Genomic DNA, 115,343 nt, shown 5'->3' on the forward strand with positions numbered 1-115,343 from the left:
TTCGGCTGACACGCCGATAATCGCACGCCGGGCGCAACAGTCATCGCGTCGCGCTCGGCCGTCCCAATCTCGCCGTGCGGCACGAACACATAGCCGCGCTGCCACACCGTTTGGACATAACGCGGCTCCGAAGAATCGATTTCGATCAGACGGCGTAGACGCCAGATCGAAACATCGAGGCTGCGTCCTTGTGGCTTGCGGGGATAACAAATCCGCTGACCGCTTGTCGTCCGCATCGCCATCTTCCCGGTATGCAAGTGTTTTCAAAGGCGGAGTGGCCCCCTGAGTTGGCAATTTCTTCCCGACTCCTTCAGTACGGAACGTAGTACTGGACGGCGCGCAAAGTCGCTGTACGAGGCGAGCGTCTGGTCCCGAAAAGTCTCACCTTTAGCGCGGAGCGGTCGGGGCCAGGCGCGAAGCGCACATCGGGTAGCTCCCGAAAACGCTCACCTTTCGAGTTTGGGGGCAGGCCGCAAAGGCATGCTGGGCGTGGCGCCGAAGGTTCAGAACAGGCCACTCCCGCAAACCCTCACCTTTGGATGGGTCTGAGTAATCTGCATACCCAGGTAAGAGCTGGTGCGGGCCGGGCGGTGCGAGCGGCGCTTGCGCTTACCGCTCACGCCTCCTCCTCACCGATCGACGCCTCATACGGCCATTCCACCGCGCCCGAGTGCGTCACCGCGCCGAGATTCGCCGGCCGCACCAGCGCTTCGTACTTCTCCAGCACGCCGCCCAGGCGGCCACGCGTGAACGGCACCGTCTCCTTGCTGCGCCGCGCGAGTTCCTCATCGCTCAATTCGACGTCGAGCGTGCCTTTGTGCGCGTCGATATGAATCCGGTCGCCATCTCTTAGCAAACGAATCGGGCCGCCGGCCGCCGCTTCCGGTCCTACGTAGCCGATACACATGCCGCGCGTCGCGCCCGAGAAACGGCCATCGGTCAGCAACGCGACTTTCTCGCCCATTCCCTGACCGTAGATCGCCGCCGTCACGCTGAGCATCTCGCGCATACCAGGGCCGCCCTTCGGCCCTTCGTTGCGGATCACAAGGACGTCGCCTTCCTCATAGGTGCGCTTCGATACGACCGACATGCACGCCTCTTCGGTTTCGAACACGCGCGCGCGGCCGCTGAAGACCAGTGACTTCAATCCCGCCGTCTTCAGGCACGCACCGTCCGGCGCGAGATTGCCGCGCAACACCACCAGCCCGGCGTTCTCGCTGAGCGGCTCGTTATGCGGACGAACGACACGTCCATCAGGACCCGCAAACGCCTTCAAGGCGGTTTCGAGCGTTTCGCCGGTTTGCGTCAGCGTATCGCCATGCAGAAACCCGCCCGCGAGCAGCGCGTTCAGCACCGCGGGCACGCCGCCAACGTGATACAGATCCAGCGCGAGATACTTGCCGCCCGGCTGCAAATCGCCAATCAACGGCGTGCGGGCGAGCACCTCGGACACATCGTCCAACGTAAAGCGGATGCCCGCTTCATGCGCGATCGCCGGAATGTGCAGTGCGGCATTGGTCGAGCCGCCAGTCGCGGCCACCGCGGCGCACGCATTCTCCAGGCTCTTGCGCGTGACCAGATCGCGTGGCAGCGGACCGCCGTTTTTCAGCGTGTTCATCACCGTTTCGCCGGCACGCCGGGCAATCGCAATACGCTCGCTGTATACGGCGGGCACCATCGCCGAGCCGAGCGGTGCGAGACCGAGCGTTTCGGCGACCATCGCCATCGTGTTCGCGGTGAATTGCCCGGGACAGGACCCCGCGCCTGGCGTGCAGCGCTTCTCGATGCCGCGCAGGGTTTCGAGCGACATGTCGCCGCGTTGCGCCGCGCCGACGGCCTCGATCGCGGTCAGGATCGTCGCCTGTGTGCCGTCCGGTGCGATGCCCGGCAGCATCGCACCACCGAACAGAAACACGCCCGGCACGTTCACCCGCACCATGCCCATCAGAATGCCGGGCAACGTCTTGTCGCAACCCGCCACGCCGACGAACGCGTCGTAGCAATGCGCGCGTACGAACACCTCGACGCTGTCCGCGATGATCTCGCGCGACACGAGGCTAAAGCGCATGCCCGAATGATTCATCGAGGTGCCGTCCGAGACCGAGATCGCCGAGCCGCGAATCGGCACACCGCCGCCCGCCGCGACGCCGAGGCGCACGTTGTCGGAAACGGCTGCGAGCGACATCGAACACGGCGTGTTTTCGCCGAACGTATCGACAATCGCGACGAAGGGTTTTTCGATCGCGGCGTCGTCCATGCCGGTCGCCCGCAGGAACGCGCGATGCGGCGTGCGCGTGATGCCTTCGGTGACGGTACGCGAACGGTGCTTGTGGAGATTGCTCATGGTTTTTCCTGTACGTGTGCGTCTGCTATGCGTTCAGCCGTTCAGCCGTTCAGCCGTTCAGCAGCATGCCGTTCTCGGCGGCGATCACTTGACCGGTCATCGAAGGCGCATGCGCAACGATGAACCACGCAAGGTCGGCGATCTCAGCGGGCTGCGATACACGCTTGAGCGGTGCGACCTTCGTCATGCTGTCGACGATCTTCGCGTACGCTTCGTCGCCGAGCACGCGGCGCGGCAAGCCATCGTCCACCATGCCGGGCGCGAGCGCATTCACGCGAATGTGCGGGGCGAGATTGCGCGCAAGCGAGAGCGTTAGCGTATTGACCGCGCCCTTCGAAGCCGCGTAAGCAATGGAAGAACCCGTGCCGTTCAGCGAAGCCAGCGACGAAATATTGATCACCGCCGCGCTGTGCGAAGCGGTCGACGAATCGCGCAGCACAGGCACCGCGGCGCGCGTCATCTGAAACATGCCGATCAGGTTCACGCGATACACGCGCTCGAATTCCAGATCGTCGATGGCGGCCAGGTCGCCGTGCGGAATGAACCGCGTCGTGCCGGCGCAGTTGACGAGCGCGTCGATGCGCTGCCACTTCGAGGCCACCGCATCGACCGCTTTTACACACGCGGCGTCGGAACCGACATCGGCATCGAACACCAGCGTCTCAGCGCCGAGTTGCCGGCATTGCGCTTCGACAGCCAGCGCCGCTTCACGCGTGCTGTCGTCGAAGTTGCCGATCGCCACCGCCCAGCCGGCGCTCGCAAAGCGCAACGCGGTGGCCGCGCCGATACCCGTGGCCGCCCCGGTGACCATACAAACCTGCTGCGTCATCCTGCTCTCCTCATGCTGTTTTGCGCGTAGCCGGCATTGCCATGACAATCACCGCGGCCAGCACCAACGCGCAGGCGAGCACGATCATGCCGGGCAGCAACGTGCCGGTCGTGTCTTTCAGGAAGCCGATCACGTACGGACTCACGAAGCCCGCCAGATTGCCGGTGCAGTTGATCACCGCGATGGCCGCCGCCGCGCCCACGCCGCCCATCAGCGCGGTCGGAATGCCCCAGAACACCGGCGCAATCGAATTGATGCCGATCGCCGCGACCACCAGCGCCGCCATGGAAAGCCATACGTGTTGACCGAGCAGCACCGAGGCCAGCATGCCGGCGGCCCCCAGCACGGCGCACACGGCCACGTGCTTGCGCCGTTCGTCGTGCTTGTCGGCGTGACGTGCGATCAGGATCATCGCGATTGCACTGATCAGCGACGGCACCGCCGACAACAGACCGATATTCGCCACGCTCACCACACCGCTTGCGCGGATCATGGTCGGCAGCCAGAAGACGAGTCCGTAGTTGCCCATCGCGATGCAGAAATACAGCAGGCCGAGCAGCCACACCTTCGGATTGGTGAACGCGCCGCGTACCGTTTGATGCGCGCGAGTCTGCGCATCGGCTTCGAGGTCATGTGCGAGCAGCGCTTTTTCCTCTCGGTTCAGCCAGCTCACCGACTCGATGCGATCGTGCAAGACAAAGAACGCCGCAATGCCCACCACCAATGAAGCGATCCCCTCGATCAGGAACAGCCACTTCCAGCCGGCGAGGCCATGCACGCCTGCCAGTTGCTGCATGATCCAACCCGACACCGGACCGCCGATCGCGCCGGACACCGGAATCGCCGCCATGAACAGCGCAATGATCTGCGAGCGCCGGTTCGACGGAAACCACGTCGACAGATACAGCACGATGCCTGGAAAGAAGCCCGCTTCGGCTACGCCGAGCAGAAAGCGCAGCACGTAGAACGAGGTCGCGCCGCTCGCGAACATCGTCAGACACGAGACGATCGACCACGTGACCATGATCCGCGCGATCCAGATGCGTGCGCCAACGCGATGCAAGATGAGGTTGCTCGGCACCTCGAAAATGAAATAGCCGAGAAAGAAGATGCCGGCGCCCGCGCCGTACACGGTCTCGCTCAACGAGAGATCGGTGAGCATCTGCAACTTGGCGAAACTCACATTCACGCGATCGATATACGCGACGATGAAGGCGAGAAACAGAAACGGCACGATGCGCCAGGCGAGCTTGCGATACAGCGCCGCGCGTTCAGCGGATTCCACCGGTTCCGACGGTTCATCAGGCACAGCGGGCCGCTCGGCGCCGCCGTATAGAGGGGTGCTCATGCATGTCTCCTTCCGCGCGCTTGAATACGCGCTGTGGTCGCGGCGATGCGGCGCATGGAGCGGCTCCGGTTATACCCTGAGTCATGTGATCGAAGCGTACCTGCTATCCTCGAGCCACCCGCTTCACGCTCTACCGTCCTGCCGATATTGAAGATTAGCCGGATTAAGCGCCGTACGGCAAATCACCGTTTCGACGCAGGTCATTACCGTTCAGTTATGCGCATCGAATCAACACTGATGACAACCACCGAAAACGACGCAATCGACCGCTTCTTTCGCAGCGGCCTGAAGCTGCCGCATCTGCGCATCCTGGTGAGCCTTGCGGAGCTTGGACAGGTGACGCGGGTCGCGGCCGCCTTCCACGTGACACAGCCGGCCATTTCGAAACAGATCGGCGAAATCGAGGAGGCGCTTGGCGTGCCGGTCGCGCGACGGGTCGGCAATGCGGTCGAGTTGACCAGCATCGGTAAAGTGATGGCCCTGCGTGGCCGCGAAATCCTGCGGCACATTGAACTCGCGCGCCGCGACGTCAGTGCGCTGACCACCGGCACGGCCGGGCACGTGCGCCTCGGCGCGGTCGCCACGATTCCGCAGCCGCTGATCGCGCATGCGGTCGAACTGTTCATGCGGCGCGCGCCTTGGGCGACGCTGTCGTTCACGGAAGCAACGCTCGACAAGCTAATCAAGATGCTCGATGAAGGCGAGCTCGATCTCGCGCTCGGCCGTAACCGGATCACCGGCAACGCTGGTGTGTTGAGCCAGCAGACCTTGCTTCGCGAGCCGTTCGTGTTCGTCGTGGGTGCGAGACATCCGCTCGGCAAGGTGGATATGCCGGTGAGCTGGAACGATCTGCGCTCGGCGCGCTGGATTACGCCGCTGCGCGGTTCACCCGCTTTCGCGACGCTGGCGGAGGCGTTAGCGGAGCACGGCATTCCGCTCGATCGCGGCGCGGTCGAATCGAGTTCGTTGACGTTGAATCTGTCGCTGCTGATCGGTGGCGACTTTGCGTCGATTCTGCCGCTCTCGGTCGCGCGGCATCATGTGAGCCGTGGACGCATGCGCGTATTGCCGCTCGCGCCGCTCGAACCGCTGGGCGAAGTCGTGCTGGTGTGGCGCGCGGATACCGCTGCGCCGGCGGCGGATCTGTTCAGCGAATGCTTGCGGGAGTCGTCGTCGGAATTGCTGGAGGGTGAGGCGGAGTGATGGGGCGCGGCTCACGTATCGCGATTGTGCGCCGCCTCCCGAATGTTCTCACCTTTGCGTTTTTTGAAGGCATTTGGAAAGCCTTCGGAAGGCCGGTTGCCAGCAAGGCAACCGGCTCGTTCATACAGGCAATCAGAACTTGTGACGGATGCCCACCACCGCCAATTCCTGGCTGTTGGTGCCTGAATTCACGCCGTAACTGCCGATCGAGGCTTGCGCGCTCACCACCTTGCCGCTCGCGTTCAACGTGTTGCCGCTCGCCTTCTGGTAGCCCGCCAGCGCGTACAGTTCGGTGCGCTTCGACAGCGCGTAATCCGCACCGAGGTTGACCTGGTTGTAGTGCGCCGAGCTCGGACCGGTGAGCGACGTGTAGTTGTAGCCCACACCGGTGCGCAAGGCCGGGGTGATCTGATAGTTGAAGAACACCGAACCGTTGTTGAACTTGGCCGTGTCGTGGAACGCGGAGAACGCGTCGTTTGCGTACTGCGTGTTCGAGTAAGCTGCACCGATGGTGGCCGCGCCGATCACGTATTGTCCGCCGACACGCACGATCTGAATCGACTTCGCGCTCGCAAAACCCGAGTTGATCACCGTGTTGAACAGCGAATCGGAACTGCTGGTCCACGTGCGCACATTCGCCGTGGTGGTGTTGCCGCCGTTCGCGTAGAAATAGCCTGCGCCGAGCGACAGCGGCCCATTCGCATAGGCCGCGCCGAAGCTGTATGTCTGACCGCTGCCGGTTGCACCGGCCACGCCGCCCACGCCGTACAGTGCTTCGACCTGGAAGCCGGCAAACAGCGGGCTCACATACTTGACCGAGTTGCTCACACGCAGACTGTTGTCGTAGTTGTCGAGGTCGCCGGGCGAGGCGAACACGCCGCCGAAGTAGTTGTCTTCAGTCAGGCCTTGAACCAGATCGACGATCGGGTCGTATTGACGTCCCAGCGTAACCGCGCCCCACGTACCGCTCGAGAGGCCGACCACCGCCTTGCGCCCGAACTCGCGACTGCCTTGACCCAGCGCACCCGTGCCGACGTTAAAGCCGTTCTCGAGCTGGAACACCGCGGCAAGTCCGCCGCCCAGGTCTTCGGTGCCTTTAAGACCCCAGCGGCTGCCGGACATATTGCCGCTACTGAACTTCACGAGCGTCGATTGATTCTGGCCATTCGCGCCTTGTGCGTTGTGCACATAAGCAATACCGGCGTCGACGATGCCGTACAGCGTGACGCTGCTTTGCGCCTGAGCGCCGGCAGCGAGCAGAAGGCCCGCGTGCAACGCAAGGAGAGAAAGTCGTTTCATTTTCAAATTCCCGTATCAATGTTTTATTTGTTTAAAACTGGCGAAACGATACGAGACGGCTTTGCGTCGGCAAACCAACTAATTCTTCGATGAATATGAAAGCGACAATCGCGCGATGGCTTCTAAGACGACACGCTTACGCAGGTTGAAGCGATGTCACGCCGGAACGGCGGACAATTCGGAGGGCGCGTATTTCGAGGTCGCGAGGACTTCGGCGGGAACGGGAACGTGCGCGCGCCGCACTAGCGCGCCGCTGCGGAACATCAGCAGATCGCCCGGCTCGCAGGCGGTCCAGACTTCATCGGTGAGCGGTGTGGTGGCGATCACCGCCGTGCGATCGGCCGGCGTGCCACGCTCCGCGAAATCCACCGTCAGATCGCCGTCGACGAGACGCGCGCTCGAAAACGGCCAGTGACGTATCACGTATGAAAGACGCGTCGAGCAATACGCGAATTGCGCTTTGCCGTTCGAGAGCACGAAGTTGAAAATGCCATACGGGTTCAGCGTGCGCGTTGCCTGTTCGATCACGTCGAATGCGGCGTCGATGTCGTCCACGTCCGCTTGAGTGGCGAAACGCGCGTAGAGGCGATTCATGATGAAGCAGAACGCCGCTTCGCTATCGGTCGCGCCGACCGGTGCAAACGGACCTTGCTCCGTTTCGCCGAGCGGTTGCAGGTCGCCGTTATGCGCGAACACCCATTGCTGGCCGCGCAGTTCGCGCATGAAGGGGTGGCAGTTCTCCACGCGCGCGCCGCCTTGCGTCGCTTTGCGGATATGCGCGACAACATTGCGCGACTTGATCGGATAGCTCTTCAGAAACTCCGCCACCGGCGACTGATACGCGGGCTTGTCATCGACGAACACGCGGCACGCGCGGTCTTCGTAGAACGCCACGCCCCAGCCGTCCACATGATGATCGGTGAGCCCGCCGCGTGCGGCAAAACCCGTCAGCGAGAAACTGACGTCGGTGGGTTCGGCGCAGCTGAGGGCGAGCAATTGGCACATGTTCGCAGACTAGCGTGTTTCCACCGCCGCCGTTATAGCGAATCATGCTTTGCAAATCACCCGCACATGCCCCCGCGTATGGGCTCCCGAAAAACCTCACCTTTGCGCGCGGCCGCCACGCTTGCCGCGTTTAGCTCGCCAGCTTAGTTCACCCGCTTCGACCATTGCGCCGACATCGTCCGTGACTTCCTTGATGTCCTCCGGCGACCAGTTCAGGCTGAACACAAAACGTTGATACAGCTTGACCGAGCGCCTCGAGTGCGAGCCCGTCAGCGAGTACATGAAACACAGTTGTGGATTGCCGCTGCCGAACGAGATGCACTTATGCCTGTGATTCACCAGCAGCGGTACTTGCACCTGGCTGCGCAGCCATGCATCCGCATCGCCGACATAGCGGTTCTTGAACGAACCCGAGATCAGATTCGTCCCCGCTCATTGCGGATATCAACTCGATGATCAAAACAACTCGAGCTCACCGCTGGTTTCTTCAACGGCACTCGTGTCCGCCGCGAAGTCGATCGGCGCATGTGCACAGACGCCAACGGTCGCGGCGAGCTGCACAGAGCCGTTCAGCGTGACCGAATACGACGATAGAAACGCCGGCTTCAATTCCCGCAGGTGCGGCAGGCCGAATCCGTTCGAGCGCGAGGCCGCGTGCGCGGCTGCATCGACTTGCGAGAGCACGTCCCAGCCGGCCCCGGCGACACGCTCCCGAATTTCCTCACCTTAGAGTTCAAAGTGCGCAGACAGGTAGCGTTATTTTCACCTCGCCCGCTCCTGAATGTTCTCACCTATGGGCTTTGCGTGCTTCTTTGAAGGCTGTCTGAAGGGTGCTTCGCAGTCGGCTGTCATGAGGAAGATTTCCTGGAAATCCTCACCGTATTTCACGGTTTTCAGGTGCGGGTTCAACACGGCAATTATTCCCCTCCTGGAATCACTCACCTTTTGCGAGCGATCTCCTGGAACGCCTCACCTTGGATGTCTTAGCGTGCTTCCACGGTGCTGCTCGGCGGCTGGGATAACTCACCTTCTGGCAGGGCGATGCGCTGCCATTGGCGCAGCGTACCTTTAATTGATTTAACGGCATCTCCTGGAATCGCTCACCTTTGGCCGTGGTGATGTCATCTCCTGGAATTCCTCACCGTTGAGCGAGATGGCGTCATCTCCTGGAATTCCTCACCGTTGAGCGAGGTGGCGCCATCTCCTGGAATTCCTCACCGTTGAGCGGTGGCGCCATCTCCTGGAATTCCTCACCGTTGAGTGAGGTGGCGCCATCTCCTGGAATTCCTCACCGTTGAGTGAGATAGCGCCGTCTCCTGGAATCACTCACCATTCTGGAAATTACCTACCTTGACTGGATGGTCGCGCATGGCTGCTGACGTTTGTCACGCCTTCCGACCCGCGCCCGTTTTGTTTGCCGTTATTGTCCGGCGCGACATCAGTTTGTTTTTAACTCCCACCGAAGAAGATATTGCATTGCGGATCGGTACTGCAGGGCTTCATATGTTTCCAACCGCTCTGCATTTTCGTGTCCGGCGTGCCGCCGTATGCCTGCGTCCCGGTGTCGGACGGCGAGGCGGCAGGCTGAGTCGCTGCGTTTTCCTGTGAAGTGGGTTGCTGAGGCTCCGGCATGTTTTGCGAATGCGCGAAGCCGGCCATGACAAGCAATCCGGCGGCAGAAGCCACCACTAGTCGTGTTTTCATGTTTAGCTCCTTGATTCAGGGTGCAGTTTTCACTCGTGCGAATAGTTAGCCGCATGCCCGGAAATCAACCCGGATAGGAGATTTTCGGACGCGCGAAGACGCGCTTCGGGTCCACGGCAGAATCGCCCGAGGCCAAAGTTTTAGGTCGTGATGAACATGCGGAGAGCAGTGCGCCGAGCCGAGGTCCCGGGGCGCAAGATGGCGTGCGAACTGGCAGTGCCAACGGATTTTGTGGACCCTTCGACACGTAATAATCGCCCTGCAAATACGTGTTATAGCGCGCTGGATGCCGAAGCGGTAGCGAATATTTTCAGCGGAATCCATCGCGAACTCGCAAGCGGCTTTTTCCGCCAGGACCAAGGCTAATTACGCCAATCGTACTAAACGGGAAGCCGATGAAGTCGCCTGAGCGGCCGAAGACGGCGGAACGCAGTTTCCGCTGCAGGGGTTCGAACAGATGCTTCTTTAAAAACGCCCCGCAAAACAACGCTCCATTGGCCCAAGGTCTAATATCGAGAACCACCGGCTTGAAATACTCTGGCCGGAGATTTCTGCTCACCGTTAGAGCCATAGAGCCCCGGCATCACGGGCGCGAGGCCGCACATCACTGCCGCATGACGCTGCAACTTTCTCAAGGCTAAAGGACGAGTAGCGAGCATTGACAGCACGCAGACCGACAGGGATATCTGAATGCCGAGCGACCCCGACTTCCTGATGCAATCCAGCCACCACGCAAGTCCGAACCGACGAACGGAGACGCTCGTGATAGTGATCACCGGCGCCTCCTCGGGCATTGGGCGCGGCACGGCCAACGTCTTCGCCCGATATGGCTGGCGGGTCGGCCTCATTGCCCGCGGGCGGGCAGGTTTGGAGGCAGTCTTCGACGATGTGCATCGCCACGGCGCCATGGCCGCGATGGAACAGGCTGACGTGGCCGATCTTGATGCATTGGAAGCAGCGGCCGCCCGCATCGAAGCAGTACTCGGCCCTATCGATGCATGGATCAACTGCGCGGGCAACGGCACGTATGGTCGCTTTCTGGATACCCCCGCCGAACAGTTCCGGCGCGTTACCGACGTCACCTACATGGGCACGGTCAACGGCACCCGAGTCGCATTGCGGCGGTTCATACCGCGCGATCGCGGCTCAATCGTCAACGTCTGTTCGGCGGTCGCGTTTCATGGCATGCCGCTGCTGTCCGCCTACAGCGGCGCAAAGCACGCGGTGCGCGGCTTCGGCCAGTCGATTCGCGCGGAGCTGTCCCAGGACGGCAGCCACGTGCGCCTGACAAGCGTGTTCCCGCCCGCGGTGAACACACCGTTCTTCGACCACGCGATATCACACATGGGTCAACTCGGGCGGCCGATGTCGCCGGTCTACCAGCCGGAGGTCGTCGCCGAGGCTATCCGCCTCGCGCTAATCAGCGGACGCGCGGAGATGCCGGTGACCTCAACGGCGATTCTGTTCTCGCTCGGCGTTCGACTTGTGCCGGGACTTGTCGCCGCGGCCATACGCAAACTCGGCTACGGCGGTCAGCTGACGGATGAGGCCGCGCTGAAGGAGCGGCACGCGCCCACCTTGTTCGACGCTTCCGATCGCCCCTCACCCGTGCGGGGCGCGTTCGACGCTCAGGCGCGTTCGGGCAGCGTGCACATCCGTATCCTGAGTGTGCTCGCGCGGCTGCGGCAGCATGCCCGCTGGGAACCGCAGGCCGGAAGGCAGGCTTCGCCTGGCCGCCCGGCGGATGAAACGACAGTTCAGGAGCATGCTCTGGATTGAGCGGTGCGGGCCATGGTTCGCGCGAGCGCCTAGAGCGGTATATCCACGACCGTGCTGCGTGCCGCCAACTCCCTCGAAGCGGCTTCGACCTTTTCCACGAGGGCCGCGTCCAGCGCTCGCCGGTTCGGACGGACTGCAGCGCGGTCTTTGACATACAAGCCAGTGGCTGCCGCCCAGGCCGGCGCCAGGGCGACATGGAGCGGTGTGTCCGCGCCCTGCTGCCCGTTGCGCAGGAACGGTCCCATGAGCCGCCACGCGGCGCCGATTACGCCGCCTTCGCGAACCAGACCAGTCGCTACGGTCCCGGGATGCACGACGTTCGCCACCACGCCGCTGCCGCGCAGACGTTGCGCCCGCGCGAACGTCGACATCATCATCGCCAGTTTCGAACGTCCGTAGGCTCGCACCATGCCCCAGTGCCGATCGAGTTCGAGGTCGTCCGGATCGATTCGCGCGCGCTCCGAGGTCGACGAACCCACGTTCACGATCCGCGCTGGACTTCCAGCCCGAAGCGCCTGCTCAAGCGCGTCAGTCAGCACCAGCGGCGCGAGATGGTTGAGCACCAGCACGATGTCGTGGCCTTCCGCCGTCGTCGACCGGCGCGCGGTGAACATGCCCGCGTTATTGACGAGAACGGATAACCGTGGATGGACAGCGGCGATCTCCTGACCGAGACGTTGTGCCGCGCAAAGCGAGCTCAGATCGGCGAGTCTCAGTTCCGTGCTCGCAGCAGGCGCGTGCTGGCTGATCCAGTCGGCGAGCGCGCGCCCTTTCACCGCATCCCTGCAGACCAGCACCACGTGGTGATCGGCCTGCGCGAGCCCGAGCGCGATCCAGCGTCCAATCCCGCCGGTCGCACCTGTCACGACGGACACACGCCGCCCTGAACCAACCATGGAATGCCATCCTTTGCCGGGTGATCGAGTCCGTTAGAGAACTGCCTGAACATTCGGCATCACGCCCACGCGCAAATCAAGGCGAACCAACCGGGCGGATCGCCGCGGCGATATCGCGACTCACCGTTCCGAGCGCCGTGCTATATGCCGCCACCACCGCATCGAAGCCGCTGCCGGTGCAAGGCTCGCGGACCGTGCTTCGGCCGCTTAGCAGCGGCTTCTTCCCGGGCGGGAAGACCGACCACAATACGTCGACCGTGGCGGCATCGCCGAGCGCTGCCTCAAAACGCTGGACATCGAGCTGGACCCGGTAGGCCGACGCCGGATCGCCACCCATCGGATAGGTGGACACGAGCGGGCTATTGAGTATTTGCGCGAGATCGGCGCGTATCACACGCGGAATCTGGCTCTTCAAAGGATCGGCCCAGCGGGCAAATTCGTCGATATCGACCTTGTTGTCGCCGGTGCGAACCACGATCTGCGGCCGGTCGACGAGATCGGGTATGGTCACCACGCCGATCACCACCGTCATCGGCGCCGCCTGAACATTGTTCGCCGGAACGTTGCTCGCCTGCGGCACCTGTGCACTCAACGTGTAGAAGTCCGACTTTGGCGATCCGGCGCAACCGCTCAGCGCGGCGAGCGCGAACGCCATGGCGATCGATAAGGACAGGCGCGTCATTTTTTATCCTCCAGCTTGCCCCGGATCAGCGCCTCTGGATGGCGTTCGAGATAGTCCGCCAGCGTGCGGAAAGCCGCCGCCGTGCGCGCCAGTTCCTTCATCGCATCGCCGGTGTTCTGTGACAGCGCAGAATCGGGCTGCAGCGCGTTATTCGCAGAGTCGAGCGCGGACTTCGCCGCGGCCAGCGTCTGGATGGCTTGCGGCGCAACTTCAGTGTCGAGCCGCTTGAGCAATGCATCCGCGTCGCGCAATGTCTTATGCGCGTCGTTGCCGATCGCTTCGAAAGGAATCTTGTTCAGCTTGGCGATGAGCGTGGTCACCGAATCCTGCAACGATTGCAGTCCGCCGGCCACGGTCGGCATAGCTGGCGGGCTCGAGCTCCAGTCCACTTTCGCTTTGGGTGCGTTCGGGAAGAAATCGAGCGCGACGTAGAGTTGGCCGGTCAGCAGATTGCCGGTGCGCAACTGGGCCCGCAGGCCATGATCCACGAGTGCTTGCGCAAGTTGTTGCCGATCGGCATCGGTGGCCAGCCTGCCGCCAACAGTTCCCGACGCGAAGCGCGACGTGAAGCGCTCCGGAAACAGTTTGATGTCGACCGGAATGCTGAACTGCTTGGTGACTGGATCAAACCGCGTGTGAATCGCCTCCACCTCGCCCACCACGATGCCGAGAAAATCGACCGGCGCGCCAACTATCAGGCCGCGTACCGATTCCTTGAAATTGAGCACGTAGTGATCCACGATGCGGTCATGCCGTTTCATCGCCTCGGTCTTGTCGGAGAACAGCGAGAACTCAGTGCTTGCATCCGCCTCCGGTTGATCGGCCGTGTCGTCGGGCGACTGGAAAGCAAGACCGCCGATCAGAATGGCCACCAGCGATTCCGTATTCACCTTCACACCGGTCGCATCCAGCGAAACGTCGATCCCGCTCGCCTGCCAGAAGCGCGTATCGTTCTGCACGTACTTGTCATAAGGCGCGTTGACGAACACATGCATCGTGACGCCTTTGCCGTTGTCATCGAGCTTGTACGACGTGATCTGCCCGACCTGCAAGCGCCTGAAATAGATCGGCGAGCCGATATCGAGCGAGCCCATGTCGGCGCCCTTCAGAATGAATTCGCGCCCCGGCACGCCGCTCGCGAACACTGGCGGCGACTCGAGCCCGACGTAGTCGCGCCGTGATTTGGTGGAGGTACCCACGTCCATGCCGATGAACGACCCGGATAGCAAGGTGCCAATGCCCGACACTGTGCCGCCGGAAATGCGCGGGCGCACCACCCAGAAGCGCGTGTCGTCCACCAGCAGACTTGTGGCGTCTTTTGAGAGCTCGGCCGTGGCGATCACACTGCGGTGATCGCTCGACAACGTCACGCTTTTGACCTCGCCGATATCCACGTTCTTGAACTTGAGTTTGGTCTTGCCCGCTTCGAGCCCTTCGCCGGTCTGAAAGCTGATGGTGACGGTCGGCCCCTTGTCGAGGACCGCCTTGACCGCGAGCCAGCAGCCGATCAGCACGGCGATCAGCGGCACCAGCCACACCACCTGCATGCGCCAGCGCGAACGCGGCGTCGCCACTGCTTCGGGAAGCTCGGGTGGTCCGGGCGGTCTAGACATGGTGAGGCTCCGTGGCGTCCCAGATCAGGCGCGGATCGAACGACATGGCGGCGAACATCGTCAGCACGACCACCGAGCCGAACGCGACAGCAGCCGGTCCTGCCTGGATCGTGGCAAGCGCGTTGAACTGCACGAGCGCGACAAGAATGGTGATGACGTAGATATCGAGCATCGACCAGCGCCCCACCAGCTCCACCAGCCGATAGATGCGGGTGCGTTGCTGCACGAGCGTGACCGAGCGCCGTTGCGTGGAAATCACGAGATACATCAGCGCCAGGATCTTCAGCATCGGCACCGCAATACTGGCAATGAACACCACCACGGCAAGCGGCCATGAGCCCGAGGTCCAGAGATAAACCACGCCGCTCAGAATGGTGTCCTTCTCCGAGCCGAACAGCGAACTGGTATTCATCACAGGCAGCGCATTCGCCGGGATGTACAGCACAATGGCGGCGATCAGGAACGCCCAGGTGCGCGTGATGCTTTCGGGTTTGCGCGCATGCAAATGGGCGCCGCAACGCGGACATGCCGCGCCATGCGCATGAGCCGTCGATTTCACCAGCAGGCCGCAGCTATGGCAGGTCAGCAGGCCGCAACGCAGCGCGGTATGCCCGGTCGCGGCGGCAGATGCCTCAGTCGCCGAGGCGACGTCGTCGAAGCTGCCCATGCGCCGCCACAGCGCGCGTGGATCGAACGCGGTCGCGGCGGCCGCCATCAGCAGCATGAGCGCGCCGAACGACCACAACGCCACACCCGGCACGACGCTCGCGATATGCGCCAGTTTGACCAGCGCCACCAGCATGCCGAGAATCAGGACCTCAGTCATGCCCCACGGCTGCGCGAGATGCATCAGGCGAAACACGAGGTCGGCGTGATACGGGCGGCGGCCCAGCCACAACGGCACCAGCAGATACGCCATGGCCGTCATCTGCAACAGCGGCATCAGGAACGTGGTGGCGAACACGAGGCCCGCAATCGGCCACATGCCGTCCTTGTAGAGCACGCGAACCGAGCCGAGCAGCGTTGTCTCGACGAGGTCGCCGTTCACCACGAGGCCGACAATCGGATACAGGTTGCTGATGACGAACAGCACCACGCAGGTGAGCGTAAACGCCAGCGCCCGGTCAGTGCTGTCCGGATGCGCCCGGTAGAGTTCGGCGTGGCAGCGGCAGCAGCGCAGCGTGCCGTTGCCCGGCACGGCGGATTCGCGCTGCAGCAGATCGCATTCGTGGCAGGCCACGAGAACAATCTCGCCGGCCTCGTTTGCCCCGTTTGCCCCGTTTGCCTCGTTTGTCGTGGTGGCGGTCATTTTGGCTGCTCCGCGCCGGGCGAAGCAGGTGATGGACTCGCTGATGGGTTCGCCGACGGATTCGCTGACTGAGTCCCTGACTGCGTCCCCGACTGAGTCCCCGATTGATCGCCGGATTGCCTGGCCACCTGCGCCACCGCCTTCTGCCCCATCACCCGTCCGGTCATCGCTTCGGCCTGCACGACCCAGCCGCCGCCCATCGCCTTATAAAGACTGATCAGCGAGTTGAACACGAGACCGTTGGTCTGCGTGTAGCTGAGCTGGGCGTTGAACAGACTGCGCTCGGCGTCGAGCACCTCGATATAGCTCGTATAGCCACCTTCGAAGCGCAGCCGCGCGAGCCGTGCGTAAGTGCGCAACGCGTCCACCTGGCGAGCCTGCACGACCAGTTGCTCGCGCGACTTCTGCAGTGCGATGAGCGCGTCGTCGACTTCCTGGAACGCGGTCTGAATGGCCTGCTGATACTGGAACAACGCCTGTTGCTGCTGCGCTTCCGCCTGGCTCACCTGGCCGCTGATGCTGCCCGCGGTAAAGATCGGCACCGTCAGCGAGCCCGCGTACGACCAGATGCGCGCAGGTCCGGTGAACAGCTTTGAAAATTGCCCGCTGGCGGTGCCGAACAGGCCGGTCAGCGAGATTTGCGGAAAATACAGCGCACGTGCCGCGCCGATCAGGGCATTGGCGGCGACCAGATTCTGCTCGGCCTGCAGCAGATCAGGCCGACGTTCGAGCAGATCGGACGGCAAGCCCGCCGGCACCGCCGGCAGTGAGAGGTCCGTCAGGTCACGGCCACGCAGAATCGGACCTGGATTGCGCCCGAGCAGGACCGACAAGGCGTCTTCCTGCTGAGCGATCTGCGTCTCGAGCTGCGGAATCGTGGCGAGCGACGCTTCATACTCGGACTGGCTCTGCGCGAGTTCCATCTGCGAGACGTCGCCGCCTGAAAAACGCGCCTGGAATACCTTGACGGATCCCGCGCGGCTCTCGGTCGTCGCCTTGGCAATGTCCAGTTGCTGATCCAGATCGCGCAGATTGATGTAAGCGGTGGCCACCGAAGCGACCAGCGAAAGAATCGTCGCGCGGCGGCCCTCCTCGCTCGCCAGCAGGCTCGCGCGCGCCGATTCGGTCTCGCGTCGCACGCGCCCGAACAGATCGATTTCCCAAGCCGCCATCAAGGGCGCCTGAAACTGGTTGAAGACCGGACTGACGCCAGCGGGTAGCGTATTCAGCCCCCCCAGGGGAGCACGCTGACGCGAGGCGTCGAAGCCCGCGCTGATCTGCGGAAACAGTGCCGAACGCGTCGTCACGAACTGGCCGAGAAACTGGTCGACACGGGCGGCCGCGATCTTCACGTCCTTGTTGTCCGCGAGTGCGGCAAGGATCAGATCGTTCAGGACTGGGTCCTGAAACTGCTCCCACCAGGGCGCGTTGGCGACCTCGGCGGTTTCACCGGCTTCGAAACGATAGTTCGCGGGCGTCTCCACGGTCGGGCGTACGTAGTCAGGACCGAGCAGGCAGCCGCTTAGTCCCATCGCAAGCATCGAGGCGCAGACCACACGCAGCGGTAACGCAAGGCCTCGCATGTCAGTCGCCCTCACGTTGCGCGGACGGCGTGGTCGCGGGACCGCCGCCGGAACCCGCCGGCGGCGTAACAGGCCCCGTACCGCCCGGCGCGCTCGGGCCACCGCTCTCGCCCGGCGTTTTCTTCTTGCCGCTCTTTTCCGACATGGTTTCGAGCACGTAGAAGAACATCGGGATGAAGAACACGGCGATCGCCGTCGCGCCGAGCATGCCGCCGATCACGCCGGTGCCGATCGAGTGCCGGCTGTTGGCCGATGCGCCGAGCGCGACGGCCAGTGGCACGCAACCCAGGATGAACGCAAGCGAGGTCATCACGATCGGGCGCAGCCGCTCCGTGGCGGCCGTGACCGCCGAGTCGTACACCGATTCGCCCGATTCGCGATTGAGTACCGCGAACTCGAAGATCAGGATCGCGTTCTTGGCGGCGAGCGCGACCAGCATCGTCAAACCGATCTGGAAATACACGTCGTTTTCAAGGCCGCGCAACAGAATCGCGAGCAACGCGCCGAACAACGCGAACGGCACCGCCATCAGCACGCCGAACGGCAGACTCCACTTCTCGTATTGCGCGGCGAGAATCAGGAACACCATCACCAGGCCGAACGCGAACACCAGGCCCGAGGTGCTACCCGCTTGCCGCGCCTCGTAAGCCTCACCGCTCCAGCCAACGCCATAGCCCGACGGCATCACCTGTTCGGCCACTTCCTCGAGTGTGCTGATGACTTGCCCCGAGCTGTAGCCAGGCGCGGCGTTAGCTGTGATCTTCACGGCGGGGAAGTTGTTGAAGCGCGTGACCAGATCCGGCCCGGTGACATACTTCGTCGTGATCACCGACTTGAGCGGCACCATGCTGTTCGTCTTGCTGCGCACGTACAACTGGCTCAGATCCATCGGCGTCAAACGGTATGCAGGTTCGGCCTGCAAGATGACCTGCCACAGCCGACTCGAACGGTTGAATTGCGAGACATAGAGCGAGCCGAACATCGTCTGCATCGCGCTATAGACCTCTTCGATCGGCACGCCGAGCGTTTCGGATTTATCGCGGTCCACGTCGGCCAGCAGCTGCTGTGAAGACGCGTTGAAGGTTGACGTGACACGCGACAGCTCCGGCCGCTTCTTGGCCTTCGCGACGAAATCGTCCACTACGCCGGCCAGCTGCGAGGTGGTCGCGTCGCCCTTGCTCTGAATCCACATCTCGGTGCCGCCCGTCGTGCCAAGCCCCGGAATCGACGGTGGATTGACCGGCAGGATGATCCCCTCCTTGATCTTCGAGAGATTCTCGTAAGCGTCGATCAACACGGCACGGGCATTCTGGGTCTTGATGTTGGCGAACTTGTAGCGCTCGTCGAAACCCTTGAAGCCGATGAAAAAGGTGCTGGCGTTGTTCTTGTTCTGGCTGTCGAGCAGGCTATAGCCGTCGACGATCGTCACGCTGCTCACCGCCGGCTGCTTCATGAAGTAATCGGTAACGTGTCGCGACACGTCACCGGTGCGATCGAGACTCGCCGCGTCCGGCATGATGATCGCGCCGAGCAGATAGCCCTGGTCCTCAGGCGGCAGGAATGAGGTCGGAATCGAGCGCATCATCACCACCGCCAGCGCGATCATGCCGACGAACAGGAATAGCGCGATCGCGAAGCGCTTGATCACCAGCTTGACGACGGAGGTGTAGTGATCCGTCATCTTCGCGAAGTTTCTGTCGAACCACTTGAAGAAGCCTTTCTTTTCATGGTGGCCCGGCTTGAGCAGCAGCGCCGCCAGCGCCGGCGACAACGTCAATGCAACCAGCCCCGAGAGCACCACCGAGATCGCAATGGTGATCGCGAACTGCTTGTACAACTGCCCCGTGATGCCGGCGAGGAACGCCACCGGCACGAACACCGCGCACAGCACCAGCACGATCGCCACCACTGGGCCCGCCACTTCGTCCATGGCGCGCTTGGCGGCCTCCTTCGGACTGAGCTTGTGCACGGTCATGTTCCGCTCGACGTTCTCGATCACGACGATCGCGTCGTCCACCACGATGCCGATTGCGAGCACCATGCCGAACAGCGTCAGCATATTGATCGAGAAGCCGAGCGCGAGCATCCCCGCAAAGGTGCCCATGATCGACACCGGCACCGCGATCACCGGAATCAGCGTCGCACGCAGGCTTTGCAGGAACACGAACACCACGATCACGACGAGGACGAGGGCTTCGAAAAACGTGTGCACGACGTCCGAAATGGACGCCCGCGTAAACTCCGTCGTGTCCATCGCGATGCTGTATTCGAGGCCTTCCGGAAAGCTCTTCTGCATTTCCGCAAGCGTCGCGCGCACCTGCTTCGACACGTCGAGCGCATTGGCGCCCGGCTGCTGGTACACCGCGATAACGGTGGCCGGCTTGCCCTGGTAGCGGCTGCGAATCGAGTAGTCTTTCTGACCCAGCGCGGCGCGGCCGATGTCCTTGAGCCGCACGATGGCGGCGTCGCCGCTCGCCGCCCGGATGATGATGTTGTCGAAGTCTGCGGGTTCGTTTAAGCGGCCAGTCGTGGTGACAGCGAACGACTGCTCGACCGGCGAACCGGTCGGCGACTGCCCGAGACGGCCCACGGCGAACTGCTGGTTCTGGTTGGCGACCGCCCTCTGTACGTCGCCCGCCGTGATGCCGAGCTGCGCCATGCGGTCGGGCTTCAACCAGATCCGCATCGCGTAGTCCGGCGTGCCGAAGATAGCCGACTGATTCGCGCCGGGTATGCGCTTGAGCGCATCGAGCACGTAGATGTTCGCGTAGTTGGCGATGTAGGTCGCGTCGTAGCGATCGCTCGGCGAATAGATCGAGATCACCATCATGAACGCCGACGACTTCTTCTGCACCTGAATGCCTTGCGACTGTACCGAACTCGGCAATTGCGGCAGCGCGAGATTCACGCGGTTCTGCACATCCACCTGCGCGAGTTCCGGATTGGTGCCGATCTGGAAGAACGCGTTGATCGTCAGATTGCCGGTCGATGAACTCGACGAGTTCATGTAGATCATGTTGTCGGCGCCGTTCACCTGCTGCTCGATCGGTGCGGCCACGTTGTTGGCCACCACGTCGGCACTGGCGCCGGGGTAGGTGGCGGAGATCGTGATCTGCGGCGGCGTGACGTCCGGATACTGCGCGATCGGCAAATTCAGCATGGCCACCGCGCCGCCGAGCGTGATGACAATCGAAAGCACCGACGCGAAGATCGGGCGGTCGATGCAGTAGTGGGAGAGGTTCATCTCGCGGTCCGTTTACTGCGCGGCAGTGGTGGCAGTCGCGGCGGGCGGGGACTCCTTCGAACTGCTTTCACCGCCGGCCGGCGCGTTGAGCGCAGCGGGCGCAGCGGGCGCAGCCGGCGCCGCGACGATTTTCAGCGGCGTATCGGCGACCACGCGGATCGCGCCGTCGACCACCACCCGCTCGCCCGGTTTCAATCCATCGGTGATGAACCAGTTGTCGCCATGCCATTCACCCACTTCCACGACGCGTTGATGCGCCTTCGAGTCGTTGTCGACGACCCACACGAAGTGGCTCTTCGCGCCCTGCAGGACCGCGCGCTGCGGCACGAGAATCGCATTCGGGCGGGTCGCGCCGGACACGCGCGCCTTCACGAACTGACCGGGGCGCAAGGAGCCATCTGCATTGGCGAAGGACGCCCGCACGAGGAACGTACCGGTCTCCGTGCTGAAAGCCGGGTTCCTGAAGCTGATATGGCCGTGGTTCGGAAATTCGGTGCCGTCCGCCAGGATCACCGTCACTTCGAAGTCGTCATTGGGCGGAAATTTCAGACGCCCGTTGCCGACCTCCTCGCGGTATCTCAACAATTCGTTTTCCGAAATACTGAAGTTGACCCACATTGGATCGAGTTGATAGATATAGGTCAGCAGCCCCGTCGCGGAGGCCGTCACATAGCTGCCGTCCTGTTGCCTCGCGAAGCTGGACAAGCCGTTCAGCGGAGACTTGATCGTGGTATAGCTCAGGTTCAGTTCCGCCGTCTGCACCTGACCCTGGGCAGCGATCACCGCGGCTACCGCCTGCTTTTCATTGCCGGTCGCGTCGTCGAGATCCTTCTGGCTCAACGCATTCTGCGCGGCTAGCGGAATCACGCGTGCGAGATTCGCCTTCGTCACCGTCAGGCGCGCCTGCTGCTGTGCAAGCTGGCCTTTGGCCGTTTGCAATGCCGCCTGGAAGGGTTTCGCATCCATCTGGAAAAGCGTCTGTCCGGTGTGAACCATTTGCCCTTCGGTATAGAGCCGCTTGTCCAGAAAGCCGTCTACACGCGCGCGGATTTCGACTTCGCGTGAACTCTGCGTTTGCGCGGTGAATTCGAAATCGACAGGCGTGTCGGCCGGCTTGACCTGCATCACGGTGACTTCGGTCTCGCCGGCTGCGGGTAGTGTCGCCGGCTTATGACAGGCAGCCAGACACAACGTCAGCATGACAAGCATGAGAAACCTTCGCGCGACTACCGTTGCGTCACCATGTCCCGGCGCAGACCCTTGTGTGGACATCGCATGGCTTACAGGTTTCATCGGTTCACCCGTTGCGGCTACGTGAGAGTGCAGGCACCGAACAGCACCAGCGTGTCTTGATGGTTGACGAGCGTCACGGTCATCGAGCCCACCGTTTTGTCGAGCGCGATCGTCCACGCGTAACCCAGTTCCGTGCCTTGCATCAGAATCTGGTCTGGGCCTGTGTCCATGAAGCGGATGGCGGTGGTGCGTTGCGGTCCAATGACGACTTTCTTCGCGAAATCGATACGCAGAAATTGCGGCGCACCCAGCTCGGACGGCAGGCCGCGCAAACAGAGTTCGCCGGGATCGCAGTCGTGGGCGTCGATGGTCGCGCATATCAGCGGCGCGCTACCGTCGAACTGTGCCGCCGATGCCGTTTCCGATATGGCAACCGAAAAGACCCCGCTCGTCAGCGCCAGAGCCCCAAGCGCGGCACGTATGCATTTCCTGTTCATGGATGCCTCTCTTCTGCTGCGCGTGAGTCCTACTGGACCGTGTAACCTCGGCCTGTCATGCATGCAGCCACCGCGCGGTTGTAGGTGTTCAACGCTTGCGAGACTTGCTGCTGATTAGCCTGCGATTGCGCGGCCGCATTCTCTTGCGCGCGTCGCGCCCGCATACCGCCGGCAGCCGTACCCGTGATCGCGCCGATCGCCGCGCCCTTGCCGGCGTCGCCCGCCACCGCGCCCACTGCGGCACCGAGTGCCGCGCCACCGGCGGCGCCTCTCAGGCGCTGCCCCTGCGGCTGCGCTGCCCCGGATTGCGTCGCGCCTTGCTGGGCGAGCACGACCGGATCGACACCGGTCGACTGCTTGGCCCATAGTTGGCACTCCGCAGTATCGGTCTGCTGCCGGCTGGCGCTTTGGCCCTTTGCCGGATAAATGATGGGCTGCTGCGCCGCCGCTGCACACGCCAGCGTCAGCACAAGCACACCCGTCAGCCCTCGCACGATCGGTAGCATGGTCAGATTCCGTTCGATTTCCCACAAGGCGAGCCGTTGGCGTGCGCCTATGCGTGCGCCTGTTTCCGAACCAGGCACCATCTTCGACCTTGATCAGTCGAGTCAATTATTGGATTTCGCGTCGTTCGATGGCAATTGGCCTTTGGTCCCATAACGCGCAAATTCGATGCGCGGACCTGCGCGATTGCCTCAGACAGGCGGTACACCGCCGAGTGCGGCGCGCACCGTCTTGACGAACAGTTCGTCGTTGAAGGGCTTGCGCAGCCAGGCAACCGCACCGCCCGCGAGCGCGTGCTCGCGTACGCCGATCTCATCGTGTGCGGTAATGAAAATCACGGGCATGCCTTTGCCGGACAGGCGCCGCTGGACTTCGAGTCCATTGAGCCCCGGCATCTGCACGTCGAGGATGACGCAGTCGGGCTGATACGACGGCATCGATGCGAGGACGTCGAGAAACGCGTCGCCGCTCGCGAACGTTTCGGCGGCGATCCCGATGGAGCGCAGCAATCGTTTGATCGCCCGGCTCACCGATTCATCGTCATCGACGACGACAACGAATGGTTTGAGTTTTCCCATGGAGAGTAGTCCGCTGTCCGGGAATGCGCGAGTAAGCGCACTCCCCCAAACGAAAGCCTACGAGGCAGAAAGATTCGCGGATATTGGACCTTGGTCTCGTGTGGAGCGAGTGCGGCAGACCTGCGGCACCTTCCGGAGACGGGCACGCCGGGACAGCCCCGCGAGCCGGGCAACGCTACTACTGACCGGCTGCGATGGCATCAGCGCGAAGCGTGTGTTTACGCGTGCTCGCCGAGACCGACCTTGTCCGCGACGCGCACCAGCTGGGCCAGCGAAGTGACTTCCATCTTCGCCATCACGCGCGCGCGATGAGCTTTGATGGTCTTTTCGACCGTGCCGAGCTCGCCGGCCACCTGCTTGTTCAGGCGGCCCGTGACCACGAGCGCCATGACTTCCCGCTCGCGTGGCGTGAGCCTGTCCAGACGGCCGCGGATCGCGTCCAGCTCGCAGCGTACCGCGCGGGTCTGCGCAACGCGTTCGAAAGCCGCCTCGATCGCACGGAGCAGATCCGTGTCGTTCACAGGTTTCGCCAGAAAATCGGTGGCGCCCGCTTTCATCGCACCCACCGTCATCGCGATATCGCCGTGCCCGGTGATGAAGATGATCGGCAGGACCGCGTTGAGTTCGCGCTGCAATGCCAGACCGTCCAGATCCGGCAACTGCACGTCGAGCACCAGACAGGCAGGGCACGCAACCTCGCGCAGCCGTTCGACGAATGCGTGGGCATTGCCGAATGCTTCCACACGGTAACCCGCCGATTGGATCAGGCGTGCCAACGCACGACGCACGGAGTCATCGTCGTCGACAACGAATACAAGCGAATCGGATTCAGTCATGGCTTTTTATCGCGACTTATCCTCTTCCGTCGCATCGCCCGCCGGCAATGCCACGTAAAATGTCGCGCCTCGATCGTTGTTGTTTTCGGCCCATAGTCGCCCGCGATGCATGTCGATAATTGAACGGCTGATCGACAATCCCAAACCGAGCCCTTGGGGTTTTGATGTAAAAAACGGCTTAAATATCTTGTCCAGCTTATCCGCGGTCAAGCCATGGCCGCGATCGCGAACGGCGATCAACACCATGCCGTTGTCAGCCGATTTGAGCGTGACGCACACCACGCGGTCAACGGGAGGGACCTCGTTCATCGCGTCGAACGCATTCAGCAACAGATTCAGCATTACCTGCTGCAATTGAACCCGGTCGCCGCGTACGAGCGGCATTGTTGCGTCGATATCGAGCGTCACCCGGATGCCGCGCACAATCGCATCGCTGTGTACCAGCGAAACCACGTCGCGCATCACGCCGGTGAGGTCGAGAGGAATCACCTCGAGATCGCCCTTCTTGACGACTGCCCGAATGCGTCGGATCACCTCGCTGGCCCGGTAATCGTCCTGCACGATATCGTTCAGAATTTCACGCAACTCGGCCAGATCGATCGGATCGGCTGTCATGAAGCGCTGCGCGGCCTGCACGTTGCTGAGAATCGCGGTAAGCGGCTGATTCAACTCATGCGCCAGCGAGGAAGCCAACTGCCCCATCGTCGACACGCGCGTCAGATGCGCCAGATCCTGGCGCTGACGGCGTAACTCGTACCGGTCACTTTTGTCGATGACAAATACGAGCGTGACGTTCTCATCGCCGAAGCGAAATGCGCTCAAGTCGATTTCGACACTCAACTCCGTGCCGTCCTTGCGACGTGCGCACACGTCATCCAATGGCAGAAGCCCATGCGATCGTCGTATACCTGACGGGTCGGCCCAATGCGGCGCGTCGCTGTCGAAGCGCAGAGCGTGAACCAGCAGTTCAACCGGCCTGCCGACCAACTCACCGCACTCGTAACCGAATAACCGGTCCGCTTGCGGATTGACCATTGCCATCAGGCCGCGCGCATCGAGCATCAGGGTCGCCACCGGCAATAACGCCAGCGCTTCACGAAAATAACGTTCGCCGCTCACCTGTTCGTCAGCAGCAGCACCTGAATCGTGCTCGAACGCGTCTCGCGCGCCGCCATCATAAGTTTTCCTACGTGCAGTTCTCGCGGATGCAAACGTACGTAGCCGCTCCGTAAAACGTCTTCTCGCGCGCGACGTCGATAGACCGCTATCCGCCCCACCGGGACCCGTGGCTGCGTTGTCGCGATTTTCGCGCCGTAGAATCTCCGATTGATGAGTTTGATTTAAGGATTGGATCCGATCCGCTTTCTCCGCCAGTTCCGGAAGGGCCGCATGCGCCGCACATGCGCCAGGCGTCGCGCATTCGCGATAGTTCGTTTCGCTAATTGGCGGATTAAGACTGCTGAACGGTACTAATACGCGGCGGCGCAATTCGAGCGCCAGCAACCCTAAAATGATTGCTGCCTGTAAAACGACGATCGCAGGTATGACGACGCTCATGACCGAACGGCCTCTCAAGATTCGGCACCGCAAAATTGGCTGCCAAAAGTTGTACTGAACATCGGCGCGAGACTATGCCCTTGAACAGCAGGCTCATCGTCCCATTAGACAGTTAACGATTTAACAAAGACACGCTCTGAATATGGACGGCAGGCGGTACGAGCGTACCGGTAGGAATTACATTTGGGGAAGCGCTTCCAACCGGTAAAAGGAATCCTAGTACGCAGACATGAACATGTAAACGTAAATTGAGGCATTTGTCAGGCAGGTATTGCGAGCAACTCGCAAACAAGACCAAAGTCCAATTGTCTGCCCACTTCATTGGCGATAAATCTGCTTACCTGATGTTCGCGATTCGGCAACCTGCGTGACGGACACGGTCTCAAAGTCGCGCCACGGGCCCCTTCAATTGCAACCTTGACCGTTGGCCGTCCGATAACAGGTCTGTCCGCTCGGGCTCTTATATACGCCCTTACCGTTTTTGGTCTTGGCTTCCCCGCCCTTGCTCGTCGTGGTCGTCGTGACACCGTTCTGATTCTTTTGCGCCTTCCATGCGTTGCCGGTGTGCGGGTTATAGCCGCCGGCCGCCTCTCCGTTATTGCATTCGGTCATACCCCGGGCGTTCGTTACACATTCCGCGAACGCGCTGGAAGACAGCGCGATACCTATCAACACAAGCAAAACTTTCATGATCGTCTCCTGAGGCAGCAGGCACAGGCACGGCTGTGCGGGCCGCATCTTCCAGATTAACCCCCTCCGCTCGCAAGCACATTGGACCTTAGTCCTATTGCAAGCAGCGGCATTCCAGCCGCCTCATGGAGCGGGAATTGCAGCCGCAGCGCTGGCTCAACGCGTGCGCGCCGGGCGTCCGGCATCTCGTCCGGCAACTCAGTGAAGTGGACCTACCCGCAATGCCGCATACCTCGATTCATTCGAACCGCTCAGTCCCGCAGTCACGGCACTTTCGGCTGGTGTGGTTCGTCGCCACGCTGCTTTATTCGATGTCGGCGCCCGTGGTTCACGCTCAGGAGATGGAGCCGCGTGCCTATTCGGCTGTGCCGGTGGGCACCAACTTTGTGGTGTTCGACTATGCGCGCTCGAGCGGTAACGTCTCATTCGATCCGTCGCTGCCGATCACCAACGTGCAGGCGCATATCAACATCTTTTCGCTTGGCTATTCGCATAGTTTCGGGGTCGCGGGACATACCGTGAGTGTCGCGGTATCGGCTCCCTATGCGAATGCGAATGTGAGTGGCGATGTAAAGGGTATCTATCAGCAGCAGTACCGCTCGGGTCTCGGCGATCTGCACTTCAGGATCGAGGCGAACCTGCTCGGCGACCCGGCGCTCTCTCCTGAAGAATTCGTGCGACGCACACCCAGCACGATCCTGGGCATCAGCCTCAGTGTGGTGGCGCCGACGGGGCAGTACACGCCTACCCGTCTCATCAATATCGGGGCCAACCGCTGGTCGTTCAAACCCGAGGTCGGGCTCTCCCAACCATTCGGCAACTGGTTCATGGACGCGGCGGCAGGCGTGTGGGTCTTCACCGACAACGACGATTTTTTCGGCGGCCATCGGCGCAGCCAGGACCCGATGCCGACCTTCCAATGGCACGGCGGCTACACATGGCGCCCCGGACTATGGCTCGCCGCGGACGTGACGTACTTTACGGGTGGACGCACCAGCGTCAACGGTGTCGAGGATCAGGACTTTCAGCTCAGTGCGCGATACGGTGTCACGTTGTCGGTTCCGCTGGCCGCGAAATGGTCCGGGAAGCTCGCGTGGTCACGTGGATTGGTGACGCGTGTGGGTGGCAATTTCCAGACCATCTCGATCGCACTTCAATACCGTTGGTTTAATCGTTGAATCCTGTCGGGCAATGCAGCCTGGCTAGTGCATTCACGCCAGGCACAGCGCCGCCGGCTAGTGCCCGAGAATGCCGAGCGCCGCACGCATGGGTGCGAAGGATATTTCGACTATTCCGCCAAGCGGCGTATTCATTTCCATGATCAGGAAGATCGCACCGGAAGTCGATAGCGCACACATCACGAGCGCCGTCATGGTCGTGCCGTTGCGAGGCGCGAACAGGCCGAACGTGGCGAAGAGAATGGCCAGCCACGACACCAGCACTACGAGCAGAGGTACCGGAATCGACCCGGTTTGCTGAAGAAGCGCTAGCCACCGCGTAGCCAATACATCATCGACGATTTGCAGCGCCCGCGCCTGCAATTGTCGCTGCATGTCGGTGCGCGGCGAGAGTTCCTCCACTTGACGCTGCAACTCTTCTCCGCGGGTAACCACCTCGGGGCTGCTCAGTTTGGCGATTTGGACAGGATCGCCGGAAGACATTGCCGCGACCGACGCCGCGGTAGTACGTTTAAGCGCGCCACGGATTTCTTGTGTCTCCGGACCATACTGGGCCAGCGCGCGATCGAGGCGAACGATAGCGGCAGCGCTATGAACAAGCTCCGTGTTCATGGTGTCGAAAGAGCCCTTCGCCGACGAAATCAGCAGGCCCAGCACCAATGCGGCCATGGTTGCGACGAGACCGGTCGCCAGTTTGACGACACTGGTGGATTCATCGCTGAGGTGATGCTGCGGCAGCACACGGCGCAGATACGAACCGAGCAGCGCGCTGCCGAAGACGCACGCGAATACGATTGCCGCGTCGACGATGTGATTCACCCTGCAGACCTCCGTCTCTGGTAACGCACATAGTGCCTCGCCATCTTGCTCGCCGCACTGCAGCGTGCAATTGGACCAAGGTCCAATTGCACGCGTGTCGCTCTGCACTTATGGTTTTAGCTTCCTGCAGAGGGCGAGGCGAGCTAGCCGCCAGAAGCCGGGTCCGTGTCTGCGATCTCGTTCTCCGTCCCTGGCTGCGGTCGCACCGCGCAAGCGCCTTTGTCCGGCGAGGAGCAAAACATGTCGACCTTCAGACCGCGCCTGCGGACGCTGGCGCTGGTGCTCACGTTGGCGGCGGTGCAAACAAACCATGCCGCCGCACTCGACCCCGGCTGGCCGCGTGAACTCGTCCGCGACGATGCAACGCTTACCTACTACCAGCCACAGATCGACGACTGGAAGGATTTCAAGGAATTGACCGGTCGCATGGCGGTGAGCGTGACGCTGCGCGGCGGCAAGCCACAAGTGGGCGTGGTGACACTGCAGGCGCACACCGATGTGGATATTGACAGCCGCAACGCACGGCTGAGCAATCCGCAAATCACGGGCACGTCGTTTCCCGGTGCGGACCAGGCTACGGCGCAGAAACTCGATCAGGTGGTGCGAACGTTTCTCAATCCTCAGGCATCGCTGACCTTGTCGATGGATCGGCTGGTGGCCAGCATCGATAAAAAGCAGGCCGCGCCGGCGGTCGCGATCAAGAGCGATCCGCCCACCATCTTTGTCAGTTTTGGCCCGGCACTGCTGCTGTTTGTCGACGGCGAGCCCGTGCTGGCGCCAATCAGGAACTCGGACCTCACCTTTGTCGTCAACGCGAGCTGGCCGCTATTCGTCGATAACGCCACCCACCAGTACTATCTGTTCACCGGCAGTTCGTGGATGACGTCGACGGATATGAAAACGGGCTGGGCAGAAATAAAAACGCTCCCCGCAAAGATGACAAAGGTGTCCGCCGATCCAACGTGGTCGGACCTCAAACCTTTTATCCCGGCGCCGGCAAAACGCGTCGGCAAGGCTCCCGCCGTGTTCTATAGCAGTACGCCCGCCGAGCTGATCAGCTTCGACGGCCAACCGGTCTACAGCCCGATCCCCGGCACCGGTCTGGTATTCGCGAAGAATACCGATAGCGATGTATTCGTCTATACACCGACCAAAACTTATTACTATCTGACAGCGGGCCGCTGGTTTTCGTCACCTGCTCCCAGCGGTCCATGGACTTATGCGACCGACCATCTGCCGGCCGATTTCGCCAGCATTCCCCGCGATAGCCCAGCCTCGCGTGTACTCGCTTCGGTACCGGGCACGCCCGAGGCAAACGACGCCGTGCTACTCGCGCAAATTCCGACGACCGTCGAGGTAAACCCGGCCGCAGCGGCGGCAGAAATCAAGGTGGCATACACCGGCGAACCGCAGTTCGCACCGATCGAAGGCACGCCGCTCGCCTATGCGACCAACACGCCGGACAAGATCATCAAGGTCCAGAATCACTATTACCTCTGCTCACGCGGCGTATGGTTCGACTCACCGTCGCCCAGCGGACCGTGGACGACCAGCACATCTGTGCCACCGGTGATTTATACGATCCCGCCGGCCTCGCCCGTTTATAACGTCACTTACGTGACGCAGCAGGTGGTACCGGGCGGGACTGTTCAGGCCAGCTATACCGCGGGATATCTCGGCATGTTCATCGCGGGTGCCGCAATCGGCGCTATCGTTGCGCAAGGCAATGGCTACTACTATCCGCCGTATGTACGCGTCGGCTACGGGCCGTATCCGGTTTACTATCCGCGTCCCGCGCCCTATGGTTATCCGGTTTATAACCCCTACACGGGTGCGAGCGGTGTCCGCGGCGGCGTCTATGGCCCGGCTGGCAGCGCACAATGGGGCGCGTCGTACAACCCGAATACAGGCACCTATGCGCGCGGCGCGACGGCCTCGGGACGGTACGGCAGCGCGAGCGTCGCTCAGGCCTACAACCCGTACACCGGCGCATATGCGGCAACCCGTCAAGGATCGAACGCCTACGGTCAATGGGGCAGTTCGGTCGTGACGAAGGGCAATCAGTGGGCCGCGACGCAACACACCACCACAGCAAATGGCTCGGTTGGGCGTTATCAGAATTCCGCGGGCGGCCAGGCCGTGGCCGGCAGCACGGCCAATGGCCGTGCGATAGCAGGCAAGACCGCCAATGGCGATCTGTACGCAGGGCGCGACGGGAATGTCTACAAGAACACCGGCGGCAGTTGGCAGAAATACGACAATGGTTCCTGGTCCACAGTGAACAAGCCGACGTCTCAATCCGTTTCGCAGTCGGCTGCGCAAAGAACACCCGCCACTCAGCCGCAGCAAACGACCGGCACGGCGAACGCGGGTGCAGCTCAACAGAACGCTCAGAACACCCAGGCAAAACGCGCCACCAGCACTCAGTCAACTAACGCGCCAGCCGCGCCGAATAATACCCAGAGTTCTCGGCAGCCGCGCCCTTCTACGACCCAGCCCAATAACGCACGCGCGCCGCAGCAGACTACCCAGGCCTACCAGCAACCGCGCCCTCAGGCGACGCCGGGCGCCCAACCCCAACGCCCCGCTGGCGGAATCGACCGGACCAGCGCGCAGCCCTACTCCGCCGATCTGAATCAGCAGATGCAGAACCGGCAGAGAGGCGCCGCACAGAGCCAACGCTACGCTCGCACCGAGGGCGCCGGTCGCGTGGCGGGCAACGGCACGGGCGCGCGGGTCGGCGGTGGAGGTGGGGGTGCAGGCGGAGGTTTCCGCCGCTAGCGACGACGGCGCCCTCTGCAAGGCCGCCTCAAGCGCGCATGACCGGCGGGCCAACCAGGAGCAGCGATGAATTTGGGGCGGCGGCATGATCGCACCGGACGTTTGCGCATCGGCAGCATGGCGTTGCTCCTTTGCCTGCTCGTGCTCGACGTGTTCGTCGTGCCGTTCGCCCTGGCGCCTGACAGCCTCTCCGTGCGGATCGCGCGAGACGTATTGCTATCGCTGATCCTGCTAAGCGGGATCGCGGCGGTATCGGACCATCGCAGGCAATACATGGTCGTCGCGCTGGCCGCCGGTGTAGCCATTCTGATTCGCTGCACATCGTGGCTTTTCCCGCTGGATACGATATCCGGCCTGCTCGACGTCACGGGACTTCTGTCGCTCGGCATTCTCGGCGCGGTTGTCGGCATCAAGGTGTTCCGGACCGGCCTGGCGACATTCGACCGGATCCTCGGCGCGGTCGCACTTTACATACTGATCGGTGTCGTGTGGGCGGAGGCCGACCAACTCATCAACAGCCACATACCCGCGGCTTATGCAGGTATTGCGCACGGGAGCGCCCAATCCGATCGTGCGACCTGGCTCTATTTCAGCTTTGTGACACTCACGACGGTGGGCTATGGCGACATCACACCGGTCGCTCACTTCGCAAGATCGCTGGCGATTCTCGAAGCGCTGATCGGACAGCTTTATCCAGCCATCGTGCTCGCGCGCCTGGTGTCGCTGCACGTCGCCTCCGACGACTCCGACGACTCCGGAACCTAATCGTCGTAAGTCTTCGCCGTGACATACGGGATCGCCATGAAACGATATTGGACCAAGGTCCAATTGTCTTTACGTACCCGCAACACCACTATTTATTCCAATCGAAGCGTGCTGCAACCGGCATGAGCCGCACCATCACAGTCCTTTCATGCTGCGAGCAATCCGATGCGCAAACAGCGTTCACCGTGACGTCATTTCCCTGAATGGAGCACGAACATGTTCAAGTACCTTCGGCTTATCCTCGCCGTGCCACTCCTGCTGATCGCGGTGTCCTGTTCGACTCAACAGACAGCGTCCGCGCCAGGAACCGATCCGGAACTCGAAGCGAAGGCACGCGCGGCGCTGCAACAACTGAGCGATAGCGCACCCAGAACGCAACAGCTTCAGCAGATGGCAAAGGCCGTTCTGGTGTTCCCGGATATTCTGAAAGTGGGATTCATTGCCGGTGCGCAAGGTGGCAAGGGCGTAATGTTCGGCCCCGATGGAAAGGTGCTCGGCTACTACACTGCACGAGCGGTTTCCTATGGGTTGCAAGCGGGCGGACAAACGTTTTCGGAAGCAATGTTCTTCATGAGCGATTCTGCCGTCAGCTACCTCAACTCGAGCGACGGGTGGTCGGTTGGCATGGGCCCGAGTGTCGTCGTCGTGGACGCGGGAATGGGTAAATCGATGACCACCACCACCATGAAGTCCGACGTCTACGCGTTCATCTTTGGACAACAGGGCCTAATGGCAGGTCTCGGCGTGCAAGGCCAAAAGATCTCCAAATACAACCCGTAACCCGACATGGGGCGCTTGCGCACAAGTTGAACGCTGCACAGAGAGCCCCGTTTCTTTCGCATCGCGGTCCGCTTTGAAGGCCGCAACGTCAATGCAACGAAGCCGAGGGCATAACCATGGCAAAGCTTCCCAAATGGCTGGCGATTGTTCCGGTGGCTTTGTTCGGTACCGTGGCTATTGCTCAATACCCGGTTCTCGACATGGTTGCAGGAAAAGTCGTTCAGAAATACCAGGGATCGAGTTGTGAGCAGTTATGGCAGGAACGCGCGCATAAAAATAGCCAGCCCAAGTCCGAGCGGGAACAGCAAGCCTTGCAGTTACTGCATGACGATCCACAGATGCGTGCCGCGTTCATCGATAAAGTCGCCGCGCCGATCGCCAACAAGCTGTTCGAATGCGGCATGATTCCGTGATTGCCGCTGGCCGCATTCCGTCAATCGTCTGACTCGACGAGGCACCGATGACCCACGCGAAACTGCTCACACGCCTTACGGTCATCGCACTCGGCCTGTCGCTGACTGCGGGCGGCTATGCCCAACAGACGCACCACACATCGAAAGCAGCAGCGAAGCCGGTCGCGAGGAATGTTGCGCCCGCATTCAAGCTTGGCCTCGAGCCACACGCCGTCGATATTCTCAAGCAGGCGTGTGCCCGTCTCGCTGCCGCCCGCTCGATGTCTTTCACCGCCGTTGTCTCGTATGAAAGCCCCAGCCGTCTCGGTCCTCCGCTCGTCTACTCCACGCGATCGGAGGTCACGATGCAGCGGCCCGACAAGCTCAAGGTCGTCACGCTCGGCGACGGGCCGCCTTCCGATTTCTATTACGACGGCAAGACCATGACGGCCTTCGCGCCTGCGGAGAAACTCGTTGCCGTCGCCGATGCCCCGCCCACCATCGAGGCCGCGCTCCAGGCCGCGTTCGATTCCGGTGCGATCTATTTTCCGTTCACCGATGTGATCGTCGCGGATCCGTACAAGGACATCGCCGACGGTATGACGACCGCTTTCTATATCGGTCAATCCAATGTGGTGGGCGGTACGACCACGGACATGGTGGCGTACGTCACCGGAGACGTGTTCATACAGATCTGGATCGGCGCGCAGGACAAGCTGCCGCGGCGCATTTACGCCATCTATCTCAACGATCGCGCGCGGTTGCGCCACGTGCTCGAATTGTCGGACTGGCAGTTGGATATCGCTGTTCCGGCCGACACTTTCGTCGCAGCGGACGCCAGCGGCGCGGCGCACATCGCTTTTGCGCGTCCGGACGCCACGGATGCACCGGGCATGAAGCCGCCGCCGAAGGTCATGCATCAAAAAAACCAGTGAGGAAACGCACATGAACCAGGTTGCTATCCGTCTGGTGGCTCTGCTCATTCCAGCGCTCGTGCCGGCGCATGTCGGCGCGTGGTCGCATGCGAACGCCTACGGGGGCGGCACGTATCACGCTCCCGGCTCGGGGTCGACCACACGCACCGACTTTGCCGGCGGCAGCGAAACCCACACCTATGGGCAGGGAACGACCGCGACGGGTCGCTATGGCGATACGGCCACCCATCAGGCAGGCTCGGGCCAGACGACCATGACCAATCCATACGGCGGGAGTGCGACTCACACATACGGCCAGGGCACGTCTGCAAGTAATGCCTATGGCGGGAGCGCATACCATGCCACTGGATCCGGATACACGACGTACACCAGCGCCTCGGGGGCAACGGCCTACCACAGCGCCTACTATGGTGCGCATTACCCCGCCTACCATCCACCGGTCACCGTAAACAACTACGGTTCAGGATGCTACAACTGCGGAGGCTGGTCCACAGCGGGCGCGGCGGCAGCGGGCGCGGCGGTCGGCGTCGTGGCCGGCGCTGCGATCGCCTCCGCCAACACCGCGGCGGCGACTTCGACCGCATACAACGCCGGCGTGGCTGCGGGCGCTGCCGGCAACGCGGGTTTCGCGATGGGCGCGATCTACGCGGTTCTGCCCGCGGGCTGCATAACGCCGAACGTTCACGGCGCGACCTACTATCTGTGCGGCAATACGTGGTTCCAACCCGCGTACGGCGCCAACGGCGTCTACTACCGCGTCGTGCCCGCGCCTTGAAACTGTGTGACAGCGCAGCTGTGACGCAAGCTGACTTTACGACGCTACAGCAGTTGGTGTGTTTTCTCGCAACGGCCATTCGGCGACGCCTGTCATGGGGACACCCGTTGCTGCTCCGCTGACGTAAGCTGCTGGTTGCGAGCAGTGAGGGACTGGATCAGTCCTTCCACGCCGACCTGCTGGATCTTTTCATTGAACTGTTGCCGGTATGTCTGGATTAGCCAGGCACCGAGCACGTTCAGGTCATACAGGCGCCAACCGTCTGGCGTTCTGTACAGCCGGTAGTCGATCTCCACCGGCTGGCCGTTGCTCATCGCAATTGTGCGCACTACGGCATCCGTGTCGGTCGGCAAGATACGCGACGGAGGGTACTCAATCCGCTGATCCGGGCGCAGTAGCGCGATAGCGCCAGAATACGTGTGAATCAGTAGCATCTTGAACTGCTCGGCCACCTGTTCCTGCTGCGCCGAGGTCGCCGTCTTCCAATGTCGGCCCATCGCGAGTTGTGTCGTGCGATGAAGATCGGCGTATGGCAGGATGTATCTATTGACGATGTCCTTGATGCGAGCGATATCGCCAGGCTCGATCGCGCGAACGCGCACCTCATCAAGCACCTCCTGCGTTGCTGTCTCGATCAACGCCTGCGGATTCGATTGGTTAACCTGCGCGTCCGCCACGGCGCCGCGTGTGAGCAGCGTTGAGCACACGAGGACCAGGAATAGAGTTTTCATATGCCGAGGTCTGGGTGGATGCGATAGCTCGAGATTGGATTTGATCGCCCGTCTTCACTCACTCCGCGACGCGCTCGCGCACATCGCTTTCACGCTAGTTCAAAGGCTCTTTTGCGCGAGTGACTTTCACAGCGGTTGCTGTGACGAATTCAGCGCTGATACTGTCGCCTACCTTCAGATCCGCTATCGATATGTCAGGACCCGCCTTGACCGTAACGGTTCTGAGCGGTCCTCGAAGCGTGACCATGCGCGTCTTTGCGTTCACTTTCTGGATGGTTCCCAGTACATGTACTCTATGCGCCGATGCGGCAAATCCGTCGGAGGCGGGAAGGACTGCGGTGGAGTCAATCCGCTCGCGGATACCGTTCGATTTCACTCTATTTGCGTGAATCAGCACAGACTCCTGATAAGCAATCTGGACAGTGTCGCCGATCTTCAATTTGCTTATGTCACCAACTTCCGGGCCTACCGTCACGTCGAAGATTCGTCCGCCGACGCCCCGCAGCGTCGCAGTGCGCGATGTCACGTCAATGCCGATAACCGTCGCGCTGGTCTGGATCTCGGCAGCTGCGCCTGCCGTGTGCGGCCCAGCGGCGGCTATCTCCGTCGCGCTCTGGGCGAATACGGGACGCGGGAGGGACGTCGTGGCCAGAATGGCCATGAAGAACACACTTGCCGAAGAAAGGCGGCTGGATAGGAGACGCATTCGGATGCTCCGCTAGTTCAAGGGGTCAGCGCGAGAAAAACCCGATGGAAAACCGTGCCACTGTCGCCATCGGGATCGGGTAGAAGCAGCGCTTGCACGTGGGACGTGAACATTTCAATCCGCGCGAACCGGGAAAGATTCAAACGCACGTTCTCAGCAACGATATTCACGATACGCAGCGGGCGATATTGGACCTTGGTCCCATTCGTCCTACTACGCTTTGCGCTATCCGCTTCCGGCTCACGCGATGCCATTGGTCGCAGATGTATCACGGCCCCTCTTTTTTCACGGACGCCTGATATCGAGCGTCTCCTGGCCAAATTGCACAAGCGACTCGTGCTGCGCGACGCTAACCATCGCCGCCTTAGGTAGTCGTTCGGTGAGGAGGCGGTAAAGATGCGCTTCGTTTTCGGTGTCAAGCGCGCTCGTTGCTTCGTCGAGGAACACGTAGTCGGGCTTGTGCAGCAACACGCGCGCGACTGCTAGCCTCTGCTGCTCGCCCGGGGAAAGAATGCGCCACCAGTGGTCGGACTCCTGCAAGCGGGCAACATAGTCTTCCAGCCGGCACTCACGTAGTGCTTCGCGGCAGTCGTCGTCGCTGAAGGATTCAGCCGACGCGGGGTACGCCAGCGCAGCTTTCAATGTGCCCACTGGCAGATAGCTCTGCTGCGGGATGAACATCATGCGCGCGTCCACGGGTGCATCGATCGAGCCGTCGCCGAACGGCCAGAGACCAGCCAGCGCTCGCAATAGCGTGCTCTTGCCCGAGCCGGACGGTCCGCGCACAAGCCACCGCGAACCGGGTTTTACGACGATGTCGGGCACGCTCGCGAGCGTTTCGCCGTTAGGCAGTGCAAGCATGAGGTCGTGCGTACAGAGCTGGTTCTCGTCGACGTAGTGCAGTTTGATGCCGCCATGCTCGGTGGCAGGCGACACAGACTCCTTCAGATGAGGTTGCCGCACAACACGCTTGAACTCGCGCAGACGGTTAACCGTCGCACGCCATTCGACGAGCGTGTCGTAATTGTTGATGAACCACGAAAGCGATTCGCTAACCGAACCGAATGCGTCGGCGATCTGCATCAGCGTGCCGAAACTCAACGCGCCTGCAAAATAGCGGGGCGATGCAACGACGATCGGAAAGATCTCGGCGATCTGACCGTAGAAGTTGACCACGAAACTGTAGCGCTTCGTATACTTCATGACGCGCCACCAGTTTTCACGAATCCGGCCGAACAGATTTTCGGCGTTCGATGCCTCGGTCCGCATGCCGTCATAAAGCGCAATCTGCTCCGCGTTTTCGCGCAGACGGATCAGGCCGAAGCGGAAATCCGCCTCGACACGTTGCAACTGATAGTTGATCGACACAAGCGGGTGACCGACCTTATTGGTGAGGAGCGAGCCGACGATCGCATAGGCAACGGCCGCCCAGAACATGTAGCCCTGAATCTGGACGGGCGTGCCTCCCATCATGATGACCAGCGCGCCCGCCGTGCTCCACAGGACGATGGAGAACCAGACGAGCGTCTCAATCGTCGAGAGCAGGTCGAGCGTGAGGGACAGCGTGGTGGTGGCGAGCAAATCGAGGTCGACAGCAATGCGCTGATCAGGGTTATCGACGAGGCGGTCGCGCTCGATGCGGTAAAAGGTGCCATCGCCCAACCATTCCTTCAGGTAACGCGTGGTCAGCCACTGGCGCCATCGGAAGCCCAGCATCTGCCGCAGATAACGGTTGTAGACAGAGATCGTGATGGACGCAAATGCAAGCCCGGCAAACATCAGCATCAGTTGCGGGAAATCGCGCACATTCCTGCTTTCCAGCGCGTCGTAGAAATCGCGGTTCCATGTGTTCAGCCGGGCGTTGATGCCTACCAGAAGCAGGTCCATTGCGATGATCGCGATCAGCAGCCCCCACGCGGTCCCGCGTTCCTCCGAGACCCAGTACGGTCTGATCAGACTCCATGCAGAGACACGGTCGAGTGACCCAGATGCAGAGCCGGAGGAATGGTTGGTCATGAGTTTCGCCGTAACGCACAGCGATCGCGTGCGGTGAGCAAATCCAGGAGGTGTTATCGCCTCAACCGGTGAGTCGCACCTGCACTCGGCCTTCGCGCTCAGGTGCGGTGAGCAAATCCAGGAGGTCCTCAGCGACCACAACCAGTGAGTTGCATCTTAACTTGACCTTCACACTCACGTGCGGTGAGCAAATCCAGGAGGTCGTTATCAACCTCAGCCGGTGAGTCGTACCTTAACTTGGTCTTCACACTCACGTGCGGTGAGCAAATCCAGGAGGTCGTTATCTGCCTCAGCCGGTGAGTCGTACCTTAACTTGGTCTTCACTCGCACGTGCGGTGAGCGAATCCAGGAGGTCGTTATTTGCCTCAACCGGTAAGTTCCGTCGGAGCTTGACCTTCACTCCACGTAATCGTTGCGTCCGTATCAGGGAGTACGGCATGTCTGATCTCAACTACGGCGCAGGGCTGAAGCATCGCGAGCGAATGATTAACCCCCCAATTCCAGCGGTCCAGCGGCGTGTTAGGCGTACCGCTCGTTACCATCTCCACCGGTGTATAAATGTCGCCTGAAATAGGTGTACGGTGGTATAGGTGGATTGCCCTGAGAAGTTCCCGGATAAAATCCGAGCGGGTCCATAACGCATCAACCGCGCCGTTGAAGTTTCGCGGCGCATCACGATGCGCTTCTACAATCCCATATCCATGACGCTGCACGATCAGCGGAATAATTCCGAGCCGGCGCTCCATCACTCCGCGCCAGAATTACAGTAGTCCACTCCAAGCTGAGCTGGCAGTCGAGCAGGTCGCCCCACGCGCGGGCACAACCGGGAATGGCTGCGTCCGCGCAGAGGAAGGACTGGCCGCGCCGTCGGCGCAATGATGCTCAGATGCCGAGGCGAGCGTTCTGCGGAAACAGCGCCTTGCGTGCATCGTCGTCCATCTCGGACTTGAACGCGTGGCGCGTTGCGAGCGCTTCGGCGCTCTGCGCTGCCGGTCGGGCATTGATCTCGTCGAAAAGACGCTTGACGTTCGGCAGCTTTTCCCATGCTTCGGCACCCAGGATGAAAGGCACTGCGCGCGCCCATCCCCATACCGCCATGTCCACCAGGGTGTATTCGTCGCCGAGCATATACCTGTGTCGGGCCAACTGCGCGTCGATGATGCTCCAGTGGCGCCACGCTTCGAACTCGTAGCGGTTGACGGCGTACTCCTTGGGCTCCGGCGCGAAGTGCTTGAAATGCACGGCCTGGCCCGAGAACGGTCCAATGCCCGTGGCCACGAACATCAACCACGAGTACATCTGCGCGCGCTCCGCCGGCGTTGTCGGCATAAACCGCCCCGTTTTTTCCGCTAAATACAGCAGGATGGCGTTGCTATCGAAGATCGTCGCATCGCCGTCGACAAGTGCCGGCGCCTTTGCATTCGGGTTAATCGCAGTGAAAGCCGGGGCGTGCTGCTCACCCTTGCGGGTATCGATAGGCACGAGTTCATAGGGCAATTTGGTCTCTTCGAGAAACAAAGCGACCTTGGCCGGGTTCGGGGCCGGACAGTAGTAAAACTTGATCATGAGGCGACCTTTGCGTGAGTGAGGCCGACGATTATATGGGCTCCCGCTTCGCTTTGCTGGGCACCTCCGGCATTCACGGATGAGGATAGATAGAGGGGAGCTTGTCGGCGACTTAACGACCATCGGCCGGCACGCAGACGCAAAAATCGAAACGATGGGCATGCTGCGCGCGATGGTCCGATTCAATGTCACACCGGGTAAGCGGCTCAACAGCCCGCCATCCGACGACAGCGCCTTTGAGGTGCATCTGCGGTTCGACAGCGAAGCGGAGTGCGTGGCCTATGCCGATATGCGCCCCTGGCCAAACCGCCCGGTGCAGCAAACCGTCCCCCTTGGCTCAGAGACTTCCAACTTCACCCCATAGCTTAAAGGTTACGGCCGCACCGGAAAACTCCGCGGGTTCCTAAATCGGGGTCTGTACGACGCCTGCCCGCCTGCTTCTGTGGCGCGCGCCCATGCGCACGGTCGAGGACAGGCATCCTACAAACACGACGGACGCTTGAACTGGCTGTTCGCAGGTTTGCTGCGTGGCCGGTCAATGGGCGGCCGCGCTCGTGAGTCTGATCCGTTCGGCGCTACTCAACCGATACGATCGGTTTGGGTACCCCTGTCCGCCGAGTGCCACTGGAGGTATGGACTGTGCGTGGTCACAGTTATTTTCGCTACGCGAAAATATATGCGCCAGGTGAAATCACCTATAGGCGACCGACTTGCACCACTGCTACAGTTTCGCCTAACGCAATAAACGGCGTTGAGCGAATATTGTTCGGCTTGAAACATCGCTATCCATCGCATCTTCAAAGGTCGCCATGCAAATTGGAAAACCCAGTCAGCTACGCACGTCGATTTCGACCGCAACGCCTGACAGCATCACCGTCCGCAACCGGGATCTCTGCAAGGAGCTGATAGGCCACGTGAGCCTGACCGACTTCTTTTGTCTGCTCCTGACCGGCCAGCCGCCCACGGACACCCAGCGCCTGCTCCTCGACGCATCGCTCGTGTCGATCTCGGAACACGGGCTGGTCCCCTCCATACAAGCCGCCCGCATGACATACGCCGCAGCACCCGAGGCCTTGCAGGGCGCGGTTGCCGCCGGCCTGCTGGGATGCGGGTCGGTCGTCCTCGGTAGTTCCGAAGAGGCGGGCAAGCTCTTTGCCGCGTTGCTCGCGAAAACGCCGCAGGAAGGCACGCTCGAACAGGTGGTCGAGCGCGAAATCTCGGCGCTGCGGGCGCAGCGCGCGCCGCTGCCCGGCTTCGGGCACCCGCTACATCAGCAGGAAGATCCGCGTGCCACGCGCTTGCTGGCCTTGGCCGACGAACACGGCACGGCAGGAGACAACGTGCGGGTACTGCGCGCCATCGCTGCCGCGGTGCCGAAGATTTATGGCCGGGCATTGCCGATCAACGTGTCCGGCGCGATTCCCGCTGTGCTGCTGGACGCCGGCTTTCCTCTCAAGGCCTTGAAAGGCGTGCCGCTCGTCGCGCGCAGCGTGAGCCTCGTCGCCCATCTGCTGGAAGAGAGCATGGAGCCGATTGGCTTCGCACTGGCCCATGCCGGTGAAAGCGCGATCAAGTACGTCGCGTGAACAGGCATTCCCGGAACACAACGCGGCACTGCCGCATATGGAGCAATCGAAGTGATCAAGGTATTGCAGAACATTCGCGTTATTGAGCAGGGCACCTTCATTACCGGACCGGCCACGGGAATGCTGCTCGGCGACCTCGGCGCCGACGTCATCAAGGTCGAACAGCCCGGCGCGGGCGACCCCTTCCGGGCTTTTCGCGGCGGCCTGTACAGCCCGCACTTCCAGACGTACAACCGCAACAAGCGCAGCGTCACACTCAACACGAAAGATGCCGGCGATCTCGCCGCTTTCGATGAGCTCATCCGTACGGCGGATGTATACATCCAGAACTTTCGGCCTGGCGCGGCGGCGCGCCTGAATGTGGACGAAGCGCGCCTTCGTGCGATCAATCCTCGCCTGATCTACTGTTCGATCAGCGGCTTCGGCCAGTCGGGCCCTTCCATGGGTCGCCCGGCGTACGATACGGTCGCGCAGGCTGCCAGTGGATTCCTCGGATTGCTGGTCAATCCGGAGAACCCGCGTGTGGTTGGACCGGCGATCGCCGATTCGATCACGGGTTTCTACGCCGCCTACGGCATTCTCGGGGCGTTGCAGGAGCGCGCACGCACCGGAACGGGCCTGAGCGTGGAAGTGTCGATGCTTGAGGCCATGACCCATTTCAACATGGACGCGTTCACGCACTACTATTCGGCCAACGAGCTGATGGGACCCTACAGCCGGCCGATGGTCTCGCAGTCGTACGTCATGAAATGCCGGGACGGCAAGTGGCTCGCGCTGCATATGTCGTCACCGGAAAAATTCTGGCAGGGACTCGCCACGGTGATCGGCAGGCCCGGCCTGCTCGACAACCCGCGCTTCTCGACGCGAGAAGGTCGCATCGACAACCAGGACGCGATGATCGAAGTCCTGAGCAAGGTGTTCGTCGAACGCGATCGCGACGAATGGTGTCGCATGCTGCTCGCGCAGGACGTTCCGCATGCACCAATGTACGACGCCAGCGAAGCACTGGAAGACCCGCAGGCGAAGCATCTGGAACTGCTGGTGTCCGCGCGCCACGCCACGATGGGCGAATACAAAACCGTGCGCAGTCCGGTGAGCTACAACGGCGAACGCTCGCTTGCGATTGTTCCCCCGCCGGTGCTCGGCGAACACAACGAAGAAATCCTCGGGCCTCTGCGCGCGTGAGACAGCAGCGCGCTCCCCTGAGATGAGGCAAAGAACGCCTCACCGGGCGGCGCGCGGCAAAGAAAACAATCAGGAGACTGGCATGGCGTTGAGCATGGAAAAGGTAGGCATGAGCGAGGTTTCGGAGAACCTGGAGAAAGTAACTTACGACAAGGTGTTCTGGCGCTGTGTGCCGCTGTTCTTCCTTTGCTACATGGTGTCGTACCTCGATCGGGTCAATATCGGTTTCGCGAAGCTGCAGATGCTGGGCGACCTGCATCTCAGCGACAACGTCTACGCGCTGGGCGCGAGCATGCTGTTCTGGGGCTACGTCCTGTTCGAGATGCCGAGCAACATCGCGCTGCATCGCGTGGGCGCGCGCCGGTGGATTGCCCGAATCATGGTGACGTGGGGGCTGGTCTCCATTCTGTTGATGTACATCGAGCCGCTCGGAAAGTTCTTCCATACCGGCTCGGCGACCATGTTCTATGTGCTGCGTTTTCTGCTAGGCGTGTGCGAGGCGGGCTTTTTTCCCGGTGTGGTTCTCTATCTGAACAGTTGGTTCCCGTCCCACAAGCAGAACCGCGTCATGGCCGGCTTCATGGTGGCGCTGCCGCTAAGCCTTTGCATCGGCGGACCGGTCTCGGGCTGGGTGCTGCAGAACATGCACGAGACGTTCGGCTATCGCGGCTGGCAGTGGATGCTGATTGTGGAAGGTGTGCCCGCCATCATTCTCGGGGTGATGGTACTGCTCACGCTGACGGAAACCATCGACGACGCCCGCTGGCTCACGCCTGAAGAAAAGTCGCTATTGAAGCGCAATCTCTCGTCAGAGAACGTGACGAAGACTCACGACTTTGGCGCCGCGTTGAAGAGCCGGGGCGTATGGATCCTGTGCGGAATCCTGCTCACCATGAACACCGGTTTCTATGGCCTGTCGTTCTGGTTGCCGTCCATCATCAGCGCCGCGGGGATCAAGGATGCTTTCCATATTGGCTTGCTGGCCGCAGTGCCGTATGTGGCCGCCAGCGTCGTGATGATTGCGAACGCCGTGCATTCGCACCGCACTGGCGAACGGCGTCTGCATGCCGCTATTCCGGCGCTGCTGGCCGGCATTGCGTTGCTTCTCAGCGCGACGTTTACGCACGAGCTTTCGGTGTCGATCCTGCTCATCTCGATTGCCGCCTCCGGAATCATAGGCATCATGCCGATCTTCTGGACCTTCGCCGGCCGCCTGCTTTCCGGCGCCGCGGCAGCGGCCGGACTCGCGATGATCAACTCCGTTGGCAGCTTGTCCGGCATCACCGGCGCGATGATCACCAATGTCGCGAAGAACGTGACCGGTGACGTCAACAGCGGTACCTACGTGCTGGGTGGTTGCCTGCTGGTCTGCTGCTGTCTGATTCTTTCGATTCCTCGCGCAATGGTGTCCACCACGCGACCGGATTGAGCGAGGTTTCCGGCACCCCGCTGGGCAGCGCGAAAGGGAACCGGAAACCATGGTCAGTTATTTAGCAATCCTTTCAATATTCCATATTTTCCCTTAAAAGAACAAGTTCCAGGAGACAGATAATGAAGAGTGCCATCAAGACGGCGGTGCTGTCGTCGACTACCCTCGCATGTTCGCTGTGTGGCATGGGGATCGCATATGCGCAAAGCAACGTGACGCTGTATGGATTGATCGACGAAAGCCTCAACTACGTCAGCAACGAAGGCGGCCACAGCGCTTTCACGCAAACCTCCGGCAACGTGCAGGGCAGCCGCTGGGGCATCAAGGGCACCGAAGACCTCGGCAGTGGATACCAGGCCATCTTCACGTTGGAAAATGGCTTCGCGCTGAACAACGGGGCACTCGGTCAGGGCGGCCTCGAGTTCGGACGTCAGGCGTTTGTCGGACTTACGACGCCCGCTGGCACGATCACGTTGGGTCGACAATACGACTTCCTGATCTATCTGTATTCGATGACCAACCTGTACAGCGCCGGTACGTACGGTTTCCATCTCGGGGATTACGACCGCCTCGGCGGCGAGCGGCTCAATAATGTCATTGCATACCAGAGTCCCACGTTCGGTGGCCTGAAGTTCGGCGCGCTGTACGCGCCGGGCGGCCAGCCCGGCCATCTGGCAGCCGGCAGTGCGCAGAGTTATGGCGTCTCATACAGCCGCGGCAACCTGAATCTCGCCGCCGCGTACACCAGCGTGAACAATACGACCATCACCCCGGCTACGACGATCGGCGTACCCGACCTGTTCGGCACGCCGCAAAGCGGGACGATTGCCCTCGACCGGATGTCGACCGTCGCGGCGGGAGGCAGCTATCGGTTCGGGCCCGCGTTGCTGCATGGCGTGTATTCGCTCACCGACATGAAGAGCGGCGGTTCGACCGCCGTGCTAAGTACGTGGGAGGGCGGTGTAACCTATTGGCTGACGCCCGCGGTATCGGTGCTGGGCGGCTACGCGTACTCGAAGCTGAATGAAGACCGCTGGGGTCAATACATGCTCTCCGCCAACTATTTCCTCTCGAAGCGAACCGACCTCTATGCCTTGCTTAACTACGAGCATGTGCATGGCGAGAACGTCAGAGCCACGCTGTTCACCGCAACGCCTTCGAGCGGCGCCAACCAGACCATCGTCAGCCTGGGCATCCGGCATCGGTTCTGACGCATCTCTGCCAAGGTTTTCTTGCGAAATGTTTTTCGTCCTGCGAAAATTAGAGTAGTTAGCCCTATTGATGCCCCTCTACCTTCTTACATGACTCAAACGCCTTCTGACCGTATTGATGAGACTCATCGGGACTTCGTGGCCGCGCTTGCGCGCGGCCTCTCGGTTATCCAGGCCTTTAGCGAAAATCAGCCGGAAATGACGTTGAGCGAGGTCGCCCAGACAGCGCAGATGAACGTTGCCACTGCCCGGCGTGCGCTGCTCACTCTGCACTCGCTCGGCTACGTCGGTATGCAGGGCAAGCGTTTTCTGTTGCTGCCAAAAGTGTTGTCGCTCGGGGTGGCATATCTGCGCTCGATGAATTTTAAGGACCTGGTCAATCCCTACCTGCAGGAAGTCGCGGATGAATATCGTGATTCCGTGTCCTTCGCGGTCCTCGATGGCGACGACGTCGTCTATCTCGCCCATGTACCCAGCAAGCGCAGCATCACGCGACGGGCGTCCGTGGGATATCGGCTGCCGGCCTTCTGCACGTCGCTCGGGCGGATCCTGCTGGCCAACCAGTCAATCGAAGAACAGCAGCGTCTCCTGGCGCGCGCGCCTTTTCCGCAATATACGGCTAAAACCGTGGTCCAGCGTGACGACCTCGCCCGGGAATTCGCAAAGGCCCTGACCGACGGTTTCGCCACCCAGCAAGATGAGATCGAAATGGGCGTGGTGTCGATCGCGTTGCCGGTCTGCGATCCCCAAGGTAACGTGATCGCTGCGATCAACTGCTCCTCCGAGACAGACCGCACCGCGATCGAGGATTTGAAGGCCACGCGCCTGCCGGCCTTGAGGGAGGCGCGGGCCCATATCGAATGGGCGCTTCGCAGGGCGCCTGCTCTTGTCCATTCGATCCGCTCATCCTGGCGCGCGACGTAGTTCCATTGCCAACCAGGACGTTAGGCTAGTCAGCTCAGCTGGCGCTGATGCGGCAACTCCCTCTTCCTGGATTACCGGTTCGCGAAGCGTGAGCTTCGCCTGTGGCTTGCCGAGCATGAGACGGAAAGGCGGCAGGTGTGGTGATCGTTTAGAAACCAGTCGACGGATTTTGGGCGAGTTGAGTGAATTCGCGCCAGTCAGCGAACCTTGCTGCGAGCAGTTTGCGATACAGTGAAGCGTGCAGCAGATGCCGCTTGAGCGCGAAATGTTGCCGGATCGGCCCGAAGCACGAAGGAAATTCCTGCGTACGTTTTGGGTCTCGAAAACCACGCATGCGACGCTCACGTTCACGCGTTGGTTGTGGCTGTTCTCAGCCCGGTTGTTCACCCGGGCTGCCGCTTTGACGAACACATGCTTCACGCTCGCAAGTTCCGGAATTTCCGCCTTTGCCGCTGAATAGCTGCGCAGCTGATCGATGACGATCTTGCGAGGCGTCGGGCATGAACGCATCACACGCTTGAAGACGCGTCTGACCGTGGCTTTGTCGCGCCGCTTTTGTAGCAGGATGTCGAGTTCGGCGCCATGCTCGTCGACCGCACGCCACAGCAAGTACGGTTCGCCACGCAGCGTGACGAACATCTCATCAAGGTGCCACGTGCTACCCGCCTTGCGTCGTGCCGCTTTTACCCGGTGAGCAAAGCCTTCACCAAACTTGGCGCACCAGCATCGGATCGTCTCATACGTGACGGTCACACCGCGCTCGAAGAGCAGCTCCTCAATGTCGCGCAAACTCAACTGAAAGCGGAAATACCAGCGAACTGCTTGGCCGATAACCGCCGCCGGGAGCCGATGACCGAGGTAAAGCGATTTTGCTTTCTTCACCACACCATCTTACGAGAACGGCCCAACAACCAGACAACGCCGGCGTGCGAGAAGCTGCGCGAATGCCACGGGCTAACGCTGTCGAAGGGAACCGTGCGGCGCTGGATACGAGACGCCGGTCTGTGGATTCCGCGCCGGCAGCGCCCGATTATTTCGTTAGGCGAAAAAATATGCGCCAGGGGAAATACTGATTGACCCCGTTAGGGGCTGTCTATAAATTTCGACTAGCGCATAAAAATGCACGTAGCGAATAAATGGACCGTCTGCAACGTCCTTAGCCCGGAGTTGCCGGCCACATATTCTCGCGCCGAATACTCGACGAAAATCTATTAGCATGGAGACGAATATTGAAGTCTGCTGAGCGCCCTACGACGGTACGACGGCCATTGCATCGGCCTTTCCCGATCGTGTCATCTTCCGTGATGAGGATCTTTGCTCCTCGCTGACCGGGCATCTCTCCCTCACTGAATATTTCCACTTCCCTCTTCTCGGATGCCAATTCTTATGAATGAGTTCTCGGATTTCGCTCCACTTCTCGTCGACTCGCCCACTGTCTCCGGTTTCGCCACCACTTCGTGGGGCGAGCACGCACGCGTGCGCCTCCGCGGCGCCCAGACCGATGGGCGCTTATCGATGCTCGTTTATGAATGTCCCGCAGGCTTCGGACCAGTGCGCCATCTGCATCGTGAGGACGATGAGATCCTCCTGATGGAGCGAGGCACTATCGCGGTGTGGACGCCGCGCGAATGCCGCACAGCCGGGCCAGGCGATGTGGTCATGCTGCCCAAGGGCGTGCCGCACGCCTGGCGCTCATACGGCGACGAGCGGGTCCGGTTCCAGGTGATCGTGACGCCCGGAGAGTTCGAGCCGTTCTTCGAACACATCGTTGAGCGGAACCTTACTCTCGCGGATCAGGCTGAGCTCATCAAGGTCGCATCCGAGGCTGGGATGGATATCATTGGCCCACCGTTGAACGATGAAGAAGTCGCGGCGATCCGCGCCGGCGGGCGCGTCTGAAAGTAGCGCTCTTCCGCCTAGAGGTTCTCGAGAGCCGCGCCGTCGCCACGGCGCTGGCAAGCCCAACGGAGGCCGGCAATGGCCTCGTTCATGGCAGCATACCTCGGCGCAGCGTGCGTTCCGGTGCAAGCTCGGCGGGGTTATCGCCGGCTGCATCAAGCCTTTGAATAAGCGGCTGAAGTGCCGCGACAATGTGTGAATTGGAGATGCATTAGTGACTGAGAGCCTCAAACAAGCCTGCGACGCCGCACTGTCCCGCGTCGTTACGGGCCAACCGCGTCTGCCCGGCGTGGTGGCAATGGTGACTGATCGCGCCGGCACGCTGTATGCCGGTGCCGCTGGAGAGCGGATCCTCGGCAGCGGCGTGCCGATGACGACCGACACGGTCTTCGCGATGTATTCGGCCACCAAGGCGATCGCCGCCACCGCAGTGCTTCAGCTCGCGGAGGCGGGCCGGCTCGATCTCGACGCACCGGCGAAAGCCTACGTGCCGGAGCTCGGCCAGCTTGAGGTGCTCGAGGGGTTTGACGCCGACGGCAAGCCAGTTCTGCGCGCGCCGAAGCGAGACATCACAACCCGCATGCTCCTTCTTCACACCGCCGGGTTTGCCAACGACGTTTTCAACGAGACCTATCTGCGGTTGCGACAGAGCCTCGGCCTGCCGTCAACGGGCACGGCCAGGAAGGCGTCCCTGATGATGCCGCTCCTCTTCGATCCCGGCGAGCGCTGGGAATACGGCAGTGGGGTCGACTGGGCGGGGCAGGTCGTCGAGGCGATTGCCGGAAAGCGTCTCGGCGAGGTGATGCAGGAGCGGATCTTCGCGCCGCTCGGCATGACGAGTACGGCATTTACTCTCACGCCATCAATGCGCGAGCGGCTGGCGCGTGTGCACCAGCGCGGCGCCGACGCATCTCTGGAGCCGCTGATGAATTTCGGGCCTACGGCGAACCCCGAGGTGGATATGGGCGGCTCCGGGCTCTACGGGACCGTCGAAGACTACATCAGGTTCATCCGCATGTGGTTGAATCACGGGATGGGCGATCACGGCCGCGTGCTGAAGCCGGAAACCGTCGCCATGGCCGTGCAGAACGGTCTCGGCGATAAGAAGATTAAAGCCTTGCCCGGTGTGATCCCGTCGCTTTCCAACAACGCTGAATTCTTTCCCGGCATGTCAAAATCCTGGGCTCTCAGCTTCATGCTCAACGACGAGCCCGCGCCGACCGGGCGCCCTGCGGGCACACTCGCATGGGCGGGGCTCGCCAATTGCTATTTCTGGATCGACCACACGACGCAGGTCGGCGGCTTCTGGGCGACCCAGATCTTTCCCTTTGTCGACGCGGCCGCCATCGGCGGATATCTCGATTTCGAAACGATGGTCTACGAGGTTGTGTCTCGATAAGGCGGCAGGACGAGCAAGTCCCAATATTATCAGGACAGCTTACGTAGCAAGCGAATAGAGCTGCGCGGCAACCGTTTAGTCGACGTCGTCGTTCATCTGCCCCTTGCGGATCATGTGCATGAGTTCGATGCCGCCCAGCAGCACGCGGGCACAACGAAAATTCTTGAAGCCCAGCATGGACCGTGTACGCCGCTTTATCGCCCGGTGATCTTGGTCGGGTAGCAGCAGCGCATTGCTGCGCTGCTGCCCCCTAAGAACCGTACGTGCGCCTTTAGGAGCATACGGCTCAAGCCTCTGCAAAGGCATCTGTCGACACCCGGTAGTACAACTTCATTTTCCGGCGTACTGCGGATTTCTACGGCAATTGAGATGGTTAACCTGGAGGTTGCTTGCTGCATCCGTGCCGCCGTCAGTTTGCTTCACAATATGCGTAACATCCCAGCGGGTGTTCATTGTGATGGGCTGCTGACAGTTGGAACACATGCCATCTTGCCTTACCCAGACACGGTACAGCTTACGGCGACCGCGCGTCGAGTTCAGCATCTTCTGGCCCCATCGGGATTCGAAGTATGGTGCCCATTGCGGATCGTGCGGATTTGCGCCCGCTCGGATCTTGATGTGCCGTTTTATTGGCGTGGCCGATTCCTTCAGCAAGGTGACCTCTCTTGTCGTGCCATCCTCTTTTTTTTCTGTGGCGGCAAATACCCAATCCCGCAGACCTTTGGCCCTGAAGTATTTGCTTTTTATCCATCGGGCGCCTTTTTTAGGGTGCCTTCTGGCCGCCCATCGCCATAGCATTGACCAGACCTCGTGATCAACCCGATCGAAGGCTTTCTTGGCGACGACATGGCTATGGTAATTCGCCCATCCTCGTAAAACAGGATTGAGCAGCTTTACCAGGTTCGCCTGTTTAGCCGTCTTGTTGGCCTTGATGATTTCACGAATTTTGTCAAGATGTGCCTTGACGTTCGCTTTCGACGGCTTCATCAGTAGCTTGCCGTTGTACTTGCGAATGTTCCATCCGAGGAAATCAAACCCATCCTTGATGTGCGTTATCCTGGTCTTTTCTGGTGATAGGACCAGCCCGCGTTCCGCCAGGAATTCAGCTACTGCCGGCCTGACTTCATGTTCCAGCCACTCCTTCGAGTGGCCGGTAATAATGAAGTCGTCCGCGTAACGCACCATGTTCATTTTCAGTCCTCTCTGCTTCGCTCGCGGGAATTTTTCCGCGAGCATAGCTTCGAGGCCATCGAGCGTCATGTTGGCTGCCACCGGGGAAATAATTCCCCCTTGCGGGGTGCCGGCGTCAGTGGGGAAGAGTTCGTTTTGATACACGTATCCCGCTTTGAGCCACTTCTTTAGAATCACCTTGTCCGTGGGGATATTGGCGATCATCCAGTCGTGGGAAATTTTGTCGAAACAGCCTTGGATGTCGGCCTCCAGCACCCATTCCGCACTCGCCTTTTTTGCCAGAGAAATGAAGCATTGTCCTCCAGCGTCAGCAGTAGAGCGTTCCGGTCTGAACCCATAAGAATTCAGATCGGCGGTGGTTTCCGCAACGGGTTCCAACGCCAGCAGATGTAACGCCTGCATGGCGCGGCATTTCATCACGGGTATGCCGAGCGGCCTCGTCTTGCCGTTTTTCTTCAGAATAAAAACTCTCCGAAGTGGAAGGGGCGAATAATCCCGCCTCTTCAACGACGCAATCGCGTTGGCCTTTGCCGCCGGTGTTTTCCACGTTACCTTGTCCACACCGGGGGTGTTCCTGCCTTTGTTTTCAGTCACCCGCTTCACGGCTAATGCACGGCCGCTGAACGAATGGGTCAGCAGCCATTGCAGTGCTTTCACCCTGTTATGGCGGCCGGCCTGTACCGCCTTCACCATACGCGATTGCAGCCTCCTTACCTGACGTTGAACATCGGCCCAATTGATGCCGTTCCACGCCACGCCCGAAGGTGCACGCGCCCGTGTTGCTGCGCTCATTTGCTTTCCTTCCGTTTAGATGGTTCTGCAAACTCTCTGGTGAGGAGAGACCACGAGGAAGTCTGCCCGCTTTCGCGTCGGGTGATGTTGCAACCCGTATCCCGTCCATTACAGCCGGGCATTCGCTTTTTCCCCGATCCTGTGCCCGCACCGCCATGGGCAGACCTCGCAGCCTGCTGTCCCGAAGGGAGCGATACGGGGTTTCCACGTTCCGCTTATGGAAGTACGTCGGGTTAGGTGCCTGCTCTGGGCCGGGAGGTATGCGGGTCACGAACGCGTAATCGAAAGACGCTGTTCCCACCTCCAGTACCGTTTTGGTTCGAGCGCAATAGCCATTTCCGCTCGTTCAACGTAACGACCCTACTGCAGATTCAAATGTTTTCACCATACCGACTATCTGGCACTCATCCGGCGTATGGCTGCCAGAAGGGTACGCCTCTCGCGATTGATACCCCGCGCCTTGCGGCGCTTCGTTACGTTGTCAGAGCCGCTCTTGATTCAGGCCCCTGGATTCACCGGGTGACACCGGTGGTTCTCTCCTTCGATACGGCGAGAAGGGAGAACAACTTCTGTAAGCGACCTCGTGTCGCACCTCTATAACGTTGTTCAGATACTTGTTTTGGCGGATCTTGATCGGTATTTCCCGCTCCGCGTTAAGACCATCCAGCGCGGCCAGGTTCGCACCGCTTTTATCGATTGTCCCGTCTGGGGTTCGCCGTTTTGTTCAATCGACTTTTCGGAGTAGCGCCGCGCCGCAGCCTTGTCACGATGGACACGCAGCAGAAAGTCGACCGTGTTGCCGTCCTTGTCGACGGCCCGGTAAAGATACCGCCATTCGCCCTTGACGCGAATGTACGGGTGAGTAGACCCAGGGAATTTCACCCGGAGTCTCTCGCAGAACCGTGCGTAAACCTCTCGATTTACACGGCTCGTCCCAGCCATCCTTTTGCCATCTCGCGACGGCAAATCGACGCGGAAGGCAGATCCCGAAGCAAGCGTGTCCCCTGTGCAGTTTCGAATGGTCCAGTCAGCCACCGCTCAATGTACATCAGGATCCAGTCCTCCTTGATGTGCTTGGGTACCGCTTTTAGCAAGAGGCCATGATCAATTTGATCGAAGGCCGCCTTGATATCAAACTCCACCAGCCAGTCGTATTTCCAGCACCTTTGTCGGGTGAACTACATGCCGATTCCGGGCGTGTCCGTCCACGCCGCGACGAAAGGTGCGGTAACCAGCATGACGCGGGCGCTGGCAAGGGATCTTGGCAGTCGGGAAATTACGATCAATAACGTCCAGCCCGGACGGATCGATACGGTGATGAACCCGGCCAACGGTCCGATGGCCGACCAGATCCGGGGCTCAATTGCACTGGGCCGCTACGGATAAGGCGACGATATTGGGGGACTTGTCGCCTGGCTGGCAAGCCCCGATGCGGCGTTCATAACGGGCACCAGTCTGAAGTCGATGGGGCACAAGTGCTTGACTAATGACTTCGGGCCGACTTGCGGCGGGGCCTATACGCGGAACTTTCCTCCCGTGCCCGCGGTCCAGCACGACTGTGCCACAGCAATGTTGCGCCCCAGGAACATGACGAACCGATGGAATGCCTTGATCGGTTCAAGCGTTGTTACGCAGTACTCGTTGCGACGCAGCGAGCCTGCCGCACGGAACTCGATACCTCTACCTGATCAAACATGCCGTTCATCGAAATTGAAGGAAAGCCGCTGCACTATCAGACTCGCGGCACGGGATTCCCGGTACTGCTGGGGCACAGCTATTTGTGGGATTCGTCAATGTGGGCGCCGCAATTCGACGCGTTGTCTCGCCACTATCAGGTAATCGTTCCGGACCTTTGGGGCCACGGGCAATCCGGGCGGCTCCCGGAGAATACACATACGCTCGGCGATTTGGCCACACACGCGGGCCGCCTGCTGGATGCCCTGGGTATCGGACAATGCGCGATAGTCGGCTTGTCGGTCGGCGGGATGTGGGGGTCCGAACTCGCGTTGCGCGAACCGGGCCGTGTCAAGTGCCTCGTCCTGATGGATACCGACAGGAGCGCCGAACCTGATGCGACGCTCAAGCAATATTCCCAGATGTTCAACGCGATCGAATCGCTTGGCATCATTCCCGCTCCGATGATCGACGTCATCGTGCCTTTGTTTTTCCGCCGGGGCGCAACGCTGGACGGTGAAGTGCACGCAAGGTTTCGAAAAGCGCTGGCGGGGTTCTCTGCGGACCAGCTGCGACAGTCGGTTGTACCGCTGGGCCGATTAATTTTCGAGCGGTCCGACGCGCTTGCCAGTCTTGCCGGTCTTGATGCCGCCAGTACGCTGATCATGTGCGGCGAACTCGACATTCCGCGGCCGCCAACCGAAATGGCACGGATGGCTGCGGTGATTGGCTGCCGGCAAATGCTAATACCCGACGCGGGCCACATTTCAAACCTTGAAAATCAATCCTTCGTCACTGACGCATTACTTGCGTGGCTTGGCCAGCATGTGGCGTAGGCTGAATACGACATTCGACGCGCTCGCGTGCTCAATGACTCGGACGCCTTCCGTGCATCTCGGCCGCGTCAGCTAGGCCGAGATCAGCGTAGAACGAACGCTTCTGATGCAGTCACAGTCAACCGCAAACGCATCGGCCAAGGTAGGCAGTCGGGCTCTGATGCAAATAGGCAATCTGGTCGAGAGGTCTTCAATAGGTAGGATACCTCATCGAGTAGAAAGGACGGCATTCCAGACTGAAGCCGCAGTGGTATCCCTGAGGCCGAGCTTTGCGAGATTGAACTGACCTTTGCGAATGCGATGAATCAACTCGATGCCTGAAATCGTGACCGCGGCACTCCTGAACCGTTTGAAGCCGAGCATGACGTTGGTTCTGGACTTGATGTTGCGATGGTCCTGTTCAATCGGGTTGTTCAGGTACTTCGAGGATCGGACCTTTGTGTCCTCCAACAGCAAGCCGTCGGCCTTCATCTCGCGCACCGCGCGATGCGAGGCAGCATAGCCATCGAGCGTGGTCGTCTCCGGCGCTTGGCCCTGATGCTTGATGGCTTTGCCGAAAAGGCCTTTTGCCGCAGCCACCTCGCGCTTTGCGCGAGCGGGGCTCGTATTAGCGACGTCCGCCTTTTTTCAATGGCCGGTTGCCAGTGAAAAAGTGCCGAACTTAATGACCGGATAGGGTCGGGTTGAGCCGACCGCATCGGGCGGGAGTCGGGCCAGAAGCGGCCTTTCGACATTGCGTTTTGAATCGTCAACAATCGCCTGGCCGGTAACCCTGACCACTAATGCGCGGGCTGACCATTATGGAATTCAGGTTCGCCGTCGCTGAGGATGCGAAACGCCTTGCTCCGCTAAACGCACAACTCGCCCGCGATGAGGGGCATCGCAATTCGATGACCGTCGAACAGTTGGAATAACGAATGGAAAATTGGCTTGCACGCGACGAATAGGAAGCTGTAATTTTCGAAGAGGCGGATATGCCGACGGGTTACGGTGTTGTTTCGCCGCAATGATGACCATATCTATCTTCGGCAACTCGTCGTCAAACCCGAACTTTGGTGTGGCTTTGGGCAAACGCTTGGACCAAAATGCTGCGCGCCTGCGCGTTGACGTGCTCGTGGGAAATCGAGACGGCCAGGCGTTCTGGCAAACCGTTGGTTTTCAACCCTATTGCGTGACCATGGAAATGGCGTCCCCGCTTACGCAAGCATCCTAACCCGCGAGTGGTAATCGGTTTGAATGCCCGGTGTTCAAATCCTGCCTCGTCCCGTGCGGGTCGACCTGCGCCGCTCGTCATCGGACACGCCACGACCGGCCAATAGCGGTCCTTCGAGCCGAGCGCTCGATTTGCCGACAACGCCGTTACAAATCTGCATCGAAAACAGTCGCGAGTGAGGGTTTACCGTGACTTCATGCGAATCTGCGGCCCGCTTTGCACCACCCGTGATCGCACGCATCGTCTTCTGGACCTAAAGGATTTGCTCGTCAGGAATGCGGCTGTTGTCCGAGTCGCTGATAACTTGGTCGAGCCAGCGTTCCAGGAACTTAATGGCGTCGTAAGCTTTCGCGTCACCATGGTCGTAAGAGAACTTCAGGAAAGCCTGACCTCCATCGAGAGCGACAGTCAGCTCTAGTTGGCACAGCAGGAGGGATCCGGGATTCGTCGACACGGGTACGTGCCTTTGGCCGCCGCGAGCCAATAGAAATGAGCAGCTTTCGCCGGATTCGCCGGTTGATCCCTCTTTTCCGCGGCGTGTTCGCGATACAGTCCGGCGTTGAATGCAGCGGGGAATGTCGCCTGCGCGATGCCAGGTGCTTAGGCGGCGCCCAGCCGTGATTCGGCAATCCGCTTCAGATCATCGGGAGTTGAAGCGGATTCAGACAACTGCTCAAGCAAGTCCGTGGCTCTCTTTTCGTCTTTTGGCCCACCATCGCCGAGCGTCAAGCTCGTCGCCAGGTTAAGTATCGACCGAGGCAGCCCTCGCGAGGCCAAAGCCTCAAGGAGGTGACGAGCCACTTCGGGTTCCCGGTTTCGGTTGCCGCTTAGCAACTCATCAGCAATCGATTCTACAGACCTCAGCGAGCTTTCGTTTTCCGTTCTATGTATGCCAGTCATGAGCGCTTGTTCGAAGTGGCCAACGGGATGGTGCACGGCGTGAGCCAACGTGTTTAGCGCCTCTTGAAAACTCAGATCTTCCTTTGAGCCGGCAAACGGCATTTCTGTCGGGTGCTCGCCCTCGTCTCGCGCGTACGCGGCCGATGGTTGCCACCATCGAACAAAGTCGTCCGCGGATTCACCGTGAAGATCAATTGACGATGCAGCCAATTGCGAAGCCTGATATACGCGTCTCGCGGTCAGAGTCGCACTGTCACACGCTTCGTCGAGTGCGGAAGCTACTTTGCTGCCCAGCTCGCTGTGAAGGTCGGTCCAATCTCTATAGCCGAAGACCTCGGAGGTCACCTGTCGCGCGTGGGATTCCTTAAGCGAAAGGCGGTATTTGAGCCGGTTGGCGGCCCGCGTCGGGATAGACGCGTTCTGGAAGTAGATACGCATGGCTTCGGTCCGAGTTTGCGTGCCGACGAAACTCCACAGCAGGCACGGAATCAAAATGAGTGTGAGGCGGCGGGGCGTGACGCCCCCTCAAAAAATACCGTCGGTTTCTTATGCCGTCAATCCTATTCCAAGAGATAGTATTTTGCGCGACAGGACCCAATCCAGGCGGCAAGCGGTCTTCAAGATAGAGTTTGGCACGCCCGGATCTGCGATTGTCCATATACTTTTCATAGTTCAGAACAGTCCATCCCGGTCGCTCACCTCTGCGTGATTCGTTCACGATACGGAGTGCCGTCCGGGACCCGCTGCCATCAGTCAAGCACTTGTGCCCCCATCGACCTTCAGGCTGGTGCCCGTTATGAAGGCCGCTTCAGGGCTTGCCAGCCAGGCGACAAGTCCCCCAATATCGTCGCCTGATCCGTACCGGCCCAGTGCAATTGAGCCCCTGATCTGGTCGGCCATCGGACCGTTGGCCGGGTTCATCACCGTATCGATCCGTCCGGGCTGGACGTTATTGATCGTAATTTCCCGGCTGCCAAGATCCCTTGCCAGTGCCCGCGTCATGCTGGTTACCGCACCTTTCGTCGCGGCGTAGACGGACACGCCCGCAATCGGCATGTAGTCGCTGCTGATGCTGCCGATATTGATAATCCTCCCGCCTTTTTCCATGATCACCGGGCGATAAAGCGGCGCACACGGCCCATGCTGGGCTTCAAGAATTTTCGTTGTGCCCGCGTACTGCTGAGCGGCATCGAACTCAATGCACATGATCGCCAAGGGTCAAATGGAGGAGCGCAGAATTGGATGCACTCGTGCCGAGCAGTTCCACGTCCTGGCTTCATAAGTAATCCTTACCATAACGACGCATGTTTCGTCATCTCGCCCTTATCGCGATAAAACCACGAGGCCACCTCTGTCAATCGGGGGGGGGGTGATATGAGTTTGTTATCGTAAGGTTCTCCTATGGCGTGACTACAACAAACTACTCTCGACTGGCTTTCCGAACCCGAGTCAGTTCGAAGTGTGGAGGCAGTCGCAGCGACTGCGGCTTACAACCTCGCGGTCGTGTTTGCGCATTGCGACGAGCGCCATCCTCATAGCGCGCTGAAGTACCATTCGCCATTTGAATCTCGCCAGCGCAAGTTCACCAGACTAAGCGTGACCGAGTCCCGCCATGCAGAGGCAAGTCCAGTACGCACCTCGCTTAACGCGTGGTTCGAAAGTCGACGCGGATCAAGTCTTCCTTATGCCGTGCAAGTTGCGCGCGTTCCCAATGCACGTCGCATCGTCTCATTCAATTCGCTCCTCAATAACGTATTGCCTTTTCATCACTTTTGACATCCCCGTTATCAATGGATGTTGTTGATAAACCCAATAGCGCGAGGCATGACAAATTTGTCACTTCCCTGCCCCCGGGATGACAGGTTTGCCGCCCTAACATTCGACGGCGGATGTGCCAGAGGATGATGTCGAGCTTGAACTAGCAGCGTTTGGTTTGAAATCGATGATGGCGATTTCGCGATCTAACACGTCCGCATGGCCCTGCTTATATAAGGAATTAACTGTGAAAAGATCTAAGGCTCAACTCTCAGTAAGCATCCTTTCGATGATCTCGGCGATCGCGATCGGTCAAGCCGCATATGCCGACGGCACGCTGACCCGTGACACTGGCGCACCTGTCGCCGACAACCAGAACTCCGAGACCGCCGGCCCTGAAGGTCCGGTTGTGCTGCAGGACTCGAATCTCATCGAGAAACTGCAACGCTTCGACCGCGAGCGCATTCCTGAGCGCGTCGTCCACGCGCGTGGCACCGGCCTCTTCGGCGAGTTCGTGCCGAGTGCCGACATCAGTTCGCTGACCACGGCGAAGGTGTTCACGCCGGGCACGAAGACCCCGGTCTTCGTGCGCTTTTCGACCGTTATGGGCTACCGCGGATCGCCGGAGCAGGCTCGCGACCCGCGCGGTTTCGCGATCAAGTTCTACACGCAGCAGGGCAACTGGGACATGGTCGGCATCAACTGGCCAGTCTTCTTTATTCGCGATGCCATCAAATTCCCGGACTTCGTGCACGCGAACAAGCCGTCCGCGATGACGGGCGTGCAGGATCCGAACCTGGCCTTTGACTTCTTCGCTCACTCGCCCGAAGCGACGAACATGCTCACGCACCTGTACACGGACGAGGGCATGCCTGACTCGTACCGTCACATGGATGGCTTTGGCGTGCACGCGTTCAAGTTCGTCAATGCCCAGGGCGAAGTTCACTACGTGAAGTTCCACTGGAAGAGCCGCCAGGGCGTCCAGGGCATCCGCCCGCAGGACATTCCGCATTCGATCGGCGCGGACTGGAACATGATGACCGACGACCTGTACAACGCGGTCAAGGCACGTTCCTATCCGCAGTGGGACCTGTATATCCAGGTGATGTCGCCGAAGGATCTGGCCAAGTACGACTTCGATCCGCTGGACGACACGAAGGTATGGCCGACGTCGATTCCTGAGCAAAAGGTCGGCACCATGACGCTCAACCGCATTCCGGATAACTACTTCCAGTCGACGGAAGAGTCCGCGTTTGCGCCGTCGCGTCTCGTGCCGGGCATCGAGCCGTCCGAAGACCGGATGTTGCAAGGTCGCCTGTTCGCCTACGCCGATACGCAGATGTATCGTCTCGGACCGAACTACATGGATCTGCCGATCAACCGTCCTGTTGTGCCTGTGACCAACAACAACCAGGACGGCTTCATGAATGCCGGCGACCGCAAGGGTGAAGTCAACTACGAGCCCTCCGGTATCAACGAACTCGCCGAGCAGCCGACGTACAAGGCCGTGCGGACACCTCTGTCGGGGACGACCCAGCAGCAGGCAATCCACAAGACCCTAGACTTCCGTCAGGCCGGTGAGTATTACCGGACCCTGTCCGAGCAGGACAAGACGGACCTGGTGACTGCCCTCTCGGCAGACCTGTCACACGTCACGAACGATGCGAACAAGTACGCGATGCTGTCGTACTTCTACAAAGCCGATTCCGGCTACGGAACCCGCCTTGCGCAGGCGACGCACGCGGACGTGTCCAGGGTGCAGAGCATGGCTGCGCACCTGAGCGAAAACTAAGCCGTAGCGATGAGCCTGCGCAAGCAGGCTCATCCTTGCGTGAAGCACGACTTCCGATGGAGCACACATGCAATGCTTTTCTGCCGTGTGCCGCAGGCTTCGTAGCGCAGCGGCCAATGTTGCTGGATACGCGATGCAATGTCGATCAGACCAACAACGCCGGCGAAACCGCGCTGTCGTTTGCGGCGCTGTTTGGTCGCCTCGACATGATCCCGGTTCTAAGTGAAGTCGGACTTGCTCAGGAAAAGATTGCTTCAATATCTGGCGGCGCGTCTTTTACCTCGTCGAAGTTCGGCGTCGCTTCGATATGCTTCAGGTGCTTCAGCATGCACGCCGCAGCCTTGGTTTTCATCATGCGCTTCGATTGCATCCCTCAGATACTTCTTTTGGCGGATCTTGATCGGTATTTCCCGCTCCGCGTTAAGAGCATTTAGCGCGGCCAGGTTCGCATCGCTTTTATCGATTGTCACCGTCTGGGGTTCGCCGTTTTGTTCAATCGACTTTTCGAAGTAGCGCCGCGCCGCAGCCTTGTCACGATGGGCACGCAGCAGAAAGTCGACCGTGTTGCCGTCCTTGTCGACGGCGATACAAATACTTCCACTGGCCTCGGACCTTGATATACGTTTCATCCATTCGCCAGCTCCGTCCGGCCGTTTTCTTGGGGCGGCGAAAGGCCCTCTCCAGAACCGGCAACACCTTGATAGCCCAGCGGTGCACGGTCGAATGCTCGACCGAAATTCCGCGCTCCGCCATCATCTCTTCCAGGTGTCGAAGACTCAGCGGATAGGCCACATACCAGCGCACGCACGTAAGATGACATCGAGCGGATAGTGCAAACGCTTGAGCACCCGTGCCACGGCTGGATTCAGAGTCTTCAATCTGCTTGTACCGCAATATGCGCGCAAATTTACTTTGTCTATTCGATTCCGCAACTGTAATGCAGGTTGCCTGCCCTTGCGTTGTCACTCGGACAGGATTTCTGGGATCTTCGTCGAATCGTTCGTACTGGCGTCCGGAAGGCCCTCGATTCTCGCGCTCGTTCCAGATTGTCTTGCGGTGCCACGCAATCAGACCTTCAGCGTAGGACAGACTCGATGGCCTCCGGCTTGCCATAAAGCCAGCCTTGGGCGAGTTCGATACCGCAACCCCGCAATGCGGCATGCTGATGTTCTCTTTCCACGCCTTCGGCGAGCACCAGGCAACCCAGCTTGCAGAACCGCTCTGCTGACTCACGAATCGCGGCCATAAAGTGCGAGCCCTTGTCGGCGTTGCGTATCACCGTGATGCAAAGTTTGACGATGTCCGGGCGCAACAGGCGACCGGTGTCGAAGTCGGCGAACCCGCATCCTGTGTCATCGAGAGCCAACCGAATCCCCAGGGTGCGCAAACGATCGACCACTTCCACCAAACCCTCTGCTTCGTTGAGCGGCAGGTGCTCAGTGAGTTCGATCATCACTTCCGGTCTACCGGCTAACGCCAGCTTGTCCGCCGCAAGGGCCAAGGCATCAGGGCCCAAGTTGATGGTCAGGAAGGCGCCAGGTGGTAATTTGTCTTTAGTGCGCTCGAGAGCCAATTCGGCACACAACAATTCCGCATCCACGGTGCGCCCGGCGGCGTAGGCCGCATCAAACAACTTATCCGGGCGTTCAAGAGGTGACCCCTGCGGACCTCGGGAAAGGGCTTCGAAGCCAACCACCGCGCAATCGCTGACGCGCACGATCGGCTGCAGAAATGTCTGTATGGAGCGGTGCGCCAGAATCGCTGTCACGTCGGTAGAAGATCCTGGCTGCTCCACAACCTGACGTTGGGGTTCAGACCTCAACTGGTCCTCGGTCCATTGAGTCCAGCATGCCTTTGCATCCCGCTCGCCTGTTTCGGGGGGCATGAGGAATACGGACAAGTCGGCGGTTATGCGAGCGCCCGTCGCGCCCCCGAAAACAGCCAGCAGTGACTCCCGGGTCAGGTTGCGCCCTGCGTGCTCTATGGCCTCCGCCACTTCCCTGGCATCGCGCGGCAGGCCGTCCGAAAGGACACGAAAGCATGCCGCCCACCTTCCATCGGCAGCACAACCATATCGGTCAATCACCGCATGTTGAGCCAGCAAACGCGTGAGCAAGCCATCTGCTGCTTCGCCAAAATCGGCCATTGCCTGGCGGGCTGCTTCATCACCGAAGATTTCAGACAGGTGCACACTCTCCGCAATGTTCACGCTCAGGACGCCAATGGTTTCGGTCATTTGCGACAACCTCGATCGCCGCGGCAAGTACCCCTCAGCGACTTCATTTGCATGCATCGAACTATTCTTTCTGGATTTGGCGAGTATACGATCCGTCACCTGCATGGCCTGTACGATCCGGATTCGGTAAAGCTGCTGTGTGTCGCGTCAGACGACCATTTCGGGCAAAGGACAGAGGTCCCAAGTGGACCCGGGAATCATGAGCATCCCGTTTCTGTTTTGAATCCTGCTGCTGCACCGTACTTGATCAGTGTGCCTTCACCAACATGAGATGATCCGGTCGTCGAGATGACATCTTTGACATGTCTGCCCCATCCGTCAAAAAGGGGTTAAAAATCGGACGTTCGCACGCTTATGTCGAAGGGTAGTTCCGGGGTCGCGCTGAGACGCTTCCGCTATCAGCCCGTCACAGCGCGCCTGGGTTTTGTCGCATTAAGGATGCAGTGTGGACATCTCGCAACGAGTTTGTCCTAAAGTCCTGAAGCCCCGGAACGGCCGACCGGTAAAGTTAGCCGAATCCGTCCGCTTTATGTCTCGCTCCAGACATTCCCGAGGCTGTGGCGACTATATGCAGCAGCGAACGCAAGCGTTCCCGCCATGCTGATTGACTCGCTTGCTTGCTGCCTATTGATGTCGATAGGCCGCCTTGCGCGGACAGCACCAACTATCTGAAGCGGTAGTTGATTGCGGCCACAACGTTCAGTTCATCCCGGCGCTCCGTGATGGGACTGTGTGCCGCGTCGTGCTGCAGCCGGCCGAGGGTTACAGCCAACGAGCCGACCCATTTCTTCGTTATGTCATAGCTCGCGTAAGCGTTCAGGTGAATGTCACGTAGTCCCGCACTCGTGTTGAAGGTTGGCAGACCCGACGCAGCGCTCTGTGTGGCGCTCACGCCGAATAACGACCGCGTATATTCTGCATTTGCCCATGTCGTGCCCGGCCCGAATGACACCAGGAACCTTGAGGTCAGCGGCAGATTAGCCAGCAGATCAGCACTGACCAGAAGTCCCTGGCCCGTTCCCGCAATGTCCTGGTAGGCCGCGACTGAACCCATCAGGAACGACACCGAATAGTCGGCAAAAAGTTTGAGTTTCGGACCCTCGTCCACGTTGCCTAACCCATGCAAATGCGGATCGTCGGACTCGCTGCGCGATTGAAAATCCAGGCTGAGCGCAGCGCCCACGTGGTAGGCGTCGTCTTTGCCTTTAAGCACATTGATCCCGATCAGATCGAGACCCTGCGAGAAAATCCGGTCATCGTAGGAGATATCGAGCGATGGAATCGGCAGGAGTCGCAGCTGCCGCGCGCCCGGATATCGGGGAGAAAGCATCAGGCCCAGACCCACCGATACCTTCCATTCATCGCCCGCAGCAGGACTCACGCTCGCGTCCTGGTCGTCGGCGAACGCGTGCGTGAACCAAAGGCACCCGAACGCAATCGGCAAGCATTGCAGCGCATGGCTTACCTTCACTGCGCCCTTCCCGCTGTTGCGAGAGCCGTGCCGGCCGCGCCCGCATGCAAAGTCTCACGCCTCGAATCAAGCACCAGTTTGCACCCCCGCTTTTGCGAGGTGCCGCAAATGCCTCGCGAGTGCCCTGGAGACTACCGGAGCGGCTTCTCCGCCTCCACCGCTGCTGGCCACTTCACTTTCCCGCAGAAACACGCCTACTTCCCGCGCGACGATTTCGCGTTCGTTGTCGGACGTAATCATGTGGTACGAATCGTCTAGATAAATCGAACGCAGAAACGCGGAACCAATGTGCGAGCTGACAAATTTCGCGTTGTTGGGATTCGCGGTTTCATCGTCGATGGCGTGGATGATCAGGCAGTCGTTCTTTATATCGCGGACAAAGCCGCGCACCCTCCTGGCGAGCCGCGACGCTTCGTGGAGCGCCGGCAGGGAAATGGTGGAAGGGCCAACCTCGCTGAACCCATCCTTCTGCATTGCCCGTGCAATTTTTGCTCGCAGCGCCTCGTTCCTGAGTCCGAATGGCGCCCCTTCGCGATATCGCCAGCTTCCGCGCATGGGCGTGTAATATGCCGCCCCCAGCAGGAATCGATACCACGGTATCGCCCACCCGTCGTAGGCGAGCGTGACAGACAGGAGAACAACGGCTTGAGCCGCCGGGCGATGCCTGACAAGCGCCAGCGCCAATGTCGCCCCGATCGAAAGACCGCAAACGGAAACACGTGCATAGCGGCCCGACAGCTCGTCGAATTTTCGAATCACTGCCGTGAGCCATGCTTCCATTTTGCGTTCGGGGGACCCCGCGCTATAGCCGTCAAACGTGGGCGTGCAGATCACGAAGCCATTGCGCTCAAGAGCTCGGGCAAGGAACCGCATCTCGAGCGGCGTACTGGAGAGGCCATGGATCAGGAGGACCGCGTGATCTCCGCCTTCGTTGAACAACGACTTTGTATCTGACATATTCAGCCCCCAAGCCGTAAGACCAGAAAGTCACCTGCGTGCGTCCTGAAACGTTCGCAGACGCAGTTCATTGGCTGGAACTGTCCGGCGCCCATGTCCACGCGCGCGCGATGGTTGCCGGGCGTGAGCGTCGGCAACAGGAGCCTGATGTCTTCGGAATGAACATGCTCGTAGCGCAGCCCCGGCGCGGTGGCCGCTGCAATCCTCTCCGACATGGCAACACCGGTGCCGCCGCGGTCGTCGAGCGCCGCCCGGTGATCAAGTGCCTGAATCAGGATAATGTCGTCGTGGTAATGAGGAAGATGCCGCAGCAGCCGATGCGTCTCATCGACCGCACGACCGGCCAGCAGCCTCTCGTTATCAGCACGCAAAAGCATTTCATAGCGGGATTGCGCTACGAGGCCGATGAGTTCGCTCCGGAACTGCGCGCGACGCAACCTCTCGATCAGGCAGATGACTAGAATGCTGACGAGCGGAAGCGAGACGATCAAGCAGACGTCGGACTGGTCGAGAACGCTAATTTGCTGATAAGGCGGTACGAACAGGTAGTCGGCTATTACGAGGCCAAACCCCATGACGGCGAGCGCCGGCGCCATTCCAAAAAAATATCCGATCAGCGCTGCAGCGATGAAGTAGGCCGTTCCGGGCATGATGGGTCCGAGCAGCGGATCCAGCAGCAGCCGCCCCCCGCTTGCGACGATGAGCGCGAGCGCTGCGAAATACCAGCCGCGAAGGCCCCGGGGCGCCCAGCCGCTCGCATTACGAACTTTCATAATCTGTCACTTGCTTTGACGCCTGGTCGTGCGGCCATTCAGATGCCCGCCAAACCTTGTAGTGCCGGGGCGACTCGCACCCGCCAACCTGACGGTTTAATGACCGAAGTAAATCGACTCGGTGTTGCCAGTGGCCTCAGACCGGGCCGCTGTGGGGGCGCCGGATGCCGACATACCACCGGCTGCGCCCCCATAGCTAGCAGTCACTTCATTTTGCGCAGCCACCTTGGCTTCGGCAGCCTGAATGCCAGCCGGGTAATCCGGGCTGTTGCCCATACCCATGGCGGGGCGCCAGCCAGCCTTTTCGAGTTGGACGAGCTCGGCGCGCACTTGCGCGCGCGTCACCGGCCCGTTCGATTGTTGAGCGAACGATACGGCCGGCACGGCTAGGGCCGAAGCGAGCACGACGGCGGGAATGAGGGATCTGAGCACCGTGAAACTTCCAGTTGTTGGCCGCGAAGGGCGATTGTTGAATGCCGGACAATAAACTGCGACGACACTGGGGTTAAGTATAAACCCGCACTATTGTACAGTGCACGATAATAGTTTTTATCGACCTTATAGGCTGATCTCAAAATTGGAGTTGGCTGGCCGCATGACCGTTCGTGGCCGGGCAGTAAGGACTATGTTCTTGTTGGGCATTGACCGGCGTAACCGCGTACCGGGTCAGTTGTCGAGCGTCCGAACGCTTCCGAAGTAGTCTGCAAGGTCGGCGTCAGCAACTATCCGTTTGCCCTTGATCCAGCCGCTCCTCCACCTCGATCACCGCTTGCTGCGCATCGCAGCCCGGGCGTAAGCGTATTGGTCGCGTAGAAGGTCAGCTTCAAAGATCGATTCGGCTCCAGCATCGCTGCTGCCACGCATATCTGATTGGCCGCTTCCTGAATGGAGCCGACACCTGAACGTCCCAACGACGACGCATGTGAACGGCTGTTATGGCCGGACCTTGCCGATCGCCACGCGATCGAACGGTGCGTGCCTGGAGCGGCAGCACCTGGATTGCGGACTCCGCACCCAGATGGCCGAAACGCTAGATCGATACGTCGGCACATCGATCCCGGCGCCCGGGCGATGTGCCGACCTTCTGGCGCGTGTCCAAGCTGAACAAACGCCCCGTCTGTTAGAAACGCGTACGCAAGCCTACAGTCGCCGCCACCTGATTGCCTGTTGAAGCCTGTGCCAAGCCATTGATAAACGCACCCTCGAACGCAGAGCCGGCCGCACCGTACGCATGTTGGTAGACACCCTCGACATAGACATCAGTGCGTTTGCTGAACGAGTAGTCTGCCATCAGCGTCACTTGATGCCACTTCGGGTCCGCCGTGCCGGTGGTTCCGGCAAAGGCGCCTTGAGTGAACGTATAGGCACCTGCGAGCGAAATCGCAGGCGTCACCGTATAGTGCACATTGACTTCGTAGTTATCGAAATGCAGGCTGTCAAACGGCTGCCTGATCACAGAGTTCGCACCCGGCTGCGTATTGTCGAACAGGGTATGCGTCCACAGCAAGCCAACAGTCGCCGGCCCGAACGTGTAGTTGCCGCCAACCCCCATCACGCGCTGGCGCGCGGCGGGGAAATTGACGAAGTCGTTGCTCGACACCGCGCCGGTACCCGAAAGCGAACCGTTATTGAGTTGAAGGTAAGCCGCCGCCAGATTGATCGGACCATTACTGTATGTCAGACCGAAGCTGTAGGCCCGGTTGTTTGAAAAGCCACCGGCCGCATTACTGAAGCCATACAGCGCCTCGGCCTGCAGCCCTCGATACGTCGGACTCGCGTACTTGACGGAGTTGTTGATATAGAACGAGTCGTCTACGTTGTCGTTGTCGAACGGATGTGCGGCCAGGTTGTTTCCGTCACCGTTGTTCGCCAATGCGATCGGTCCCAGATCATCGACCACGGCATCGTACTGCCGGCCGAGCGTCAGCGTTCCATAGTTGTCGCTCTGCAGACCGACGTAAGCCTGACGGCCGAACATTGTGCCCGAGTAGGTGGTCTTGCCATTTTGGATATTGAACCCGTTCTCAAGACGGAAGATCGCATGCAGACCGCCACCGAGATCTTCACTGCCCCGCAGACCCCATACTTCGTTAGACAGCATGCTGCTTTGTTCCTGCCACGCGCTGCTGCCACCCTGGTTATTCGTATAGACGATACCTGTGTCAATCAATCCATAAAGGGTGACGCTGCTTTGCGCGTGAGCCGCCGCCGCAAAAACGGACAAAGCTGCTGCGCCGATAATCTTTTTCTTCACTTGCTTCACTTGCTTCACTTGCTTCACTTGCTTCACTTGCTTCACTTGCTTCACTTGCTTCACTTGCTTCACTTGCTTCACTTGCTTCACTTGCTTCACGCTCCAGATAATGCCCCAAGAATAAATCATGATGTGCGCATGATCTCTGCTCAATCAATAACGGATAATGCACCGTTCACTCAGCAAGGGTTTCACGAAAGACTCTCCAGTACCGGATTGGTAGGCTGTCTCTCGAATGTGGTCCACTGCCTTTGCGCCCGCGCACCCAAAATTGACGATTCTATGGGGATTGTCATTGCGGTTCACCGAAAGAATTGACTCTTTCTTGCAAAAATTCTGTAAATGGCGATCGGAAGAAATCGACAAACGAGTCACTCGCCCGCTCAATGCTCGTGTGTCTGAGACGACCCACGGGCCTGGCTCCTGCGCGTCTACGGCTGGTTTATCATCGTGGCCCTTTACCCGACACTGCCATCCGATGAAAACGCTGCTTCTCTATATTTTCACGGCGATCGCCGAAATCGTGGACTGTTATCTGTCTGGATCTGTCGCAGTAACGCGTCGAACTCATGCACATGATAGCCAAGGGTCAAATGGAGGAGCGTGGAATTGGATGCCCTCGTGCCGAGCAGTTCCACGTCCTTGCTGCATAAGTAATCCTTACCATAACGACTCATGTTTCGTCATCTCGCCCTTATCGCGACAAAACCTCCGATTGTGCCAGGTCGCTATACACCTGCTTGCGGGTGTCGTCCTTCTCGACCTTCGCGAGCGTTTCGTATAACGCAGCACTAAGAAGTTCATCAGAGATGTTTTCCCTGAACCGCTTTATTTCTTGTATCGATGCCATAGTGACGTACATGCCTATTTTCCCAGCACGTAGCGTAGTTGATTCAGCAGCCCTTAATCACATTGCCCCTAAAATGCGACCTAAAACCGAGAGGCCAATTTCTTGCGCTCACTCTCGGGCAGCTTCGCTGCCGCCCCAGCGGATCGACTCATGCACTCACCACGACTGAAAAAAAGCGGGCTGCCATTATCGGCCATCGCGGCTTCATCCGGCGCCGTGAGTGTAACCCCCAACTGAACCACGCCTGCCCGCCAGCCTACCAGCGACGAAACCCGTCACGACCAGTGCCCAGTGCCAGCACGGTCGAGACCGCGGTGACGACGCTGAACCAGTAAAAGGCGCACGATTCGAACGACAGCGGTGCCGGGTTCACAGCATCATCGCCAGCTTCCGCCACGGTCAGCCGCTTCAAAATGTCGTAGACCGGATGAGCGAATAGTAAGAGCTGACCCCCTGTGAAGGTGGCAGCAGGTTTGCTGCACCCCTTATTCGCCCGTCGTTTTGGCGATAGTATCCAGTTGATAGAGTTCTAGCTTGCGATATAGCGTGCTCCGAGAGACACCCAATGAGCGGGCCGCCTGGGCGAGATTGCCGTGAGCATCCTGGACTGCCCGGGCGATGGCCAATCGCTCCGTTTCCTCCAGACTGCCCGATGGTTTGTGCTCCGGCGGGACAACGCCGACAGTGCCGGTTTCGTCGAGCAACTCAGCAGGCAGCTCGTCAAGCGTCACCGCCGCTTCGCTGGACGTCAGGAGCAGATTTTCGATGACGTTGCGCATTTCCCTGACATTGCCGGGCCATGAATAAGCGCGTAGCACCGCCATGATGTCGGCGCTGAGTCGTCGCTCGGGAACCGCGTGGCGTTGGGCGAGCCGCCGGTTGAAGTGCGCGACAAGGAGATCGACGTCGATGTCCCGTTCGCGCAGCGGCGGAATGCGTATTCGCGTAACGCTGATGCGGTAATAAAGATCGCGGCGGAAGTGGCCCGCGTTGACCTCTTCGCGCAGATTACGATTGGTCATCGCCAGCAGGCGCACGTCGACGCGTCGCGGCTGAGTGTCTCCAAGGCGGTAAATGACGCCCTCCTCGAGTGCGCGCAGCAAGACCGGTTGAAGTTCAAGCGGCATCTCACCGATTTCGTCGAGACATAGCGTGCCTCCGTGAGCCAGTTCGAACCGGCCAGGCCGCCCCTCGGCAGTCGCGCCCGTAAAGGCACCACGCACGTGGCCAAACAACTCGCTGGCGATCAGTTCTTTTGACGCGGCCCCGCAGTTGTACGCGACGAAAGGCCCACCTCCCCCTTCTTCGCCATGAATGGCGCGCGCAAACAGTTCTTTGCCGACCCCGGTTTCACCCTCGATCAGAACCGGCACGCGCCTGCGGGCAAGCTGACGCCCCCGGTTGAGGGCAGCCAGCATTGCAGCGCTTTGCCCCTGGATCTGCGCGAAGCAGTTGCGCTGCGGATCGTCCTCGCCGCTGCGCTCGGCGATCCGGGCGTTGGTGGGTCGCGATCGCACGGGAACAACGAGCATGGCACCAATCGTGCTGCCATCGACCACAACCGGGTTGAACCAGTCGGCATGCAAGCCTTTAGGTAGATGCTGCGCCCAGTCCTCGACAGCGGAACTCTCATCCATACCGGGGAAGCGTTCTCCGATGCTGACCGGCAATGGCACCCTGCCGGTGGTATGCACAAGTCGCCCGGCCCGATCAATCGCGATCATCCCGGTTGCGTCGGATGACGACAGGCGCTGCAAGCAGAAGGCCAGGAGGCGCATATGCTCGCGAGCAGCCTGCTCGGCCAGCACCATTTCAATCTGACGCGCGGCCGTTACCGCTAACGTAAGGTTATTGATCTGATAAGTGGAAGGCGGACCGGAAATGTCGAGCACGCCGAGAATCTTGCCGGTGCCGGGTTCGCAAATCGGCGCCGCTGCACAACTCCACGACTTGATTCCTTCGCAGAAGTGCTCGGAACCGTGGATATAAGTGGGCTGACCGGTGGCAAGCGTGGTGCCGATGCCGTTGGTGCCGACCTGGCCTTCACGCCAGTCGCCGCCCATCGTCAAATGGATTTTTTCTCCTGCCGCCAAAGTACGCAAGTCCCCTGCGGCCTTGAGAATCACACCGTTCTGGTTGGTCAGCAGCAGGATCGAATGCGAATCCGCGAAGAGATCCGCGGTTACGGTGAAAAGGCGATCAGACGCCGCCAGTAACTCCCGGTGCCGCCAGCACAGCGTCGCGACTGCGTCGCCATGGACCGCGACCGGTGCCGATCCCGCAGTAGGACTGACCCCGGATTGCAGACTTCGTTGCCAGGAGGCGATCAGAGCCGAAGGAGCGGACGTCGACGGCTCGCCCGCCAAAAAACGTTCCCATGCGAGCATCGTGACCCTGTCGGAGTGACGGCCGTTCGCACGCTGCGCGTTAGCCGCTATGCTGCGCATAACGGCGTAATTGCCAAGACCCGACAAGCTGCCAAGTTGTCTCGCCACAACGCTCCTCCTATGCGATCGGTCAACTCGAAACCGGCTGTAAGGCCGGCTTCCGCGTGACTCGCAAATGTGTCGCGGCCTCGGCTTTTTGCCTGCTCTACAAGCAAAACCGAATAGCGCGATCGTTGATTAGTATATGCCTACATCTCCATCCAGTCTGTGCGCGAAAACCCGCCGCGCAGCACCGTCAGATTGGCCTTACTGACTGCTCGCCTACCGAAACATAACAACCTTATTGCAGAAGTTGCGATGCAAGGCCTGTTTCAGCGCGGCAAGCCGGGAATGTCGACGCCGAAGGTTTGCAGCACGAGCACGACGTTAAACGATAGAACAACGAGTGCGGCCAGCGTCGCGATCACCGCGACAGATGCGCGATTTTTGTACACTCCCATGACGTCTTTGTCGCAAGTGAACCATAGCAACGCTGCCATCGGCAGCGGCAACGCGAGGCTCAATATAACCTGACTGATGACGAGCGCATGGGTCGCATTGACCCCGAGCGCAACCACGACGAAACTCGGCACCATCGTGACGGCGCGACGCAGCCACAGCGGAATGCGAAAGCCCACGAACCCTTGCATGATCATCTGACCCGCCATTGTGCCGACCACGGAACTCGATACACCCGAAGCGATCAGCGACAATAGAAAAATGCCTGCCGCCCCAATGCCCAGGAGCGGCGCCAGCGTGTGATAGGCCGTTTCGATCTCGGCGACATCTGGGTACCCGTGGTGGAATGCGCCGGCGGCCATGATAACCATCGCCATATTGATGAGGCCGGCGATGGTCAGCGCGATGACCACCTCGATGTTCGAGAATTTCAGCAACTTTGCCCGCTCGCGCTCCGTTCTCGCGGGTGCTCGCCGTTGCGTTAGCCCCGAGTGCAGGAAGAGCGCGTGCGGCATCACCGTCGCACCCACGATACCGACGGCAATCGTGAGCGCATTCGCGTCAGGCAATTGGGCGGAAAACGTGTGAACGAAGACACTCGGCCACGCAATCGGCGCAATGAACAGCTCGGCAAGGTATGCCAAACCAATGATGCCTACGAGTGCCCCGATCGCCAGTTCAAGGGGACGAAAACCGACGCTCTCAAACAACAGCAGGCCGTACGTCACCCCCCCCGTGACCAGCATGCCGCCAGCCAATGGCATGTGAAACAGTAACGACAGTCCGATTGCGCCGCCAAGAAATTCGGCCAGATCGGTCGCCATTGCGGCGATTTCGCTTACACCCCACATGATCAGCAAGACAGGTTTCGGAAACTGTTCGCGACACAGCTCCGCGAGGTTTCGCCCGGTGACGATACCGAGTTTCGCAGAGAGCGCCTGAAACAGCATCGCCACAAGGTTTGCCAACAGCACCACCCAGAGCAACGCGTAACCGTATCTGGCGCCCGCCTGAATATTCGTCGCGAAGTTGCCCGGATCCATATAGGCAACAGAGACCACCACTGCCGGTCCCGCAAAGGGCAGAAGCATCAGCGCGCCGCGGCGGCGCCCTTCCAATACCTCTCTTACCGCAAGCGTTGTGCGCTCGGTTCTCGTTGCCGGCCTGACTGCTGTACGAACGCGATCGTCCAAGCTTTCGCTCCTTGCTCATGAAGATGACAGGAGTGCCCGATTGATCAGGCAGGCGTGACATTTACGGCATCGCACTTCGGATTGCGCCGAAGACGGCTCGCAACAGCGGAGCGCTCGCCGCGCCCACATCGGACACGATAATAAACGTCCCGCAGAGTGTGATCGTCCATCCCGATGTGAACTTGAGCAGGCGAGCCGGGGGCATTGCACTGAGGTGCCGAGCCGTCACGGCGGCGGCATTGAATCGGAGAGTCGCTCCACAATACTCATCGTTGTCTCCGTCTATTGATTGCCGCCCGAACGAGGCCGGCAGCGACTGTTCTTTAGCCGGTCCTCGACCCGAAGACCGGTCGTGGCGTCACTATTTTCGGCCGAGCAATTCGGCGCCGGCGCCAAGCGCCGGGCCAGCGGTCGGATCGATCATATCCGGCTTCCTGGCGATCAGCGTCTGGGTGGTCAGGATCAAGCCAGCCACCGAGGCAGCATTGCGCACCGCGCTATAACTGACCTTCACCGGATCGATGATGCCCGCGGCCATCAGGTTGACGAACTTGCCCGTGCGCGCGTCGAGACCCACGCCCGGGGCCGCACGCACCGCCTCGGACACGATCGCAGCGCCGTCAAGGCCGCAGTTGGCGGCGATGTGATAGAGCGGTTTAGCCAGCACGCGCTGCAGCAATCTCGCCCCCTGCTGCACACTGCCGTGTGTCCGTGCAATCACGCCTTCAAGCTCAGTAGACACGCGCAGGAGCGCCATTCCGCCGCCTGGCACGACGCCCTCGGCAATCGCCGCGCGCGCCGCATTGATTGCATCCTCGATCAGGTGAAGCCGGCGCTTCTGTTCGACCGGCGTGGCGCCGCCGGCGAGGATCATCGCGGTGCCGCCGGATAGCTTGGCGAGACGCACCTGAAATTTGTCCCGCTCGACATTCTCCGGCGCCATCTCATACTGACGAGCGACCTGCTGACGGCGCGCGGCAACCGCAGCGGGATCGCCGCCGCCAGCGGTAATGATGGTCTGGTTCGACGAGATGCGCACCTGCCGTGCGCTGCCAAGATCGCGCAGTTCCGTGGCCTCGAGTTTGCCGCCCAGATCGCGGGCGATCACCCGGCCGCCTGTGACGATGGCGATATCCTCGAGCATAGCCTTGCGCCAATGCCCGTACTCCGGTGGATGAATCGCCGCCACCGGAACGCCGCCGTTGTCCCGCCAAGCAAGCAGGGTCATGACACAGGCGGGGGCAACCTCCTCAGCAATGATCAGCAGCGGGCGTTTGCTGTGAGCCGCGAGCGCCTGAAGCGCCGCTACCTCTTCCGGCGACTGCAGCCGCTGATCGGTCATCAGAATGAGCGGGTTGTCGAGCACCACCTGCATTCTCTCGATGTCCGTGACCATATGGTGAGAGAGGTAGCCGCGATCGAACGCCATCCCATCGACCACTTCGAGACGGGTTTCGACCGTCGTGCCGTATTCGACGTCGACGATGCCATCGGGACCCACTCGTTCGAGCGCTTCAGCCACCATCGCGCCGGTGACCTCGTCATTGGCGGCGACCACGGCAACGGCGCGCACCTCTTCACTCCCGCGCAGCGGTGTCGCTGCGCGCCTGAGCGCCGCGATCACCTCGTCTACCGCGATCTCCAGCCCCTGAACCAGCTCAACGGGGTTGGCGCCGTCCGCGAGACTGGCGAGGCCGTCCTGCACCAATGCATCGGCCAGCACGGTGGCCGTGGTGGTGCCGTCGCCGGCGACTTCATTGGTTTGCTTCGAGACTTCGCGCACCACTTGCGCACCGATGTTTTCGAACGGATCTTCCAGTTCGATCTCGTTGGCGATGCTCACACCATCGCGCGAGATAATCGGCGTGCCGATCGGCCGGTCGATGATCGCATTCATCCCGCGAGGGCCGAGCGAGCCTCGTACCGCTTTGGCCAGTTTGGCGACACCGCGACCGAGCGCCATACGGGCCTCGTCGTCATGCAGCATGATATTCGGCATGATTCATCTCCTCCTGATCGAATATTCTGGATTACTACATTTAAAACTGATTCCGCCACATTGCCGGATTACGCAAGCCTGACGGCCCTCTTCCAGTCGCTAGCCGGCACGAAGTGCACGGGCTTGATCTCGACTTGCGGCACGGCTGCGTCCGCGTCCGCGCCGCCATACCGCGCCGCAAGCAAGCCGCGGCACAACGCACCGTTGAATTCCGCATTGACGCCGACCCGCCGCAAGGCACGCAGGTAGGCGCCAAGCCCGTCCGCATCGAGCAACGCGTCTTTACTGTCGACGAAGGCCGCTTCGTTGGCCTGCGCCGCACCATTGGCACAGCCTCCGACGACAAAGCGCCGCTCCAGGTAGCGTTCCACGAACCGCCGGCTTGCGGAATCGCCCGGTAAGCCAGCGAGTTCCGCCACGCTCATACGCACCAGCAGCGCGGGTTCAAGGCCATGCTCAAGCAGACACGTCAGGAGCGCTTCCTGTCGCCGCTGAAAAGCCTTGACCATGAAGGTCCGGCGAATGTCCCCGAGTTCGCCGCTGGCCTCGGCGCCAAAGGTGTCCTGGAATGACCGTCCGGCCGCCACGCCGCGGTTGATCTCGTCGGCATACATATGTTCGCCGAGTCCGATCGTCACCTTCGTCACCCACGGTAAGCGTGCGACAGCAACGCGCATGTCATCGGCCATCAGGAAGGCGAAGTTGGCGGCACACCAGTAAGTCGGCAACCGGAAGCCAATCTGCACGCCGCCGCCTGCGTCCACCTCCACGTTGGTGACAAAACCCAGCTCGGTCACCGATTCGTCGAGCTCGGGGTCGACTACCGATCCGAGTTGTGCCCACACCTCCGCCGCCCGATCGACAGTGGCTCTCGCGTCCATGGCGGCCATGGTATTCATGCCCCGACCGCAGCAGGCTGCCGGACGTCTGCCAGCAACTTCTTCTGCGCCTCGATGTCGATGCCGTACAACCGCGCCGCGTTGAGACCGAGAATTTTCTTCTTCGCCGTCAGCGACAATTGCACGCCGGTTTCCTTGCTGACTGACTCCGGCAATTCGAAGGCCATGAACTTCTCGATCAGCCACTTGGGCGACCAGATGCCGTAGTCGCTGCCGTAGAGAATCTTGTCTTCGCCGATCCAGAACAGCAGTTCCGATATCACATGCGCGAAGTACTCCGGACGCGTGTGAATGAACGGCAACACCACCGCAAGACCGCCGTAGACGTTAGTCTCCTGGGTTGCGATCCAGCAGAAATCGTCCAGACGCGGCAGGCCGCAATGCTCGACGATGAAGTTCAGGTTCTGGAAGCTGGTCGCTACGTCGTCGACATCGGCAACGTCAAAAGCGTCCCGATTCAGCGGCAGGATCGTCGGGCCCTTGTGGACGTGGATGTTCTTGATACCCAGCTTCTCGCAGCGTTCGAGGTACTTCTGCACGCTCGGGTCCGACAGCTTGTAACCCTTGCTGTCACCGCGCCACTCCGCCGTGTAGAGCTTGACGCCCTTGATCCCATACGTCTCGGACAGCTCATCCAGGTAGTCGAGTCCAGCCTCACCGTCGCGCGGATCGAACGCGCCATTGACGATGAAACGGTGCGGGTACTTCTTCTTCAATACATAGTTACTCTCAGTCGTGTTAAAGCCATTCTTGTAGAAGTCCGTCAGATAGGTCGGTTGACAGATCGCCATGTCATCGTAACCCGTCACGAACAGGTCGTTGTACATGGTCTCCTCGCCATACTTATCGAACTTCTCCTTGGGCCACAAATACTCTTTGGGACTCAGATTCGAGTGATACGCGTAAAAGCAATCGATGAACTGCTGGCCGTGCACGTTCTTCAAGTTGGCCTTGCTGCCGTCCCATAGATGGACGTGTCCGTCGATGATGAAGATGTCTTCACCGTCCGTGGTTCGATACATGGCTTGTGTCTCCGTGGTTGTTGCGAGCGGCCGGCCCCCCTCAGGGCGACCGGTCGGCCGGATCAGATAACGGGCTGCACGCTTACTCGTAGGCCATCGCGTCGTCCATGTTGCCGAACAGCACGACGGTCTCGTCATCGACCATCACCATCCGCCCATAGTGAGTCGAGGTGGATATCTCAAACAGATGCGGGGTCATCTCCCGGCCCAGCGCTTCGCTGATCTCGCCCATTTTGAATTCGATCTTGCCCTGCCCATCGATCCGGATCATGGCGGGCAGATAGGTCACCGTAATGCCGGGCTTGTGGGCCATCAATTCGGCGATCGCGCGGGCCTCGACGCTGTCGTTCATCGTGACGCCGCACTGGTGGGAAATGGTCTGCTCGAAGCGAACATCTTTCATCGACTTGAAGATATTGTCGTTATGCAATGACATTGCGTACTCCTCTTCGCGGTTAGGTCGCGCGGTTGGATCAACTGGGTAAGGAAACCGTCAGGCCTGAAGTGCCAACGGAAAGTGGACGCCAATCTCTCTGGCAATCATCTCCGCCCGCTCTATCGAACTGTTCAGGCAATCATTGAACTGCGCCGTCTTGACATGCGGAATCGACCAGATCGGCTGCAGATGCTTCGCCGCGGAAGCGGCAAGTGCACCATGCTTCTCGAGCCACTCACCGAACAGTTTCCGATTGGCCTCGCCATGCTTGGGATCGTTGGCCAGCATATGAAACAGTTCAACCGCATTGGCCAGATTGCGCTCGTAGTCCCCCTCCGCGGCGGATACGACTGTGGGCGTCAGGAAGTCGTTCTGCGAAGCGGCGACCTGCATAACGAAACCGCTGCGGAACAGATCCGCAACCATCGGCTCAAACACGACATTCACCGCGAAGTATTTTTCCAGGAAGTCGGTTGCGCCGCCGATCGCTTCGACCGCCCGGCGTGTTTCCTGCCAGATAGGATCGTTCAGCCAATGCTCCTTGCCGGCGTCAAGATCCATATTCGGCAGGTCTAGTGCGACCTCACCCAGATAGAGCGTCAAGTCCTGAGCGAAGCGCAGTTTGTAGGAGGCATTGGTGAGGATCGCGCTATTGATCATCTGCGTGTAGCCATAGCGCTGCGCGTGCATGGTGGCGGTGCCGAGACCGAACTCCGCATGCTTGTACGCGCCAAGATGCTGCTCCAGCACCTTGACCCAGGTCTTGTCGAAACGCTTCACCGCGCCTGAGCGCCGCGCGTTGTTGACGGCGCCGGTGATCATGCCGACGATCGTCGACTGACGCTGGTAGTGCGTGCGCTCCCACTCCTCATCGACTGCACGGAATTTATGCCAGTCGGTGCTTTTGGCTGCCGTCCACGTTTCCGAGTAGGTCGGCGTACCGTCTGCGAACGCGAGGATCCAGTCCTGAAGCAGATAACGCTTCGGGTCCGGCTGGACATCGACGGTCATGTCCTCGTAGTGGGTCGCCTTGCGTCCCTTGGGCTCGAAGTAGTTGTACTTGCGGCTCTCCGAGCCCGCAAACTGGGCCGCGCCGGCCGCACCTGACTTCAGCGGTGCTACTTCCTGTAGCGACGTGCTCATGTTGCTCCTCCTTCCTGTTTCGGTTATCGGACTTTCGATCTGGCGCGATGCCGTGGCTTCCGTCAGCGAATCGCCTGGGTAAATTTGTCGAAATAGAGCCGCTCGGGCGCAACGCCCGCCATCTGCAGGACCGGCATCACCGCATCGATCATCGGCGTCGGACCGCATGTGTACGCATCGATCTCACCGTCCAGCGATTCCTCACGCAATGTGCGGCCAAGCACTTCGTGAATGAAGCCGGTCTCGCCGGTCCAGTCGTCACCCGGTTCGGCGTTCGAAAGCGCCGGGATGAAGCGGAAATCAGGCAGCCTGTCCGCCATTTCCGCGAACTCGTCGAGATAGAACAGATCGCGACGGCTGCGAGCACCGTAGAAGAAGCGGATGGGCCGTTGTTCGCCGCTTTGCACGTGATCGTTGAGGATCGACCACAGCGGAGACATCCCCGAACCGCCACCCACCAGCACCAGCGGCCCCGGCTGGTCTTCGCGCCGGAAACACGTGCCGTACGGCCCCTTCGCCACCAGCCTGTCACCAGGCTTTAGACCGCCATCCAGTTGCGACGAGAATGCGCCGTTGGGATACTTCTTGATGATGAATTCGAGCTTCCTCTGACCATCTGGCGTGCTCGCCATCGAGAACGATCGCGTAATGCCGAGGCCCGGAATCGTCAGGTCCACATACTGACCTGCCCAGAAACGCAGCGGCCGTGACAACTCCACTTCCAGCAGCCTGATGTCATGCGTCAGTTCGGTGATCTTCGTCAGCGTTGCGTCGTATTCACTAACCGCTATCGAGCGGCGCATGAGGTCTTCGTCGTAGTTCAGCAGTTCGACCGTCAGATCGCTGAAGGCGAGCGTCCGGCACAACAGGATGTGATTGGTTTCCCGCTCGTAGTCAGGCAACGCGAAGGTCGAGTACTTCTGCATTTCGACATCGCCTTCGATCAGCAAGGACTTGCAACTGCTGCACTGTCCCTCCTTGCAACCGTGCATCACCGAGATACCCTGGCGAAAAGCGGCATCGAGAACGGTCTCGCCTTCCTCAACCGTCATCTCCACGCCGACCGGTTCGAATCGCACGGTATGAAGTACCTTGTCCTCTTCTGCATCCGGCATGTCGGCCCTCTTCTCTTGCGTGTCACTCATGTAGCTCATCTCGCGCTCCTCGTTCGTCCGGGGCAGCCGCACCGCTGCCTCCGGACGACATTGCCTCGTCAGTTCACCGGATTGATCTTGAAACCGGCTCGATACTCGGCGATATGCTTCTCGCGCTGTTCCGGTGTCATGTTGCGCAGCAGAACGATGGGGCTCTGGATCGTATGCCCGCGAACATGATCGAGCGTCCACATGTTCCTGTCGTCGAATCGCAGATGCGGCTGCGGCACCAGCGTCTTGCCGTCGCTACGCACGAAACCGAGATCCTTGATGCAATCGGCCAGATCCCAGCCGTGGTAGCACTCCTCCCATTCGCGGCGTCCGCTGAAGCGTCCCATTGCCGGCGTTGGCCGCCCCTCGTATTCCGGGGCGAACGCCACCTTGTGAGTCCAGCGGCACAATTCCGAGCAGTAGGTGTAGAGCTGACCGTCGACCTCGTCGACCACGAAATCTTCACGGATCAGGCACGGCACCAGACAGCTCCAGCAACGGTGCGGATACACATAACCGCTTTCCTGGTCGAACAGCATGTTGGTCTCGCCAGGCACGCTCTTCTTCGCATACCACTTCCAGAAGTCGCCGAATTCGGCGTACCAGCCTGGGTACTTGTGCTCGAACCACTCGAAGTCCTTTTCGGTCTGTGCTTCGATGCGCCAGAAGTTGACCGGCCAGCCCACCGCAAAGAACTGCGCGACCTTATGGACATAGTTCTGTTTGACGATACGATCCCAGGCGGCCGCGACATCGTCGTGATGGATCTTGATGCCGTACTTTTCCAGCGGAAGCATGTAGGTACGGTAGTAATCCTCATAGATCCACCGGTGCCACAACTCGGCATACGATTCCTTGTTCTTGTCACGATCCGCGGTGCCGTATTCGATGAAGGTGCCGATCGCCGCATCGACGATCGCGTGGTTTTGCCAGAAGGCGTAGCGCAGGTCGCGCTCGAGCAGCAGATGGTTGTCCGGGTCGTTGATGATCGACATCACCAGCGAATGGCCATTGCCGATGTGGCGGCTTTCGTCTGACTGCACCGATAGAAACACCGTCGGCAACGCATAGTCGCCGTTGCGGGCAGCTTCCGACGGCATGGCGACAAACAGCGTATTGGTGAATGCCGTTTCGGCGACCACCTGCAGAAACACGTTGGCCGCGGTAACCGCATCGCCGGTAAGGAAGCCCTCGGCGAACTGGCGGCCGATCGTCGTTGCGTAGCATTTACCAAATGCTGCCTCAGTAATATCGAATCCGGCTGGGTCGATATAATTCTCCATGTACCACTTCTTCAGATTCATCTGGATCGTCGAATGCCGAAACTCATCGACCATCTGCATCGTGAAGCCGGTTCGCAACTCTTCGCCGGGCGCGAGCCGGCCGAGCATCGCCATCGAACGCGCCGCCGAGATTTCGGGGAACGGGATAATCGCGAGGAATAACTTCATCCACTCGACCCAACGCGGTTGGACATTTCGGAACATGTCGCCGCGCAACGCCGCATCGAGCGCACCATAGACGCGGTTATCCTTTTCCTCCTGCATCGGAAAATACGAGCGCAGCACCTGCTTCATCGGGTCGCGCGGCGCCTTGCTGATCTTGTAGTCGGTCGGGAAGGTCATGGCCTCCTGGACGTAACTGGGTGTCCAGCCGAGATCGGCGACGCGGCGGGCCGCTTCACCGATACTGATGCCTCGCTGGGAGGTGATCTTGTTTAGCGTTAATCCATCAGACATTGGGCTCTCCTAATTCCATTTCACGATAACCGTCGTACGGCTACGCTTCGGGGCAGGGCTGGCTAGTGCAGCAGCCAGAGTCAACAACGCGGGTGTAGTCGATCGCTGCGGAAAGTGGCGGGAGCAATGCTGAAGGACGTCTGTCCAGATTCGCTCTTCATGAGCGTGTCTCCTACCATTTCTGTTTTGCGCTTCGGGACTGCAACGCTTTCCTTGTGACTTGCCCTAATAGAGCGACAAGCGTGCCAGGCTACGTTGATTCACAATTGACGAGGCTCAGCCGTGCAAACAGGTCTTTGTGAAACCATCGGCGCGAGTGTTCTGTTTTGTTATGCGACATTCGTGTTCGATGGACCTGTCCGATATTGGGACGCTCCGATCTGCCGGGTCGGTCAAGCAAGATTCAATCGTCACGCATGCCGAATCCGATGTGGAGCTCGGCAACCGCTCAGCACACCAGATTATTTATTTCGGCAGGAGATGGAGACTTGGGGCGGGTGCCCATGTGCGAGTGCCGGAGGCCGACGCAATAGCCAGCCACGCATTCGGCGATAACCACTCGCACACGAGCACATCCTCTTGCGGGATGCGAAGGCGGCCCTCATGAATGACGGCCGGGGGACCCACGAAAACTTCAGACGCAAACCTCTACTACAGGCCGAGGCCTCCGCGACGCTCTTCCTTATGAATCACGCCAGGAAAGTTGTCGGCAGGCGGCTTGCCCTCGGCGACAAAGCGCGCGGCGAGGATCATGGCGCCCATGGCGAAATCTTTGCCATAAGCCGCGATCATCGCGTCTGCGAGCGAGCCCAACCGCTCGAAGAACTGGTCCTTGGACGGGTATTGGTCGTTCATCGTTGTCTCCTTCCTCGTATGTGATGAATCTCGTTACACGCTCATCCCGGACTTCTGAAGCGGAACAGCAGGTCCGGCAAGAACACCAGCGCAAGCTCACCAGCCTCTGTGCCCAACGCTAGTCGGGCGCCATCAGGAGACCATGCCATGGTGCTGACCGGACTGCTCCCGGAATGTTTGATGACCAGGACATCGCCGCTGCCCGGCTGGCACAGCAACACCGCGCCGCTGTGGTAACCCACCGCAATCAGCGGATGAGTGGGATGGCAGGCCACCTGGCTGACCGGTGTCTTGCTGGCCACGCCGCATTCGTGCGGCTGGTCATCGCCGCCCGGCGGATCGAACCGCCAGCAGACGGGGCGCAGACCACCGCTCGTTGCAAGAAACCGGCCGTCCGCGGAAAAGGATAGCGATCGAGGTTGGCCGGGGTACCCCCCCATTTCGATGTCGCCGCCGTCGGAGAGCCGCCAGCCGTGCAGCGCGTTCTCTTCCATACCACTCACGAGATAGCGGCCGTCAGGGCTCCACTCGACGGTTCGGTGATAACCGCGCCACGCCAGATGGCGTTGTTCATGGGTGTCGGCGGACCATAGCGTGACGCCGCCCTGATGCGAGATCGCCAACTGTGTGCCGGTAGGGTCGAAAGCGAGGGCAGTCGCCGAACCGGGTAACGTCAGACTGCCGGCCTTCGCCCCCAGCAAGTGGACCCGGCGGCCGGTTGCGTAGGCGGGACCGCCCGCAGGACTCGCGGCTACCAGGTCGATCCACTCCCCGGCCAGGTCCGCCAGGACTTCGCTGGCGCCATCGAGGTTCAGGTGGACAAGGCGACCGTCGTCTCCGCCACTGAGAAATCCTCCTGCAGGGTCGGCGGCAAGCCCAAGGCAGGTGTTCTCGTGGACGCTATAGCGCGCCAGTGGCGTGGGCGGCGTTTGCGCCTGCACAAACTCGACGCCGCCGCTCTCGCGCGGCGTGAGCCGTGGCCCGCCTTCCCACGTGCCGGTCGCGAGCGCCAACGTGCCGTCACCCAGCGCGAAGCCCGCGTATAGCCCGGTGGCGTCCCAGACGGCCGCGACGACGGGCGCCTCGGCCACCCAACGCGCGCCGAGCAATTCGATCAGGGGCGGGGGCGCATTCATGAGTCGATCTCACAGTATCTGATGCTTTCGCGCAACCCACGCCGATCGAGATTTCGCCCAATGAACACCAGCCGACTATCGCGATGTTCGTCCACTCGCCAGGGGCGGTCGAAGTCGGTGTCCATTGTCATGTGCACGCCCTGGAATACGAAGCGGCGCTCCGATCCGGCCAGGTCGACGATGCCTTTCGCCCGCAGCAGATCCTGGCCTTGCTCCACCACCAGTTGCTGCAGCCACGAGAGGAACCGGGTGCGCTCAAGAGGTGTGTCGACGCGCAGCGACACGCTGTCTATGTCGTGACTGTGCCGTCCGCGATTGACGGAAGCGCGAGAATCGACGGGAACATAGCGATAGCTGCGCTCGCCACGCGGCAACGCGCTACTTTCGCCTTGCGACGCGCCGAGATGCATACGCTTGAGATCGAACGCACCACGATCGAGCAGCGTAACAAGTGGCACCGCACATTTGACACTGGGCAGCAGTTCGGCGGTCGGGTTGATGCGCCGGATTTCCTCTTGTACCGCCGCGAGCCCACTCATGTCGACCAGGTCGGTCTTGTTGAGCAGCACGATGTCAGCTTGCGCGAGTTGCTCCGCAGCCTCGCGGCTGTCGGAGAGGCGCGCTTGCAGGTGGCAGGCGTCAGCGACGCAGATCACGCTGTCGAGGCGCGTGTGCTGCCGGATGAGATCGTCGATAAAGAAAGTCTGCACCACGGGCGCGGGGTCCGCCAAGCCGGATGTTTCGATCAGGATCCCGTCGAAACCGCCCTTGCGTCTGACGAGCCCAGACACCACGCGAATCAGGTCGCCCCGCACCTTGCAGCAGATACAGCCGTTATTCAGTTCGACGACTTCGTCTTCAGCGCCCACGACAAGATCGCCGTCAATACCGATCGCGCCGAATTCATTGACGATCACCGCATAGCGCCGGCCATGCTGCTCACGCAGAATGCGATTGAGCAGCGTGGTCTTGCCCGCGCCGAGAAAACCGGTGAGAACAGTGACCGGGATTCGATTCATTGCCAGCCCCCTTGTTTCGCGTCCGGAAGCATCGCGTCGAGATTGACCAACTCTTCTTCGAGCCTGGCGCGCTCGGATTCGATCGCCTGCAACGCGCGCTCGGCGTCGCTCAGCCGTTCGCGCAATTGTGCGATGTTCCGCGTCCCATCAGGCGAGACGCCGTCGCGCTGCTCACTTGCCAGCGCGCACGCCAACTCGATCTCCGCGCCCGCGCGCCGGCTCTCGCCGCGCAAGTGGTGGGAGTTGACCTCAGTCAGTGCGATGACCAGTCGCATGCGCTCAAAGAGCGGCATGACGTCTTGCTGTGCCACGGTGTTCTCCCTCCAGGCCGTTTCCGCTACGGAATCAGCACCGCACGGCCCTTGATCTTGCCGTGGTGCAGGTCCTTGAGCGCCTGGTTCGCCTCGCTCAAGCGGTATTCGCGGGTCGCCAGATGAACCAGTCCACGGTCGGCCAGTGCCATCAATTCGACCAGCTCGGGATAGGTGCCAACCAGATTACCGACAATCGTTTTCTCGCTGGTAATCATGTCGATGGTCGGCAACTCGATCTTCCCGCCATAGCCGACGATGTAATAGAACCCGGCGTTGCGCGTCATCGCGAGTCCCTTGGCGATCGCGTCGCCTTCGCCGACAAAATCGATGACCGCTTCCGCGCCGTTGCCGCCAGTCAACTCAAGCACGCTCTCGACTTCGTTTCCATCGCCCTTGACGGTATGGTGTGCGCCGCATTCCTTCGCAAGCTGCAGCGCGGTCTCGGACCGATCGACCACGATAATTTCCGCCGCGCACAGCGCGTTCAATACCTGGATGCCGATGTGACCCAGGCCGCCAGCGCCGATCACGACCGCAAACTGCCCGGGAAGCAGGTGGCGCGACGCCTTTTTTGCAGCGCGATAAGCCGTGAGTCCGGCATCGGTATAAGGTGCGACGTCCTTGGGCGCGAGCGACTTCGGTAGCTGAATCAGCGAGCGTTCGCCGGTTAGCAGGTACTCTGCATAGCCGCCATTCGCGTTGATGCCGGGAAACCGGCTGTCGGTCGCATGCATATCGTCGCCACGACGGCATGCAAGACAATGGCCGCTCGTCACCAGCGGATGGCAGATCACCGGATCACCCACCTTCACGCTTTCGACGCCGCGGCCGACCGCCTCGACCCAGCCGGCATTCTCGTGGCCCATGATGTAGGGCAAAGCCACGTCGACCTTGCTGCGCCATATGCCTTCAACAACGTGAAGATCGGTGCGACAGACACCGGCGCCTCCGATACGGACGATCACGTCGGTGGGGCGTTCGATTTTCGGATCCGCGATCTCCTCGTAGCGCACGAACTCGTCGCGGGTCAATGATTCGTCGTACTGGTGCAGCACTGCAGCTTTCACGTTTCGTCTCCATCAATCATGTTGCGTTTCGAGTTTGAGCGTATCGTCGGCCACTGCACGACACGCCTGGCACGCTTGCGGCTTTTTTCTATGGTTTTCTAGGCAAGCTCTGTGCCAATGATCCTGAAATCGCCGGGCGTGGGCGCGGTCTACTTGATGGACAAGGAGTGACTGATATGCACAGAACGTAACGCCGGTCGTGAACGGCCCGTGCTGTCGCAAAATCGGACAAACAGTTAAACGCAATCCGCCGGGCCTGTTTCAAAATGAGACATCCCGCTCTTACCGACGTGTGTGGAGGCGTGAAGCCGTCCAAGCGGCTGTGCGGGGCAGCGTCTACCTGCGGACGATGTAAACGGGAACCGAGGAATTTGTTCGGCCAGATATTGCTTGCCATTTGTTGAATGAGACCAAAGTCCTATTGCTGACCTGCTGCGTTGCCGATAATTTGGATAACCTGATAATTGGCGTTTCAGGGAACCTGACTTCAGACGCAGACAACCGCTTCGGAAAGCCCGATGCTGGACGTTCCAATGCGGTTGCCGGCTCAATCGTTGTATGACTGCGGGGCGCACATGGTCAAGGCATGCGAAGCGGAAAACCCTAAGCCGAGCTGGGGGCAATCCGGCCTGGCGGTCATGTCCTGCAAGGCTGTCGTGCGCTCGGTGCTTATCAGCGCCACATTTTTGCGTACCACTCCGATCGGTGCCGTTGGCCTGAACTTCCGCACGCGTCGCGGCGGATCGCTGCAGACGGACTTACCCTCATCCAAGGCAAGCTTAAACGGCACAGTGAGCAACGCGGCTACCCTCGGGGATCGTGTGCCCGTAATCGGGTACCGACGCAATTATCGAGCTGCCCTCACTTCTATCAACCGAAAGTGGATTCGAGGATTCATGCTGCTTCGCGTGTTGTTGACTGCTGTATCAGTTCTGAATCCAAGTCCTTCCGATGCGGCAGCGACGTCGGACGCGATCGGAGACACTGAAGAAATCTGCATGCCTGCAGGGACGTATCCAATGATCGGCGGTGGCGCGACCGTCTTCTCTCATAACAAGACCTGCTTTAGCCGCCCTGTAACTAACAGCTATTCGTCAGAAAAGAAAATTCCGCGCGCGAAGAGGAGCGCCCCAGACACTTTCAGTGGGGCCCGGGTAGCGCGGTACGACTATCACGATGCGCTGTACCAGTGCACGAAACGCGGTATGCGACTACCGACAGTGGATGAACTGAAAGCGCTGTTCGCGTACGCGAATACTGCTGACGCGGCTGTGACGGGCAGCAGATACGCGATCGTCGCACCAAAGGACGATTCACATTATCCAGGCGGCCGTTATGGCTGGGGAGGCGCAAGCGAATACTGGTCACATACGTTCGCCGGCAAAGGCTTCCACAAGGCCGTCAACTTGAGCGATGGCTGGGTAGGCATTTACCACGATTCGCGTGTCGGCTACGTGTCATGTGTGCGCTGAACGGCGCATCTGGCTGATTCGCGGAGCCGCCAACCAGGCCGGGCCTATCCGTAAATCGGCAGCAGCAGGAATAATTTGATCACGATCGCATTAGCGATATCGATAAAGAAGGCGCCCACCATCGGTACTATCAGAAAAGCGAGATGGGACGGCCCGAACCGCGCCGTGATGGCTTGCATGTTGGCGATCGCAGTAGATGTGGCCCCGAGGCCAAAGCCACAGTGCCCCGCTGCCAGCACTGCGGCATCATAGTTTCGGCCCATGACCCGATAGGTCACGAAAATGGCATAGCCGGCCATCGCCACTGCCTGCACTACGAGGATTGCGAGAAGCGGTAGAGCAAGCGAGGCCAAGTCCCCCAGGCGCAAGCTCATCAGCGCGATCGCCAGAAAGAGCCCGAGGCTGACATTCCCGAGCAACGCTGCTGCGTTCTCGAAGACTTGATACAAACCGCGCACCGCGAGCCCGTTGCGTAGAACGACGCCAACGAACAATACACACACGAAGGCGGGCAGTTCGAACGCCGTGCCCTTCAACCAGGACGCGGGCGCCGAACCGGCAGCGAGGCAAACGGCAATTAGCGCCACTGTCTCGATGACTGCGTCCGCGGTGATCGGGCGAACAGCTTTGGGCCGCTCGAAGCCGGTCGTGCCCGCGGAATCTGCTTGGGGGTTGGGGACAAGGCCATAGTGCGTGATGAGGAAACGCGCGACCGGGCCGCCGATCAATCCTCCGAGTATCAAGCCAAACGTGGCACATGCAATCGCGATCTCCGTCGCCGCCTGGAGCCCATGACGCTCTGCGAACACCTTGGCCCACGCGGCACCGGTGCCGTGGCCGCCTGACAGGGTGACCGACGCTCCGAGCAGGCCGAGAATGCGCTCTTGCCCCAGCGCCCAGGCGAGGCCGGCCGATGCCGATGCCGATGCCGATGCCGATGCCGATGCCGATGCCCAGCACATTCTGCATCACGAGCAGGCCCGATCACTGCACCGAGAAAGACAATCAGCGAACGCCCACCGGCTTCCAGCCCGGCAAGGTCTGCATTGAGACCGATGGTGGCAAAGAAAGTGAGCATCAGTGGCACTTGAAGCGCCGTATCGAACCGCACGTCGATCTTTAAGGTGCTGCGCAGCGCAAACACCGGTAGCGCTACAAGTAGTCCGCCGACAACCGGTTCGGGGATACTGTAAGTTCGCAATATGCGCGTGCGGGAAAGGATCAGCCGCCCGAGCAGAAGCACGAGCGAAGCGGCCATCAGCGTTTCCAGGGTGTCGAGGCTCACGATGCTCCTCTCCGGATGAGAGATAGATTCAGCTAGGACGTGGAACTGCTCGGCACGAGGGCATCCAATTCCACGCTCCTCCATTTGACCCTTGGCGATCATGTGCATTGAGTTCGATGCCGCTCAGCAGCACGCGGGCACAACGAAAATTCTTGAAGCCCAGCATGGACCGTGTGCGCCGCTTTATCGCCCGGTGATCTTGGTCGGGTAGCAGCAGCGCATTGCTGCGCTGCTGCCCCCTAAGAACCGTACGTGCGCCTTTAGGAGCATACGGCTCAAGCCTCTGCAAAGGCATCTGTCGACACCCGGTAGTACAACTTCATTTTCCGGCGTACTGCGGATTTCTACGGCAATTGAGATGGTTAACCTGGAGGTTGCTTGCTGCATCCGTGCCGCCGTCAGTTTGCTTCACAATATGCGTAACATCCCAGCGGGTGTTCATTGTGATGGGCTGCTGACAGTTGGAACACATGCCATCTTGCCTTACCCAGACACGGTACAGCTTACGGCGACCGCGCGTCGAGTTCAGCATCTTCTGGCCCCATCGGGATTCGAAGTATGGTGCCCATTGCGGATCGTGCGGATTTGCGCCCGCTCGGATCTTGATGTGCCGTTTTATTGGCGTGGCCGATTCCTTCAGCAAGGTGACCTCTCTTGTCGTGCCATCCTCTTTTTTTTCTGTGGCGGCAAATACCCAATCCCGCAGACCTTTGGCCCTGAAGTATTTGCTTTTTATCCATCGGGCGCCTTTTTTAGGGTGCCTTCTGGCCGCCCATCGCCATAGCATTGACCAGACCTCGTGATCAACCCGATCGAAGGCTTTCTTGGCGACGACATGGCTATGGTAATTCGCCCATCCTCGTAAAACAGGATTGAGCAGCTTTACCAGGTTCGCCTGTTTAGCCGTCTTGTTGGCCTTGATGATTTCACGAATTTTGTCAAGATGTGCCTTGACGTTCGCTTTCGACGGCTTCATCAGTAGCTTGCCGTTGTACTTGCGAATGTTCCATCCGAGGAAATCAAACCCATCCTTGATGTGCGTTATCCTGGTCTTTTCTGGTGATAGGACCAGCCCGCGTTCCGCCAGGAATTCAGCTACTGCCGGCCTGACTTCATGTTCCAGCCACTCCTTCGAGTGGCCGGTAATAATGAAGTCGTCCGCGTAACGCACCATGTTCATTTTCAGTCCTCTCTGCTTCGCTCGCGGGAATTTTTCCGCGAGCATAGCTTCGAGGCCATCGAGCGTCATGTTGGCTGCCACCGGGGAAATTACGCCGCCTACAATGTTGCATACTTTTCACTCCATCGTCTGAATCATTCGAATTCTCGCCTGCGAGGAGACCTCCGGGCTGCGGATCGATCCGGAATACGACGAGGATTTCATCTTTGTGGATTTCGACACGCTTGACCAGAGCCAGTACGATCTTGCGCTTCGTTGCGAGATCGATCGTAGCGAGTTTGTCCGTAACGGCACTTGCAAATTCCTCCAGCCGGTTGATGACCAGAAACAGTTCACTTTGAGCCACCCCGTGCTGCCGGGATTCCTGGATCTGCTGATCGACCTGCTCTAGCCGGTTCTTCAACTGCTGTATCTTCGGCTCGAAGTCCGTCCTGTCGATGATACCGTCGGCATAGCTGTCGATGAGCCGGGACTTGCCTTTCTCCAACTGAAGCCTTTGCCTTTCCAGGCTGGCCGTATCGAAGCCACTATTCTCATTGCGCTCCATCGCATCCAGTCGTCGTTCATATTCCTTCTTCAGTCGACTCGGATGCCTCAACAGATCCGCGACCTGCTGCCATACGAGGTCATCGAGACGATCCGTTCGCACTTGCAGGTTGTCGCAGATGCGTTGACCACCGAAGCGATAGGCATCGGTTCCGACACAGCGGTAATAAGCATAATCTCGCTGATGCCCCTTGGCCGCCGCCTTGCTGACTTTCTTGCCGTAGTACGCGTAACGGCATTGCCCACAAACAGTCAGCCCCTGAAGCAGGTAGATCGGCGCGTTCTGGCGGCGTTGGCGCGCCAGCTTGCGATTCTCGGCAAGCTGCTCCTGGACTGAATGGAACATCGCTTCGCTAACAATCGCCGGCACCGGGATTTCGATCCACTGCTGCGGGTCCGTGGATGTTGTCGAGTATGCCCTCCTTGGCACATCGGCGCTGTGGCGTTGGGTGCGCACGCGGACATGCGGCAGGCGATCACGAGACTGGGTTTTACCGAACGCGGCCCGCCCCATGTAAGCGGGATTACGCAATATTCCCCATACCACACTACGGTCCCAGTACAGCTTGCCGGATGCCGTCACCGTGCCCGCCTCGGCAAGACGACGAACCACTTCGCCTATGCTCAGCCGGTCCATCCCGATCCACTGGAAGATAGTCTTTACCGTCGCCGCTTGCGGTAGTTCAATCACGTACTGGGCCGGTGTCCCATCGAGCTGCTTGCGGATATAACGGTAACCATAGGGAGCCGTCGATAGCACATTCACGCTTCCGCGCTTTGCGCTATGAAGCTTACCGCGTCGATTACGCTCGGTGATCTTTGCCCGTTCGTACTCCGAAATCATGCCCTGCATCTGCAACAGCAGCGACTCTTCCGGTGTCGCGCCAATCTCATGATTGAGAAACACCACCTGCACGCCACACGCAGAGAACTCCTCCATCAGCAATGCCTGGTGTGCATACTTTCGCGCCAGCCGGTCGGGAGACAGGATGTACAGCCGATCAACCAGCCCGAGTGCGGCACGGTCCCTGAGTCGCTCTAGCTGCGGTCTGATCAGCGTCGCACCGCTTATCCCGGCGTCTATGAAGCACATGTCGTCGACAAGATGCGCATCGTCAGCGGTAATGCGCTCCCTCAGCGCGGCAATCTGGCTTTCAATGGTGCCGCGTTTGGTCTGTTGTTCGGAGGATACCCGCGCGTAGAGCGCGACCATTGCAGCGTTGCTCATCGCTTACCTCGCTTGATAGCCGCTCGCCGTGTCGCCACGGGCCGAACAGCGGATGGCTGTGCCGTAGCGCGTGAATCTATCGGACTGAGCTGCTCGTACGCCTTCTGCAGCTGTTCGCCGGCATACCGGTTCGGTTCAAAGGCAAGACGGACACGCCAGTTCTTACGTCGTCCTCGGGTCATTGTCGCGCCTCCCTGTCGGCGGGAGCGAGGGTCTCAAGGACGAGAACCGCATCGACGTCAGGACATCCTCTGGACCACGGCGCCAGACACTCCCTTGAAATGCGCAGGCCCCATTTTACCCGCGAGTTTGCTATGTTGTTGGCGGAGCTATAATTCCCCCTTGCGGGGTGCCGGCGTCAGTGGGGAAGAGTTCGTTTTGATACACGTATCCCGCTTTGAGCCACTTCTTTAGAATCACCTTGTCCGTGGGGATATTGGCGATCATCCAGTCGTGGGAAATTTTGTCGAAACAGCCTTGGATGTCGGCCTCCAGCACCCATTCCGCACTCGCCTTTTTTGCCAGAGAAATGAAGCATTGTCCCCCAGCGTCAGCAGTAGAGCGTTCCGGTCTGAACCCATAAGAATTCAGATCGGCGGTGGTTTCCGAAACGGGTTCCAACGCCAGCAGATGTAACGCCTGCATGGCGCGGCATTTCATCACGGGTATGCCGAGCGGCCTCGTCTTACCGTTTTTCTTCAGAATAAAAACTCTCCGAAGCGGAAGGGGCGAATAATCCCGCCTCTTCAACGACGCAATCGCGTTGGCCTTTGCCACCGGTGTTTTCCACGTTACCTTGTCCACACCGGGGGTGTTCCTGCCTTTGTTTTCAGTCACCCGCTTCACGGCTAATGCACGGCCGCTGAACGAATGGGTCAGCAGCCATTGCAGTGCTTTCACCCTGTTATGGCGGCCGGCCTGTACCGCCTTCACCATACGCGATTGCAGCCTCCTTACCTGACGTTGAACATCGGCCCAATTGATGCCGTTCCACGCCACGCCCGAAGGTGCACGCGCCCGTGTTGCTGCGCTCATTTGCTTTCCTTCCGTTTAGATGGTTCTGCAAACTCTCTGGTGAGGAGAGACCACGAGGAAGTCTGCCCGCTTTCGCGTCGGGTGATGTTGCAACCCGTATCCCGTCCATTACAGCCGGGCATTCGCTTTTTTCCCCGATCCTGTGCCCGCACCGCCATGGGCAGACCTCGCAGCCTGCTGTCCCGAAGGGAGCGATACGGGGTTTCCACGTTCCGCTTATGGAAGTACGTCGGGTTAGGTGCCTGCTCTGGGCCGGGAGGTATGCGGGTCACGAACGCGTAATCGAAAGACGCTGTTCCCACCTCCAGTACCGTTTTGGTTCGAGCGCAATAGCCATTTCCGCTCGTTCAACGTAACGACCCTACTGCAGATTCAAATGTTTTCACCATACCGACTATCTGGCACTCATCCGGCGTATGGCTGCCAGAAGGGTACGCCTCTCGCGATTGATACCCCGCGCCTTGCGGCGCTTCGTTACGTTGTCAGAGCCGCTCTTGATTCAGGCCCCTGGATTCACCGGGTGACACCGGTGGTTCTCTCCTTCGATACGGCGAGAAGGGAGAACAACTTCTGTAAGCGACCTCGTGTCGCACCTCTATAACGTTGTTCAGATACTTGTTTTGGCGGATCTTGATCGGTATTTCCCGCTCCGCGTTAAGACCATCCAGCGCGGCCAGGTTCGCACCGCTTTTATCGATTGTCCCGTCTGGGGTTCGCCGTTTTGTTCAATCGACTTTTCGGAGTAGCGCCGCGCCGCAGCCTTGTCACGATGGGCACGCAGCAGAAATTCGACCGTGTTGCCGTCCTTGTCGACTGCGATACAAATACTTCCACTGGCCTCGGACCTTGATATACGTTTCATCCATTCGCCAGCTCCGTCCGGCCGTTTTCTTGGGGCGGCGAAAGGCCCTCTCCAGAACCGGCAACACCTTGATAGCCCAGCGGTGCACGGTCGAATGGCCGACCGAAATTCCGCGCTCCGCCATCATCTCTTCCAGGTGTCGAAGACTCAGCGGGTATGCCACATACCAGCGCACGCACGTAAGGATGACATCGAGCGGATAGTGCAAACGCTTGAGCACCCGTGCCACGGCTGGATTCAGAGTCTTCATCAAGTGCCCGATCGTTCGCATTGTCACGACACATATACCCGACGCGTTACTGCGACAGATCCACGGCTAGTGCTTCACCGTCTTGTCGACGGGGGGTATCACGCGCTATTGGATTACAGCCTCTTTCTCATGCAGACCGCAGTACTTGGACAAAGCTGCGCGAACTGCGTGCTGGCCTGGAGTCCGGTCGGCGCGCTCTGGCGAGCGACGGGTAAATAGCCAGCCCGTCGAAAAAAGTCTGCGGCCGTCGTCGTGAGCAGCCATAACTCCGATACACCCGAGGTGAGCGCCATGTATTCCGCATGTGCGAGCAGCTTGCCTCCCGAACCAGCGCTGCGTTCAGGCTTTGCAACCGCCAGTGACCGCAGCAGCGCCTCAGCTCCAAACCGCTCTAGGCCAACGCTGCCAACTACTGACTCGTGGGCGTCTTCTGCGACGGCAAAATCGCACAAGAGGTCGGGCGTTACATCGGAAACCGGCAGCGCGTTCTCTACGAGCAATGCCGCAATGGCATCGAGGTCTTCGGTTCGCGCGGCACGTATTTTCATAGTTGGTGTTGTCTTTTACGATTTGGAAGCGACATCAGGCGGCTCTAGTTGTCGTGTGACGGCTGACCCGAACTGCCACGAAGAATGCGATTGCTGACAGTATCGAAACAAGGAACACGGTCCACTCAACAGCTCGATAACCGTGGGTAAAGCTCCAGATGCTGGCCGCGGCAATCGGTGCTATTCCCTTGGCGACATTCGACGGGAACGAAAGCATGCCGCTGACTGCACCGTAGCCTTCGGTCCACATCAGGTCCTGGACGATGGTGCCGCGTAGGATGGTCATCATGCCATTCGCGGCGCCGTAGCAAAGTGCGAATAGCCATAGCAACGCAGCCGAGTGACCAGCACTTATGAGGATAACGGTCGAGAGCGGGAATAGCGTCACGATGATTATGCCGACAGTACTAACATGCACCGTTCGGCCGAAGGTGAACCAAATAGCCCGTGCAGCTACCTGAGCCGGACCGATGAGCGCCATGGTCGTTACCAGCACGGCGTTCGACACGCCGCGCTCGACCATGAGTGGCACCAGATGAAATGTGAGCGCCGCGAACGTCGCGTAATACGCAGTGAAGCAGACGGCGAGCGCCCAGAAGGTGGGCGTGCGGAGCGCGCGGCGTGTGGCTTCGTCATTCGCCGCCTTGACCTCACCGTGATTCTGCCGCGAATCGTCGTGCGTACGCGACGAACGGACGGCGAGGACGTGAATTGGCAGGGCGATTGCCAGGTTCGCGGCAGCAAGAACGACGAGCGATGCGCGCCATCCGACCGAGCCAACCAGCAACTGGGTGAGCGGAATGAAGACCGTGCTGGCGAACCCGCCCACCAGCGTAATAAGGGTGATTTTGGTCCTGAAACTTTGCGGATATCGGTGCGTTACGACGGCGAAGACGGGGTCATAAAGCGTAGAGGCCATGGCAATCCCAAGGCCAATCCAGGCAACGAAGACAAGGGTCAACGACTGTGCGTCGGCCCACAGCAATAGCATGGCCGCTGCGATGACTGAACCGACGGCCATCACGCGTCGCCCGAGTCCGTGGTCAATCCAGCGACCAATGGGATATGCGGCGAATCCGGAAACCAGCAACCCGACCGAAAGGGCGGCATTTGTCGCCGTTCTGCTCCAGCCCATAGACTGCTCCATGGGCACGACCAGCAGGGAAAATGAATAGTAGACGGAGCCCCAGGAGACTAGCTGCGCTAGCGCCAACGCCCATGTAACCAGACTGTCTTTGCTATCTGCCGGTGCGGTGTCTCCGCTGGCGCTCTCACTTCGGCTCGACATTGTGCTCAATTTTTTCAGCCCCTCATCTGGCTCAGTTTGTGGACGGTGCCGCTGCCAGTACGAAAGGCGTCGCAGCAAAAGAATGTTGCTGAAGCAAGTCTGTGCGCGATGACAACGGCGACTCGCTCATGAACTGGGTCGATGCGGCGCGCGGCAACCATCGGCAGGGTTATCTGCACGGCGCCGAGAAAGCCGATTCCTTCCATTTCGCAATACCGCTGAACGCGTAGCGCGACGAGCCGCTCTCTCAGGCGTGCCGACGCCCCAATGACGCCGCCTTTCTCACGATTCGTGGTCAAGGCGACAAAAAACTTAGAGCCTTCGTCGGCGAGGCGATTGCGGACCCGCAGTAATGGGGTCTTCCAGTCACACAGCGGCCAGACACGGCTCAGGATTTCCGCATCCGCGACAAGGACAGCGGCCGACGAGCCGTCCGCAGCCAGGAATCGCGCAAGCTCGAGTTTCTCGTCAGCCGCCGCTGTCAGCGCAATCGCTGAGGTCGCATATCCGGTCTGCAACTCAAATGCCCTCGCTACGTCCGTGGGAAGCGACCCGCACCATGACCCCGTCGTAGGGCGACCGCCGGCAGGATGTATCGTCGCGTTGGCGGTTCGCCGGTCTGCCTTCAGCATGATGAATCCCCGCATCGAGCGGCAATGCCACCCTCCCGACACGGGCAAGAGCGCTCCAGTCGATACCCGATTTTCGCAGTCCATGGCAGCCTCCAAAGATTCCATATTTCCAGAATACCGGAAATGTTGTAGGATGCAAGTGACGAAGTGATGACGGTCGTGTTCCGCAGGTGCTGCAAAGCGCCTTGAATCGACGAAACACCTCCATATAATTGGAAATGTCAAATAGCATGGTAACGAGATGACAGTTCACGCAAGCAATGGCGACCAGAGCTTTCCGGCGGCCAGGACAGATTTTTTCGACACGGATATCGCAGCACGCCTTGGAATGGAGGGGCAGCCGCCGGTAAGGATCCTGCTGCTCTACGGGTCGCTGCGTGAGCGCTCGTACTCGCGGTTGCTCGTCGAGGAAGCCGCTCGCCTGTTGCAGACGTTCGGCGCGGAAACCCGGATTTTCGACCCGCGCGGTCTGCCGCACGCGGACGACATCGACGTGAAGAACCATCCCAAGGTGAAGGAGCTGCTCGAACTGTCCCTGTGGTCAGAGGGTCACGTGTGGTGCAGCCCGGAGCGCCATGGCACCATCACCGGTCTGATAAAGACGCAGATTGACCATCTGCCGCTAGTGAGCGGCGGTATCCGTCCGACACAGGGGCGCACGCTTGCCGTCATGCAAGTCAGTGGTGGCTCCCAGTCGTTCAACTCGGTTAATCAACTGCGTCAGCTCGGCAGGTGGATGCGGATGTTCACCATCCCCAACCAGAGTTCTGTCGCAAAGGCGTTCGAGGAGTTCGAAGAGGATGGCCGAATGAAGCCGTCCTCGTACTACGACCGCCTGGTCGACGTCATGGAGGAGCTCGTCAAATTCACGCTGCTACTTCGCGGGCGTGCCGACTATCTTGTCGACCGGTACAGCGAACGTGTGAAGGAAGACCGTCCTCTCGACCCGGCAACCGACCTGGCCTCCCAGGCAATTGCAAGCCATTCCCGCAAAGAAGCGCAGGCGAGCAAACAATAAGAGGCACGTCATGGCAACCTTGGATTCGAAGCTGGCAGTCAAGGCGCTTGCAGCGCTCGCACATGAAACCCGTCTCGCAGTCTTCCGTCTTCTGGTGACAGCTGGACGCTCGGGTATGAGTCCAGGAGCAATTGCCGAAAAGCTAGGGCTTCCGGCGCCCACGCTGTCATTTCACCTGAAGGAGCTCGCCCACGCGGAGCTCATTGAAGGCAAGAGTCAGGGCCGGTTCATCATCTACTGCGCCAGCTATGACCACATGCAGACGCTCATGGATTTCCTGATGGAAAACTGCTGCGCGGCGGAGCAAGCACAGCAATGCGGCTGCGCGACCGACGAAACGGAGGCGTAAATGAAGCGATTTCACGTGCACGTTGTTGTCCCGAAGCTTGACGAAAGCGTGCGTTTCTATAGCAGCATGTTCGGCGCGGAACCGTCAGTGCTCAAGGACGATTACGCGAAGTGGATGCTCGAGGACCCGCGCATGAACTTCGCCATCTCAGCGCGGGGTGGTGAAACTGGCGTCAATCACCTCGGCTTTCAGGTCGACAGTGACGAAGAGCTGGCTGCTCTTCGCGAGCAGGTCGTTGCCGGCAGCGTCGCGGTACAGGACCAATCTGGCGCGCAGTGCTGCTACGCAAGTTCGAACAAGTACTGGACGCAGGACCCGGCCGGCGTCCCGTGGGAGACGTATCACACGCTCGGCGGCATCGCGATGTTCGGAGCGGACAGCCGGGAGCCGGCCGCTCCTGGAGCGGGCGGGGCCTGCTGTGCCCCGGTTACCTCGATTCCAGCTGTGATTGAGAAAAATGTCGGCTGCTGCTGATTCGCGGCGACAAAAGAAAACGGCCGCCCAATGTCACGAGGCGGCCCTTGTAGTTGGATACTGATGCGGATGATGCAAGTGTGTTCTGCGTGACTTACCGCACTAAGCGCCTGTTCATGCGGTCACGGGCTTGCACTTCACTTTCCTGGCGGGCTTGCATGCAGCCGAGTCCACTCCCTGGCAGCAGTTCTCGGTCAGAAAGCCAACCAGGTCGTTCATGTGCTCGATTTCGGGCCCGTAGTATACGAAACGCCCTTCCTGGCGAGACGTTACCAGGCCAGCATGCGTCAGCTCCTTGAGATGGAAGGATAGCGTCGCGCTGGCCAGGTCAAGATGCTCCTGGATGACTCCGACGTTGAGACCTTCCGGCCCGGCTGTGACGAGCAGGCGAAAAATAGCCAGGCGCGTCGGCTGTGCGAGCGCGGCCAAAGCTTTGATGGCGTCTTTTTCCTTCATAAGGCTCTGTCTTCAAGGTTATGTGCCGATTCTAACGCGACGCCGCCGGCGCGGGGTGGAACAGTCGACCCCAGACTTCACCGCTGCCAGCGACGAACGACAGAGCGCGCCCCCGCTTGCTGCGTCACAACGTTTCCATTATATTGGAGATGTGGAGTAATTCGAAACCGCCTAGACCAAACGTCGCCAGGAGAAGTCTGTGACCGAACACCGAAAATACAATGTCTTATTCCTCTGTACCCACAACTCCGCACGCTCCATTCTGGCGGAAGCGGCATTGAATGAACTCGCGAGCGACCGCTTCGTGGGGTACAGCGCCGGCAGTCACCCCGGGACGGCTCCGAACCCTTTTGCGCTTGACCTGTTGCGTTCACAGGGGATTTCGACCGAAGGGCTGCGCAGCAAGAGCTGGGACGAATTCGCTGAAGACGGCGCACCGCAAATCGATTTCATTTTTACTGTCTGCGACAACGCAGCCGGCGAGGTATGCCCGATTTGGCCCGGTCACCCTGCGAAAGCACACTGGGGCGTACCTGACCCCTCAACGGCCGAGGGCTCTGACGACGCCAGGCGCAAGGCATTTCTGCAGGCCTACGTGCAGATGAAGAAGCGCATCGAGCTCTTCGCGAATCTGCCGCTCGAAAAGCTCGACCGCGTTGCGGTCCAGCAGGAAATGCAGAACATCGGCACGTCGCTGCGTGAGAAGGGAGAGTAACGATGGCTGGCAGTCAAACAGTCGCGAAGACCGCTCGGCGGGCGCCGAGCGGCATCGGTTTTTTCGAGCGCTTTCTGTCCGTGTGGGTCGCGCTATGCATTGTGGTCGGCATCGTTCTCGGCAAGCTGTTGCCCAGCGCTGTCCACACTGTATCCACGCTGGAGTTCGCCCACGTCAACATCCCCGTCGGGATTCTGATTTGGGTCATGATTATTCCGATGTTGTTGCGCATTGACTTCGCATCGCTCGGCAAGGTTCGCACCCAGCTGAAAGGCATTGGCGTGACGCTGGTCATCAACTGGGCGGTCAAGCCGTTCACGATGGCATTTCTGGCATGGGTCTTCGTGCGGCACGTATTCGCGTCGCTGCTGCCCGCTGACCAGCTCGACAGCTACGTGGCCGGCCTGATTCTTCTGGCTGCAGCGCCTTGCACAGCGATGGTCTTCGTCTGGAGTCAGCTGACGAAAGGTGACCCGTACTTCACGTTGTCCCAGGTCGCGTTGAACGACCTGATTATGGTGTTCGCGTTTGCCCCGGTCGTGGGTCTGCTGCTCGGCATCTCGAACATTGCGGTGCCTTGGGATACATTGCTGACCTCGGTGGTGCTCTACATCGTCATCCCCGTCATCATTGCGCAGGTTATTCGCAAGACTCTCCTACGTCAGGGCGAGCAGGCCTTCCAGAAGGCGCTCTCGAAGATTGGGCCGTTCTCCATCGCTGCGCTGCTGCTAACACTTGTGCTGCTCTTCGCGTTCCAGGGTGAGCAAATCATTGCTCAGCCACTCGTTATCCTGCTGCTCGCGGTGCCTATCCTGATTCAGGTGATTATCAACTCGTCGCTCGCCTACCTGGCGAACCGGCAACTGGGCGTATCGCACGACATTGCTGCACCGTCCTGCCTGATTGGCGCGTCCAACTTCTTTGAACTTGCTGTTGCGACGGCCATCAGCCTGTTCGGTCTGAAGTCCGGTGCGGCACTGGCAACTGTGGTCGGCGTGCTCATCGAAGTGCCGGTCATGCTGGTCGTAGTCAAGGTCGTTAACTCGTCCCGTAACTGGTATCAACGGTCGTTGTCGTGACTGACTCAGCCGCTTTCCGCTGCGAAGACGGCACCGCGTGAATGCGGAAAGACGCCTTCTTTCATCGGAGCGATTTGCTTGCCCTTATAGAGCGGGCAAACGATCGAAGTTGTCGAAGCGGGCGAACGGTGGCGGAACCTCGGATACCTCAACCTCGTCGACGAGCGCCGCGGACATGCCCCTCACTGAGCCAGGCGCACATGGCCGCCAACTGTTCCGGCGAACCCAGCAGCATGACCTCGACCGAGCCGTCCATGCGGTTGCGGACCCAGTCGGTGACGCCCAGTTGTCTCGAGCGGCGTACACAGGCTTCCCGATAACCCACGCCCTGCACCTGGCCACGGACCTGAACCACTCGGGTCTCGAAAGGCTCGTCTCTATCGTGAGGTCCCATGGGTGTATCCGCCTCGTGGAATTGACTCTGGTGCTACTCCCTAAATTTACACCTTGTTTCACGCCATTCGTCCCAACGTCGATGACCGGTCGCTCGGGTTGCCGAACGCATATTCAAGTCAACCTGGCGTGCATACGGCTTGCCCGTCGTAAGGGCACTGTTTTGTTATGGAGGTGAATTATGGGCTCAATTAACCCGCAACGCGGTACTCAAGGCGGAGCTAACATCGTCGGCGGCGGTATCGGCGAAGCACCGTGGCCGGACGTCATGGCTGCTGCGACGCTGGATGGGACCAAGGTGACGTCCTCGGACGGCGAGCACGTCGGCAAGATTTCGGACATCATCTTTGAGCGCCGTCGTGCGTTAACACTTCTGCGCAGCGTCGATGATTCGCTAGGGATTTCCAAGAGCGACCGAGAGCCAGTGAGTTATCGCAGTGGCCTGGTAGGGCTTCTGCAGCAGCACAAGTGCGCCGTTACTCGCCGCTTTTGCCTGCAATGCCGGCGTCGGATATGCACTGGTTAGGATGGTGGCCGGGGCATGTCCCTGGGCGCGAAGGCGCTCATGCATCTCGATACCCGACATCCCGGGCATGCGGATGTCGGAAATCAGGCACGAGGTATGGGCGGCCTGCCCGGATGCAAGAAATTCTTCTGCCGACTCATACATGTGCGCGTGCCAGCCAAGCGACCGGATGAGGCTGCTTAACGCAACACGGACCGCTGAATCATCGTCGACAATCGAAACGACTGGCATAATTTCTAAAATGGGGCTCTCGAATTCACTCTCAGGATGACGTGTGGTCGATGCCGCCCGCCTTTCTTGATTAGCAGATTACTTCACAACGGCGTTTAGTGACATCGTACGAATGTATATGTGAACCCAACCCTGTGCTCGCCGGTCGCCGTGCATCACTTTCGCACCTCCTCTTTCATGGCTGGCGGCAGGCTGAACGAGAACGTCGTACCACCTTCAGGGTATTGGAGGCCCGAAATTGCCCACGGTGGGCTTCAACAATAGAACTGGAAACAGCAGGCCCCATTCCCATGTTGAATCGCATGTCGTAAAGAACGGTTAAAGAGTCGCGGAAGTCCTCAACCGCGACGCAGACATGCCTGAGGGTCAAGGCGGGACTGGACCTATGCGCTGTTCGACACAGCTCGCTAATCTCACGACCGCAGTTATACGCACGTATAACCAGTTAACGCCAACGCGGCATCTGCATATCCCGCCGTAGAGTAGATTTGCCCTTCGGCAAAACCTACTCTTCTCTCATCGAGGCAGCGCTCGCCGTTATGACAGCGCAAAGCTCGCTGTGCGGCCCGACGCACCATCGCCTTCCGCGATACCCGTCCGACCCGTTCGCTTTCTTAACGTCTTCAAGGAATCATCGTGTCAGTTGTTCTGCATAACTGGATATATATCGGCAGCAACGCCTATGCGGAGTACACGTTCGTGCCGTGGCTTGGCAGGAACATCTATCGCCGTACCGTCGACCTCTCCGCAATATGCATCCAGTAGCCGCAGGTCAGGGATTATCCGACCTCTAGTCGCGTACTGTGAATCCCTGTTGTGCAGGTTGTTGGCGTTTAAACGGCTCCTGGCACGGACTCATTGCGCGGGAGCACGCTACCGAAAGACTTTTGGGAGCCCACAATGGCCGCAAAGCGCAAGTCTGCATTGAGGAGCATCGGTCCATCTGGAATACCGACTCCGCTCGACGACCTCAAAACACAGCTCGCGTCCATTTCGACCGCACTAACGGAAGAACTTGCGGCACTGTTGGCAACCGTTCTCGACGACGGGAGGAAAGAGACGTTCGACCGTCTGTCACAGGCGCTAAGCGACGCGGTCCCCGAGTTTCTGCAGCGAGCGTTCGAACAGGAATTGCTCGCAAGCGGAAAGTCAGCGTCGAAATGTCGGGCATCGTTTGTCGCGGCATTGCGCGCGACCCACAGGCAAACACGCGTAACCAGTGAAAACGGAAGCACAGATTGTGCTGTCGGCAGTGTCAGCTACCGCGAGGACGCCCCGTCCAGCGGACTGCTTTTACCGCGGGCGAGCAGCGGAGTAGCTGTTGCCGGCAAACAGCCGAAATGAACAGCCACCGCTTCGGGTACGGGTCATGGTGATGGTGTTACTGGTCGACGACGACATAAACCTGCTTCAAGCGCTTAAGACGTTGGTTTGCGGAGAGGGTTACGAGGTTATGACTGCGTCGAACGGGGATGAGGCACTGCGCGCGGCGCGCCGAAGGCGCCCGGACATCGTTGTTTCAGATTTCATGATGCCGGTCATGGACGGTCCCGCCCTTATCGGCGCGCTCGCAGCCGAGCCTGAGTTCGCAACTATTCCGGTTGTTCTGAACTCAGCGGTGGCGACACCGCCGCCACACCTTCGGGTGTCGGCATTTCTCAGAAAGCCAGTCGCGGCCTCGCGCCTGCTGGAACTGCTTCAACTGCACAGTTCACGGTAGGGTCCAATCGCCATGACCAGTCACTTCGATACGCCGGCAATCGAAAGCCATCGGGTGCTGACTGCTTCAGGGTGCGCTCCGCCATCTGGCCATAGGAGGTTCAGCATGAAACTGGAAACCGCCACGTTTATGCGTCTACGTCGTCTCGCCCCGGTTCTCGATGACATGCTTAGTGCAGGCGAGGTCGAGCACGCAGACCAGGCAGTAGGGCTTGAGTCGCTTGCCCAGCTATGCTCACAGCTGTTCGATGCATACCACTGTCAACACCCACGCGAGATTGCACAAGCGCGACTCGACGCCCTTGAGCCGCAGTGACGCACTAGCTTTGAACCGACCCGCGGCCCCAGGTATTCCACATCAGTTTGCCGCTTAGCTACCTTCCGTGTTTGCGGTCGACAATTACGCTCGCCCGGACTGTTCCTCTGTGCAGCGAACCGAGAAGAAGCAGATGACTGAGCACATCGTGATGTGGGACCTCCGTGGAGAGTCAGCCAAGGAACGGAAGCGTGCAGTTGCGGGACAAGCTGATATTTTGAGGGCAGGCGGCCAAAAAATCCCGGGCCTCTGATGCGCGATTGAAAATTACTGCGAGCGATGAGGAGCGACATGCGACAACTTGCGACGGCCGCGGCCCTGTTGATACTTCTGTCCCGCAGCGCCGGTGCGACGTCTTCAATAGCGGCGACATCAGAATTTGATGCCGTGGACGAAAAGACGTGTGCTGCGTTCCGGCGCGATGCCGTCCCGCAGAGCATCAATACAGCACAATTCATAGACGCCCATATCGAGCCCGTTTCTGCGGCAGAACAGGTCTATCTGACTGCAGAAAATTCAGCATTTAGACTGTCTCCGAAGCCGGGTCGCTTTTCGCTACTCGCTTCACTGCCAGCTTTCAGCGCGTGGCAGCTCCATACCTCACTCAACTCCCTGGTGCAGTCGTTAAAAGCGATTGACGTGGTCCCTCCAGGAGAAAGCCTGGAAACTCATCGGGCGAAAAGCGCCACCTTCGCACTGCTCGCAGTGGAACAAACAACCACAATGTTCCATACGTACGCGCGGAATGACAGCGCGCGCAATCGGCCATTCATGACTCAGGCAACAGCAGAGACCGCCTCGGTGTCCCTCGCGAACATGGGGCCGGCTCTCGCGTTGTTTGTGAGTTGCACGGTCGATGCAATAAAGAAATAGAGTCAGTCAGCGTTAGGCATTAGCTGCGGAAAAATGGTTTGACGATGGGGACGCAGGCCCATTGCAAGGCTGCTTGCCGTCGCGCGCGTATTAGTGCGCGCGAGAATTTGCGCCGCGCACGCTACATAGCGGTTCGCCGATGCGAAATCGGTCATACGTCAAAATGTATTTGCATCGCAGTGGTTAAGGTGTTTTTGAGGTGTTTATGGTAACGCAAGCTCCCGCTGGAGGACTATTGTTGTAGCAACGACAGAAGGAGACACCATGAACGCTACTGAATCGCGTCGCGACGCCCGGGTACGCCATTGGTACCGGGAGCAGGACTGTTCCCTCCAGGACTTTGTCGCTGCACTTCAGCCCCGTTCAGATGGTGGCAGTCTGAGGTTCGCCACTGAAGCAGTCGACCACGTTCCGGTGTACCACTGCCGTGTGCTTGGCAGCGCGCTTGAAGATGCGTCGCGGCGCGCGGACCTGCACGCCGAATGGGCGAACGTGTTGAACGTGGGAGCGGGTGTGCTCGTGCTGAAGCAGGTTTACGCCGACACAGCTCCAGTTGATGAAGCGACGAAGGTCTTCGAGTCAGTCATCCGCGAGGAGCGGGAAGCTGGCGGCGCCGCGGCAGACCACTTCGCCAAGCCAGGTGCGAATGACCGGATTTGGAATGCGCAGGAAAAGCTTTGCCTGCGTGCTCCTTCAGTATTCGCCCGCTACTTCGCGAGCTCAGCACTTTGCGCGATAGCTGAGGCGTGGCTGGGGCCTCATTTTCAGGTGACGTCGCAGGTCAACGTCATACGTCCCGGCGGACAGGCGCAACAGGCGCACCGGGACTACCACCTTGGTTTTCAAACCGTAGCTGAGGCCGAGCGTTATCCGGCACACGTTCATGCAATGTCCCCCTTTCTCACGCTGCAAGGGGCGATTGCTCACAGCGACATGCCCGTCGAAAGCGGACCAACCGAGCTGCTGCCTTTCTCGCAGCGCTATGCCGAGGGGTACCTCGCATGGCGTCGTCAGGACTTCCGCGACTATTTTGAAACTCACTACGTCCAGCTACCGCTCGAAAAGGGCGATGCGCTGTTCTTCAATCCCGCGCTCTTCCATGCGGCCGGTTCGAACCGCACGACCTCTGTTCACCGCATGGCTAACCTCCTGCAGATTTCCTCGGCCTACGGTCGTTCGATGGAATCGCTGAATCGCGCAAAGATGTGCGAGGTGCTATATCTGGTCTTGCTGGACCGAATGCGGACGGCGAGCATCACACGGGAAGAGGCCGACGCGGTGATTGCTTCGTGTGCCGAAGGCTATCCGTTTCCAACGAACCTGGACAGGGACCCGCCGCGTGGCGGCCTCGCACCCGAGAGTCAGCAGGGACTTTTCCGCCGGGCGCTGACAGAACTGTGGAGCGCAGACAGATTCATAGCTGCAATTCGTGAGCAGGCGAAACGGCGCGAGGCTTAGGCAGCTCACCGTCAGTCAGTTGGCCCGCCTGATGCACAGTCATCCCAACGAAATCCAAGTAAATAGGCTTGTGGTTTGCTGCGACGTCGCCGGTCTGCGCAAGCCGCGTAGGCCCAGTCTTCTTCTGGTCAGCGAACCAGTGCGCATGGCAGTCGCGGTCATAACAGGTCTACTCACGATAGTTCCATTCCTTCCGTGTGCGCTCCCTTAGGCGCATATGACGGGTTTTACCTCCGCCGGGCCATTTCCTCAAACAGGGACTCGCGCCCGTTAATTCGCCTTGGTTAGATTCAAATCGAAATGTGAGCGACCGTATAGAGTCCGACTAGGGAAAGGTGTCAGCGGCCGCCGCCATGTCCGCCTCCGCCGCCGTGTCCACCCCGGCCTCCATGTCCACCCCAGCCTCCGCGTCCGCCGTGCCAGCCGCCGTGCCAACGGTCGCCGTGCCAGTAATTGCCGTACCAGTCGCCCCAGTTACTGCAAGTCCCGTACCCCGGTCCGTAAAACGGATAGCCGGAGATCGAATCGTATGGCTGCGCTTCCCCATATCCCGGTGCGACGGCGCAACCACCCAGGCTCGCTGCCACAGCGAGCAACGCAATCAAAACCCTACGACGTTCATCTGGGCCGCCGACATCAGCGCGTCCACAGTATCGACGGTCACCAGCGGTGGGTGATTCAGCCACAGACTGCGGTCGTGCGCTTTAAGCCAGGGCATGCCCGTCTTTTCGGCGTGCATCCGGTAAAACAACTCACCGGCGATACCAGTTGGCGCACGGACCCTCGCTAGTGGGTGGTCCTTCAGGTGAGGCAGCATCCACTCGACAACGCTTTCGTAGTATCGGACCAGGTCGAGTTTGGTAACGCCGCTAGACGGGTCAACCATGCGCTCTGGGTGCGTGAATTTGAACTCGGACTACAGCGGACGCGCTACGGGGCGCCACGCTCCATCAGTACTACAAATAACTATCATCATTAAAAATGGGAACTCGCTGGAACTGCTTTCCAGCGACAGTAGAGCCTCGATACATCATATAAATGTGGCACATATTTTGAGCGGTATGAGATTACGCATTGGCGGGGTAAACCCGGTTTAGGAGGCACCATGTTTCCTGTATCTTGTTCATTACGTTTAGCAAACCGTACTAAACATCTGAATAATAGTATGGTGTCTGAGAGCCGGACGCACCTGATGTAACGTGCCGTTTTTCAGAAAATTCTATATGACTGAGAGAGCACACAATGAACGTTGCCACCAAAGCAGGCGCCTGGGTGAGCCCTTACACGCCTCAAAACCTTGACCCTGCAGTTACGCATCTTGAGCGGGTCCTATGCACAGAAGGTGCAGATTCATTGTTCGCCCAGACCTACTGGCGCGCTCGGGTTCTTCAGGCGTATGCGACGCCCGGACTCTTGCAAAGACAACGGGAACGGCTACAGCGGTTGCTCGACCGTCTCGCCAGCGCTCCCGCAGATTCGAGGCGTCGGATGCAGACCGCCTGAGACTGCTCCTTCCACCTGGCGGGCATCTGACGGGTGCAGGCTTGGAACAGCTGACTTGCGTCGCACAAGCAAATGGCGCCGCTGCCTGCCCTTCGAGTTCCATCGCCGCAGGCTTGCAACCGAATAACCATTCGCAAGCCCGGACATTGTTCTTACCGGAACCGATAACACCCTTTTCTGCGGGAGTCAGCACGCCTGCACCAGCGCCTTCAGCGCAAACTTTTAGAGTTTTTACGGCGAGTCAATGACTCTTTTTAACTTCCTTGGAATCAGATGATGCAGACGGGCACAGTGAAGTGGTTCAACGATGCAAAGGGCTTCGGTTTCATCGCGCCGGACGAGGGTGGCGAAGACCTGTTTGCCCATTTTTCCGAAGTCAAGTCGGACGGCTTCAAGTCTCTTAGTGACGGGCAAAAAGTCAGCTTCGAGGTCAAGCTGGGACCAAAGGGCAAGCAGGCCGCAAATATCCAGCCGCTCTAGGAACATGCCCGATTCATGCCGCGCACGCATTGCGCGGCATGAAAACCCACGCTCTATAACAAGATTGTCTTCTCGCATCCAGGCCCACATGTTTCAGCTGGGCGAGACGCGGCTCAGCAACGGCCGAATCAGTCAAAGCGCCGCTATTTACACAGGAGTTTAAACCGATGAACACGCAAGTTCCCGAACAGATAGCTGCTGCACAGACGGTCGGCGTTGAGGCCCTTTACGGATTTCTTAATGCTGGTTTTGAGGCTTACGAAAAGCCGGCTTAAAATCGCCATGCAATCCTCACATTTTCTGATAGGACCGCAGTCACGGTCCTCATCTCGCACGCGGCGAAGAAGGTTATGTTTGTCGGAACGTTCAACGCCGGCAAACTGGACGTAAATATCAAGTATGGGCGCCCGCAAATTCTTCAGGATGCCGTCTGTCAAAAGTTCGTGGACACAGTGGAACATCGAACCTTCGGCGGTCGTTACGCCAACGAACGGCGGCAGCCGCTACGATTTGCTCAGCTCACCTTCCAGAATCCATTGGCGCTCGCTCTCCGATAGCCGGTTAATCTGCAGGGTGCCGGCACCCTGCAGCCCGGTAAATTTACCCGTCGCTCCGCTAACTTCCCAAAGACCGTTGAAAGCGGAGCGCGACTCGCGGTCTTTGCCTGGCACGGTTATCTGTCGCAGCTGCGTCTTCAGATAAAGTATGTTGCCGGGGCTAGAAGCGATGACAAGGTACCCCGTTCCGGCGAAAACAAACTCACTGGGACGCAAAGTGTTCCGAGCGTCTCTGAGTAAATCCCGATACAAAATTTCGATTTTGACCTTTCTATTCCCGGCGACATTCTGACGACTGGGAGCGAACACCTGCGGTTGTAGATGCGGCGATATTCAGCTGCATCGGCTACGACATTGAATATCGTGCAGTCTCAACGAAAGGAGGCTGGACGCGACTGCAACGGACCGCGAAGCGCCATCACTGGATTGGCGGCACAACGCCGAGTTTCTCGGCCAGCATCCGTTCATACACGCCGAAATGAAGGTCCACCTCTTCCTGCGTGACCGTCTGGACCAAAATGTTGACCTGGTCCGGAAGCAAGCCCATTACCGTTGAGATTGCGCTCTCAAGTTGCGGTGCACAAATCCGGTCTTCGGCCAGCGTCGTTCCTATCGAAATGTCATAACTTTGCTCCTTGCGGAGAATGATTTCGACGATGCGGGCTCGCGCGCTCATGTTGTTGTCAACCGCCAGCCTCACAACCTCGGCGAGCTGATTCATCAGTTCAGTCGGAAAGCCCTTCGTCGAGCGCAACCTTAACCGATGCTTACCGAGAGTTATCCACTCTGTTTCGAATTCCATGGCGTTCTCCTGGGTAATACTGGCGTGGATGGTAGGGACGATCGCCGGTTTTTCAAGTGCGAAAAATTCTTCAACTGGGGGCTTGAAAATCGTTTTTCTTATCCTATTTTCAAAGCGCTCAGGCAGTTGCTCGCGGGTTGTCGCGGGCGCTGCGTGTTTCAACCTTGTTTGTCTGCGGCCGGGGCAAACGGACTGGAGCGCGTACGCCGGTTCGTCTCCCCGCCGCCAGAGGAGAAAGCGACCATGAGTGACCTTTACTTTGGCACCGACCTCTTCAGCGAAGTGGACCGCCTGCAACGGCAGATGTCCACCCTGTTCGGCGGATTCCCCTCCAGCCTTCGCTCAAGCCGGCTCGGGACCTTTCCACCCATCAACATCGGCACGACCGACGACACGATTGAAATCGTCGCGTTTGCGCCCGGTATCGACGCATCAAAGCTGGACATCTCCATCGACAAGGGGCTGCTCACAATAGCCGGCGAGCGGACCACTGAGCCGCCGGATTCCACCGGGAGCCGACGTGCCTACGCGCAGGAGCGCTTCGTCGGCTCTTTCCGGCGAGCTATCGAATTGCCACAGCATGCGGACCCCGACAAGGTGCAGGCGCGCTACGTAGACGGATGCCTGTTGATTTCGATTGGTAAGCGCGAGGCTTCGAAACCCCGTGCCATTACGATTGAGTGAGAGGTGACATCATGAGCGACACAACCCAAATCGCCCAGCGCGAGACTGGCGCTGTAAGCCGCAATGCTGCCGAGGAAAAGACGCGTCGGCTAAAGCTGAATCCAGCGGTAGACATCTTCGAGGACAGTCAGGGAGCGACGCTGTTGGCAGACCTGCCCGGCGTGACGAGGGAGCGTTTAGAGGTGAGCGTGCATGACGGGAGCCTCACTATCGAAGCGGAGTCGGCGGTACCAACTCCTGCGAATCTGCACCTTTCGCACGCGGAGATACGCGCGCCATATTTTTCGAGGCAGTTTGCCGTCAGCGACGACTTCGACACTTCGCGAATTGAGGCTAACCTGAAGGATGGCGTACTGAAGTTGACTATCCCACGTCGGGAAGAGGCAAAGCCGCGCCGCATTGACGTCAGCGTTGGCTGAAGGCCAATCGGCAATTGATAGCGAATGCCGAAGCGGCTAAAGGCTGAGATGTGGTCTGCCGCATCTCAGCCGCCGGTCTACGTCATAACGGCTGAGAAGTTTTACGTTAAAAAAGACAGTATCCAGCGGCATACAGTCCGCTGGGCACCTGTGCCAAACCTTTGACGGGGAACTCATGTACTCATGGTGCGGGGTCCTCTGTTTCAGACTCTGCCGGTGGCCTGCCAACACCGAGCTGCTGCCGTCCCTTCTCCGAGTATTCTTCGGAACGTCCGTCGGGACTTCCGTCCTTTCCCAAAGATAAAAAGCGAACGTTCGAATCTGCTCCTCGGTGACTGGCACATCCTTGTTCACCCTCCAAAGAAAAATTTTCCCAACGGGCTAGCGCGCCGCCGCTAGCGTCAATCTAATACTGCCATATGAGCTGGTGGCGATGAATGATGAATTCTCCCGACTGACCGTCCACGGGGAACGGATGGCCGAAATGCACATGCAGCAAATCGACCCGACCTAAACGCACAATTGCGTTCCTTGAATATCAGCGGTCAACACGGGCTTGCAAATGAGCGGGATAACGGTCCCCTTGGACTGTTACATTTGCGACGGCTTCGTTGATTTTGCGCACATCGTCTGGGCTCAGCTCGATGGAAGCTGCACCGATGTTTTCTTCGAGCCTTTGCAGCTTGGTCGTCCCGGGTATCGGCACAATCCATGGCTTCTGTGCGAGAAGCCAGGCAAGAGCAATCTGCGCTGGCGTCGCGCTTTTTCCGGAGGCGAGTTGTCCGAGCACATCTACCAATGCCTGGTTGGCCTTCCGGTTATCCTCTGAGAAACGAGGCACGATGTTTCGAAAATCCGTCTTGTCAAAGCTCGTCGACTCACTGATTGCGCCAGTCAGAAAGCCCTTGCCAAGCGGGCTAAACGGAACAAAGCCAATGCCAAGCTCTTCAAGGAGCGGCAGGATTTCCTTCTCGGGTTCTAGCCACCACAGCGAATACTCGCTTTGGAGCGCCGCCACTGGTTGCACCGCATGCGCGCGGCGAATCGACTGCACTCCTGCCTCCGACATCCCGAAGTGCCGTACCTTGCCTTGCCCAATCAGTTCTTTAACCGTGCCGGCGACATCCTCGACAGGCACGTCAGGGTCGACGCGATGCTGATACAGGAGGTCGATACGATCCGTGCGAAGCCGCTTAAGCGCGGCATCTGCAACCGCACGAATATTGTCCGGCTTGCTGTTGACCCCTTTTTGAACGTCACCGCCTTCAAACCCGAACTTGGTCGCAACGACAACCTGGTCACGGAACGGCTCGAGCGCTTCTCCCAACAGCTCTTCGTTCACTCCATGCGCGTAAGCCTCGGCGGTATCGAAGAAGGTGACGCCGCGCTCGAATGCACTGCGAATCAGCTTAATGGCGGCCTGCTTTTCGGTGGCAGGACCGTAGCCGTAGCTCAAGCCCATGCACCCGAGACCAAGGGCCGACACTTCCAGCCCACTCTTTCCGAGAATGCGTTTTTTCATTGCAATGAACCTCGTGTTTTTGCGAAGGACTCGTCGTCGTATTGCGCATCCGTAACCTTCTCCATCCATTCCACCGGACTGCCATCCAGCGATTCGGCGATAGCGATATGAGTCATTGCGGTGGTGGGGGTTGCGCCATGCCAGTGCCTTTCCCCGGGAGCTATCCATACTATGTCCCCCGGCCGGATTTCCTCGGTTTCGCCGCCTTCACGTTGGACCCAGCCGATGCCGGATGTCACAAGCAGAGTCTGTCCGAGGGGGTGGGTATGCCAGGCCGTGCGGGCGCCAGGTTCGAAGGTAACGGTCGCGCCTCCCACGCGCGAAGGCGGTGTCCCGGCGAACGGCGCGTCGATTCGTACCGTTCCAGTGAAGTAGCCATCAGGCCCCCGTTGAGAAGGCTGTGAGCCGCATTTCTTGATGTCCATGAGCGCCCTTGCATTAATTGACCATTCCGCAATCTAACAGCGCTCCGGCATGTAATTAAGAGCTAAAATCGGGATGAAGTTATAAGACAGGCTAATGAATGGCTCGCTCGGACCTATCAGACATCACCGCTTTCCTCACAATCGCTCGCGAGGGTAGCTTTACCAAAGCTGCGGCGAAACTTGGTGTCTCTCAATCCGCGTTGAGCCAGACTGTCCGGAATCTGGAAGCGAGGCTCGGACTTCGTCTCCTCACTCGGACGACGCGCCGTGTCTCACCGACGGAGGCGGGCGAGCGCCTGATTCAAGCGGTAGGGCCAAGACTTGAAGAGGTTGAGGCGGAACTGGCCGCTCTCACCGCACTGCGAGATAAGCCAGCGGGCACGGTGCGCATCGCGGCTGGGGAGCACGCCGCTGAAGTAGTGCTTTGGCCGGCCATTGAACGTCTTCTGCCTGACTACCCCGACATCGTCATAGAAATCGTCGTCGACAATGGTCTAACAGACATCGTCGCGCAACGCCTCGATGCTGGCGTGCGTCTTGGCGAGCAGGTCGCAAAAGATATGGTAGCTGTTCGCATCGGCCCTGACATGCGGATGGCGGTCGTCGGGACGCCCGCGTACTTCAAAAAGCATAGCAAACCAAAGACGCCGCAAGACCTGACGACGCACAACTGCGTCAACATCCGGTTGCCGACGGCCGGAGGCCTCTATGCGTGGGAATTTGAAAAGGCTGGGCGTGCTCTCAAAGTTCGCGTTGAAGGACAACTCGTTTTCAACACGGCAACGATGGCGGTTAAGGCAGCGCTCGCCGGCGTAGGTCTCGCGTTTGTTCCGGAAGAACGAGTCCTATCGCATATCGAAAAAGGGACGTTGACGCGAGTGTTGCCGGAGTGGTGTCCGTCGTTCCCAGGATTTCATCTGTACTACCCAAGCCGTCGTCAGCCCACTCCCGCTTTCACTGTTCTAGCTGATGCGTTACGCAACTGGACATAGCCCAGCACCCAATATTCAAGTTGTCGCGCCACAATGATGGCACCCATGCGGACGGTGAGCAGTTCCAGGAGATCACTGCGGATACAAACGCTGAACCACCTCAAAATCTGGCCTTCGCTCAAACGATCGGTGAGCTATTCCAGGAGGTCCTCATCATATATAGCGGTGAACCGCATCCGATGCCAGCGTTCATCCATGCGGACGGTGAGCAGTTCCAGGAGACCACTGCGGATACAAACGCTGAACAGCTCAAAATCTGGCCTTCGCTCAAACGATCGGTGAGCTATTCCAGGAGGTCCTCATCGGATCCAGCGGTGAACGGCGTCCGATGTCAGCGTTCACCCATGCGGACGGTGAGCAGTTCCAGGAGATCACTACGGATACAAACGCTGAACGCCTTAAAATCTGGCCTTCGCTCAAACGATCGGTGAGCTATTCCAGGAGGTCCACATCGGATCCAGCGGTGAACGGCGTCCGATGTCAGTGTTCATCCAAGCGTACGGTGAGCAGTTCCAGGAGTTCACGGCGGATACAAACGCTGAACCACCTCAAAATCTGGCCTTCGCTCAAGCGATCGGTGAGCTATTCCAGGAGGTCCCCATCGGATCCAGCGGTGAACGGGTCCGATGTCAGCGTTCACGCATGCGGACGGTGAGCAGTTCCAGGAGATCACTGCGGATACAAACGCTGAACGCCTCAAAATCTGGCCTTCGCTCAAACGATCGGTGAGCTATTCCAGGAGGTCCCCATCGGATCCAGCGGTGAACGGGTCCAATGCCAGCGTTCACCCATGCGGACGGTGAGCAGTTCCAGGAGATCTTCATCTAATGTGACGGTGAGCGGCAACCGCTCACAACGCTCACTCATGCATGCGATTATCGGTTGCAGGAAACCTCGATCGATGCGACGGTGACGAGCATTCGCCCAAAGTCTTCCCATGCGGATGGTAAGCCGTTCCAAGGGGCCGTCTTTCACTCGGACCGTGCGATGCGATGGACCATAGCGTTCACTCATGCTTACGGTGAGCAAATTCAGGAGATACGTATCGGATGCAAACACCGCTTCTGCGATTAGCCGGCGTCCCCACACGCCCGAGAGATTGCGAACGGCAAACCTGGCGGATGTTCGGACCTCTCGGCTTGCTCTGACCGAATTCCGGATGCTTTTGGTGAGTGAATTCGGCGTCACTGTCATAGAACATAGCCCTCGACAGTTGCGGCCGGCCAGCGCACCGATTTACCTCTCGCCTGAGTACCAATGCTCAATCTCAATGTTCTGTACTGCAGCTAGGCAAATTGTGAAACGTGTGACGGGCTGTCATGGCCAACGTTAGATATATTCGAGTTGAGTGCTCCGACTCAAGCGAATGGCGGGACGTCCCGCCGGAAAATGAAAGTCGCAACTGTCGTTCGGTAAACCAGGTAAACGGATGGGCGAAATTGGCTATTTTTTGAGTCACATGGCCAGGCAGCAAGGCAAGTCGCAACTTCATTGCCAAAAATACATGGCTTTTCGTAGGTCGCGACTTTTTTGATAACCGAGAGCCGGATCAGAACTTCACCTTCAACTGAAAGCCGATCGTGAATGGAAGATCGTCCGAGGGGATCGGCGGAATCACAATGAAATTAGCCCCTACGCGCTTGTATTCGACCATGACGATCGGCGCGACGACCGGTCCGATCGTGTGGTTGCGACCCAGACCCCAGTTGCCGTAGTTATACCCCGAGATGATCCCGCCGATCGCCGCGATCCGGACGATGCCCCAATGCGCGAACTCAGGCGCCCAGACGCCGCCGCCATAGTACGAGGGCCGTCGCAGTGAGTTGCGAAAGCCGCCGGCAGTCACCGCCCATTGATTGTTGAGCCAGCATTCGACGCCAAGGCCAGGATTGAACTGCTCGAAATGGGTATTTGGGTCGGGGTTGATGTGATACGAGCCGAGCATGGCGTCGACCCATACGCCGCCCTCGCACCAGTCGCCGGCGTGCGCCGCGGAGGCCGCAGCCAGGCTCGCGACAAGCGCGACGACTGTGTGTCGAATCTGCTTCTTTATCTGCCGAAAATGCATGTGTTCTCCGTCACCGGTCGAACGCCGGTGTCATCCACGTTCTGGGTATTCCTGCTTGCCGTCCGTCGCGCACTGTACCTCAACCCGTACAGGCAATGTTGAAGACACGCTCGGGCACGCGGGCACAGGACGTGTCCTGCGTGCTGGAAAACGGAACAATAACGGAGAACCGATGGCGAAACGGTGAACACGCGGCAGGCGTCCACCTTCTTTAATGTCCGTGAAAAGTTTAGAGACCGAGGTCGGACAGACCCGGATGATCGTCGGGACGGCGGCCGAGCGGCCAATGATAAAGACGGTCAGCCTCGCGGATCGGCAGATCGTTGATGCTGGCATGACGGCGCGCCATCAGTCCATGCTCGTCGAACTCCCAATTTTCGTTGCCATATGAACGGAACCAGTTGTTCGAGTCGTCGTGCCATTCGTAAGCAAAGCGCACGGCGATGCGGTTATCCGTGAATGCCCAGAGTTCCTTGATGAGGCGATAGTCGAGCTCCCTGGCCCATTTGCGGCGCAGCAGTCCGACGATCTCGGCGCGTCCATGCGTGAATTCGGCACGGTTGCGCCACACACTATCCGGCGTATAGGCGAGCGACACGCGC

Annotated in this window: 103 protein-coding genes and 14 pseudogenes (1 of these 117 running past the window's edge); 39 read left to right on the forward strand and 78 right to left on the reverse strand. The window is 59.7% G+C overall.

Translation table 11 applies throughout. The features are described from left to right. Window positions 1–44 precede the first annotated feature (44 nt). From P0D84_RS37035 to P0D84_RS37050, 4 genes and pseudogenes are all read right to left on the reverse strand, one after another. Window positions 45–191: pseudogene (locus P0D84_RS37035) on the reverse strand (winged helix-turn-helix domain-containing protein); the annotation flags it as partial. Between the two features lie 425 nt (window positions 192–616). Next, window positions 617–2,344: a dihydroxy-acid dehydratase gene (gene ilvD, locus P0D84_RS37040; RefSeq protein WP_408345576.1), complete on the reverse strand. Its 1,728-nt coding sequence runs from the start codon at window positions 2,342–2,344 to the stop codon at window positions 617–619. Window positions 2,345–2,393: 49 nt separating this feature from the next. After that, window positions 2,394–3,173: an SDR family NAD(P)-dependent oxidoreductase gene (locus P0D84_RS37045; protein WP_408345579.1), complete on the reverse strand. Its 780-nt coding sequence runs from the start codon at window positions 3,171–3,173 to the stop codon at window positions 2,394–2,396. 10 nt (window positions 3,174–3,183) lie between these two features. Next, a complete protein-coding gene (locus P0D84_RS37050; protein ID WP_408345582.1) occupies window positions 3,184–4,521 on the reverse strand; it encodes an MFS transporter in 1,338 nt (445 codons plus the stop codon). A 237-nt stretch (window positions 4,522–4,758) separates the two neighbouring features. Between P0D84_RS37050 and P0D84_RS37055 the strand changes: the two genes are divergently transcribed. Next, the gene (locus P0D84_RS37055) at window positions 4,759–5,724 is read left to right on the forward strand and encodes a LysR family transcriptional regulator (protein ID WP_408345585.1); all 966 of its coding nucleotides are present in this window, start codon (window positions 4,759–4,761) and stop codon (window positions 5,722–5,724) included. 132 nt (window positions 5,725–5,856) lie between these two features. Here P0D84_RS37055 and P0D84_RS37060 read toward each other — a convergent pair whose 3' ends face one another. The 6 genes and pseudogenes from P0D84_RS37060 to P0D84_RS37085 all read right to left on the reverse strand — a co-directional run bounded on the left by P0D84_RS37060 (window position 5,857) and on the right by P0D84_RS37085 (window position 9,732). Further along, window positions 5,857–7,023 (reverse strand): porin, encoded by a 1,167-nt coding sequence (locus tag P0D84_RS37060; protein ID WP_408345588.1) that lies wholly within the window; start codon window positions 7,021–7,023, stop codon window positions 5,857–5,859. Window positions 7,024–7,179: 156 nt separating this feature from the next. After that, entirely contained in the window at window positions 7,180–8,028 is an 849-nt protein-coding gene (locus P0D84_RS37065; RefSeq protein ID WP_408345591.1) for a class II glutamine amidotransferase, read from the reverse strand. Between the two features lie 96 nt (window positions 8,029–8,124). Then, window positions 8,125–8,454 (reverse strand): annotated as a pseudogene (locus P0D84_RS37070) (hypothetical protein); the annotation flags it as partial. Window positions 8,455–8,484: 30 nt separating this feature from the next. Beyond that, window positions 8,485–8,712, reverse strand: a complete 228-nt coding sequence (locus tag P0D84_RS37075) for a hypothetical protein (protein WP_408346386.1) — start codon at window positions 8,710–8,712, stop codon at window positions 8,485–8,487. Between the two features lie 78 nt (window positions 8,713–8,790). Continuing rightward, on the reverse strand, window positions 8,791–8,970 hold the full coding sequence (locus P0D84_RS37080) for a hypothetical protein (RefSeq protein WP_408345594.1): 180 nt from the start codon (window positions 8,968–8,970) through the stop codon (window positions 8,791–8,793). 507 nt (window positions 8,971–9,477) lie between these two features. Continuing rightward, window positions 9,478–9,732: a hypothetical protein gene (locus P0D84_RS37085; protein WP_408345597.1), complete on the reverse strand. Its 255-nt coding sequence runs from the start codon at window positions 9,730–9,732 to the stop codon at window positions 9,478–9,480. Between the two features lie 690 nt (window positions 9,733–10,422). Between P0D84_RS37085 and P0D84_RS37090 the strand changes: the two genes are divergently transcribed. Continuing rightward, window positions 10,423–11,511, forward strand: a complete 1,089-nt coding sequence (locus P0D84_RS37090) for an SDR family oxidoreductase (RefSeq protein ID WP_408345600.1) — start codon at window positions 10,423–10,425, stop codon at window positions 11,509–11,511. Window positions 11,512–11,540: 29 nt separating this feature from the next. On the opposite strand, the gene P0D84_RS37095 is transcribed toward P0D84_RS37090, so the two are convergent. From P0D84_RS37095 to P0D84_RS37155, 13 genes are all read right to left on the reverse strand, one after another. Then, entirely contained in the window at window positions 11,541–12,407 is an 867-nt protein-coding gene (locus P0D84_RS37095; RefSeq protein WP_408345603.1) for an SDR family NAD(P)-dependent oxidoreductase, read from the reverse strand. Between the two features lie 76 nt (window positions 12,408–12,483). Beyond that, entirely contained in the window at window positions 12,484–13,089 is a 606-nt protein-coding gene (locus tag P0D84_RS37100; RefSeq protein ID WP_408345606.1) for a PqiC family protein, read from the reverse strand. Next, window positions 13,086–14,702 carry a PqiB family protein gene (locus P0D84_RS37105; protein WP_408345609.1) on the reverse strand — a complete coding sequence of 539 codons (1,617 nt, stop codon included), beginning with the start codon at window positions 14,700–14,702 and terminating at the stop codon, window positions 13,086–13,088. Before P0D84_RS37105 ends, P0D84_RS37100 begins: the two co-directional genes overlap by 4 nt. Next, the gene (locus P0D84_RS37110; protein ID WP_408345612.1) at window positions 14,695–16,011 is read right to left on the reverse strand and encodes a paraquat-inducible protein A; all 1,317 of its coding nucleotides are present in this window, start codon (window positions 16,009–16,011) and stop codon (window positions 14,695–14,697) included. Before P0D84_RS37110 ends, P0D84_RS37105 begins: the two co-directional genes overlap by 8 nt. After that, complete coding sequence (locus P0D84_RS37115; protein ID WP_408345615.1) at window positions 16,008–17,594, reverse strand: efflux transporter outer membrane subunit; 1,587 nt, start codon at window positions 17,592–17,594, stop codon at window positions 16,008–16,010. Before P0D84_RS37115 ends, P0D84_RS37110 begins: the two co-directional genes overlap by 4 nt. A 1-nt stretch (window position 17,595) precedes the next feature. After that, entirely contained in the window at window positions 17,596–20,838 is a 3,243-nt protein-coding gene (locus P0D84_RS37120) for an efflux RND transporter permease subunit (RefSeq protein WP_408345618.1), read from the reverse strand. Window positions 20,839–20,850: 12 nt separating this feature from the next. After that, window positions 20,851–22,047, reverse strand: a complete 1,197-nt coding sequence (locus tag P0D84_RS37125) for an efflux RND transporter periplasmic adaptor subunit (RefSeq protein ID WP_408345621.1) — start codon at window positions 22,045–22,047, stop codon at window positions 20,851–20,853. Between the two features lie 101 nt (window positions 22,048–22,148). Continuing rightward, on the reverse strand, window positions 22,149–22,568 hold the full coding sequence (locus P0D84_RS37130; protein WP_408345624.1) for a hypothetical protein: 420 nt from the start codon (window positions 22,566–22,568) through the stop codon (window positions 22,149–22,151). A 29-nt stretch (window positions 22,569–22,597) separates the two neighbouring features. Then, on the reverse strand, window positions 22,598–23,074 hold the full coding sequence (locus P0D84_RS37135; RefSeq protein ID WP_408345627.1) for a glycine zipper family protein: 477 nt from the start codon (window positions 23,072–23,074) through the stop codon (window positions 22,598–22,600). 189 nt (window positions 23,075–23,263) lie between these two features. Continuing rightward, window positions 23,264–23,650: a response regulator transcription factor gene (locus tag P0D84_RS37140; protein ID WP_408345630.1), complete on the reverse strand. Its 387-nt coding sequence runs from the start codon at window positions 23,648–23,650 to the stop codon at window positions 23,264–23,266. A gap of 218 nt (window positions 23,651–23,868) precedes the next feature. After that, on the reverse strand, window positions 23,869–24,486 hold the full coding sequence (locus tag P0D84_RS37145) for a response regulator transcription factor (protein ID WP_408345633.1): 618 nt from the start codon (window positions 24,484–24,486) through the stop codon (window positions 23,869–23,871). 6 nt (window positions 24,487–24,492) lie between these two features. Then, entirely contained in the window at window positions 24,493–25,605 is a 1,113-nt protein-coding gene (locus tag P0D84_RS37150; RefSeq protein ID WP_408345636.1) for a PAS domain-containing sensor histidine kinase, read from the reverse strand. Between the two features lie 843 nt (window positions 25,606–26,448). Continuing rightward, window positions 26,449–26,733: a hypothetical protein gene (locus tag P0D84_RS37155; RefSeq protein WP_408345639.1), complete on the reverse strand. Its 285-nt coding sequence runs from the start codon at window positions 26,731–26,733 to the stop codon at window positions 26,449–26,451. Between the two features lie 125 nt (window positions 26,734–26,858). Between P0D84_RS37155 and P0D84_RS37160 the strand changes: the two genes are divergently transcribed. Continuing rightward, the gene (locus P0D84_RS37160; RefSeq protein WP_408345642.1) at window positions 26,859–27,911 is read left to right on the forward strand and encodes a transporter; all 1,053 of its coding nucleotides are present in this window, start codon (window positions 26,859–26,861) and stop codon (window positions 27,909–27,911) included. Between the two features lie 57 nt (window positions 27,912–27,968). On the opposite strand, the gene P0D84_RS37165 is transcribed toward P0D84_RS37160, so the two are convergent. Then, a complete protein-coding gene (locus tag P0D84_RS37165) occupies window positions 27,969–28,730 on the reverse strand; it encodes a bestrophin-like domain (protein ID WP_408345645.1) in 762 nt (253 codons plus the stop codon). A gap of 240 nt (window positions 28,731–28,970) precedes the next feature. Here P0D84_RS37165 and P0D84_RS37170 point away from each other — a divergent pair, with 240 nt between their 5' ends. From P0D84_RS37170 to P0D84_RS37195, 6 genes are all read left to right on the forward strand, one after another. Further along, entirely contained in the window at window positions 28,971–31,511 is a 2,541-nt protein-coding gene (locus P0D84_RS37170; RefSeq protein ID WP_408345648.1) for a hypothetical protein, read from the forward strand. A gap of 66 nt (window positions 31,512–31,577) precedes the next feature. Beyond that, window positions 31,578–32,276: a potassium channel family protein gene (locus tag P0D84_RS37175; protein WP_408345651.1), complete on the forward strand. Its 699-nt coding sequence runs from the start codon at window positions 31,578–31,580 to the stop codon at window positions 32,274–32,276. A 216-nt stretch (window positions 32,277–32,492) separates the two neighbouring features. Next, window positions 32,493–33,056: a lipid-binding SYLF domain-containing protein gene (locus P0D84_RS37180; protein ID WP_408345654.1), complete on the forward strand. Its 564-nt coding sequence runs from the start codon at window positions 32,493–32,495 to the stop codon at window positions 33,054–33,056. Between the two features lie 116 nt (window positions 33,057–33,172). Continuing rightward, window positions 33,173–33,469: a hypothetical protein gene (locus P0D84_RS37185; RefSeq protein ID WP_408345657.1), complete on the forward strand. Its 297-nt coding sequence runs from the start codon at window positions 33,173–33,175 to the stop codon at window positions 33,467–33,469. A 47-nt stretch (window positions 33,470–33,516) separates the two neighbouring features. Further along, on the forward strand, window positions 33,517–34,383 hold the full coding sequence (locus tag P0D84_RS37190) for a DUF2092 domain-containing protein (protein ID WP_408345660.1): 867 nt from the start codon (window positions 33,517–33,519) through the stop codon (window positions 34,381–34,383). 10 nt (window positions 34,384–34,393) lie between these two features. Further along, on the forward strand, window positions 34,394–35,158 hold the full coding sequence (locus P0D84_RS37195) for a hypothetical protein (protein ID WP_408345663.1): 765 nt from the start codon (window positions 34,394–34,396) through the stop codon (window positions 35,156–35,158). 92 nt (window positions 35,159–35,250) lie between these two features. Here P0D84_RS37195 and P0D84_RS37200 read toward each other — a convergent pair whose 3' ends face one another. From P0D84_RS37200 to P0D84_RS37220, 5 genes are all read right to left on the reverse strand, one after another. After that, window positions 35,251–35,889: an MlaC/ttg2D family ABC transporter substrate-binding protein gene (locus P0D84_RS37200; protein WP_408345666.1), complete on the reverse strand. Its 639-nt coding sequence runs from the start codon at window positions 35,887–35,889 to the stop codon at window positions 35,251–35,253. A gap of 94 nt (window positions 35,890–35,983) precedes the next feature. Next, the gene (locus P0D84_RS37205) at window positions 35,984–36,550 is read right to left on the reverse strand and encodes a hypothetical protein (RefSeq protein ID WP_408345669.1); all 567 of its coding nucleotides are present in this window, start codon (window positions 36,548–36,550) and stop codon (window positions 35,984–35,986) included. A 330-nt stretch (window positions 36,551–36,880) separates the two neighbouring features. Further along, window positions 36,881–38,611 (reverse strand): ABC transporter ATP-binding protein/permease, encoded by a 1,731-nt coding sequence (locus tag P0D84_RS37210; RefSeq protein ID WP_408345672.1) that lies wholly within the window; start codon window positions 38,609–38,611, stop codon window positions 36,881–36,883. A 365-nt stretch (window positions 38,612–38,976) separates the two neighbouring features. Next, window positions 38,977–39,357 (reverse strand): hypothetical protein, encoded by a 381-nt coding sequence (locus tag P0D84_RS37215; protein ID WP_408345675.1) that lies wholly within the window; start codon window positions 39,355–39,357, stop codon window positions 38,977–38,979. 136 nt (window positions 39,358–39,493) lie between these two features. Further along, a complete protein-coding gene (locus P0D84_RS37220; RefSeq protein ID WP_408345678.1) occupies window positions 39,494–40,177 on the reverse strand; it encodes a glutathione S-transferase family protein in 684 nt (227 codons plus the stop codon). Window positions 40,178–40,256: 79 nt separating this feature from the next. Between P0D84_RS37220 and P0D84_RS37225 the strand changes: the two genes are divergently transcribed. The 6 genes from P0D84_RS37225 (at window position 40,257) to P0D84_RS37250 (ending at window position 46,512) form a co-directional block, all read left to right on the forward strand. Beyond that, complete coding sequence (locus P0D84_RS37225) at window positions 40,257–40,541, forward strand: hypothetical protein (RefSeq protein ID WP_408345681.1); 285 nt, start codon at window positions 40,257–40,259, stop codon at window positions 40,539–40,541. Window positions 40,542–40,986: 445 nt separating this feature from the next. Continuing rightward, entirely contained in the window at window positions 40,987–41,763 is a 777-nt protein-coding gene (locus P0D84_RS37230) for a citryl-CoA lyase (RefSeq protein ID WP_408345684.1), read from the forward strand. 51 nt (window positions 41,764–41,814) lie between these two features. Continuing rightward, complete coding sequence (locus P0D84_RS37235; RefSeq protein WP_408345687.1) at window positions 41,815–42,948, forward strand: CaiB/BaiF CoA transferase family protein; 1,134 nt, start codon at window positions 41,815–41,817, stop codon at window positions 42,946–42,948. A gap of 82 nt (window positions 42,949–43,030) precedes the next feature. After that, the gene (locus P0D84_RS37240; RefSeq protein ID WP_408345690.1) at window positions 43,031–44,377 is read left to right on the forward strand and encodes an MFS transporter; all 1,347 of its coding nucleotides are present in this window, start codon (window positions 43,031–43,033) and stop codon (window positions 44,375–44,377) included. A 122-nt stretch (window positions 44,378–44,499) separates the two neighbouring features. Continuing rightward, window positions 44,500–45,588, forward strand: a complete 1,089-nt coding sequence (locus P0D84_RS37245; protein WP_408345693.1) for a porin — start codon at window positions 44,500–44,502, stop codon at window positions 45,586–45,588. A gap of 138 nt (window positions 45,589–45,726) precedes the next feature. Next, window positions 45,727–46,512: an IclR family transcriptional regulator domain-containing protein gene (locus P0D84_RS37250; RefSeq protein ID WP_408345696.1), complete on the forward strand. Its 786-nt coding sequence runs from the start codon at window positions 45,727–45,729 to the stop codon at window positions 46,510–46,512. On the opposite strand, the gene P0D84_RS37255 is transcribed toward P0D84_RS37250, so the two are convergent. Further along, window positions 46,492–47,394 (reverse strand): IS6 family transposase, encoded by a 903-nt coding sequence (locus P0D84_RS37255; RefSeq protein WP_408345699.1) that lies wholly within the window; start codon window positions 47,392–47,394, stop codon window positions 46,492–46,494. The two genes, P0D84_RS37250 and P0D84_RS37255, sit on opposite strands and share 21 nt — an antisense overlap. A gap of 504 nt (window positions 47,395–47,898) precedes the next feature. Here P0D84_RS37255 and P0D84_RS37265 point away from each other — a divergent pair. Next, complete coding sequence (locus tag P0D84_RS37265) at window positions 47,899–48,411, forward strand: cupin domain-containing protein (RefSeq protein ID WP_408345702.1); 513 nt, start codon at window positions 47,899–47,901, stop codon at window positions 48,409–48,411. A gap of 214 nt (window positions 48,412–48,625) precedes the next feature. Continuing rightward, window positions 48,626–49,810: a methyl acetate hydrolase AcmB gene (gene acmB, locus P0D84_RS37270; protein ID WP_408345705.1), complete on the forward strand. Its 1,185-nt coding sequence runs from the start codon at window positions 48,626–48,628 to the stop codon at window positions 49,808–49,810. 75 nt (window positions 49,811–49,885) lie between these two features. On the opposite strand, the pseudogene P0D84_RS37275 reads toward acmB, so the two are convergent. The 4 genes and pseudogenes from P0D84_RS37275 to P0D84_RS37290 all read right to left on the reverse strand — a co-directional run. Further along, window positions 49,886–50,026, reverse strand: a pseudogene (locus P0D84_RS37275) (DDE-type integrase/transposase/recombinase); the annotation flags it as partial. Window positions 50,027–50,140: 114 nt separating this feature from the next. Further along, complete coding sequence (gene ltrA / locus P0D84_RS37280; RefSeq protein WP_408345712.1) at window positions 50,141–51,793, reverse strand: group II intron reverse transcriptase/maturase; 1,653 nt, start codon at window positions 51,791–51,793, stop codon at window positions 50,141–50,143. Between the two features lie 541 nt (window positions 51,794–52,334). Continuing rightward, window positions 52,335–52,648 (reverse strand): annotated as a pseudogene (locus P0D84_RS37285) (DDE-type integrase/transposase/recombinase); the annotation flags it as partial. A 65-nt stretch (window positions 52,649–52,713) separates the two neighbouring features. After that, complete coding sequence (locus P0D84_RS37290; protein ID WP_408345714.1) at window positions 52,714–52,935, reverse strand: hypothetical protein; 222 nt, start codon at window positions 52,933–52,935, stop codon at window positions 52,714–52,716. A gap of 40 nt (window positions 52,936–52,975) precedes the next feature. Here P0D84_RS37290 and P0D84_RS37295 point away from each other — a divergent pair, with 40 nt between their 5' ends. Beyond that, on the forward strand, window positions 52,976–53,179 hold the full coding sequence (locus P0D84_RS37295; protein WP_408345717.1) for an SDR family oxidoreductase: 204 nt from the start codon (window positions 52,976–52,978) through the stop codon (window positions 53,177–53,179). 308 nt (window positions 53,180–53,487) lie between these two features. Continuing rightward, window positions 53,488–54,303 (forward strand): alpha/beta fold hydrolase, encoded by an 816-nt coding sequence (locus tag P0D84_RS37300; RefSeq protein ID WP_408345720.1) that lies wholly within the window; start codon window positions 53,488–53,490, stop codon window positions 54,301–54,303. A 207-nt stretch (window positions 54,304–54,510) separates the two neighbouring features. Here the strand turns inward: P0D84_RS37300 and P0D84_RS37305 are convergent. The 4 genes and pseudogenes from P0D84_RS37305 to P0D84_RS37320 all read right to left on the reverse strand — a co-directional run. Continuing rightward, window positions 54,511–54,891: pseudogene (locus tag P0D84_RS37305) on the reverse strand (DDE-type integrase/transposase/recombinase); the annotation flags it as partial. An 878-nt stretch (window positions 54,892–55,769) separates the two neighbouring features. Continuing rightward, a complete protein-coding gene (locus P0D84_RS37310; RefSeq protein ID WP_408345723.1) occupies window positions 55,770–55,970 on the reverse strand; it encodes a hypothetical protein in 201 nt (66 codons plus the stop codon). A gap of 146 nt (window positions 55,971–56,116) precedes the next feature. Next, window positions 56,117–56,854, reverse strand: coding sequence for a hypothetical protein (locus tag P0D84_RS37315; RefSeq protein ID WP_408345726.1), 738 nt, complete (start codon window positions 56,852–56,854; stop codon window positions 56,117–56,119). Window positions 56,855–57,169: 315 nt separating this feature from the next. Beyond that, complete coding sequence (locus P0D84_RS37320; protein WP_408346326.1) at window positions 57,170–57,523, reverse strand: SDR family oxidoreductase; 354 nt, start codon at window positions 57,521–57,523, stop codon at window positions 57,170–57,172. Here P0D84_RS37320 and P0D84_RS37325 point away from each other — a divergent pair. From P0D84_RS37325 to P0D84_RS37335, 3 genes and pseudogenes are all read left to right on the forward strand, one after another. Next, window positions 57,524–57,698: pseudogene (locus P0D84_RS37325) on the forward strand (DDE-type integrase/transposase/recombinase); the annotation flags it as partial. A 762-nt stretch (window positions 57,699–58,460) separates the two neighbouring features. Continuing rightward, the gene (locus tag P0D84_RS37330) at window positions 58,461–59,963 is read left to right on the forward strand and encodes a catalase (RefSeq protein ID WP_408346329.1); all 1,503 of its coding nucleotides are present in this window, start codon (window positions 58,461–58,463) and stop codon (window positions 59,961–59,963) included. 119 nt (window positions 59,964–60,082) lie between these two features. Beyond that, window positions 60,083–60,196, forward strand: a pseudogene (locus P0D84_RS37335) (ankyrin repeat domain-containing protein); the annotation flags it as partial. Between the two features lie 126 nt (window positions 60,197–60,322). Here P0D84_RS37335 and P0D84_RS37340 read toward each other — a convergent pair. From P0D84_RS37340 to P0D84_RS37375, 8 genes and pseudogenes are all read right to left on the reverse strand, one after another. Continuing rightward, a pseudogene (locus P0D84_RS37340) lies at window positions 60,323–60,841 on the reverse strand (IS6 family transposase); the annotation flags it as partial. A gap of 197 nt (window positions 60,842–61,038) precedes the next feature. Further along, the gene (locus P0D84_RS37345) at window positions 61,039–62,199 is read right to left on the reverse strand and encodes an EAL domain-containing protein (RefSeq protein ID WP_408345729.1); all 1,161 of its coding nucleotides are present in this window, start codon (window positions 62,197–62,199) and stop codon (window positions 61,039–61,041) included. A gap of 664 nt (window positions 62,200–62,863) precedes the next feature. Then, window positions 62,864–63,544 carry a MipA/OmpV family protein gene (locus P0D84_RS37350; protein WP_408345732.1) on the reverse strand — a complete coding sequence of 227 codons (681 nt, stop codon included), beginning with the start codon at window positions 63,542–63,544 and terminating at the stop codon, window positions 62,864–62,866. A 192-nt stretch (window positions 63,545–63,736) separates the two neighbouring features. Continuing rightward, window positions 63,737–64,627, reverse strand: coding sequence for an alpha/beta hydrolase (locus P0D84_RS37355; protein ID WP_408345735.1), 891 nt, complete (start codon window positions 64,625–64,627; stop codon window positions 63,737–63,739). Window positions 64,628–64,629: 2 nt separating this feature from the next. Further along, window positions 64,630–65,400 carry a DUF4118 domain-containing protein gene (locus P0D84_RS37360; protein ID WP_408345738.1) on the reverse strand — a complete coding sequence of 257 codons (771 nt, stop codon included), beginning with the start codon at window positions 65,398–65,400 and terminating at the stop codon, window positions 64,630–64,632. 96 nt (window positions 65,401–65,496) lie between these two features. Next, entirely contained in the window at window positions 65,497–65,832 is a 336-nt protein-coding gene (locus tag P0D84_RS37365) for a DUF4148 domain-containing protein (RefSeq protein ID WP_408345741.1), read from the reverse strand. Between the two features lie 688 nt (window positions 65,833–66,520). Then, window positions 66,521–67,654 (reverse strand): porin, encoded by a 1,134-nt coding sequence (locus P0D84_RS37370; RefSeq protein WP_408345744.1) that lies wholly within the window; start codon window positions 67,652–67,654, stop codon window positions 66,521–66,523. Next, on the reverse strand, window positions 67,563–67,826 hold the full coding sequence (locus tag P0D84_RS37375) for a hypothetical protein (RefSeq protein WP_408345747.1): 264 nt from the start codon (window positions 67,824–67,826) through the stop codon (window positions 67,563–67,565). Before P0D84_RS37375 ends, P0D84_RS37370 begins: the two co-directional genes overlap by 92 nt. 388 nt (window positions 67,827–68,214) lie before the next feature. On the opposite strand from P0D84_RS37375, the pseudogene P0D84_RS37380 reads away from it, so the two are divergent. Then, window positions 68,215–68,307, forward strand: a pseudogene (locus P0D84_RS37380) (IS6 family transposase); the annotation flags it as partial. Between the two features lie 682 nt (window positions 68,308–68,989). Here the strand turns inward: P0D84_RS37380 and P0D84_RS37385 are convergent. The 14 genes from P0D84_RS37385 to P0D84_RS37450 all read right to left on the reverse strand — a co-directional run bounded on the left by P0D84_RS37385 (window position 68,990) and on the right by P0D84_RS37450 (window position 85,356). After that, window positions 68,990–70,951 (reverse strand): sigma-54-dependent Fis family transcriptional regulator, encoded by a 1,962-nt coding sequence (locus P0D84_RS37385; RefSeq protein ID WP_408346332.1) that lies wholly within the window; start codon window positions 70,949–70,951, stop codon window positions 68,990–68,992. Window positions 70,952–71,262: 311 nt separating this feature from the next. Then, window positions 71,263–72,582, reverse strand: a complete 1,320-nt coding sequence (locus P0D84_RS37390; protein WP_408345750.1) for an Nramp family divalent metal transporter — start codon at window positions 72,580–72,582, stop codon at window positions 71,263–71,265. A gap of 361 nt (window positions 72,583–72,943) precedes the next feature. Next, entirely contained in the window at window positions 72,944–74,581 is a 1,638-nt protein-coding gene (locus P0D84_RS37395; RefSeq protein ID WP_408345753.1) for a molecular chaperone GroEL, read from the reverse strand. Window positions 74,582–74,649: 68 nt separating this feature from the next. Next, on the reverse strand, window positions 74,650–75,480 hold the full coding sequence (locus P0D84_RS37400; protein WP_408345756.1) for a metal-sulfur cluster assembly factor: 831 nt from the start codon (window positions 75,478–75,480) through the stop codon (window positions 74,650–74,652). Further along, window positions 75,477–76,502 (reverse strand): amidohydrolase family protein, encoded by a 1,026-nt coding sequence (locus P0D84_RS37405; RefSeq protein WP_408345759.1) that lies wholly within the window; start codon window positions 76,500–76,502, stop codon window positions 75,477–75,479. The genes P0D84_RS37400 and P0D84_RS37405 overlap by 4 nt, the downstream gene beginning before the upstream one ends. Window positions 76,503–76,584: 82 nt before the next feature. Beyond that, on the reverse strand, window positions 76,585–76,938 hold the full coding sequence (locus P0D84_RS37410; protein WP_408345762.1) for an MmoB/DmpM family protein: 354 nt from the start codon (window positions 76,936–76,938) through the stop codon (window positions 76,585–76,587). Between the two features lie 57 nt (window positions 76,939–76,995). After that, window positions 76,996–78,081, reverse strand: a complete 1,086-nt coding sequence (locus P0D84_RS37415; protein WP_408345765.1) for an aromatic/alkene monooxygenase hydroxylase subunit beta — start codon at window positions 78,079–78,081, stop codon at window positions 76,996–76,998. Window positions 78,082–78,143: 62 nt separating this feature from the next. After that, window positions 78,144–79,226, reverse strand: coding sequence for an NADH:ubiquinone reductase (Na(+)-transporting) subunit F (locus P0D84_RS37420; protein ID WP_408346335.1), 1,083 nt, complete (start codon window positions 79,224–79,226; stop codon window positions 78,144–78,146). A 68-nt stretch (window positions 79,227–79,294) separates the two neighbouring features. Further along, on the reverse strand, window positions 79,295–80,965 hold the full coding sequence (locus P0D84_RS37425; RefSeq protein WP_169489586.1) for an aromatic/alkene/methane monooxygenase hydroxylase/oxygenase subunit alpha: 1,671 nt from the start codon (window positions 80,963–80,965) through the stop codon (window positions 79,295–79,297). 651 nt (window positions 80,966–81,616) lie between these two features. Then, entirely contained in the window at window positions 81,617–81,820 is a 204-nt protein-coding gene (locus P0D84_RS37430; RefSeq protein WP_408345769.1) for a hypothetical protein, read from the reverse strand. Window positions 81,821–81,861: 41 nt separating this feature from the next. Continuing rightward, window positions 81,862–82,956: a WD40 repeat domain-containing protein gene (locus P0D84_RS37435; protein ID WP_408345771.1), complete on the reverse strand. Its 1,095-nt coding sequence runs from the start codon at window positions 82,954–82,956 to the stop codon at window positions 81,862–81,864. Further along, window positions 82,953–83,975, reverse strand: coding sequence for a CobW family GTP-binding protein (locus P0D84_RS37440; protein ID WP_408345774.1), 1,023 nt, complete (start codon window positions 83,973–83,975; stop codon window positions 82,953–82,955). The genes P0D84_RS37435 and P0D84_RS37440 overlap by 4 nt, the downstream gene beginning before the upstream one ends. Further along, window positions 83,972–84,286: a hypothetical protein gene (locus tag P0D84_RS37445; protein ID WP_408345777.1), complete on the reverse strand. Its 315-nt coding sequence runs from the start codon at window positions 84,284–84,286 to the stop codon at window positions 83,972–83,974. The genes P0D84_RS37440 and P0D84_RS37445 overlap by 4 nt, the downstream gene beginning before the upstream one ends. Before the next feature lie 26 nt (window positions 84,287–84,312). Then, window positions 84,313–85,356, reverse strand: a complete 1,044-nt coding sequence (locus P0D84_RS37450) for an NAD(P)-dependent alcohol dehydrogenase (RefSeq protein ID WP_408345780.1) — start codon at window positions 85,354–85,356, stop codon at window positions 84,313–84,315. A 518-nt stretch (window positions 85,357–85,874) separates the two neighbouring features. On the opposite strand from P0D84_RS37450, the gene P0D84_RS37455 reads away from it, so the two are divergent. Beyond that, a complete protein-coding gene (locus P0D84_RS37455; RefSeq protein WP_408345783.1) occupies window positions 85,875–86,828 on the forward strand; it encodes a hypothetical protein in 954 nt (317 codons plus the stop codon). 44 nt (window positions 86,829–86,872) lie between these two features. On the opposite strand, the pseudogene gltS reads toward P0D84_RS37455, so the two are convergent. The 8 genes and pseudogenes from gltS to P0D84_RS37495 form a co-directional block, all read right to left on the reverse strand. Beyond that, window positions 86,873–88,113, reverse strand: a pseudogene (gltS, locus tag P0D84_RS37460) (sodium/glutamate symporter). 30 nt (window positions 88,114–88,143) lie between these two features. Continuing rightward, a pseudogene (locus P0D84_RS37465) lies at window positions 88,144–88,318 on the reverse strand (DDE-type integrase/transposase/recombinase); the annotation flags it as partial. Window positions 88,319–88,432: 114 nt separating this feature from the next. Then, window positions 88,433–89,338: a group II intron reverse transcriptase gene (locus tag P0D84_RS37470; RefSeq protein ID WP_408346338.1), complete on the reverse strand. Its 906-nt coding sequence runs from the start codon at window positions 89,336–89,338 to the stop codon at window positions 88,433–88,435. Then, window positions 89,226–91,067, reverse strand: coding sequence for a recombinase family protein (locus P0D84_RS37475; protein WP_408345786.1), 1,842 nt, complete (start codon window positions 91,065–91,067; stop codon window positions 89,226–89,228). The genes P0D84_RS37470 and P0D84_RS37475 overlap by 113 nt, the downstream gene beginning before the upstream one ends. 312 nt (window positions 91,068–91,379) lie before the next feature. Beyond that, complete coding sequence (locus P0D84_RS37480) at window positions 91,380–92,102, reverse strand: reverse transcriptase N-terminal domain-containing protein (RefSeq protein WP_459252221.1); 723 nt, start codon at window positions 92,100–92,102, stop codon at window positions 91,380–91,382. A gap of 542 nt (window positions 92,103–92,644) precedes the next feature. Continuing rightward, window positions 92,645–93,214: pseudogene (locus tag P0D84_RS37485) on the reverse strand (IS6 family transposase); the annotation flags it as partial. 113 nt (window positions 93,215–93,327) lie between these two features. Beyond that, window positions 93,328–93,762, reverse strand: coding sequence for an arsenic resistance N-acetyltransferase ArsN2 (gene arsN2 / locus P0D84_RS37490; RefSeq protein ID WP_408345789.1), 435 nt, complete (start codon window positions 93,760–93,762; stop codon window positions 93,328–93,330). Window positions 93,763–93,796: 34 nt separating this feature from the next. Beyond that, window positions 93,797–95,050 (reverse strand): MFS transporter, encoded by a 1,254-nt coding sequence (locus P0D84_RS37495; RefSeq protein WP_408346341.1) that lies wholly within the window; start codon window positions 95,048–95,050, stop codon window positions 93,797–93,799. A gap of 960 nt (window positions 95,051–96,010) precedes the next feature. Here P0D84_RS37495 and arsH point away from each other — a divergent pair. From arsH to P0D84_RS37510, 3 genes are read left to right on the forward strand one after another with little or no spacing between them, the layout of a single operon-like run. After that, entirely contained in the window at window positions 96,011–96,700 is a 690-nt protein-coding gene (gene arsH / locus P0D84_RS37500; protein ID WP_459252225.1) for an arsenical resistance protein ArsH, read from the forward strand. A gap of 10 nt (window positions 96,701–96,710) precedes the next feature. After that, the gene (locus P0D84_RS37505) at window positions 96,711–97,049 is read left to right on the forward strand and encodes an ArsR/SmtB family transcription factor (protein ID WP_408345795.1); all 339 of its coding nucleotides are present in this window, start codon (window positions 96,711–96,713) and stop codon (window positions 97,047–97,049) included. Next, window positions 97,050–97,523 carry an ArsI/CadI family heavy metal resistance metalloenzyme gene (locus P0D84_RS37510; RefSeq protein WP_408345798.1) on the forward strand — a complete coding sequence of 158 codons (474 nt, stop codon included), beginning with the start codon at window positions 97,050–97,052 and terminating at the stop codon, window positions 97,521–97,523. Between the two features lie 114 nt (window positions 97,524–97,637). On the opposite strand, the gene P0D84_RS37515 is transcribed toward P0D84_RS37510, so the two are convergent. Further along, window positions 97,638–97,979: an ArsR/SmtB family transcription factor gene (locus P0D84_RS37515; RefSeq protein WP_041730777.1), complete on the reverse strand. Its 342-nt coding sequence runs from the start codon at window positions 97,977–97,979 to the stop codon at window positions 97,638–97,640. A gap of 199 nt (window positions 97,980–98,178) precedes the next feature. Here P0D84_RS37515 and P0D84_RS37520 point away from each other — a divergent pair, with 199 nt between their 5' ends. After that, window positions 98,179–98,694: an arsenate reductase ArsC gene (locus P0D84_RS37520; protein ID WP_408345801.1), complete on the forward strand. Its 516-nt coding sequence runs from the start codon at window positions 98,179–98,181 to the stop codon at window positions 98,692–98,694. A 2-nt stretch (window positions 98,695–98,696) separates the two neighbouring features. Then, window positions 98,697–99,773, forward strand: a complete 1,077-nt coding sequence (gene arsB, locus P0D84_RS37525) for an ACR3 family arsenite efflux transporter (RefSeq protein ID WP_408345804.1) — start codon at window positions 98,697–98,699, stop codon at window positions 99,771–99,773. Window positions 99,774–99,857: 84 nt separating this feature from the next. On the opposite strand, the pseudogene P0D84_RS37530 reads toward arsB, so the two are convergent. Continuing rightward, window positions 99,858–100,167 (reverse strand): annotated as a pseudogene (locus tag P0D84_RS37530) (acylphosphatase). Window positions 100,168–100,347: 180 nt separating this feature from the next. Here P0D84_RS37530 and P0D84_RS37535 point away from each other — a divergent pair. Continuing rightward, window positions 100,348–100,524: pseudogene (locus tag P0D84_RS37535) on the forward strand (PRC-barrel domain-containing protein); the annotation flags it as partial. A 36-nt stretch (window positions 100,525–100,560) separates the two neighbouring features. On the opposite strand, the gene P0D84_RS37540 reads toward P0D84_RS37535, so the two are convergent. Beyond that, entirely contained in the window at window positions 100,561–100,923 is a 363-nt protein-coding gene (locus P0D84_RS37540) for a response regulator transcription factor (protein WP_408345807.1), read from the reverse strand. 636 nt (window positions 100,924–101,559) lie between these two features. On the opposite strand from P0D84_RS37540, the gene P0D84_RS37545 reads away from it, so the two are divergent. The 5 genes from P0D84_RS37545 (at window position 101,560) to P0D84_RS37565 (ending at window position 105,289) form a co-directional block, all read left to right on the forward strand. Further along, complete coding sequence (locus P0D84_RS37545) at window positions 101,560–101,688, forward strand: hypothetical protein (RefSeq protein WP_408345810.1); 129 nt, start codon at window positions 101,560–101,562, stop codon at window positions 101,686–101,688. Window positions 101,689–102,244: 556 nt separating this feature from the next. Further along, entirely contained in the window at window positions 102,245–102,643 is a 399-nt protein-coding gene (locus P0D84_RS37550) for a response regulator (RefSeq protein WP_408345813.1), read from the forward strand. A gap of 105 nt (window positions 102,644–102,748) precedes the next feature. After that, entirely contained in the window at window positions 102,749–102,958 is a 210-nt protein-coding gene (locus P0D84_RS37555) for a hypothetical protein (protein WP_132382024.1), read from the forward strand. A gap of 291 nt (window positions 102,959–103,249) precedes the next feature. Further along, the gene (locus P0D84_RS37560) at window positions 103,250–103,831 is read left to right on the forward strand and encodes a hypothetical protein (protein ID WP_408345816.1); all 582 of its coding nucleotides are present in this window, start codon (window positions 103,250–103,252) and stop codon (window positions 103,829–103,831) included. Between the two features lie 264 nt (window positions 103,832–104,095). Next, window positions 104,096–105,289, forward strand: coding sequence for a phytanoyl-CoA dioxygenase family protein (locus tag P0D84_RS37565; RefSeq protein ID WP_408345819.1), 1,194 nt, complete (start codon window positions 104,096–104,098; stop codon window positions 105,287–105,289). 601 nt (window positions 105,290–105,890) lie between these two features. On the opposite strand, the gene ligD is transcribed toward P0D84_RS37565, so the two are convergent. Then, window positions 105,891–106,175, reverse strand: coding sequence for a non-homologous end-joining DNA ligase LigD (gene ligD, locus P0D84_RS37570; RefSeq protein WP_408345822.1), 285 nt, complete (start codon window positions 106,173–106,175; stop codon window positions 105,891–105,893). 893 nt (window positions 106,176–107,068) lie between these two features. Between ligD and P0D84_RS37575 the strand changes: the two genes are divergently transcribed. After that, window positions 107,069–107,272: a cold-shock protein gene (locus tag P0D84_RS37575; protein WP_408346344.1), complete on the forward strand. Its 204-nt coding sequence runs from the start codon at window positions 107,069–107,071 to the stop codon at window positions 107,270–107,272. Between the two features lie 975 nt (window positions 107,273–108,247). Here the strand turns inward: P0D84_RS37575 and P0D84_RS37580 are convergent. After that, entirely contained in the window at window positions 108,248–108,631 is a 384-nt protein-coding gene (locus P0D84_RS37580; protein WP_408346347.1) for a hypothetical protein, read from the reverse strand. A 243-nt stretch (window positions 108,632–108,874) separates the two neighbouring features. On the opposite strand from P0D84_RS37580, the gene P0D84_RS37585 reads away from it, so the two are divergent. Continuing rightward, the gene (locus P0D84_RS37585; RefSeq protein WP_408345825.1) at window positions 108,875–109,315 is read left to right on the forward strand and encodes an Hsp20/alpha crystallin family protein; all 441 of its coding nucleotides are present in this window, start codon (window positions 108,875–108,877) and stop codon (window positions 109,313–109,315) included. Window positions 109,316–109,326: 11 nt separating this feature from the next. Beyond that, complete coding sequence (locus tag P0D84_RS37590; RefSeq protein WP_408345828.1) at window positions 109,327–109,734, forward strand: Hsp20/alpha crystallin family protein; 408 nt, start codon at window positions 109,327–109,329, stop codon at window positions 109,732–109,734. Between the two features lie 538 nt (window positions 109,735–110,272). Here the strand turns inward: P0D84_RS37590 and P0D84_RS37595 are convergent. After that, window positions 110,273–111,256 carry an aldo/keto reductase gene (locus P0D84_RS37595; protein WP_408345831.1) on the reverse strand — a complete coding sequence of 328 codons (984 nt, stop codon included), beginning with the start codon at window positions 111,254–111,256 and terminating at the stop codon, window positions 110,273–110,275. Then, window positions 111,253–111,681, reverse strand: coding sequence for a (R)-mandelonitrile lyase (locus P0D84_RS37600; protein ID WP_408345834.1), 429 nt, complete (start codon window positions 111,679–111,681; stop codon window positions 111,253–111,255). The genes P0D84_RS37595 and P0D84_RS37600 overlap by 4 nt, the downstream gene beginning before the upstream one ends. A gap of 98 nt (window positions 111,682–111,779) precedes the next feature. On the opposite strand from P0D84_RS37600, the gene P0D84_RS37605 reads away from it, so the two are divergent. Then, window positions 111,780–112,673, forward strand: a complete 894-nt coding sequence (locus tag P0D84_RS37605; protein WP_408345837.1) for a LysR family transcriptional regulator — start codon at window positions 111,780–111,782, stop codon at window positions 112,671–112,673. 714 nt (window positions 112,674–113,387) lie between these two features. On the opposite strand, the gene P0D84_RS37610 is transcribed toward P0D84_RS37605, so the two are convergent. From P0D84_RS37610 to P0D84_RS37620, 3 genes are all read right to left on the reverse strand, one after another. Next, the gene (locus P0D84_RS37610; protein ID WP_408345840.1) at window positions 113,388–113,732 is read right to left on the reverse strand and encodes a hypothetical protein; all 345 of its coding nucleotides are present in this window, start codon (window positions 113,730–113,732) and stop codon (window positions 113,388–113,390) included. Between the two features lie 490 nt (window positions 113,733–114,222). Then, a complete protein-coding gene (locus tag P0D84_RS37615) occupies window positions 114,223–114,741 on the reverse strand; it encodes a hypothetical protein (RefSeq protein WP_408345843.1) in 519 nt (172 codons plus the stop codon). A gap of 229 nt (window positions 114,742–114,970) precedes the next feature. Then, window positions 114,971–115,343, reverse strand: the 3' portion of a protein-coding gene (locus P0D84_RS37620; RefSeq protein ID WP_408345846.1) for a nuclear transport factor 2 family protein. The gene runs 107 nt beyond the window's last position; only the last 373 of its 480 coding nucleotides appear in the window; its start codon lies off the right edge, out of view; its stop codon occupies window positions 114,971–114,973.

The organism is Paraburkholderia sp. RL17-337-BIB-A, assembly GCF_046025895.1.
In the GTDB taxonomy this organism is placed as follows: Bacteria; Pseudomonadota; Gammaproteobacteria; order Burkholderiales; family Burkholderiaceae; genus Paraburkholderia; species Paraburkholderia fungorum_C.

Excerpts from the sequence above, each read along its gene's own strand:
- ilvD (WP_408345576.1), bottom strand. The coding sequence starts at position 2,344 with ATGAGCAATCTCCACAAGCACCGTTCGCGTACCGTCACCGAAGGCATC.
- P0D84_RS37045 (WP_408345579.1), bottom strand. The coding sequence starts at position 3,173 with ATGACGCAGCAGGTTTGTATGGTCACCGGGGCGGCCACGGGTATCGGC.
- P0D84_RS37050 (WP_408345582.1), bottom strand. The coding sequence starts at position 4,521 with ATGAGCACCCCTCTATACGGCGGCGCCGAGCGGCCCGCTGTGCCTGAT.
- P0D84_RS37055 (WP_408345585.1), top strand. The coding sequence starts at position 4,759 with ATGACAACCACCGAAAACGACGCAATCGACCGCTTCTTTCGCAGCGGC.
- P0D84_RS37060 (WP_408345588.1), bottom strand. The coding sequence starts at position 7,023 with ATGAAACGACTTTCTCTCCTTGCGTTGCACGCGGGCCTTCTGCTCGCT.
- P0D84_RS37065 (WP_408345591.1), bottom strand. The coding sequence starts at position 8,028 with ATGTGCCAATTGCTCGCCCTCAGCTGCGCCGAACCCACCGACGTCAGT.
- P0D84_RS37085 (WP_408345597.1), bottom strand. The coding sequence starts at position 9,732 with ATGAAAACACGACTAGTGGTGGCTTCTGCCGCCGGATTGCTTGTCATG.
- P0D84_RS37090 (WP_408345600.1), top strand. The coding sequence starts at position 10,423 with ATGCCGAGCGACCCCGACTTCCTGATGCAATCCAGCCACCACGCAAGT.
- P0D84_RS37095 (WP_408345603.1), bottom strand. The coding sequence starts at position 12,407 with ATGGTTGGTTCAGGGCGGCGTGTGTCCGTCGTGACAGGTGCGACCGGC.
- P0D84_RS37100 (WP_408345606.1), bottom strand. The coding sequence starts at position 13,089 with ATGACGCGCCTGTCCTTATCGATCGCCATGGCGTTCGCGCTCGCCGCG.
- P0D84_RS37105 (WP_408345609.1), bottom strand. The coding sequence starts at position 14,702 with ATGTCTAGACCGCCCGGACCACCCGAGCTTCCCGAAGCAGTGGCGACG.
- P0D84_RS37110 (WP_408345612.1), bottom strand. The coding sequence starts at position 16,011 with ATGACCGCCACCACGACAAACGAGGCAAACGGGGCAAACGGGGCAAAC.
- P0D84_RS37115 (WP_408345615.1), bottom strand. The coding sequence starts at position 17,594 with ATGCGAGGCCTTGCGTTACCGCTGCGTGTGGTCTGCGCCTCGATGCTT.
- P0D84_RS37120 (WP_408345618.1), bottom strand. The coding sequence starts at position 20,838 with ATGAACCTCTCCCACTACTGCATCGACCGCCCGATCTTCGCGTCGGTG.
- P0D84_RS37125 (WP_408345621.1), bottom strand. The coding sequence starts at position 22,047 with ATGCTTGTCATGCTGACGTTGTGTCTGGCTGCCTGTCATAAGCCGGCG.
- P0D84_RS37130 (WP_408345624.1), bottom strand. The coding sequence starts at position 22,568 with ATGAACAGGAAATGCATACGTGCCGCGCTTGGGGCTCTGGCGCTGACG.
- P0D84_RS37135 (WP_408345627.1), bottom strand. The coding sequence starts at position 23,074 with ATGCTACCGATCGTGCGAGGGCTGACGGGTGTGCTTGTGCTGACGCTG.
- P0D84_RS37140 (WP_408345630.1), bottom strand. The coding sequence starts at position 23,650 with ATGGGAAAACTCAAACCATTCGTTGTCGTCGTCGATGACGATGAATCG.
- P0D84_RS37145 (WP_408345633.1), bottom strand. The coding sequence starts at position 24,486 with ATGACTGAATCCGATTCGCTTGTATTCGTTGTCGACGACGATGACTCC.
- P0D84_RS37155 (WP_408345639.1), bottom strand. The coding sequence starts at position 26,733 with ATGAAAGTTTTGCTTGTGTTGATAGGTATCGCGCTGTCTTCCAGCGCG.
- P0D84_RS37160 (WP_408345642.1), top strand. The coding sequence starts at position 26,859 with ATGGAGCGGGAATTGCAGCCGCAGCGCTGGCTCAACGCGTGCGCGCCG.
- P0D84_RS37170 (WP_408345648.1), top strand. The coding sequence starts at position 28,971 with ATGTCGACCTTCAGACCGCGCCTGCGGACGCTGGCGCTGGTGCTCACG.
- P0D84_RS37175 (WP_408345651.1), top strand. The coding sequence starts at position 31,578 with ATGAATTTGGGGCGGCGGCATGATCGCACCGGACGTTTGCGCATCGGC.
- P0D84_RS37180 (WP_408345654.1), top strand. The coding sequence starts at position 32,493 with ATGTTCAAGTACCTTCGGCTTATCCTCGCCGTGCCACTCCTGCTGATC.
- P0D84_RS37185 (WP_408345657.1), top strand. The coding sequence starts at position 33,173 with ATGGCAAAGCTTCCCAAATGGCTGGCGATTGTTCCGGTGGCTTTGTTC.
- P0D84_RS37190 (WP_408345660.1), top strand. The coding sequence starts at position 33,517 with ATGACCCACGCGAAACTGCTCACACGCCTTACGGTCATCGCACTCGGC.
- P0D84_RS37195 (WP_408345663.1), top strand. The coding sequence starts at position 34,394 with ATGAACCAGGTTGCTATCCGTCTGGTGGCTCTGCTCATTCCAGCGCTC.
- P0D84_RS37200 (WP_408345666.1), bottom strand. The coding sequence starts at position 35,889 with ATGAAAACTCTATTCCTGGTCCTCGTGTGCTCAACGCTGCTCACACGC.
- P0D84_RS37205 (WP_408345669.1), bottom strand. The coding sequence starts at position 36,550 with ATGGCCATTCTGGCCACGACGTCCCTCCCGCGTCCCGTATTCGCCCAG.
- P0D84_RS37210 (WP_408345672.1), bottom strand. The coding sequence starts at position 38,611 with ATGACCAACCATTCCTCCGGCTCTGCATCTGGGTCACTCGACCGTGTC.
- P0D84_RS37215 (WP_408345675.1), bottom strand. The coding sequence starts at position 39,357 with ATGGAGCGCCGGCTCGGAATTATTCCGCTGATCGTGCAGCGTCATGGA.
- P0D84_RS37220 (WP_408345678.1), bottom strand. The coding sequence starts at position 40,177 with ATGATCAAGTTTTACTACTGTCCGGCCCCGAACCCGGCCAAGGTCGCT.
- P0D84_RS37225 (WP_408345681.1), top strand. The coding sequence starts at position 40,257 with ATGAGGATAGATAGAGGGGAGCTTGTCGGCGACTTAACGACCATCGGC.
- P0D84_RS37230 (WP_408345684.1), top strand. The coding sequence starts at position 40,987 with ATGCAAATTGGAAAACCCAGTCAGCTACGCACGTCGATTTCGACCGCA.
- P0D84_RS37240 (WP_408345690.1), top strand. The coding sequence starts at position 43,031 with ATGGCGTTGAGCATGGAAAAGGTAGGCATGAGCGAGGTTTCGGAGAAC.
- P0D84_RS37245 (WP_408345693.1), top strand. The coding sequence starts at position 44,500 with ATGAAGAGTGCCATCAAGACGGCGGTGCTGTCGTCGACTACCCTCGCA.
- P0D84_RS37265 (WP_408345702.1), top strand. The coding sequence starts at position 47,899 with ATGAATGAGTTCTCGGATTTCGCTCCACTTCTCGTCGACTCGCCCACT.
- ltrA (WP_408345712.1), bottom strand. The coding sequence starts at position 51,793 with ATGAGCGCAGCAACACGGGCGCGTGCACCTTCGGGCGTGGCGTGGAAC.
- P0D84_RS37295 (WP_408345717.1), top strand. The coding sequence starts at position 52,976 with ATGCCGATTCCGGGCGTGTCCGTCCACGCCGCGACGAAAGGTGCGGTA.
- P0D84_RS37300 (WP_408345720.1), top strand. The coding sequence starts at position 53,488 with ATGCCGTTCATCGAAATTGAAGGAAAGCCGCTGCACTATCAGACTCGC.
- P0D84_RS37315 (WP_408345726.1), bottom strand. The coding sequence starts at position 56,854 with ATGCGTATCTACTTCCAGAACGCGTCTATCCCGACGCGGGCCGCCAAC.
- P0D84_RS37320 (WP_408346326.1), bottom strand. The coding sequence starts at position 57,523 with ATGGAAAAAGGCGGGAGGATTATCAATATCGGCAGCATCAGCAGCGAC.
- P0D84_RS37330 (WP_408346329.1), top strand. The coding sequence starts at position 58,461 with ATGATCTCGGCGATCGCGATCGGTCAAGCCGCATATGCCGACGGCACG.
- P0D84_RS37345 (WP_408345729.1), bottom strand. The coding sequence starts at position 62,199 with ATGACCGAAACCATTGGCGTCCTGAGCGTGAACATTGCGGAGAGTGTG.
- P0D84_RS37355 (WP_408345735.1), bottom strand. The coding sequence starts at position 64,627 with ATGTCAGATACAAAGTCGTTGTTCAACGAAGGCGGAGATCACGCGGTC.
- P0D84_RS37360 (WP_408345738.1), bottom strand. The coding sequence starts at position 65,400 with ATGAAAGTTCGTAATGCGAGCGGCTGGGCGCCCCGGGGCCTTCGCGGC.
- P0D84_RS37385 (WP_408346332.1), bottom strand. The coding sequence starts at position 70,951 with ATGCGCAGCATAGCGGCTAACGCGCAGCGTGCGAACGGCCGTCACTCC.
- P0D84_RS37395 (WP_408345753.1), bottom strand. The coding sequence starts at position 74,581 with ATGCCGAATATCATGCTGCATGACGACGAGGCCCGTATGGCGCTCGGT.
- P0D84_RS37400 (WP_408345756.1), bottom strand. The coding sequence starts at position 75,480 with ATGAATACCATGGCCGCCATGGACGCGAGAGCCACTGTCGATCGGGCG.
- P0D84_RS37405 (WP_408345759.1), bottom strand. The coding sequence starts at position 76,502 with ATGTATCGAACCACGGACGGTGAAGACATCTTCATCATCGACGGACAC.
- P0D84_RS37410 (WP_408345762.1), bottom strand. The coding sequence starts at position 76,938 with ATGTCATTGCATAACGACAATATCTTCAAGTCGATGAAAGATGTTCGC.
- P0D84_RS37415 (WP_408345765.1), bottom strand. The coding sequence starts at position 78,081 with ATGAGCACGTCGCTACAGGAAGTAGCACCGCTGAAGTCAGGTGCGGCC.
- P0D84_RS37420 (WP_408346335.1), bottom strand. The coding sequence starts at position 79,226 with ATGAGTGACACGCAAGAGAAGAGGGCCGACATGCCGGATGCAGAAGAG.
- P0D84_RS37425 (WP_169489586.1), bottom strand. The coding sequence starts at position 80,965 with ATGTCTGATGGATTAACGCTAAACAAGATCACCTCCCAGCGAGGCATC.
- P0D84_RS37430 (WP_408345769.1), bottom strand. The coding sequence starts at position 81,820 with ATGAACGACCAATACCCGTCCAAGGACCAGTTCTTCGAGCGGTTGGGC.
- P0D84_RS37435 (WP_408345771.1), bottom strand. The coding sequence starts at position 82,956 with ATGAATGCGCCCCCGCCCCTGATCGAATTGCTCGGCGCGCGTTGGGTG.
- P0D84_RS37440 (WP_408345774.1), bottom strand. The coding sequence starts at position 83,975 with ATGAATCGAATCCCGGTCACTGTTCTCACCGGTTTTCTCGGCGCGGGC.
- P0D84_RS37455 (WP_408345783.1), top strand. The coding sequence starts at position 85,875 with ATGCTGGACGTTCCAATGCGGTTGCCGGCTCAATCGTTGTATGACTGC.
- P0D84_RS37470 (WP_408346338.1), bottom strand. The coding sequence starts at position 89,338 with ATGCTCGCGGAAAAATTCCCGCGAGCGAAGCAGAGAGGACTGAAAATG.
- P0D84_RS37475 (WP_408345786.1), bottom strand. The coding sequence starts at position 91,067 with ATGAGCAACGCTGCAATGGTCGCGCTCTACGCGCGGGTATCCTCCGAA.
- P0D84_RS37480 (WP_459252221.1), bottom strand. The coding sequence starts at position 92,102 with ATGAGCGCAGCAACACGGGCGCGTGCACCTTCGGGCGTGGCGTGGAAC.
- arsN2 (WP_408345789.1), bottom strand. The coding sequence starts at position 93,762 with ATGAAAATACGTGCCGCGCGAACCGAAGACCTCGATGCCATTGCGGCA.
- P0D84_RS37495 (WP_408346341.1), bottom strand. The coding sequence starts at position 95,050 with ATGTCGAGCCGAAGTGAGAGCGCCAGCGGAGACACCGCACCGGCAGAT.
- arsH (WP_459252225.1), top strand. The coding sequence starts at position 96,011 with ATGGAGGGGCAGCCGCCGGTAAGGATCCTGCTGCTCTACGGGTCGCTG.
- P0D84_RS37505 (WP_408345795.1), top strand. The coding sequence starts at position 96,711 with ATGGCAACCTTGGATTCGAAGCTGGCAGTCAAGGCGCTTGCAGCGCTC.
- P0D84_RS37510 (WP_408345798.1), top strand. The coding sequence starts at position 97,050 with ATGAAGCGATTTCACGTGCACGTTGTTGTCCCGAAGCTTGACGAAAGC.
- P0D84_RS37515 (WP_041730777.1), bottom strand. The coding sequence starts at position 97,979 with ATGAAGGAAAAAGACGCCATCAAAGCTTTGGCCGCGCTCGCACAGCCG.
- arsB (WP_408345804.1), top strand. The coding sequence starts at position 98,697 with ATGGCTGGCAGTCAAACAGTCGCGAAGACCGCTCGGCGGGCGCCGAGC.
- P0D84_RS37540 (WP_408345807.1), bottom strand. The coding sequence starts at position 100,923 with ATGCCAGTCGTTTCGATTGTCGACGATGATTCAGCGGTCCGTGTTGCG.
- P0D84_RS37555 (WP_132382024.1), top strand. The coding sequence starts at position 102,749 with ATGAAACTGGAAACCGCCACGTTTATGCGTCTACGTCGTCTCGCCCCG.
- P0D84_RS37560 (WP_408345816.1), top strand. The coding sequence starts at position 103,250 with ATGCGACAACTTGCGACGGCCGCGGCCCTGTTGATACTTCTGTCCCGC.
- P0D84_RS37565 (WP_408345819.1), top strand. The coding sequence starts at position 104,096 with ATGAACGCTACTGAATCGCGTCGCGACGCCCGGGTACGCCATTGGTAC.
- ligD (WP_408345822.1), bottom strand. The coding sequence starts at position 106,175 with ATGGTTGACCCGTCTAGCGGCGTTACCAAACTCGACCTGGTCCGATAC.
- P0D84_RS37575 (WP_408346344.1), top strand. The coding sequence starts at position 107,069 with ATGCAGACGGGCACAGTGAAGTGGTTCAACGATGCAAAGGGCTTCGGT.
- P0D84_RS37580 (WP_408346347.1), bottom strand. The coding sequence starts at position 108,631 with ATGGAATTCGAAACAGAGTGGATAACTCTCGGTAAGCATCGGTTAAGG.
- P0D84_RS37585 (WP_408345825.1), top strand. The coding sequence starts at position 108,875 with ATGAGTGACCTTTACTTTGGCACCGACCTCTTCAGCGAAGTGGACCGC.
- P0D84_RS37590 (WP_408345828.1), top strand. The coding sequence starts at position 109,327 with ATGAGCGACACAACCCAAATCGCCCAGCGCGAGACTGGCGCTGTAAGC.
- P0D84_RS37595 (WP_408345831.1), bottom strand. The coding sequence starts at position 111,256 with ATGAAAAAACGCATTCTCGGAAAGAGTGGGCTGGAAGTGTCGGCCCTT.
- P0D84_RS37600 (WP_408345834.1), bottom strand. The coding sequence starts at position 111,681 with ATGGACATCAAGAAATGCGGCTCACAGCCTTCTCAACGGGGGCCTGAT.
- P0D84_RS37605 (WP_408345837.1), top strand. The coding sequence starts at position 111,780 with ATGGCTCGCTCGGACCTATCAGACATCACCGCTTTCCTCACAATCGCT.
- P0D84_RS37615 (WP_408345843.1), bottom strand. The coding sequence starts at position 114,741 with ATGCATTTTCGGCAGATAAAGAAGCAGATTCGACACACAGTCGTCGCG.